Origin of the sequence: Pseudomonas sp. PA-7-1E (genome assembly GCF_021605325.1) — a bacterium.
Taxonomy (GTDB): Bacteria; Pseudomonadota; Gammaproteobacteria; order Pseudomonadales; family Pseudomonadaceae; genus Aquipseudomonas; species Aquipseudomonas fluorescens_BV.
Genome location: NZ_WKFA01000007.1, coordinates 1 through 115,343, shown reverse-complemented (window position 1 = coordinate 115,343; position 115,343 = coordinate 1). Strand labels below are relative to the sequence as shown.

Sequence of the window (115,343 nt, the reverse complement as noted above, 5' to 3'; positions counted from 1 at the left end):
CGACTCGTGGATCTGCAGGATCATTTGGTCGGGCATCAGCAGCAGGTCACGCGGGCCGTGGGGCGTATTCGGTGCGAGCAGCAATTGCAGGGCTTCGTCGGCCACCTTGCGGGCGGCGCCCACCAGGCCAAAACGCTGGATCACCCCGGCACCGCCTTGCTGGCCGAAGTTGGTACCGCCCAGGGTACGGGTCTGGCTGTCGTTGCCGTTGAAGGCGGTCACACTCAGGCCCGGAAAGACAAAGCGCTGGGCCTGACGCAATTGCGCGCCGGCGCTGTTGAGATAGATCTGTTCAACCCGCGTGGTCCCCAGGCTGACTTCCCAGCTCACCAGGCGCTCATCCTTGGGCACGGCGGCGGACTCATCGCCGAGCAATTGGTAGCAGTCGCTCAGGGATGGGAAGGGCTGGTCGAGGTCGGGAGACAGGTAGTCGGCGACGTCGCTGGACACTGGCTGCTGGTGCAGGTCGAGCAGGGCGTGAGGCTTGATCAACCGGGCTTGCTGTTCAGCGCGCTCAAGGGCGGCTTGCAGGCCGGCAAGGGAAATATCGTTGGTCGCGGCGTAGGCTTCCACGCCGTTGAGACGCACGGTAAGCATGGCGCCTTCGTCGTGGCCCAGGTGAGGCGGCTCGGCGACGTTCTTGCGTACTGACAGGTACTGACCGGATTCGCGCACGTAGCGCAGGGAGAAAAATTCGGCGGTGGTGCGCAGGGCACCGAAGTGTTTCTTGAGCGTGGCGTGGTGTTCGAACATGGGGCCTTCCTTGTGGGCGGCTCGGCGCGGGCAGGCGAACAGAGTAGGCCTGGGCGGGGAGCTGATCAAGGGAGGTTTTGTTGTGTGATCGTTCCCACGCTCTGCGTGGGAATGCCACCCTGGACGCTCTGCGTCCGCTCTTGAAGGGCGTGACGCAGAGCATCACAGGATGCGTTCCCACGCGGAGCGTGGGAACGATCAATCACTGGGGTGTTTCGGTTACTGCGCCAATGGCCCTACTTCACGCATAGGCTTGCCACGCACCGGCGCATCGCCTGCTACGTAGTAGTCAGCGGTGCTGCGCGGCAGTGGCTTGCGGCCACGGATCTTGTCGGCGATTTTCTCGGCGATCATGATCGTTGGCGCGTTCAGGTTGCCGGTGGTGATGATCGGCATGATCGAGGCATCGACCACACGCAAGCCCTGCATGCCATGCACGCGGCCTTCGCCATCGACTACGGCCATCTCGTCGGTGCCCATCTTGCACGAGCAGGACGGGTGGAACGCGGTCTCGGCGTGCTCGCGGATGAACTTGTCCAACTGTTCATCGGTTTGCACTTCAATGCCGGGGCTGATTTCGCGGCCACGGTACGGGTCCAGTGCCGGCTGCTGCATGATTTCACGGGTCAGGCGGATGCCATCGCGGAACTCCTGCCAGTCCTGCTCGGTGGCCATGTAGTTGAAGAGGATGCTCGGGTAGTCCCGTGGGTTCTTCGACTTCAGCTGGATACGGCCACGGCTTGGCGAACGCATGGAGCCCATGTGCGCCTGGAAACCGTGCTCTTTCACACCGTTGCTGCCGTTGTAGTTAATCGCCACCGGCAGGAAGTGGTACTGGATGTTTGGCCACTCGAACTCTTCACGGGTACGGATAAAACCGCCCGCTTCGAACTGGTTGCTGGCGCCGATGCCGGTGCCGTTGAACAGCCATTCGGCACCAATTGCCGGCTGGTTGTACCAGAGCAGCGAGGGGTACAGCGACACTGGCTGGGTGCACGCGTATTGCAGGTACAGCTCAAGGTGGTCCTGCAGGTTTTCACCCACGCCAGGCAGGTCGTGGACCACCGGGATGTCGAGGCTTTCCAGCAGTTTGGCCGGGCCGACACCGGAGCGTTGCAGCAGTTGCGGCGAAGCGATTGCGCCACTGCACACCAGCACTTCTTTGCGCGCACGGGCTTCAACGCGCTCTTCGGCGGCGCCGATCAGGTAACGCACGCCCACTGCACGCTTGCCTTCGAACAGCACTTTGTCGGTGAGGGCATGGGTGACGATGGTCAGGGTCGAGCGCTTTTTAGCCGTGTCCAGGTAGCCGCGTGCGGTGCTGGCGCGACGGCCGTTCGGCGTGACGGTACGGTCCATCGGGCCGAAGCCTTCTTGCTGGTAGCCGTTCAAGTCTTCGGTACGTGGGTAACCGGCCTGTACGCCGGCTTCAACCATGGCGTGGAACAGCGGGTTGTTGCCCGCTTTCGGCGTGGTCACGCTGACCGGGCCGTCACCACCGTGCCAATCGTTGGGGCCGATGTCGCGGGTTTCGGCTTTGCGGAAATACGGCAGGCAGTCCAGGTAGGTCCAGTCTTCCAGGCCCGGCAGCTTCGACCAATTGTCATAGTCCATGGCGTTGCCGCGGATGTAGCACATGCCGTTGATCAGGGAAGAGCCACCCAGGCCCTTGCCGCGCCCGCATTCCATCCGGCGGCCGTCCATGTGTGGCTCTGGATCGGTTTCGTAGGCCCAGTTGTAGCGGCGGCCTTGCAGCGGAAAAGCCAGGGCGGCTGGCATCTGGGTGCGGAAGTCGAGGCGGTAGTCCGGGCCACCGGCTTCCAGCAGCAAAACGGTGACGCCTTCGTCTTCGGTCAGACGGGTCGCCAGGGTGTTACCGGCAGAGCCGGCACCCACAATGATGTAATCGTATTCTTGGGACATGAATGTACCCTCGTAAAATGGGTTCAGGCTGCTTTTGTGGCGAGGGAGCTTGCTCCCGTTCGACTGCGCAGCAGTCGCAAAATCAGCGCTCGAGTTCTGTCTGAAAGAACTACTGGGTCTGGAATGGGGCTGCTTCGCAGCCCAGCGGGAGCAAGCTCCCTCGCCACAGAGGAGCATTCCAGGCCCATAAGGTGTTAGAACACCGAGGCGTAATCGCCCAACTCAACCTGTACCGATTTGATGCGCGTGAAGTTGTTCAGCGAGCTGATCCCGTTCTCACGGCCCACACCCGACTGCTTGTAGCCGCCAACCGGCATCTTCGCGTCGGACTCGCCCCAGGCGTTGATCCAGCAGATACCGGCTTCCAATTGGTGAATCACGCGGTGGGCGCGGTTCAGGTCCTTGGTCACCAGGCCAGCGGCCAGGCCGAAGTCGGTGTCGTTGGCGCGGCGGATCACTTCTTCTTCGGTTTCGTAGGTGAGGATGCTCATCACCGGGCCGAAGATTTCTTCACGCACGATCACCATGTCATCGGTGCAGTCGGTGAACACGGTCGGGGCCACGAAGGCGCCTTTGGCGAAGTCACCCTCGGTCAGGCGGTCGCCGCCGCACAGCAGGCGGGCGCCTTGCTCTTTGCCTTTGGCGATGTAGCCCAGCACGCTTTCCATGTGGGCGAAGCTGACCAGCGGGCCGAAGTTGGTGTTTTCGTCTTCCGGGTTGCCGATGCGAATACGCGCCACACGCTCGACGATCTTGGCTTCGAACGCGGCTTGCAGGTGCTTGGGCACGAACACGCGGGTGCCGTTGGTGCAGACCTGACCGGAGCTGTAGAAGTTGGCCATCATGGCGGTGTCGGCGGCGCGGTCGAGGTCGGCGTCGTCGAAAATGATCAGCGGGGACTTGCCGCCCAGCTCCATGGTCACGTCCTTGAGCGAGGAGCTCGACGCGCTGGCCATGACTTTCTTGCCGGTGTCGGTGCCGCCGGTGAAGGAGACTTTCTCAATGCGCGGGTGCTCGGTCAGCCAGGTGCCGACTTCACGGCCGCTGCCGGTCAGTACGTTGAACACGCCCGCTGGAACGCCAGCCTCGGTGTAGATCTCGGCCAGTTTCAGGGTGGTCAGCGAGGTGACTTCGCTTGGCTTGAAGATCATCGCGTTACCGGCAGCCAGGGCCGGTGCGGATTTCCACAGGGCGATCTGGATCGGGTAGTTCCACGCGCCGATACCGGCAACCACGCCCAGCGGCTCGCGGCGGGTGTAGACAAACGAGGTGTCGCGCAGTGGGATCTGCTCGCCTTCGATGGCAGGTACCAGGCCGGCGTAGTATTCCAGCACGTCAGCGCCGGTGACGATGTCGACGTACTTGGTTTCGGAGAAGGCTTTACCGGTGTCCAGGGTTTCCAGGGCGGCCAGTTCATCGTTGCGCTCGCGCAGGATGTCCACGGCACGGCGCAGGATGCGCGAACGCTCCATGGCGGTCATGGCGGCCCAGATCTTCTGGCCTTTTTCAGCGCTGACCACGGCACGTTCAACGTCGTCTTTGGTGGCGCGTTGCACTTGGGCGAGAACTTCACCGTTAGCCGGGTTGATGGCTTCGAAGGTGGCATCGCTGCCAGCGTCGCTGTAGCCGCCGTCAATGTAGAGTTTTTGCAGGTCGAAACGGGCCATAAAGTCCTCGCAAGTGCATAAGTGGTTGGCGTTACCCGCCGAACAGTGGGCCATGGGGGTGTGGCAACACTGAGCGGCGGACGTTCAGGGGTTGAGCATTTATAAGGGCTCTAACTCACCTGCTTGGCCAATTGGAAATCCATGTATTCGTAAGCGATCCGTTGCGCCTGCTCCGTGTCGAAAGCGTCTCCCGACAGGGCGCCGCGCAACCACAAACCGTCGATCAAAGCCGCCAGCCCGCGGGCTGCGCTGCGTGCCTCGGGTAGCGGCATCGCACGGCGGAACTGGCAACACAGGTTGGAATACAGACGGTGATCGTTGATCCGCTGCAACCTGTGCAATGACGGGTGGTGCATGCTGGTGGCCCAGAAGGCCAGCCAGGTTTTCATTGCCGGGCCGTTGACCTGGCTGGCGTCGAAGTTGCCTTCGATGATCACCTGAAGGTGCGCCCGTGGGCTGTCATCCTTCAAGGCACGCCTGCGCTCTTGCACGTTCTCGATCAGCGCATTCATCAGGTAGCGCATCGTCGCTGCGATCAGGCCGTTCTTGTCCTGAAAGTAGTGGCTGATGATGCCGTTCGAGACGCCGGCCAGACGGGCGATCAGCGCAATGCTGGCATCTCCCATCCCGACCCGATCGATGGCCGTCAACGTGGCTTCGATCAACTGCTGGCGGCGTATGGGTTGCATACCGACCTTGGGCATGTAGCACCTCTCCTTAGGCCTGCCGATGGGCGATCCACGTCCGTCGGCTTGAGGGCCAGTCTATTTTGTTTTGATTGAACGTTCAATCAACAAAGAATAAGATCTGCGACAAATGGTCGCTGCCTACAGATGTTTCCTACCTGCGAGCTGCAACCTTCGACACCTGCAAAAACCCTTGAAACAGGCCACTTCAGAGCCTGATCACCGCTTAGGCGGGCTCAAGAATTTTGGGGTGTCTTTATAACACCCGTCCGTCGACTGCCGAAAAATCGATGTCCCGGGATAACCGTTGCCTTGTGTTTCTCTCTCGCACTGCCTGGAGCATCTGCGCCATGAGTTCTGCCTCTCTTATAAAGACCCCACCGGAAAAGGTCCGGGTCAACGGTTGGGTGTTCTACACCTCCACCGCGCTGATTTTATTGTTGACCGCCATTCTGATCGTCGCCCCGCAGGAGGCCGGGCGCATGCTCGGTGTCGCACAGGCCTGGCTGTCGAAAAGCTTTGGCTGGTACTACATGGTGGTCATCGCCGCCTACCTGGTGTTTGTGGTCGGCCTGGCGTTTTCGTCCTATGGGAAACTTAAGCTGGGTGCGAAGGACGATACCCCAGACTTCAGCTACGGCGCCTGGGCCGGCATGTTGTTCTCGTCGGGTATCGGCATCTCGCTGTTGTATTTCGGTGCGTCCGAGCCGTTGGACCATTACTTCAACCCGCCCGAAGGCGCTGCCGCCAGCAATGGCGCGGCACGCCAGGCGCTGCAGCTGACCTTCCTGCACTGGGGCCTGCACGGCTGGGCGATCTATGCGCTGGTCGGCCTGGCCGTGGCGTACTTTGCGTACCGCCACAACCAACCGCTGGCCCTGCGTTCGGCGCTGTACCCGCTGGTGGGCGAGCGTTGGGTGAAGGGCGCGGCTGGCCATGCGGTAGACGGTTTCGGCATGTTCGTGACCCTGCTGGGCCTGGTGACCAACCTGGGGATCGGCTCGATGCAAGTGTCGTCGGGGCTGGAAAACCTGTTCGGCATGGAGCACAGCAATACCAATTTGCTGATCGTGATCATCGTGATGAGCACCGTGGCGACCATTGCCGCCGTGTCGGGTGTGGAAAACGGTATTCGTCGTCTGTCCAACCTCAACATCGTGCTGTTCAGCGGTTTGCTGATCTTCGTGCTGTTGTTCGGCCCTACCTTGCACCTGCTCAATGGCCTGGTGCAGAACACCGGTGATTACCTCAACGGTATCGTGCTGAAAACCTTCGACCTGTATGTGTACGAAGGCGACGGTGCCAAGACCGAACGCTGGATGGGCCTGTGGACCTTGTTCTACTGGGCCTGGTGGATTTCCTGGGCGCCATTTGTGGGCATGTTCATCGCGCGTATTTCCCGTGGTCGCACCGTGCGCGAACTGGTGGCTGGCGTATTGCTGATCCCGCTGGGCTTTACCCTGGCGTGGCTGTCGATCTTCGGCAACTCGGCCCTGGACCTGGTGTTGAACCATGGGGCGGTGGAGTTGGGCAAGACGGCGCTGGAGCAACCGTCCATGGCCATCTACCAGCTGCTTGAGCATTACCCAGCGTCGAAAGTGGTGATCGGCGTGTCGATCTTCGTGGGCTTCGTGCTGTTCCTGACGCCTGCGGATTCCGGCGCGGTGATGATGGCCAACCTTTCCTGCAAAGGCGGCAATGTGGATGAAGATGCGCCGCACTGGTTGCGTATCTTCTGGTCGGCGGTGATCACCCTGGTGACCATCGGCCTGCTGTTTGCCGGCAACTTCGAAGCCATGCAAACCATGGTGGTGCTGGCGGGGCTGCCGTTCTCTGTGGTGCTGGTGTTCTTTATGTTCGGTTTGCACAAGGCCATGCGCCAGGACGTGGCCACCGAACAGGAGCAAGCGCAATTGGCTGAACGCGGGCGTCGTGGTTTCAGCGAGCGCTTGACGGCGCTGGACCTGCAACCGAGCCAGGCCACCGTGCAGCGCTTTATGGACAAGCACGTAACGCCGGCGTTGGAAGAAGCCGCGAGTGCGTTGCGTGATCAGGGCCTGGAAGTGCAGACCCTGCTGGGCAAATCCAAGCGCTGCATCGGCGTGCGGATCGAGATGGACGAGGGCAACCCGTTTGTCTACGAAGTGAGCCTGGATGGCTACTCGGCGGCACCGGCTGACCTGCCTGAAGAAGAGCGCACCCGTTACTACCGTGCCGAGGTGTACCTGCACAACGGGCCGCAGGAGTATGACCTGATGGGCTTCACCCAGGAACAGATCACCCGGGATGTGCTCGATCAGTTTGAAAGCCATCGGCAGCTCCTTGGCCGGGTCTATAGCTGATAGTTGAAGCCTGGTGGTGTCTTCCCTGACATGATCGTTCCCACGCTCTGCGTGGGAACACCGCCATGGACGCTCCGCGTCCCGCTCTTGAAGTCGTGACGCGGAGCGTCACAGGGTGCATTCCCACGCAGAGCGTGGGAACGATCCACAGGGTTCTAGCCCAGGTTCTTGCCCAGCAGGGCATGGTAGAGCTCACTGTCCCCCAGTATCCCCACCACCTTGTTGTTGTCATGCAGCACCAGCTTGTTGCCTGTCTGGTAGCGAATCTGCAACGCATCGCGCATGCCGATGTTCGAGTCCACCAACGTCGGTACGCGGCCCAAGCCTTCCACGGCTTGCCCTGGCGCCCAGTTCTGCAGGTTCATCGTCACGCCATTCTGGCGTGCGCCCTGGATGGTGTTGCCTTCAGCCAGGTCCAGCCAGGAGTCGCCACCCGGATCAAGGCACACCGAACCATTCACACGCGTGCAGTTATCCAGGGTGCGCATCAGGCTGCGCCCGCACAGCACGTTCAACGGGTTGGTATGGGCGACAAAGGTGCGCACATAGTCGTCCGCCGGGTTCAGCACGATCTCTTCCGGCACGCTGTACTGGATGATCTTGCCGTCTTTCATGATCGCGATACGGCTGCCGAGCTTGAGTGCTTCATCCAGGTCGTGGCTGACGAACACGATGGTCTTGCTCAATTTGCGTTGCAGTTCCAGTAGCTCATCTTGCAAGCCTTGGCGGATCAGCGGGTCGAGGGCAGAGAAGGGTTCGTCCATCAGCAGGATATCGGCGTCCATCGCCAGGGCGCGAGCCAGGCCGACGCGCTGCTGCATACCGCCGGACAACTCGTCGGGCTTCTTGTTGCGCCATTGGCTCAGGCCCACCAGTTCGAGTTTCTCGTCCACCAGTGTGCGTCGTTCTTTCTCTGGGCGGCCCTGCATCTCCAGGCCGAAGCTGATGTTCTCGCGCACCGTCAGCCATGGCATCAGGGCGAACTTCTGGAACACCATGGCGATGCGTTTGGTGCGCATCATTTTCAGCTCGGCGGGGGTGCAGGAGGCGATGTCGATCTGACGCCCTTCATGCTCCACAAACAGCTGGCCACGGCTGACGGTATTGAGGCCGTTGATGCAGCGCAGCAAGCTGGATTTGCCTGAGCCCGAGAGGCCCATCAGCACACAGATCTCGCCTTTCTCGATATCCAGGCTGGCGTTCTCGACGCCGACGATCTGCCCGGTCTTCTTCAGGATTTCGTTACGGCTCATGCCCTGGTCCAGCAGCTTGAGCGCTTCGCGTGGGTCTTTGGAAAAGATCACGTCGACTTTGTCGAATCGGATAATGCTCATGCATCACCCCCTACTTTAGCGTCGGGTTGTTTGCAGATACGGTCGAGCATGATGGCGAGCAACACAATGGCCAGGCCCGCTTCAAAGCCCAGCGCAATATCGGCAGTGTTGAGTGCGTTGACCACCGGCTTACCGAGGCCGTCGGCGCCTACCAGGGCGGCGATCACCACCATCGACAGCGACAGCATGATGCATTGGGTAATGCCGGCGGCGATGCTCGGCATGGCGTGGGGCAGTTCAATGCGTGAGAGCAACTGGCGGCGCGAGCAGCCAAAGGCCTTGCCGGCGTCCATCAGCTCTTGCGGCACATCGCGGATACCCAGGTAGGTCAGGCGGATCGGCGCGGCAATCGCGAACACCACCGTGGAAATCAGCCCAGGCACCACACCCAGCCCGAAGAGGGTCAGGGTAGGGATGAGGTAGACGAAGGTCGGCACGGTCTGCATCAGATCGAGTACCGGCCGCATCATGGTGTAGAACATCGGCTTATGCGCGGCAACAATGCCCAGCGGCACACCGATGACCACGCAGACCAGGGTGGCAAACAGCACCTGCGCGAGGGTTTCCATGGTTTCTTGCCAGTACCCCAGGTTGAGGATCAGCAGGAAGGAGGCGATGACAAAAACAGTCAGTCCCCATTTACGTTGAATAAAGTGAGCCAGCAGCGCAATCAGACCGATCAATGCCAGTGGATTGAACCAGGTCAGCGCAAACGTCACGCCGTGGATCATCGTTTCCAGTGTCGATGCGATTGCGTCGAAGTAGTTGGCACCGTGTTGGGTCAACCAGTCGACGAAGGCAGCGATGTACTGGCCTAGTGGGATTTTCTGTTCAGTCAGCATGGTAGTGAATGTCCACATGCGAAGGGGAAAACATCCCAGGCCAGCGCACCGGCCTGGGGTCAGCGGGTGCTATTTGGCGAGGTAAGCTTTAACGGCATCGAGCCCTGGTTTGCCATCAACGGTGGTGACACCGGCGAGCCAGGTGTCGAGCACTTGCGGGTTCTTCTGCAGCCAGGCCTTGGCGGCAGCATCGGCCTTCATCTTGTCGTCCAGGACGTTACCCATCAGGGTGCTTTCCATGTCGAGGGTGAACACCAGGTTTTTCAGCAACTGACCAACGTTGCTGCATTCCTGGGTGTAGCCTTTGCGGGTGTTGGTGTAGATGGTGGCCTGGCCGTAGTTGGGGCCGAACGAGTCGTCACCACCGGTCAGGTACTTCATCTTGAAGCGAGTGTTCATCGGGTGCGGTTCCCAGCCGAGGAACACGATGGCCTGGTTGCGCTTGGAGGCGCGTTCAACCTGGGAGAGCATGCCGGCTTCGCTGGATTCGACCACCTTGAAACCGGCGGTTTTCAGGCCGAAGGCATCTTTGTCGATCAGCGTCTGGATGGTGCGGTTGCCATCGTTGCCCGGCTCGATGCCGTAGATCTTGCCGCCCAGCTCATCCTTGAATTTGGCGATGTCGGCGAAGTCTTTCAGACCCTTCTCATACAGCGCCTCTGGGACCGCCAGGGTGTACTTGGCGTTCTCCAGGTTGGCGCGCACGGTTTCCACGGTGCCGGCATCACGGTACTGCTTGATGTCGTTTTCCATGGTCGGCATCCAGTTGCCGAGGAAGATATCCATGTTCTTGCCGTCGGCCAGGGACTTGTAAGTCACAGGTACCGAAATCATCGTGGTGCGCGGCTTGTAGCCCAGGCCCTTGAGGATCTCGCTGGTGGTCGCGGTGGTGACGGTGATGTCGGTCCAGCCGACATCGGAGAAGTTGACGGTCTTGCACTGTTCCGGTTCTGCGGCGTGTGCCACGACTGGCAGACTCAGCATGGCGGCCAACAACAACGAGGGTGAACCTTTCATGTGGGTAGACTCCTGTGTCTTTTCTGGCGGCATTCGCCGCGCTTTATAAGTGTTGCGGTTGGAGCGTGCGACAACAGCTCTGGCGCGGTGCCTTGCAAACGAGTCGAGACTGATCATGTACCAGTGAAAATCTGACGCCTACAGGGGGCGTCGTATCCAGTACAGGGAGGGTCGCATCCAGTACCGATGACGTCGCTTACAGGTTTTTCCGAAGGTAAAACTGCTGTTTTTACCCTTCTGCACCGCAAAAAACGGCCAAAACTGGCGTTCGCACGCGAGCGCCGCTGGTGAGCATGAGTGCGTCGGTGTGAGACGCCGTGATGACGAATAAAAGCTTGATGATGCCGCCATCTGGGCGATCTGAGCGTAGCACCTCGTTCAAGCCCGGCCCGTGCTTATCGAGGAGTTCCACGTTAATGGCTATCAGCGTTTTCGACCTGTTCAAGATCGGCATCGGGCCTTCGAGTTCCCACACCGTGGGGCCCATGCGCGCCGCGGCGTTGTTCGTTCAAGGGTTGCGTGAGCGTGGGTGGCTGGAACAGGTGCAGCGTGTCGAAGTGCAACTGTACGGCTCGTTGTCGGCCACCGGCATCGGCCACGGCAGCGACACCGCCACCATCATGGGCCTGATGGGCGAGTGGCCAGACGCAATCGACCCCACGCAAATCGGCGCCCGTATCCACACCCTGCGCGAAACCGACACGCTGCTGCTGGACGGGCGTTTGCCGGTGCCCTTTGTGTGGGCGCGGGATATGCGCCTGCTCGATGAGAACCTGCCGTTCCATCCCAATGCCATGACCCTGGTGGTGTTTGGCGAAAACGGCGAGTTGCACCGCGACACCTATTACTCGGTGGGCGGCGGTTTTGTGGTGGATGAAGCCCAGGCCCAAAGCGGTGTGGCGGACATGGACCGCACCGAGCTGCCTTATGACTTTTCCAGTGCCGTGGAGCTGTTGCAGTTGTGCAAGATCCACAACCTGCGCGTTGCCGAACTGATGCTGGCGAATGAAAAAACCTGGCGCAGCGAAGAAGAAATCCGCAGCGGCCTGATGAAGCTCTGGCGCGCCATGCAAGATTGCGTGGAGCAGGGCCTCAAGCACGAAGGCATCCTGCCCGGCGGCTTGAACGTGCGCCGTCGCGCTGCCAAGTTGCACCGCAGCTTGCAGGAGCTGAACAAGCCCAATGTGATCGGCTCGACCTTGAGCGCCATGGAATGGGTCAACCTGTTCGCCCTGGCGGTCAACGAAGAAAACGCCGCCGGTGGGCGCATGGTCACGGCGCCCACCAACGGTGCGGCGGGAATCATCCCGGCGGTGTTGCACTACTTCATGAAGTTCAGTGAAGAAGTCACCGAAGCCAACGTGGTTGACTACCTGCTGGGCGCGGCGGCGGTGGGCATCCTGTGTAAAAAGAACGCCTCGATCTCCGGTGCCGAAGTCGGTTGCCAGGGCGAGGTCGGTTCCGCGTGTGCCATGGCCGCAGCCGGGCTGGCGGAGATCCTTGGTGCCACGCCGGAGCAACTGTGCAACGCCGCCGAAATCGGCCTGGAACATAACCTCGGCCTGACCTGCGACCCGGTGGGCGGCCTGGTGCAAGTGCCGTGTATCGAGCGCAATGCAATTGCGGCGGTGAAGGCGATCAACGCGGCGCAAATGGCGTTGCGTGGCGATGGCCAGCACTTCATCTCGTTGGACCGGGTGATCCGCACCATGCGTGATACCGGGGCCGATATGCATGACAAGTACAAAGAGACATCACGCGGTGGGTTGGCGGTGAGTGCGGTTGAATGTTGAGTCAGTGACATGATCGTTCCCGCGCTCCGCGTGGGAATGCCGCCCCGGACGCTCCGCCCATGGGTGACGCAGAGCGTGACAGGATGCATGCCCACGCAGAGCGTGGGAACGAGCTGAACAGAGGGGCATCATTGCTCACAAAGTGAACACCCCAGCCAAAATCGCCACCTTTTAGCGCGTCGCAAATAGATAAGTAGCTTCCGAACGAATTCCTACACGATCACACGCCTGATGTGCTTTGGGTGACAGACTCCTCCTACGCCCGCAAAGCGCCTTCCCACAAGTGCTACCGATCTGCTCACCCCCCTTGAACCCCGCCCGTTATGCGTCATATCCCGCACTTCACGCGTGGGCTCATATAGACGCATAAACAGGTCGTTTTCAGGAGTTCTTGAATAGCCATTCAATTTTAGGCATGGCATTTGCTCTATCAATTACAAAGCCTCTCCTTTTCAGGACGAGCGCAATAACAAGAGCCTCGCCTGAGGCCGCCACCCGCTTTGTGTGATGTGAGGAGATACCGCGATGACGTCGACCAACTCCGGGGCCCAACCCCAGAACCGTGCGCCTCAATCCATCGGCTTTTTGCTGCTGGACAATTTCACGCTGATTTCCCTGGCGTCAGCCGTGGAGCCACTGCGCATGGCCAACCAGCTGTCCGGCCGCGAGCTGTATCGCTGGACAACCCTGAGTGTCGACGGCAACCAGGTGTGGGCCAGCGATGGCCTGCAAATCACACCCGATGCCTCCATGCACAAAGCACCCGTGCTGGACACGGTCATCGTGTGCGGCGGCGTGGGTATCCAGCGCACCGTCACCCGTGAACATGTGTCGTGGCTGCAAAGCCAGGCACGCCAGTCTCGTCGCCTCGGCGCAGTGTGCACCGGCAGTTGGGCCCTGGCCTGCGCCGGCTTGCTCGACGGCTTTGATTGCAGCGTGCACTGGGAATGCCTGGCGTCGATGCAGGAAGCCTTCCCGCGGGTGGCCATGAGCACGCGCCTGTTCACCCTCGACCGCAACCGCTTCACCAGCTCCGGTGGTACCGCGCCCCTGGACATGATGTTGCACCTGATCAGCCGCGACCACGGCCGTGAATTGTCGGCCGCCATCTCCGAGATGTTCGTGTACGAACGCATCCGCAACGAACAGGATCACCAGCGTGTGCCGCTCAAGCACATGCTTGGCACCAACCAGCCGAAGCTGCAGGAAATCGTCGCGCTGATGGAAGCCAACCTCGAAGAGCCAATCGACCTGGACGAACTGGCGGTGTATGTCGCCGTGTCGCGCCGGCAGTTGGAGCGGCTGTTCCAGAAATACCTGCACTGCTCGCCGTCGCGCTACTACCTCAAGCTGCGCCTGATTCGTGCGCGGCAGTTGCTCAAGCAAACGCCGATGTCGATCATCGAAGTCGCCTCGGTGTGCGGGTTTGTGTCTACGCCGCACTTCTCCAAGTGCTACCGCGAATATTTCGGCATTCCGCCACGGGATGAACGTGTCGGCTCCAACACCACCCAGCAAGTGGCGATGATGCCGATTCCGCCGGCACTGGTGTTGTCACCGTTGTCGGGGCCGATGTCGGCGTTGAGCCAGGCCAGGAACGAGTCGACGTTTGCCAGTGTAAGGCTCTAAACCGAGTCGTCTGCATCGCAGGCAAGCCAGCTGCCACCTTGGAATGCGTTCTCCTGTGGGAGCTGGCTTGCCTGCGATAGCGGTATTTTCAGGCGCCGGAGTTCTGTTTGAATTGCATCAGCGCCGGCAACAACTGCTTGTCGATCGCCTGGCGCACGGCCGGCAAAATGGTCGCCTTGCCGGTGTACATTTGCTCCACCATTCCCTTGAGCGCCTTGGCCCGCGCTTCGCTCAAACCGCGCACTGCACATTCACACGCCTGCTCGGCGCTGGCGCCGCTGGACACTTCAAAACCCAGTGAGCGCAGTTGGCTCAGCAGGTCATCCTGATCAATCAAATCCGCGTGCATCATGACGTTTATCCTGGTGTAGGGAACAGGGATTGACCTGGATTCTGGTAGGCCCTTGCTGGGTGGGCAAGAGCAGAATCGAGCGATGGCTTGGATGGCTATGAACAGGTCGTTTTCGGGTCACTTGGCAATACGGTTAATAGGCACACTGAACCCAGGCACGCAGCTTGACGGTTTGGTCACCCTCCAGATGCACAGCTCACACAAGGCCCCTCTGCCCCGATCCAGTCACGGCTGGCTCGGGGCTTTTTTTGCCGGTAAACCGATGACACGGCCAAGCAGGGCAGGCCTTGGCAGCTCGGCCTGGGCAGCGCCGATCGCGGCAAGCCGTTGCAGCGTGGCCTCGGTGAACAGCGTGGCCTGCGGCCCGGCCAGGTCGACGTGCAACAGCATCTGTTCATTGCCGGCCAGTTCCTCGTCGTCTCCCACCCGGTGCAGGCTGTGATAAAGGTGCAGGCGCTTGGCGTCATGGGCGATCAGTTGGGTATGCACCTCAACCTCGGCCCCGAGCTTCACCTCATGCAGGTAGTTCAGGTGCAGCTCCAGGGTGAACAGCGAGTGGCCACTGGCTTCGCGGTTTTCGCTGTCCAGCCCCAGCGCGTCCATCAGCGCATCGGTGGCGTAGCTGAAGATCAGCAGATAGAACGCGTCACGCAGATGGCCGTTGTAGTCGACCCAGTCGGGCAGGATTTTGGTGGTGTAGGTGGTCAGTGCGGGCATGGCATGAATCCAATTCAGTGTGCGGTCAAATGTGCTGGCCGGTCTGCGATAGCAATGGTGAGGCCAACACCGCCATCGCAGGCAAGCCAGCTCCCACAGGGTTATTCGGCGAAGTTCATGCCGTGCTTGGCCTTGGTTGTTTTTACGGCTTCCAGCACCGCCAGCAGGCAGTCATCACGATAGCGCTCCAGCGCCGAGATGCTGTGGTTACCCAACTGCTCAGCGGTGCCATCGACCACATCATCAATCAGCTTTTCAGTCAATTCAGGCGCCGGTAGATAAGTCCACGGCAGCTGCAACGCCGGGCCGAACTGTGCCATGAAGTGGCGCATGCCGGCGTCGCCGCCCGCCAGTGTGTAAGTGAGGAAAGTGCCCATGAACGACCAGCGCAACCCGGCACCAAAACGAATGGCGTCGTCGATTTCGCCGGTGGTCGCCACCCCGTCATTGACCAGGTGCAGCGCCTCACGCCACAGCGCTTCCAGTAGGCGGTCGGCAATAAACCCCGGCACTTCCTTGCGCACATGCAAAGGGCGCATGCCGAGGGATTCATACACCTTGATCGCTGCCTGGATCGCCTCTGGCGCGGTGTTTTTGCCGCCCACCACTTCTACCAGTGGCAACAGGTAGACGGGGTTGAAGGGGTGGCCGACCACGCACCGTTCCGGGTGGGTAGAGCTTTCATAGAATTCGCTGGGCAATAGCCCTGAGGTGCTGGAGCCGATCAATGCGTTCGGCTTGGCCGCGGCGCTGATCTGGCGGTGCAATTGCAGCTTCAGCTCCAGGCGTTCTGGGGCGCTTTCCTGGATGAAGTCGGCGTCTTTTACGCAGTCTTCGATGGTAGTGACAAAGCGCAGGCGGTCCTGGGAGGCACCTGCCGCCAGGCCCTGTTGTTCAAGGGCGGGCCAGGCGTTGGCGACGCGTTTGCGCAAGGCCGCCTCGGCACCGGGCGCGGGGTCCCAGGCCACCACATCCAGACCATGGGCAAGGGCACGGGACACCCAGCCGCTGCCGATGACACCGCTGCCCAACGCAGCAAAGGTTTTGATTTCGGTGATAAAGCGCATGGCATATTCCTAAAGTGTTCGATGATCCGTTGTGGGAGCCGGGCTTGCCCGCGATGGCGGCATTGCAGGCTACAAAGATGTGGCAGATTTACTGGCCTCATCGCGGGCAAGCCCGGCTCCCACAGGAGTGGTGGTGTCTGTGTTAGCCGCGTTGGGTCAGGCCCATCTTGATGCGGCCTTCGGCTGGGGTCAGGACCCTCGCGCCTAACCGGCTGAGAATTTCACTGGCGCGCTCCACCAACTGCCCATTGGTGGCGAGCACGCCTTTGTCCAGCCACAGGTTGTCTTCCAGGCCCACCCGTACGTTGCCGCCCAGCAGCACCGCCTGCGCGGCCATTGGCATTTGCATGCGGCCAATGCCGAAGCCGGCCCACACCGCGTCGGCGGGCAGGTTATCGACCATGGCTTTCATGGTGGTGGTGTCGGCCGGTGCCCCCCAGGGAATGCCCAGGCACAGTTGGAACAGCGGGTTATCCAGCAGCCCTTCCTTGATCATCTGCTTGGCGAACCACAGGTGGCCGGTGTCGAAAATTTCCAGCTCGGCCTTTACGCCCAGTTCCTGGATACGTTTGGCGCCGGCACGCAGCTGCGCCGGGGTGGACACGTAAATGGTGTCGCCATCGCCGAAGTTCAGCGTGCCGCAGTCCAGGGTGCAGATTTCCGGCAGCAGTTCTTCGACGTGGGCCAGGCGGGTCAGCGGGCCCACCAGGTCGGTATTGGGCCCGAACTCCATGGGATTCTCGCCGCCACCGATCTCCAGGTCGCCACCCATGCCGGCGGTGAGGTTGACGATGATGTCGATGTCGGCCTCGCGGATGCGCTCCATCACTTCGCGGTACAGCGCAACGTCGCGACTGAACTTGCCGGTCTCGGGGTCGCGTACGTGGCAATGCACGACCGTGGCGCCGGCCTTGGCGGCTTCCACGGCAGCGGCGGCGATTTGCTTGGGAGTGACCGGCACGTGGGGGCTTCTGGCGGTCGTGTCGCCAGCACCGGTGAGTGCGCAGGTGATGATGACGTCGTGGTTCATGGGGCGGTTCCTTACAGGCGGGTGATTTCAAGGCGCAGGGCGCCGTTCGCAACCTTCAGGGGTTGCGAAGCGGTGATCTGGATGGGTTATTTCGTGGTCAATTGCAGGTTGGCGGCAGCCGGTTTGCCGTCGAAGGTGGTCACACCCTCCAGCCAGCGCGCCTGGTCTTGCGGGTGATCCTTGAGCCACTGCTTGGCGGATTCGATGGCATCCTTGTGGTCCAGCAGCGGTTGCATCATGCGGCTCTCGTCGGCGGCGGTGAACGTCAGGTTGGTCAGCAGCTTATGCACGTTGGGGCACTGCTCGGCGTAGGCCGGCGCGGTCACGGTCCACACGGTGGCCATGCCTTCGTTCGGGCCCAGGGCGCCTTCGCTGCCGGTGAGGTAAGTCATCGCCACATTGACGTTCATCGGGTGCGGTGCCCAACCAAAGAACACCACGGCTTCCTTGCGGCGCACGGCACGGTCTACGGCCGCCAACATGCCGGCTTCGCTGGACTCCACCAACTGGAACTTGCCCAGGCCGAACTGGTTTTTGGCGATCATCGCCTTGATCTGCGTATTGGCCCCCGAGCCCGGCTCGATGCCATAAATCTTGCCGCCCAGCTCTTTTTCGAACCTGGCGATGTCAGCAAAGGTTTTCAGGCCCTTGTCGGCCAGATAAGTCGGCACCGCCAGGGTGGCGCGGGCGTCTTCCAGGCTGGGTTTTTCGAGGACCTTGACTTGCTTGGCGTCGACGAACGGCGTGATGGTCTGGGTCATCAGCGGGTTCCAGTAACCCAGAAACAGGTCCAGGCGCTGGTCGCGGATGCCGGCAAAGATGATTTGCTGCGAGGCGCTGGTTTGTTTGGTCTTGTAGCCGAGGCCATCGAGCAGCACCTGGGCCATGGCGCTGGTGGCGATGACGTCGGTCCAGTTGACCACGCCCATGCGTACGTTCTGGCATGAAGCGGCATCCGCTGCCAGGGCGTTAGTGCTCAAAATGGCGCTGGCGCTGAGTGCAAGTACGCAGCGGCTGATCAGTCGGTTCATGGGTGGAGCCCTCGGCAGTCGTTATTGTGGGAGCCGGCGTCTTTGTGCGCCGTGGGATCACGTTACGCAGCTTGGCGCCCCGCAAAGCGCACGGCGGCGACCCACTCTTGCACTGCAGCGACCTGGGCTCTTGAATGGCCGGTTGAACTGGCGTATCACAGTGATCACGCTGCCCGTATGACGAGAGCGCCACCATGTCCCAGGATGTCTATTTCTTGCTGATGCCGGGGTTCTCGGCCCTCGGTTTTATCTCCGCGCTGGAACCGTTGCGCGTGGCCAATCGCTTTCGCGGCGAGCTGTACCGCTGGCACATCTTGAGTGCCGATGGCGGCGCGGTACTGGCGAGCAACGGCATGTCGGTCAACGCCGATGCCGCGCTGGAACCGTTGAAAAAAGGCGCGACCTTACTGGTGGTGGCCGGCTTCGAACCCCTGCAGTTCGCCACGCCCGCCCTGGAGCATTGGCTGCGCCGCCTCGACCATGAGGGTGTGACCCTCGGTGCCATCGACACCGGCGCCTGCGTGCTGGCCGAGGCGGGCCTGCTTGACGGCCACCGCCTGACCTTGCACTGGGAAGCCATCGACGCCTTCAAGGAGGCCTATCCGCACCTGAGCGTGACCCAGGAACTGTTCGAAATCGACCGGCGCCGCATCACCTGCGCCGGCGGCACCGCGTCCATCGACTTGATGCTCGATCTCATCGCCCAGGCCCACGGCCCGGAACTGGCGATCCAGGTTTCCGAGCAATTCGTACTCGGCCGCATCCGCCCGCGCAAGGACCACCAGCGCATGCAGATCGCCACGCGCTACGGCATCAATAACAAGAAACTGGTGCACGTGATCGGCGAAATGGAACAGCACACCGAACCGCCCCTGAGCACCTTGGCCCTGGCCGAAACGATCAAGGTCACCCGGCGCCAACTGGAGCGGCTGTTTCGCCTGCACCTGAACGATACGCCGAGCAATTTCTACCTGGGCCTGCGCCTGGAAAAAGCCCGCAAACTGCTGCGCCAGAGCGACATGAGCGTACTGGAAGTGAGTATTGCGTGCGGGTTTGAGTCACCGTCGTATTTCACCAGGAGCTATCGCGCAAGGTTTGCCAAATGCCCGCGGGAGGATCGGCGGCGGGAGGTGGTTTGACGGACAATTATAGTCAATTATACTCTTTACTATAATTTATAGTCATTCCCATAATTGAGTATAAAACCATGTCCAAGCACAGCGGCTTTGTGTTTCGCCGCCCCACCCTGGCAAGCAGTATTGCCGATGGCCTGGTGGGGGCCGGTATTCAGGATTTCACCTCCGGCCTGTTTCTCGCGGCGCCCCGACGCACGGGCAAAAGCACTTTTTTGCGCGAAGACCTGATTCCGGAATGTCAGCTGCGGGGCTGGCTGGCGGTGTATGTCGACCTGTGGGCCGACAAGGAAAAAGACCCCGCCGAGCTGATCGCAGGTGCCATTGCGGGGGCGTTGGTGCCGTTTGAAAAGGGCATTCGCAAACTGGCAAAGAGCATTGGCATCGAGAAACTAAGCTTTCTGCGTACGCTTTCCTGGGACTTTACCAAGCCACAATTGCCGGTCGGTGCGACGCTGACCCAAGCGTTGGAATTGCTCCATAGGGCTGCAGAAAAACCCGTTGTACTGGTGATTGACGAAGCACAGCACGCATTAACCACCGAGTCAGGTATCAATGCGATGTTCGCGTTGAAGGCTGCCCGGGATCAGCTCAACCAAGGCCGTGACGAGGAGGGCAGCGGTTTGCGCCTGGTGTTTACCGGCTCCAATCGCGACAAACTCGCCCATTTGGTATTGGGTAAAAGCCAGCCATTCTTCGGTTCCAGCATCACGCCGTTTCCGCTGCTGGGCAAAGCGTTCACCCAGGCCTACACCGTGCACCTCAACGCGCACCTGGCCAAGAACAACCAATTCAACGCGGCTGACATTGATGAGGCGTTTGAGCTGGTAGGTCGGCGTCCCGAGATGTTGCGCACGATCATCGGTGAAGTCGCATTGGAGCTGGGCGAGGCGAGCAATCTTGGCCAACTGCTGCACAGTCGCGCAGAACTGCTGCGCGCGGGTGTATGGACCGAGTTCGAAAGCGCCTGGAACGCCCTGACCATCCCGCAGCGTGCGGTGTTGCAGGTGATGGTGGTGCGTTCGCAAAGCAATGAGCCATTTGCGCCGTTTACCGACAGCACGATTACCGCAGTCAGCAAGGCATTGGAGGTTATGCGCAGCGATGTGGTGCCCGGGACCCAGACCATTCAGGCCTGTATCGATGCCCTGCGCGACAAGGAATTGGTATGGAAGTCGAGCCGGGGAGGGTATGCCCTGGAAGACAAGTCGTTCGGGGATTGGCTGCTGTACAAAACCCGCATACCGACTAACGAGTGAAACCCGATGTAGCGCAGTTTATAAGGGAATCATGGAAGGTGTAGGAAGTTTCTTTTTTTTCATCGCTAACGGAGACTTATAGCCAAGGACTGCTAACGTCCTATGGGTCTTAGAAGTGGCTCTTGACCAAATGCTTTTGAAATGAAGCACGCAGGCCAGGAAGTCACTACTTAACCAGAAGAGGTTGGCATGCTTAGAAAACTAGTTACTGTCATCGCGTTAGCGACCACCCCGGCGTGGGCAGCCCAGGCGTCTGCACCTTTCACCGGAGCCGACTACAGCGGACGCTATGAATGTACCGGCCAGGATAAACATATAGGCAGCTATAAGGGTGTTGTTGATATGGCACTCGACGCCAAGCAAAGTACTGGCAAGTACGCCGCCTACACCTTCACCTTGACCTTGGAAGACAAGTCCCGTTATGACGGAATGGCCGCCGGGACTTCGGACGCGCTGGGCGTTTATTTTGCTCACACCGACCCTGTCTTGAAAGACTTCGGCGTGGGGGTCGCACAAATGACGTCAACCCCGGAGGGCAAAGTGTCTTTCGTTAAGTACTACTACACGCCTGAATACGAAGGCGGTGGTCACGGCTTGGAACACTGCGTCAAAAGCTGATGGGTAATTACTTTTTCATCAGGGTTGAGCAGGCTGTTTTATAAGCTTCATGCTGATACTTGTTCAACGTCGTCGGCAGATCAAAGCTGTGCTTCTTGTTTTGCGCATTGATGGTCTGCGGCGACAGCAGCGTCACCTCCATCCCATCCAGCAACTGAAACACCCCTTCGATCTTGAACGTCGTCGGGCCACCGGCGAACTCGCCTTTTTTACTGCGTTTCTTGATGGCAATGCGCGTGATGCCGTTGGCTTGAACGAACGCCTTCACCTGGGCGGCGAAAGCTTTTACGTTGGCCGCTTCGTCGTCATCGTCGAGGGCGATTTTCTTGGTGGCCAGGGCGACGTGGGTCAGCGTCTGGTTGTCCAGGGAGGCGACGGCGATGATGGCTTCGCTGCCTTTGATTTCGATGCCGCAGATGGTCATGAGCGGGTCCTTTGCGAGGGAGAGGCTTCAGGAAAGGGCTTATTGAAATGCAATTCAAAGAGCTGCTCTATTGTCTTGCTCATTGGTTGAAGTTGGGAAATTTCTATCTTAAGTTTCAATAAGCTTGCTTCTTTGATTTTAATATCTAGCTCATTCAGTACTTCGCCGGGCTTTTGTATTTTCTGAAACCAGCGGCTAAAACCTATCACCGTGCACAGTGACGTGAGCGTCGCGTACAGACCGATGAAAATATAAAACTCTTTTTCGTGGACGAGCAGATAGTCCATGAACGTGTCGAGGTTATCTTTCTCTCGTTCTTTGTATGTAGAAAGTTTTCTTTCTTGTATAGCGAGGCTGTTCTTCAGGAAGGTGACGTCGTTGTTGAATGACTCCGGCAGATCTGCGATTTTATGCAGCTCCGGTGTGCCTTTCTCAAGTGCTTCAATGCGTTTAGTCAAGTCGTTTACCATTTGCTCCGTTTGCGAATGGTGGCTTTCCTCGCGTGTTTCTTTTTGGAATCTGTAGTCCAGATAAGAAAAAATAGACACCAGTGTCAGCGCACCTGCAATTAGCCATAAACCAAATACAGCAAGCAACTTATAAATATTGTCGGTGGGTGGGGATGGAAGCCATTGCATGCCGAAAATTCCTTAAATCAGCGTCAGGTAGCGAAAAGCGACAGTGGGACGCTTCTATTGTAGGAATATAGTTACTATTCTTGGCCAATCGACTCCAGAAACTCCGACCGCTCATCACTCATGCGCGCCAGGCAGTCGTTGTGCGCAATCGCATAGGCCTTGGTGCCGGTCACTGCCGGGAAGGTGTCCACTGCACAATCGGCGTCGCGCAGTTTTTCCCACTTCTGCTGCGCATCCTTCAGACGGGCGGTAATGTCCGCCAGTTTGGTCTTGTCGCTGCCGTAGGTCGAACCCATGCGCTCCAGCAACCCCTGATAGTTATCTTTGAGCAATTGCTCGGCGGTGGTCTTGTTGTAGGTGGCGCATTCCAAGGTTTGCTGGTCGTTCTCGATACCGTCGCACGGCGTGCTGTCGGTGTCTTCGGCCGCGTGGGCGGTGGTTGCGATGAGTGCCAAAGCCAGGAAAATCGATTTCATTGCGCCGTCTCATATCACGTGATGCGCAATTCTGGCTCAAGCGTAAGACAAAGAACAGCCGACCGTGGGGCCTGTCTTCGCAGGCTTTGTCGCGGATTGACGCTTTCGGCAATTCCCCTGTCGTTTTTGCACCCGGCTCCGTCGGTCCCTGGGCATATGCTGGCCCCAAAGCGCCGGCAGACGATTCGGCGCATGAATCGCCAATAAGGGGACGCCTGATGAGCCCAGCCGAGTTGCACGCCGACAGCATCGTTATCGACGGTCTGATTATTGCCAAGTGGAACCGCGACCTGTTCGAAGACATGCGCAAAGGTGGCCTCACCGCCGCCAACTGCACGGTGTCGGTGTGGGAAGGCTTCCAGGCCACGATCAATAACATTGTCGCCAGCCAGACCCTGATCCGTGAGAACAGCGACCTGGTGATCCCGGTGAAAACCACCGCCGACATCCGCCGCGCCAAGGAGCAGGGCAAGACCGGCATCATCTTCGGCTTCCAGAATGCCCATGCCTTTGAGGACCAGCTCGGCTATGTCGAGATCTTCAAGCAGCTCGGCGTGGGGGTGGTGCAGATGTGCTACAACACCCAGAACCTGGTGGGCACCGGCTGCTACGAGCGTGATGGCGGCCTGTCGGGTTTCGGGCGTGAGATCGTCGCCGAGATGAACCGCGTCGGCATTATGTGCGACCTGTCCCACGTGGGCTCCAAGACCAGCGAAGAGGTCATCCTCGAATCGAAAAAGCCGGTGTGCTACTCCCACTGCCTACCGTCCGGGCTTAAAGAGCACCCGCGCAACAAGTCCGATGAAGAGCTGAAGTTCATCGCCGACCATGGCGGTTTTGTCGGCGTGACCATGTTCGCGCCGTTCCTGGCCAAGGGCATCGACTCGACTATCGACGACTACGCCGAAGCCATCGAATACACCATGAACATCGTCGGCGAAGACGCCATCGGCATCGGCACCGACTTCACCCAGGGCCATGGTCAGGATTTCTTCGAAATGCTCACCCATGACAAGGGCTACGCCCGCCGCCTGACCAGCTTCGGCAAGATCATCAACCCGCTGGGCATCCGCACCGTGGGTGAGTTCCCCAACCTCACCGAGACCCTGCTCAAGCGCGGCCACAGCGAGCGCGTGGTGCGCAAGATCATGGGCGAGAACTGGGTCAACGTGCTCAAGGACGTCTGGGGCGAATAAGCCACTGCTCGCTTAATCCTTCACCCGCCGCCATCCGCGTGGCGGGCATCAAAACGAATTTTCTGGAGTTAAGTTTCCATGGCCAAGATCGCCCCGCAATTGCCAATTGAAGTCGACAGCGAAACCGGTGTCTGGACCTCCGACGCCCTGCCGATGCTGTACGTGCCACGCCATTTCTTCGTCAACAACCACATGGGTATCGAAGAAGTACTGGGGGCCGACGCCTACGCCGAGATCCTCTACAAGGCCGGCTACAAGTCCGCCTGGCACTGGTGTGAAAAAGAAGCTGAATGCCACGGCCTGGAAGGCGTCGCGGTGTTCGAGCACTACATGAAGCGTCTGTCGCAACGCGGCTGGGGCCTGTTCAAGATCCAGGACATCGACCTCGATAAAGGCACCGCCAGCGTCAAGCTTGAGCATTCAGCTTTTGTGTATGTCTACGGCAAGGTCGGACGCAAAGTGGACTACATGTTCACCGGCTGGTTTGCCGGCGCCATGGACCAGATTCTTCAAGCGCGTGGCAGCAAGATCCGCACTGTCGCCGAACAAGTCTACGGAGGCTCCGAAGAGGGCCACGATGATGGTTTGTTCACCGTCAAACCACTGTAAGCCGAGGACCGTGCCATGGCTTTCGAAGCAATGTTCCAGCCGATCCAGATCGGCAAACTGACCATCCGCAACCGGGTGCTCAGCACTGCGCATGCCGAGGTGTATGCCACCGACGGCGGCATGACCACCGACCGCTATGTGAAGTACTACGAAGAGAAAGCCAAGGGCGGTATTGGCCTGGCGATCTGCGGTGGCTCCTCCGTGGTGGCCATCGACAGCCCGCAGGAATGGTGGGCGTCGGTGAACCTGTCCACCGACCGCATCATCCCGCACTTCCAGAATCTGGCCGATGCCATGCACAAGCATGGCGCCAAGATCATGATCCAGATTACCCACATGGGCCGGCGCTCGCGTTGGGACGGCTTCAACTGGCCGACCCTGATGTCGCCGTCCGGCGTGCGTGAGCCGGTGCACCGTGCCACCTGCAAGACCATCGAGCCAGAAGAAATCTGGCGTGTGATCGGCAACTACGCCCAGGCTGCGCGTCGGGCCAAGGCCGGTGGCCTGGACGGGGTGGAATTGTCGGCCGTGCACCAGCACATGATCGACCAGTTCTGGAGCCCGCGGGTCAACAAGCGTACCGACGAGTGGGGCGGCAGCTTCGAGGGCCGCATGAAGTTCGGCCTGGAAGTGTTGAAGGCCGTGCGTGCCGAAGTGGGGGATGACTTCTGCGTGGGCATGCGCCTGTGCGGTGACGAGTTCCACCCGGACGGCTTGTCCCACGAGGACATGAAGCAAATCGCCAAGTACTACGATGACACCGGCATGCTCGATTTCATCGGCGTGGTGGGCTCGGGTTGCGACACCCACAACACCCTGGCCAACGTCATCCCGAACATGAGCTACCCGCCGGAGCCGTTCCTGCACCTGGCGGCCGGCATCAAGGAAGTGGTCAAGGTTCCGGTGCTGCACGCGCAGAACATCAAGGACCCGAACCAGGCCACGCGTATTCTGGAAGGCGGCTATGTGGACATGGTCGGCATGACCCGTGCGCACATCGCCGACCCGCACCTGATCGCCAAGATCAAGATGGGCCAGATCGACCAGATCAAGCAGTGCGTGGGCGCCAACTACTGCATCGACCGCCAGTACCAGGGCCTGGATGTGCTGTGCATCCAGAACGCCGCGACCTCCCGTGAATACATGGGCGTGCCGCACATCATCGAGAAGTCCACCGGGCCCAAGCGCAAGGTGGTTGTAGTGGGGGCCGGCCCGGCCGGGATGGAAGCCGCGCGCGTGGCGGCTGAACGTGGCCACGACGTGACGCTGTTCGAGAAAAAGGAGTTTATCGGCGGGCAAATCACCACGGCATCGAAAGCGCCGCAACGTGACCAGATCGCCGGTATCACCCGTTGGTATCAACTGGAGCTGGCGCGTTTGAAAGTCGACCTGCGCCTGGGTGTTGCAGCCGATGTCGAGACCATCCTGGACGTGCGTCCGGACGTGGTGGTGCTGGCGGTGGGCGGGCACCCGTTCATCGAGCAGAACGAACACTGGGGCGCCGCCGAAGGCTTGGTAGTGAGCAGTTGGGACGTGCTCGACGGCAAGGTGCTGCCTGGCAAGAACGTGCTGGTGTACGACACCATCTGTGAATTCACCGGGATGTCGGTGGCCGACTTCCTGGCCGACAAAGGCAGCCAGGTGGAGATCGTCACCGACGACATCAAGCCAGGCGTGGCAATCGGCGGCACGTCGTTCCCCACGTACTACCGCAGCATGTACCCCAAGGAAGTGATCATGACCGGCGACATGATGCTGGAAAAGGTCTACCGCGAGGGCGACAAGCTGGTGGCCGTGCTGGAGAACGAATACACCGGCGCCAAAGAGGAGCGGGTGGTCGACCAGGTCGTGGTGGAGAACGGCGTGCGTCCGGACGAGGCCATTTACTACGGGCTCAAGGAAGGTTCGCGCAACAAGGGCCAGATCGACGTTGAAGCGCTGTTTGCGATCAAGCCGCAGCCATGCCTGAGCGAGGCGGGCGAGGGGTACTTGCTGTTCCGCATTGGTGACTGTGTGGCCCAGCGCAATACCCACGCCGCCATCTATGACGCCCTGCGCTTGTGCAAGGATTTCTGACGCACCTGATCGTTCCCACGCTCTGCGTGGGAATGCCGCCCTGGACGCTCCGCGTCTGCTTTTAAGGTCGTGACGCAGAGCGTCACAGGATGCATGCCCACGCAGAGCGTGGGAACGATCTTAGTGGGAGCTTCACCATGCTGAATACCCTTCTTCCCATCCTGCTTTTTGCCGCCCTGGGCCTCGCCGTCCTCGGCGCCTTGCGCCGGGTGAACATGTGGCGTCGTGGCCGCTCATCCAAAGTCGACCTGCTGGGTGGCCTCTTGGCCATGCCCAAGCGTTACATGGTCGACCTGCACCACGTGGTCGCCCGTGACAAATACATCGCCAATACCCACGTAGCGACGGCGCTGGGCTTTGTGCTGTCGGCGCTGCTAGCGATTGTGGTGCACGGTTTCGGCCTGCAGAGCCGCATTCTTGGTTATGCCCTGCTGCTGGCGTCGACATTGATGTTTGTCGGCGCGATCTTCATGTACCTGCGCCGCCGCAATCCGCCTGCCCGCCTGTCCAAAGGCCCGTGGATGCGCCTGCCGAAAAGCCTGATGGCCTTCTCGGTGAGCTTCTTCCTGGTGACCTTGCCGGTGGCCGGGATTCTGCCCGCCGATTTCGGCGGCTGGCTGCTCGCGGCATTGCTGAGCGTGGGCGTGTTGTGGGGCGTGTCCGAAATGTTCTTCGGCATGACTTGGGGCGGGCCAATGAAACACGCGTTTGCCGGAGCCCTGCACCTGGCCTGGCACCGTCGCGCCGAACGCTTTGGCGGCGGCCGCTCCACCGGTTTGAAACCCTTGGACCTGAGCGATAAAACCGCACCGCTGGGCGTGGAAAAACCCAAGGACTTCACCTGGAACCAACTGCTCGGCTTCGACGCCTGCGTGCAGTGCGGCAAGTGCGAAGCGGCGTGCCCGGCGTTTGCCGCGGGCCAGCCACTGAACCCGAAAAAACTCATTCAGGACATGGTGGTCGGTTTGGCCGGTGGCACCGATGCCAAGTTCGCCGGCAGCCCGTACCCCGGCAAACCGGTGGGCGAACACGGCGGCAACCCGCACCAGCCGATCGTCAACGGCCTGGTGGACGCCGAGACCCTGTGGTCGTGCACCACCTGCCGCGCTTGCGTGGAAGAGTGCCCGATGATGATCGAGCATGTGGACGCTATCGTCGACATGCGCCGCCACCTCACCCTGGAAAAAGGCGCCACGCCGAACAAGGGCGCTGAAGTCCTGGAAAACCTGATCGCTACCGACAACCCCGGCGGGTTTGCCCCTGGTGGGCGCCTGAACTGGGCGGCAGACCTGAACCTGCCGTTGCTCAGCGACAAAGGCAGTTGCGATGTGCTGTTCTGGGTCGGCGATGGCGCCTTCGACATGCGTAACCAGCGTACCCTGCGCGCTTTCGTCAAAGTGCTCAAGGCCGCCAAGGTCGATTTCGCCGTGCTCGGCCTGGAAGAACGCGACAGCGGTGACGTGGCGCGGCGCCTCGGTGACGAAGCGACATTCCAGTTGCTGGCCACGCGCAATATCCAGACCCTGGCCAAGTACAGCTTCAAGCGCATCGTCACCTGCGATCCGCACAGCTTCCATGTGCTGAAAAACGAATACGGCGCCTTCAACGGCAACTACCGCGTGCAGCACCACAGCACCTTCATGGCCGAGCTGATCGGCGAGGGCGCGCTGAATCTGGGCCAGCACAAAGGCAACAGCGTGACCTACCATGACCCTTGCTACCTGGGCCGCTACAACGGTGAATACGAGGCGCCGCGCCAAGTGCTAAAGGCGTTGGGTATCGAGGTCAAGGAAATGCAACGCTCGGGCTTCCGTTCACGCTGCTGCGGTGGCGGTGGCGGTGCGCCGATCACCGACATCCCCGGCAAGCAACGTATCCCCGATATGCGCATGGACGACATCCGCGAGACCGGCGCCGAACTGGTGGCCGTGGGTTGCCCGCAATGCACGGCGATGCTTGAAGGCGTGGTCGAACCGCGCCCGTTGATCAAGGACATCGCCGAACTGGTAGCCGACGCGTTGCTTGAAGACGCCGCGCCGGCCAAAGCCCCCGTCAAGCGTGAACCTGCGGAGGTGCACTAATGAGCGATATTATCCGCCGCGACCCCCGGGCCGAATGGATCGCCCGTAACCGCCTGCACCCGTTGCACGCGGCGATGCAGCCGGTGCAACACAGCTGGATGGGGCCCAACGGCATCATTCGCAAAAACGTGCATGGTGTCGGTTTTATCGGGCCCAACGGCATCAAGCGCATCGACCGCAGCGGTGCCCAGCAGGGCGGCGCGGCCAAGCGCACCGCGGCAGTGGAAGTGCAATTGCCGCTGCATCAAGTGCCGACCCCGGCGTTCTACATCAACGTGGTGCCGGACATGGTCGGTGGCCGCCTGAGCAGCCACGACCGCGACCTGCTTGGCTTGGCGCGCCAACTGGCCGGCAATGACGGCGCGGTGTTGGCGGTGGTGTTCGGTGAACACAAGGAAAGCGCCTTTGCCACGGCCGGCGTCGACCGACTGCTGGTGCTGGAGGGGCATGAGTTCGAGGGTTATGCACCGGAGCAACGCGTGCAGGGCCTGCGCGCTGTGGATAACCAATTCAGCCCGCGCCACTGGTTGCTGCCAGACAGCCGCAGCGGTGGTGGTGAGCTGGGGCGGCGCTTTGCCGCCAGCCTCAAGGAGCGCCCGGCGACGCGGGTGTGGCAGATCAAGGGCGAGGAATGCATCGGCCGTGCCGGTGCCGGCCAGGAAGACCTGGCGCGGCCGTTGCCCCGTCTGATCCTCGCTGCCGCCGAATGTGCCGACCCGGTCAGCGAGACCCGCCACGAAGTCTTGCCCGTGGAGTTATCCACAAGCCTGGCGCGCAGTTTGCCTCGTATCGAAGACCTCGGCGCGGTGGCGGTCGATCCGGCAGCGATTCCGATGGCCGAGGCAGAGTTCATTTTCTCCGGTGGCTACGGCGTGAAGGATTGGGCGCTGTTCCACCAGACCGCCGCGGCCCTGGGCGCTACTGAAGGCGCCTCGCGGGTGGCAGTGGACGATGGCTTCATGGCGCGTGATCGCCAGGTCGGCGCCAGCGGCACCTGGGTGACTGCGCGGGTGTACGTGGCGGTGGGCATTTCCGGGGCGATCCAGCACCTGCAAGGCATCGGTGCCTGCGACAAGGTGGTGGCGATCAACCTCGACCCAGGGTGCGACATGATCAAGCGTGCCGACCTGTCGGTGATCGGCGAAAGCGCCGCGATACTGCACGCCTTGATCGCGGCGGTCGAGACCTACCGCAACGGCGCCAAGCGCGATGCAGCCTGAGGATATGACCATGACGAACACTGTATTCAGCCTGGTGTCCATCGGTGCTCACCCCACCTCCGGGCGTCCACGCCGCGCCGAGCAGGATGCGCGCGCGGTTGAGCTGGGGCTGCAACTGGCTGGGGATAAGTTGCAGGTGCTGCACGCTGGTGATGTCAGCGAGCCGACCCTGCGCAGCTACCTGGGCATGGGCCTGCCGCAACTGCAGGTACTGGAACAACCGGCCGGCTCGGATGCCTTGCCGGTGCTCAGTGAGTATCTGCGCGACGCCGGTGCTCAGGTGGTACTGACCGGGAGCCAGGCAGAAACCGGCGAAGGTTCGGGAATGCTGCCGTTCCTCTTGGCCGAGCAACTGGGCTGGCCGCTGATTGTGGGGCTGGCCCAGGTGGAGTCCATCGACGCCGGCGTAGCCCTGGTGCTGCAGGCGCTGCCTCGCGGCCAGCGACGGCGCTTGAAGGTGCGCCTGCCGTTTCTCGCCACTGTGGATAACGCCGCGCCCAAGCCACGTCAGAGCGCCTACGGCCCGGCGCAACGGGGTGAACTGGCCGCCCATGACGTTGAGATTGAACACGACGAGTTATTCACAGGCGCACTGTTGCAACCGGCCAAGCCACGGCCAAAGCGCCTCAAGGTGATCAAGGCCAAGAGTGGTGCCGACCGTATGAAGGCCGCAACGGCAAAGGCCAGTGGCGGCGGTGGGCAGGTGCTCAAGGGCGTGAGCGCTGAAGAGGGCGCGCAAGCGATTCTCAAGCTTCTGGTAGAAGAGGGCGTCGTACGCTGAACCCTGACCACCACCAAACCTTGTGGGAGCTGGCTTGCCTGCGATAGCGGTAGGTCAGCAACCCATGCATCCGTTGACGTATTGCAATCGCGGGCAAGCCCGCTTCCAAATTTTCCTGCTTTATCTTGGGCTTACCCACAATGCCTGTTGATCCGCCTGTGGATAACCTGTTCGCGGGTGTCCACAAGCCCGGCATATCAAGCTCTGCAGCCCTCTGTACGAAAAACAACCAGCCTAACTTGCGGTTTTTGCTCGGGTTTTCACCGGCTTGAGGCCTCGACTTGCCCCCAAAGTCTGTTGGCGCTTTTGTGGATAAGATGTTCGCTATCCGCTACAAGCCTTATAAAACGTGGCTTTCGAGGGGTTGGTCAATAATTGATCAAATCTCACATATTCGCCGTTTAAACGGCTGGATATCCCCGATTCATGAGGGTTTCAAAGGCTTTTCCACAACCCGAACAAAGTTGCCCCCAAAGTCTGTTGGTGCATCTGTGGATAAGGTGTTCGCTTACCGCTGCAAGCCACGCCAAACAAGGCTCTTGGAGGTTTGGTCAATAAATGAACAGCTCAAGATAAAACCCGCAAGTTTAAATAAGTCACGGATTTTCTTGATTTAATTTGTGAGCACGGCGCACTTGCCCACAATTGCTGTGGGTGGCTTTGTGGATAAGTTGTTGGGGAAAGGCTGGAGGGCAGGGTGGTAAAGGGCTGCATCGGAACTGATCGAATTTTGAACAGTTAACCTGTCCAAATGTGGGAGCTGGCTTGCCTGCGATAGCGGTCTGTCAGCCAATACAGGCTTTGACAGACACAATGCCATCGCGGGCAAGCCCGCTCCCACACAAGCGTTATTCGTGAGCAGCTACGCCTTTGAGATAAGGCGCTGGCGCCGCGCCCAGGTTGTTGAGCATCCGCTCGCTGTACCAATCCACAAAATTCACCACGCCAAACTCATAGGTCTTGGAGTAAGGGCCTGGCTGGTAGGCGGTGGAGTTGATGCCGCGCTGGTTCTCTTCGGCCAGGCGGCGATCCTGGTCGTTGGTGGCATCCCACACCTGGCGCATGCGCTCCACGTCGTAGTCCACGCCTTCCACCGCGTCCTTGTGCACGATCCACTTGGTGGTGACCATGGTTTCCTGGGCGCTGATCGGCCACACGGTGAACACAATGATGTGGTCGCCCATGCAGTGGTTCCAGGAGTGCGGCAGGTGCAGGATGCGCATCGAACCCAGGTCCGGGTTCTTGATGCGGCCCATCAGTTTGGCGCAGCCCTGCTTGCCGTCCAGGGTCATCGACACAGTGCCCTTGAGCAGTGGCATGCGCACGATGCGGTTACGCAGGCCGAAGCTGGCGTGGGCGTAAGGGATTTTTTCGGCATCCCAAGCGGCGGCGGACGCGGCTACGTGATCCTTGAACGCCTGGTCGGCGCGCGGGTCGGTAACGTCGTCCCACTCCAGCAGGGTTTTCAGCAGTTCCGGGTGCGAGGCGTTGCAGTGGTAGCACTCGCGGTTGTTTTCCAGCACCAGCTTCCAGTTGGCTTTTTCGAACAAGGTGGTCTGGATCGCCACCTTGGTGTTCTCCATGTCGTAGGGCTCCATGTAATGGCTGAGCGTCGACAGGAAGTCATCGATGGCCGGTGGATTTTCGGCCAGGCTGATAAAGATGTAGCCGCCAGCAGTCTTCACGTTCACCGGCTTGAGGCCGTACTGCTTCATGTCGAAATCGGCGCCCATCTCGGTGCCGGCGAACAGCAGGCGGCCGTCCAGCTCGTAGGTCCACTGGTGGTAGTGGCACACCAATTTGGCGACCTTGCCCTTGTCGCTGGTGCACAAGCGCGAGCCACGGTGGCGGCAGACGTTGTGGAACGCATGCACCACGCCGTCGGCACCCTGGATCACGATGATTGGGTTCTTGCCCACTTGCAGGGTCAGGTAGTTGCCCTTGGTGGGGATTTCGCAGGTCATGCCGGCGATCAACCACTCTTTCTGGAAGATCTCTTGCATGTCGATATCAAACAACCGCTCATCAGAGTAGAACGGCTGCGGCAGCGAAAAAGTGCGCTCGCGCTCTTGCAGCATTTGCGCGGTGGCCTTGCGTGCGGGTTCCAGCGGATCGCCCAAGCTTAAGGTTGCGGTGACGTCCATCGTGTGTGTCCTCATGGCCATTCTGTGTGGCCGGCGAATAGTGGCTACGGTTGGTGCTGTGCAAGGCGTAAAGAACGCGTCTTTGTTGGGAGCGAGTGTGGGCCCGGCGTAACGTCGAACCTTATCCATGGGCGACATGGCCCAATCTGATCCCGACGCGCAAGCCCCTGTCTTTGGGGGCTGGTCGCCGTAAGTATGTGAATGTCGCAGATAGGTAAATGGGTGGTTCTCGCGTTACGCAGAATCGCCACCATAAGGCCGACGTCGGCGGTGGAGAACAACATGTCCAATAATTTCCTGAATCCGGTAACCACCCAGACCTGGGCCAATGGTCGGCACATCGTCCGCTGCGTCAAAGTCATCCAGGAAACCTGGGATGTGCGCACCTTCTGCTTCATGGCCGATCAGCCGATCCTGTTCTTTTTCAAGCCAGGGCAATTCGTCACCCTGGAGCTGGAAATCGAAGGCCAGCCGATCATGCGTTCGTACACGATTTCCAGCTCACCGTCGGTGCCTTACAGCTTTTCGGTGACCATCAAGCGTGTGCCGGGCGGTCGGGTTTCCAATTGGCTGCACGACACTTTGCACGAAGGCCAGGAGCTGGCGGTGCACGGGCCGGTCGGGCTGTTCAATGCCATCGACTTCCCGAGCCCGAAAGTGCTTTACCTCAGCGGCGGCGTTGGGATCACGCCGGTGATGTCCATGGCGCGCTGGTTCTACGACACCAATGCGAACGTCGACATGACCTTTATCCACAGCGCCCGCTCGCCCAAGGACATCATCTATCACCGCGAGCTGGAGCACATGGCGTCGCGGATCGACAACTTCAGCCTGCACCTGATTTGCGAAAAACACGGCCTGGGCGAGCCTTGGGCCGGGTATCGCGGCTATCTGAACCACAAGATGCTGGAGCTGATGGTGCCGGACTTCCTGGAGCGCGAAGTGTTCTGCTGCGGCCCTACGCCGTACATGAACGCGGTGAAGCGTTTGCTGGAAGTTGCCGGTTTCGACATGACCCGTTATCACGAAGAATCCTTTGGCGCGACACCGCCCGAAGCCCGTGCCGATGCGGTGGAGCAGGCCGAGCAAGCGGCGGATGCGCCGGAGATCGACCTGGCAGACCTGCATCAAGTGGAATTTATCGCGTCCGGCAAGAGCATTCGCGTGGCGCCGGGGGAAACGGTGCATGCTGCGGCGGCCAAGCTCGGCCTGCTGATCCCCAAGGCCTGTGGCATGGGCATCTGCGGTACGTGCAAGGTGATGAAGCTGGGCGGCGAAGTGGAGATGGAGCACAACGGCGGGATTACCGAAGAGGACGAAGCCGAAGGCTATATCCTGTCGTGCTGCAGTGTGCCGAAGGGTGATGTACGCATCGAGTTCTGATCTGCTCGTTCCCACGCTCTGCGTGGTAACGCCTCCCAGGACGCTCCGCGTCCCGTCGCAACTGAAGGGTGACGCGGAGCGTCACGGCTGCATTCCCACGCGGAGCGCGGGAACGATCTTTCCGGCAGCAGGCACATGCTCGTTCCCACGCTCTGCGTGGTAACGCCTCCCAGGACGCTCCGCGTCCCGTCGCACATGAAGGGTGACGCGGAGCGTCCTGGGCTGCATTCCCACGCGGAGCGCGGGAATGATCTTTCCGGCAGCAGGCACATGCTCGTTCCCACGCTCTGCGTGGTAACGCCTCCCAGGACGCTCCGCGTCCCGTCGCAACTGAAGGGTGACGCGGAGCGTCACGGGCTGCATTCCCACGCGGAGCGCGGGAACGATCTTTCCGGCAGCAGGCACATGCTCGTTCCCACGCTCTGAGTGGTAGCGCCTCCCAGGACGCTCCGCGTCCCGTCGCAGTTGAGGGGTGACGCGGAGCGTCACGGGCTGCATTCCCACGCGGAGCGCGGGAACGATCTTTCCGGCAGCAGGCACATGCTCGTTCCCACGCTCTGCGTGGTAACGCCTCCCAGGACGCTCCGCGTCCCGTCGTAAGGGAAGGGGCACGCGGATCTTCAGAGCCAAGGTTGGATGTCGATCAGGCCTGGCATACCTGCATAGTTGCGCGCGCTGGAGTAACGCCAGTGTTCAGCCAGGTCCACATAGCCCCGCTTTATGGGGTTGTGATGGATGTAATCAAGCTTCTGGCGCATGACTGCCTCGCTGTAAACCAACTCCGCATGTGAACCTTCCTGCCACAGTTGATAAACACGATCTGTCTTGTGTGCACGCTTGCAGAAACGCAGGCGCTGCAATATCCGCTCCGCGCCTTTGCTTTGCAGGTCGTCAATGATGGTGCGGGCGGTGAAGGATTTGAATTGGCTGACGCACTTTCCCAGATCGGGCGCTTGAGCAATAAAGTGCAAGTGATTTTCCAGGATGACGTAACCAAACAAGTTTAAAGCGTGGTTGCTTTGTTGATATCGCCAGCAATCCAGAAGATGGTCCACCAGGTAGTTGCGGGTGAAGAGAGGGAGCCATTCCATGACAGTGCAGGTGAGGAAGTGGGGTTTTTCGGGTTCGGTGATGACATAGCGGCTTCTGCCCACGTGTTCATCCTTGATTTCGGGTGGACGCGGAGCGTCCGAGGAGGCATTCCCACGCAGAGCGTGGGAACGATCATGATTCAGCGTCGCGTCGCAGGTCGGGAATCTGCGACGCGAGCCTTAGGTGTTAACAGTTATTGGGCATAGATATGGACAACGAAGTGCTGGCCTGAGTTTGTCAATTCGTAGGCTTTGTCGTAGATGGTCAGCGTCCTTGATGGCTCCTGAATGGTGTCCCCGACCTTGGCGTGTTTCCTGAACTCATCCCAGTCAATGACCGTGGTGCTAGTGCTGCCGCCGCTTTGCAGTGTGTTGCCATTGCTTTGATATTCCATGATAAAGCTCTCCATTGATGTGCCTTTGCCGCCGATTATTCGGCTGGCGGTGAAACCCGCAAGGTGGCAGTTACCGCTGCGTTTCCCTTGCGGGTAACGAGAGGCTAGACAATGAAAACGAGCTGCGTGGCTCTCAGAAATATCAAAAAACAGTCTCAGCAATCGGCCAGTACCAACTGGCCGAATTCGTACGTTAAGCGTTCATCACTTCCCGAATATCGGCAGCCAATTCCCTTACACGCTCTTCCTCGGTATCCCACGCACACATGAAGCGCGCACCACCTTTGCCGATGAAGGTGTAGAAACGCCAGCCCTTGGCGGTCAGCGCTGCAATCGCGGGTTCGGAGAGTTGCAGGAACACGCCGTTGGCCTGTACCGGGAACATCAATTCCACACCGGGAATATCCGCCACCAGGCTGCTCAACAATTGCGCGCAATGGTTAGCGTGGCGCGCATGCTTGAGCCAGGCGTCATTTTCCAGCAGGCCCACCCATGGCGCAGAAAGGAAGCGCATTTTCGACGCCAACTGACCGGCCTGTTTGCAGCGGTAGTCGAAGTCTTCAGCCAGTTTGTGATTGAAGAACAGGATGGCTTCACCCACCGCCATGCCGTTTTTGGTACCACCAAAGCACAGCACGTCGACGCCGGCTTTCCAGGTCAGGTCGGCCGGTGAGCAACCCAGGAATGCACAGGCATTGGCGAAGCGGGCACCGTCCATGTGCAGGTTCAGGCCCAGCTCCTTGCAGGTGGCGCTGATGGCACGGATTTCTTCCGGGGTGTACACGCTGCCGACTTCGGTGGCCTGGGTCAGGGTCACGACGCGGGGTTTGGGGTAGTGGATGTCCTGGCGCTTGAGGGCGATCTCACGGATCGACTCCGGGGTCAGCTTGCCGTTTTCGGTGCGGGCAACCAACAATTTGGAGCCGTTGGAGAAAAACTCCGGCGCGCCGCATTCGTCGGTCTCGACGTGGGCAGTTTCCGAGCAAATCACGCTATGGTAGCTCTGGCACAACGAGGACAGCGCCAGGGAGTTGGCAGCCGTACCGTTGAAGGCGAAGAACACCTCGCAGTCGGTCTCGAACAGATTGCGGAAACCGTCGGCGGCGCGGTGGGTCCATTCATCATCGCCGTAGGCACGTTGATGGCCCTGGTTGGCTTGTTCCATGGCGGCCCAGGCTTCCGGGCAGATGCCGGAATAGTTGTCGCTGGCAAATTGTTGGCTCTTGTCGGTCATGGCCCGTTCCTGTGGTCGATGTTGGTGCGCACTTTACCCAAGATTGCCGGGGGCACGCACGCACTGTAAATGCAAAGTCGTTGGGGAATTATGCACGGTACTGAAACCTTGCCTGTCGGACCTGTCCGAGATGGCGCTTTGGATCTGCTCAAGTGGCTGGCGCTGTTGAGTATGGTGCTCGATCATTTGCGCTATGTGGGGCTGAGTCTGGATGGGCTATACGTGCCGGGGCGCCTGGCGTTTCCATGGTTTTGCCTGGCGATTGCGGCTAATTTGCACCGTGTCCGTTACGCCCCAGTGACGGGCCATTGGCGCTACCTGGGTTGGTTGCTGCTGTTCAGCGTGATCAGCGAAGTGCCTTATCGGATGTTCATCGAAGATGCCGATACCTTGAACGTGTTGCCGACCCTGGCGCTGGGCATGCTGGTTGCCCGAGGTTGGCAGCAAAAGACGTTGGTTGATCGAGGATTGGCGCTGATCGCCGTCACCATGGCGGCCGTGTTTTCACACCAGTTGATGTTCGGTTTCTTTGGTGTATTGCTGCCACTGGCGATATTGCTGGTGTTTCGCCGGCCCTGGTATTTCAGCGTGCTGCCGGGTTTAGTCTGCGTCGCCGCCAATCAGTGGCAGATTCTGCTCAATAGCGGCACGCTTGTGGCGCTGTCGGGGTTGGCTGCATGTCTGATTGCGCCGCTGGCAGGATTGGTCTTATTGCGACATGGCAAAAACGCCAACCCCCCCGCCATGCGACGCTGGGCCTATGCCCTGTATCCCATGCATTTTCTTCTGTTGCTACTCGTTCGCAAGCTCATTGCCTAGCCCTTGTAGGAGCGAGCTTGCTCGCGAAAAACGTCAACAATAACGCGGGCTGCCTGATTGAACGCGGCGCCCTCAGGTTTTTCGCGAGCAAGCTCGCTCCTACAGTTTGTAGGCACCCAGTTAGCATTTGCTCAGGCCATGTCGTAAACGCACCTTTGCGTGGCGTGCGCAGGCATTTGGCCCGCACGCGCCAGCCCTACCATCGCATCAAAGGGCCCTGCGAGGGCCTCAACAATACGAAAGGCTGGGAGAGACGCGATGTTCAGCAAACAAGACCAGATCCAGGGATATGACGACGCACTGCTGGCGGCGATGAATGCCGAGGAGCAGCGCCAGGAAGATCATATCGAGCTGATCGCGTCGGAGAACTACACCAGCAAGCGCGTGATGGAAGCTCAAGGCAGTGGCCTTACCAACAAATACGCCGAAGGCTACCCGGGCAAGCGCTACTACGGCGGCTGCGAGCATGTGGACAAGGTCGAAGCCCTGGCCATCGAGCGCGCCAAGCAGCTGTTCGGTGCCGATTACGCCAACGTGCAACCGCACTCCGGTTCCTCCGCCAACAGCGCCGTGTACCTGGCGCTGATCAATGCCGGCGACACCATTCTGGGCATGAGCCTGGCCCACGGCGGTCACCTGACCCACGGCGCCAAAGTGTCGTCCTCGGGCAAGCTGTATAACGCGGTGCAGTACGGCATCAACACCGACACCGGCCTGATCGACTACGACGAAGTCGAGCGCCTGGCGGTCGAGCACAAGCCGAAGATGGTGGTGGCAGGTTTCTCGGCCTACTCCAAGACCCTTGATTTCCCACGCTTCCGTCAGATTGCCGACAAGGTTGGCGCGCTGCTGTTCGTCGACATGGCCCACGTCGCCGGGCTGGTCGCCGCCGGCCTGTACCCGAACCCGCTGCCTTATGCCGACGTGGTCACCACCACCACCCACAAGACCCTGCGCGGTCCACGGGGCGGCCTGATCCTGGCCAAGGCCAACGAAGAAATCGAAAAGAAACTCAACGCTGCGGTATTCCCCGGCGCCCAGGGCGGCCCGCTGATGCACGTGATCGCCGGCAAGGCCGTGTGCTTCAAGGAAGCGCTGGAGCCCGGCTTCAAGGCTTACCAGCAGCAAGTGATCGATAACGCCCAGGCCATGGCCGAAGTGTTCATCAAACGTGGCTACGACGTGGTCTCCGGCGGCACCGATAACCACCTGTTCCTGGTCAGCCTGATCCGCCAGGGCCTCACCGGCAAAGAGGCGGATGCCGCCCTGGGTCGCGCCCACATTACGGTCAACAAGAACGCGGTGCCGAATGACCCGCAGTCGCCGTTCGTGACCTCGGGCCTGCGCATCGGTACCCCGGCGGTGACCACCCGTGGCTTCAAGGTGCCGCAGTGCGTCGAACTGGCCGGCTGGATCTGCGACATCCTCGACAACCTCGGCGACGCCGATGTCGAGGCAAACGTGGCCAAGCACGTGTCTGCCCTGTGCGCTGATTTCCCGGTTTATCGCTGAGCGCGGTTTTGGAGTAATGACTATGCAACGCTACTCAGGCTTCGGCCTCTTCAAGCACTCCCTCAGCCATCACGAAAACTGGCAGAAGATGTGGCGCACGCCGACCCCTAAAAAGGTCTACGACGTGGTCATCGTCGGCGGCGGCGGGCATGGTCTGGCGACCGCTTACTACCTGGCCAAGGAACACGGCATCACCAACGTGGCGGTGGTCGAGAAAGGCTGGCTGGGCGGCGGTAACACCGCGCGCAACACCACCATCGTGCGTTCCAACTACCTGTGGGACGAGTCGGCGCACCTGTACGAACACGCTATGAAACTCTGGGAAGGTTTGTCCCAGGACCTGAACTACAACGTGATGTTCTCCCAGCGTGGCGTGTACAACCTGTGCCACACCCTGCAGGACATCCGTGATTCCGAGCGCCGAGTGAGCGCCAACCGCCTCAACGGCGTGGACGGCGAGCTGCTGAATGCCCAGCAAGTGGCCGACGAAATCCCGTATCTGGATTGCTCCAAGAACACCCGTTACCCCGTGCTCGGCGCCACCGTGCAACGTCGCGGCGGCGTAGCCCGTCACGATGCCGTGGCCTGGGGCTTTGCCCGTGCTGCCGATGCCTTGGGCGTGGACCTGATCCAGCAGACCGAAGTGATCGGGTTCCGCAAGGAAAACGGCGTGTGCATCGGTGTGGAAACCAACAAAGGCTTTATCGGTGCCAAGCGCGTCGGTGTGGTCACGGCCGGTAACTCCGGGCACATGGCCTCGCTGGCGGGCTTTCGCCTGCCGATCGAATCCCACCCGCTGCAAGCGTTGGTGTCGGAGCCGATCAAGCCGATTATCGACAGCGTGATCATGTCCAACGCGGTGCACGGTTACATCAGCCAATCCGACAAGGGCGACCTGGTGATCGGCGCCGGTATCGACGGCTACAACGGTTACGGCCAGCGCGGTTCGTACCCGGTGATCGAGCACACCATCCAGGCCATCGTCGAGATGTTCCCGGTGCTGTCGCGGGTGCGCATGAACCGCCAGTGGGGCGGCATCGTCGACACCACGCCGGATGCCTGCCCGATCATCTCCAAGACCCCGGTACCGAACATGTTCTTCAACTGCGGTTGGGGTACGGGCGGCTTCAAGGCCACCCCAGGCTCAGGCAACGTGTTTGCCGCCAGCCTGGCCAAGGGTGAAATGCACCCGCTGGCCGCACCTTTTTCCATCGACCGTTTCCACAACGGTGCGTTGATCGACGAACACGGCGCTGCGGCCGTCGCCCACTAACAGGAGAAATTCCCTATGTTGCATATCTTCTGTCCTCACTGTGGCGAACTGCGCTCCGAAGAGGAATTCCACGCGTCCGGCCAAGCGCACATCCCGCGCCCGCTGGACCCGAATGCCTGCACCGACGAGCAGTGGGGCGACTACATGTTCTTTCGCGATAACCCGCGCGGCCTGCACCACGAACTGTGGATCCATGCCGCCGGTTGCCGCCAGTATTTCAACGCCACCCGCGACACTGTGACCTACGAAATTCTTGAAACCTACAAGATCGGTGAGAAGCCTCAGTTCACCGCCAAGGCCTCTGGAGAGAAGGTATGAGCCAGATCAATCGCCTGTCCAACGGTGGCCGCATCGACCGTAATAAAGTCCTGACGTTTACGTTCAACGGTCAGAGCTACAAGGGTTTTGAAGGCGACACCCTGGCCGCAGCCCTGCTGGCCAACGGTGTCGACATCATTGGCCGCAGCTTCAAGTACTCGCGCCCAAGGGGCATCTTTGCCGCGGGCGCCGAAGAGCCGAACGCGGTGCTGCAGATCGGCGCCACCGAAGCCACGCAGATCCCCAACGTGCGCGCCACCCAACAGGCGCTGTACCAAGGCTTGGTTGCTACCAGTACCAACGGCTGGCCGAGCGTGAACAACGACATGATGGGGATTCTCGGCAAGGTCGGCGGCAAGCTGATGCCGCCGGGTTTCTACTACAAAACCTTCATGTACCCGCAATCGTTCTGGATGACCTACGAGAAGTACATCCGCAAGGCGGCGGGCCTTGGCCGTTCGCCCACCGAGAACGACCCGGACACCTACGACAACTTCAACCGTCATTGCGACGTGCTGGTCGTGGGCGCAGGCCCTGCGGGCCTTGCGGCTGCGCTGGCCGCTGCGCGCAGCGGTGCCCGTGTGATCATCGCCGACGAGCAGGAAGAGTTCGGTGGTTCGCTGCTCGATTCCCGCGAAAGCCTCGACGGCAAGCCGGCCACTGAATGGGTTGCCAGCGTCATTGCCGAATTGAAAGCGCTGCCGGACGTGGTGCTGCTGCCCCGCGCCACCGTCAACGGTTACCACGACCATAACTTCCTGACCATTCACGAGCGTCTCACCGACCATCTCGGTGACCGTGCGCCGATTGGCGTGGTGCGTCAGCGTATCCACCGCGTACGTGCCAAGCGTGTGGTGCTGGCCACCGGTGCGTGCGAGCGTCCGCTGGTGTATGGCAACAACGATGTGCCGGGCAATATGCTCGCGGGTGCGGTGTCTACCTACGTGCGTCGCTACGGCGTGGCACCGGGTAAAAAGCTGCTGCTGTCGACCAACAACGATCATGCCTACCGCGTTGCGCTGGATTGGTTCGATGCGGGCCTCACCGTTGTTGCGGTGGCCGATGCGCGCCACAACCCACGCGGGGCTCTGGTTGAAGAAGCTCGCGCCAAAGGCATTCGCATCCTCACCGGCAGCGCCGTGATCGAGGCCCGCGGCAGTAAGCACGTGACCGGTGCCCGCGTGGCAGCCATCGACGTCAAGGCGCACAAAGTCACCAGCCCCGGCGAGTGGCTGGACTGCGACCTGGTCGCCAGCTCCGGCGGTTACAGCCCGGTGGTGCACCTGGCCTCGCACCTGGGCGGCAAGCCGACCTGGCGTGAAGATATCCTCGGGTTTGTACCGGGCGAAGCACCGCAAAAACGCGTGTGCGTGGGTGGCATCAACGGTGTCTACGGCCTTGGCGATTCCCTCGCCGATGGCTTTGAAGGCGGCGTGCGTGCGGCCAGCGAAGCCGGTTTTGCCCCGGTTGAAGGCACGCTGCCAAAAGCCTTGAGCCGTCTTGAAGAACCCACCCTGGCGCTGTTCCAGGTGCCCCACGAAAAAGCTACCGCACGGGCGCCAAAGCAATTTGTCGACCTGCAAAACGACGTGACCGCCGCCGCCATCGAACTGGCCACCCGCGAAGGTTTCGAGTCGGTGGAGCACGTCAAACGCTACACCGCGCTGGGCTTCGGCACTGACCAGGGCAAGCTGGGTAACGTCAACGGCCTGGCCATCGCCGCCCGTTCGTTGAACGTGACCATCCCGCAGATGGGCACCACCATGTTCCGTCCCAACTACACGCCGGTGACGTTCGGCGCCGTAGCGGGCCGTCACTGTGGGCATATCTTCGAGCCGGTACGCTACACCGCGCTGCAGGCCTGGCACGTGAAGAACGGCGCCGAGTTTGAAGACGTCGGCCAGTGGAAACGCCCGTGGTATTTCCCGCGTAATGGTGAAGACCTGCACGCCGCAGTGAAGCGCGAATGCCTGGCCGTGCGTGACAGTGTCGGCCTGCTGGACGCGTCCACCCTCGGCAAGATCGACATTCAGGGCCCGGATGCCCGCGAGTTCCTCAACCGCATCTACACCAACGCCTGGACCAAGCTCGACGTGGGCAAGGCGCGCTACGGCCTGATGTGCAAGGAAGACGGCATGGTCTTCGACGACGGCGTGACGGCCTGTCTGGCCGATAACCACTTCCTGATGACCACCACCACCGGCGGCGCCGCCCGCGTGCTGCAGTGGCTGGAAATCTACCAGCAGACCGAATGGCCGGACCTCAAGGTGTACTTCACCTCGGTCACCGACCATTGGGCAACCATGACCCTGTCGGGCCCCAACAGCCGCAAGCTGCTCAGTGAAGTCACCGACATCGACCTGGACAAGGACGGCTTCCCGTTCATGACCTGGAAGGAAGGCCTGGTGGGCGGCGTGCCGGCGCGGGTGTTCCGTATCTCGTTTACCGGTGAGCTGTCGTACGAAGTCAACGTGCAGGCCGACTACGCCATGGGTGTGCTGGAAAAGATCGTCGAGGCCGGCAAAAAGTACAACCTGACCCCGTACGGCACCGAGACCATGCACGTACTGCGCGCTGAGAAGGGCTTCATCATCGTCGGGCAAGACACCGACGGCTCGATGACCCCGGACGACCTGAACATGGGCTGGTGCGTTGGCCGTACCAAGCCGTTCTCGTGGATCGGCTGGCGCGGGATGAACCGTGAAGACTGCGTGCGTGAAGAGCGCAAGCAGTTGGTGGGGCTCAAGCCGATCGACCCGAACGTGTGGCTGCCGGAAGGCGCGCAGTTGGTGTTCGATCCGAAGCAGACGATTCCGATGAAGATGGTGGGTCACGTTACCTCAAGTTATGCGCATAACTCCCTGGGCTATTCGTTTGCCATGGGTGTGGTGAAGGGCGGCTTGAAGCGCATCGGTGAGCGGGTGTTCTCGCCGCAAGCGGATGGCAGCGTGATCGAAGCCGAGATTGTGTCTTCGGTGTTCTTTGACCCCAAAGGTGATCGGCAGAACGTCTGACACCTGATCGTTCCCGCGCTCTGCGTGGGAATGCATTCCGGGGCGCTCTGCGCCCCAAGGGCGGACGCAGAGCGTCCATGGCGGCATTCCCACGCGGAGCGTGGGAACGATCAACAGAATTCAGAACAGGTGCTTTATGACAGCAGCCAATGTTTACCAACAACGCCCCACCACCGGCGCCAAGGCCGAGTCGTCGCTGCACCATGCCGACCTCGCAAGCCTGGTCGGCAAGGGCCGCAAGAACGCCGGCGTGACCGTGCGTGAAAAGAAACTCCTCGGCCACCTGACTATCCGCGGCGATGGCCATGATGCCGCCTTCGCCGCCGGCGTGCACAAGGCCGTCGGTATCGAACTGCCCGGCCCGCTGAGCGTGGTCTTCAAAGGTGAAACCAGCCTTCAGTGGCTCGGCCCGGATGAGTGGCTGTTGATTGTGCCGAGCGGTGAAGAGTTTGCCGCCGAGCAAAACCTGCGCGCCGCCCTGGGCGACCTGCATATCCAGATCGTCAACGTCAGCGGCGGCCAGCAGATTCTTGAACTGAGCGGCCCGAATGTGCGCGATGTGCTGATGAAGTCCACCAGCTACGACGTACACCCCAACAACTTTCCGGTCGGCAAAGCCGTGGGTACGGTGTTCGCCAAGTCGCAACTGGTGATCCGTCATACGGCTGAAGACACCTGGGAACTGCTGATCCGTCGCAGCTTCTCGGATTACTGGTGGTTGTGGTTGCAGGATGCCTCGGCTGAGTTCGGCCTGAGCGTTGTCGCATGATGATCATTCCCACGCTCCGCGTGGGAATGCATACCGGGACGCTCTGCGTCCCAAAAGCGGACGCAGAGCGTCCATGGCGGCATTCCCACGCAAAGCGTGGGAACGATCAGCCTGAGGAGTGACCCATGAGCCGCGCACCCGATACATGGATTTTGACCGCCGACTGCCCCAGCGTGCTCGGCACGGTGGACGCGGTCACCCGCTACCTGTTTGAGCAAGGCTGCTACGTCACCGAGCACCATTCGTTTGATGACCGCCTCTCGGGTCGGTTTTTCATTCGTGTTGAGTTCCGTCAGCCTGACGGCTTTGACGAGCAGGCGTTCCGGGATGGCTTGGCCACCCGTGGTGAAGCCTTTGGCATGATCTTCGAACTGACGGCGCCGAACTACCGGCCCAAAGTGGTGATCATGGTCTCCAAGGCCGATCACTGCCTCAACGACCTGCTGTATCGCCAGCGCATCGGCCAGTTGTCGATGGATGTAGTCGCGGTGGTGTCCAACCATCCCGATCTGAAACCCTTGGCTGATTGGCACCAGATTCCCTACTACTATTTCCCCCTCGACCCCAACGACAAACCGTCCCAGGAGCGCCAGGTGTGGCAAGTGGTGGAAGACACCGGCGCCGAACTGGTGATCCTTGCGCGCTACATGCAGGTGCTGTCACCGGAGCTGTGCCGCAAGCTGGACGGCAAGGCCATCAACATTCACCACTCGTTGCTGCCGGGCTTCAAGGGCGCCAAGCCTTATCACCAGGCGTACAACAAGGGTGTGAAACTGGTGGGCGCCACGGCGCATTACATCAACAACGATCTGGATGAAGGGCCGATCATCGCCCAGGGCGTGGAAGTGGTGGATCACAGCCACTATCCCGAAGATTTGATTGCCAAGGGGCGGGATATCGAAGGGCTCACATTGGCGCGGGCGGTGGGGTATCACATCGAGCGGCGGGTGTTCTTGAACGCCAATCGCACCGTCGTTCTTTAGATCCCTATCGCAGGCAAGCCAGCTCCCATTCCTGGATGTGTGAACCCGATCCACTGTGGGAGCTGGCTTGCCTGCGATGAGGCCCTTACAAGCAACACAAGAAACAGCATCTGTACCCGAGCACTTAACGCGCTGCCCCAAGGGCAACGCAGTTCCATAAAAACAACAGCGAGGTGAAAGCATGTCTGGTAATCGTGGTGTCGTGTATCTCGGCAACGGCAAGGTCGAAGTACAGAAAATCGACTATCCCAAAATGCAGGACCCCCGTGGCAGGAAGATTGAACACGGCGTCATCCTGCGCGTGGTCTCCACCAACATCTGCGGCTCCGACCAACACATGGTGCGCGGCCGTACCACCGCCCAGACCGGCCTGGTGCTCGGTCATGAAATCACCGGTGAAGTCATCGAGAAGGGCAGCGACGTCGAGAACCTGAAAATCGGCGACCTGGTGTCCGTGCCGTTCAACGTCGCGTGCGGCCGCTGCCGCTCGTGCAAAGAGCAACACACCGGCGTATGCCTGACCGTCAACCCGGCCCGTGCCGGTGGCGCCTACGGCTACGTGGACATGGGCGACTGGACCGGCGGCCAGGCCGAGTACGTGCTGGTGCCGTATGCCGACTTCAACCTGCTGAAACTGCCGGACCGTGACAAGGCCATGGAGAAAATCCGTGACCTGACCTGCCTCTCCGACATCCTGCCCACTGGCTACCACGGCGCTGTTACTGCCGGCGTCGGCCCAGGCAGCACTGTCTACATCGCGGGTGCCGGCCCGGTGGGTCTGGCGGCTGCCGCCTCCGCTCGCTTGCTGGGTGCAGCGGTGGTGATCATCGGCGACGTCAACTCGATCCGCCTGGCCCACGCCAAGGCTCAGGGTTTTGAAGTGGTCGACCTGTCCACCGACACCCCGCTGCACGAACAAATCGCCGCGCTATTGGGCGAGCCCGAAGTGGACTGTGCCGTTGACTGCGTGGGCTTCGAAGCACGCGGCCACGGCCACGACGGCGTCAAGGCCGAAGCCCCAGCCACCGTGCTCAACTCGCTGATGGGCGTGGTACGTGTGGCAGGCAAGATCGGTATCCCAGGCCTGTATGTGACCGAAGATCCAGGTGCTGTCGATGCCGCCGCAAAAATGGGCAGCCTGAGCATTCGCTTTGGTCTGGGCTGGGCCAAATCCCACAGCTTCCACACCGGGCAGACGCCAGTGATGAAGTACAACCGCCAACTGATGCAGGCGATCATGTGGGACCGTATCAACATCGCTGAGATCGTCGGCGTGCAGGTGATCAGCCTTGATGATGCGCCACGTGGCTATGGCGAGTTCGATGCGGGTGTACCGAAGAAGTTTGTGATTGATCCGCACAAGCTGTTCAGTGCGGCGTAAAGGCAAAGCAAACAAAGGGCGACCCGCGGGTCGCCCTTTGTTTAACAAAGACGCGCATCATTCTCGCGATGAGCTGCCAAGGCTCACCTGCCCGGGTGCAAGACCAAAAACTTCTACGCCCTCGGCGTTGGCATGGCCCACCTCTACGATCCGGCGTTCAATCGGCTGGCCCTCGCCTTTACGGTAAATCACGACCATTTCACTGCCTTCCTGGCTTATCGCTTCGGGCGCCACGATGATGGCCTGTTCATTGTGGTAGGCCGTGATGTTCAGGCGTGCGCTCATACCGGGACGGATACGCTTGGCCTGTCCTGGCGTCAATGCCGCCACGCTCAGTGTGACGGGAAACAGTGCACTGTCACCGGGGTCATCGCTGGGCAAGGCCAGGTTGCCGACCGCTTGCACATGGCCAAGCAGCGGCTCGCCGAGAAATCCATCACCCAGGATTTCAACGCGCTGTCCCGGTTGCAGCTGGTTGATATCCAGCTCGGATGCCGTAGTGACGATCTTCAGTGTTTCGGTATTGGCCAAACCCAGCAGAGCCTGATTCTGACTGACCCTTGAGCCGGTCTGTACGAGAGGCGTTACTTCGGCCCCTTGTGCGGCATTTACAGGAACAATAACGCCGGTGAACGGTGCTACCACGACTTGTTTGGCAATCAACCGTTGCAGCTGTTCGTACCTCACCGTGGCATTGGTCAGCTCCATTTCGGCAATCTGCCGAGCCTGCCCTTTCCCTTCGTCTAATAACGCGTTCAGCTCGTTTTGAGCGCTGCTGCGTTCAAGTCGTTGCAACTTCGTTTGCTGCTCCAGTTCGTCAAGTTCGTTGCGCGCAATAATGCCGCGTTCGAACAGATGGCGGTTTTCTCGTAGCCTGCCTTCCAGGTTGCTCAGTGAGATGTCGGCGGTGCGTAACGCACGACGCGCTCGTGTGACTTGAGTGCCATTTTCCCAATTGTTCAACTCGTGCACGGTTCGTTGGGCTTTGAGTTGCCCGGACAGGGCTTCGCGTAACTGCAGCTCGATCAGCGTAGGGTCCATGCTCAGAAGCGCTTGGCCTTTCTGTACCCACTGGCCCTGTTCGGCTTCGAGGGACTGGATAACGCCTTCGAATGGTGCGTTGAGCACTATGGTTTGGATAGGCTCGAATTTTCCGACCAGGCCGATATGTAGTGTCATTGGCTTGGTTTGCACGCTCACCCATTGCGGTGCGGGGGGCGGCGCAATCGCAACTTTTTTCACGATCAATGCAGCGCCAATCAACGCTATCAGCATCATCGAACCTATGCGCCAATAGTGCGAGTGACAGGCCTTTTCAGTGTGGGCCTTCAAGTGCAATCTCCCATTTTTCCAAGGTCATGCCGAGGGTTTCGTCCAATTGCGTCTGGGCGTTCAGATAAGCGATGAGTGCGTTGATACGTGCATTTTCCGCATCGCGCAGATCGTTTTCGAAACTGATGATTTGAAAATTGCTGGAGCGCCCGACGCTGAGTTTTTCGCGCTCGATGTCCAGCTTGCGCGTGGACAGTTCGTTGGCACGCAGGGCGATTTCATATTGACGCCAGCGGGTGCCCAGTTCGCGCACTACGTTGCTGACGTTGCGTTCCAATTCTTGACGGGCGTCGGCGATTAGCAACTGCTGTTGTTCTACATTGATACGCGCACGTGTCTGCGCTTGGCGGGTGCTGATGTCGCCGATGGGGATTTCCAACTGAAGGCCGGTATAGCTTTCCCAGCGCCGAGCAGAGCCGGTGCCTGGGTGCTCACGCACCTGACTGGCACCCGCCACCAGAGAGAGGTCCCAGCGAGCGGCATCCTTGGCGAGGATCATGTCCAACGCGGCCTGCTGGCCATTGAGCAATGTGGAGAGGTACTGAGGTTGCTGAGCTTGCGCCAGGTGAATGGCTTGTGGCAGATCGACCTCCAGGGGAGTTGCCTGTACGGCCTCGGTGGCCTGAATGTTCGTGGACAAATCCAGTGCCAGCAGGCGCAGCAGGGCGAGGCGTTGAATATCTAGCTGGTTTTGCGCTTCTTCGACACTCAGTTCCTGGACGGCGATGTCAGCTTCGGTCTGCACGATTTCAAATTGAGCCATGCGCCCGGCGTTGATCAGTGCTTTGTTCACCGTCAACAAGGCCTGCGCCCTTTGAAGCGACGCCTGGACGATGCCCAGTTGCTCCTGAGCCCTGATCAGCTCCCGATAGGTTGTGATGATGGTGGAGACCGTTTGAGAAATATTCGCCTTGAGGTTCAGGCGGTTGGCTTGCTCTGACAGTCTTGCGAGCCGCAGGGGGGCGGTGGTGACATCCGGGCCGGATCCGCGCAATAACGGTTGGATTATTTCCAGGTTTATCCCGTCGCTGCGCAGGTGGCCCACCTGCTCGGAATGGTTGAGCTGCTGGGTCCATCCCACGTTCAAGCGCGTGCCGTACTGTCCGAGCAACGTAGCCGTGGGGGTAAGTGCGAGTTGACGAGCTTGGTCTTCGCTGCTTCTGATGTTTGTGTATTCACTCTTGAGCAAGAGTTTTGGCTTGAACGCGTCTTCAGCCACGCGCAGGTCGAATTTTTGGCCCTCCCTTTGCAAGTAAGCGCTGCGTATTTCACGGTTGTTGCGCAGGCCAAGGTAAAGGGCATCCGCCAGACTCATGCCGATAGTCTGCTCGCTTAACAGCGAGGAGGCTTTGGTATTCTGGACACACAAGAAAAACGCTGCGGTCAGCACCAGGTATCTACTCGTCTTCACGCAGCGCTTCCACAGGTTGTAGCCGCGAGGCGGAAAGGGCGGGGTAAAGCCCAAAAAACATACCGACTACTATCGCGCTGCCAATGCCCAATGGCACCGACATTGGCGACAGCGCGAAGCTCCATCCCGATACACGGGCATAAATGAGGGCCAAGCCGACGCCCAGGATGGCTCCGGTAAGTGCTCCCAAGGTGGTCAAGGTCAGTGCTTCGATCATGAACAGGTTGCGGATATCGCGGGGACGAGCGCCCATGGCCATGCGCAAACCGATTTCTCGGCGCCGTTGCGCGATGCTCATCAGCATGACGTTCATCACCCCGACACCACTGGTGATAAGCGAAATGCCAGCGAGGGCGGCTAGCAGATAGGTGAAGGTTCGATTCTGTTGGGACAGGCCGTCGATGATCTGCTGGGGGACCAGAACGTCGATGTCCTGGCCGGGAAATAGCTGTCTTAATCCGTGTTTGAAGTCGGACGCCACGCTACCAATAGGACGCGCGCCCGGAGCACGTGCGAAAACGTGGGTGACTGGCGCCCAAGCTTGTAGTCGGCGGACACCTTGCAGTGGAATAAACATGGAGGTGTTGGGGTCGAACGGAGCAATCGCCGACGCAAACCGTGGATGCAGAACGCCTATGACTTGGAACAGTGCATGTTGCACTCGTAGTGTGTCGCCTATGCGCACCGGCGTGCCAGCGCTGGAGAGTTCATCGGCGAGCTGGCGGCCTATCACTGCATGAGTGGCTTGGTCATCGAATTCGCTCAGAAAACGCCCTTCATGCACTTCCAAGCCCAACGCCTGTTTCAGTGGGGGCGTTGAGCCGATCAGTTGGATAGAAATGTCGCGCCCCTTGAACGTCACTGAGTTGCCCATCAGGGCAACGGGTGCAATGTTCACTAAATCAGGGACTTTATTGCGCAGTTGAGTAATGCCTGCGGGCAGCGGCGAGGTTTGCCTCGTATCTGCGGCATTTGAAACCTGTGCAACTAGTGTATCGACACCCATTCCCTGGAAGATTGCAGCGGCTTCTTCGGCGGCGTTGTGACCGATATTGATGAGGGCGACCACCGAGCAGCTCCCCATGACGACGCCGAGAAGGGTGAGCACTGCGCGTTTGCCCAAGGTCCGCAGGTTGGTTCTGACGTCATGTATCAGGTCGCGAAAAGTTTGGCTCCCGCCGCTCATCAGTTCTGACACGGTTCGTGCTCACGCAGGGTTCGGTCCTGAACGAAGATTTGTCTGTCCAGGCGCGCGGCGATGTCTAAATCATGGGTAACGACAATCAGCGTGACGCGGTGCTCACGATTGATTGCCAGCAACAATTCCAGAATGTCGTTTGCCGTGCGGCTGTCCAGATTGCCAGTGGGCTCGTCCGCGAGAATCAGGGAAGGCTCCCCCACGAGAGCTCGCGCAATTGCGACTCGCTGTCGTTGGCCGCCAGACAGATCGGCGGGGAGGTGATGTGCCCGGTGGCTGAGGCCGACCTGGTCGAGTCTGTGCATGGCACGCTGCAGGGCTACTCGCCGGCCAAGGCCACGGTAGGAGAGAGGCAAGGCGACGTTGTCCAGTGCGCTGAGGCGTGGCATCAGGTTGAAGTTCTGGTAGATGAAACCTAGGTGTCGGTTGCGTAACACGGCCAATTGATCCGGTGTCGCCTTGGATGTGTCGTGTCCGTAAAACTCATACCGCCCTTCATCAGCCCGGTCCAAGAGGCCGAGTATGTTAAGTAATGTGCTCTTACCTGAGCCCGAAGTGCCAAGTACGGCACAGTGGTCACCTGCGTTTATCTGCAAGTTTATGTTCTCAAGAATTGAGATGGGCTGTTTGGCAAGTTGATAATGCTTGCATACGCCCTGCAGCGAGAGGGCGAGCGGGGGGGCAGGAATCACGAGCATTTGAAGTTCAGGATGTTCGATAAAGGAGGCGGGATGGCGACAATGTATTTGACTGTTCGCATGCAAACAAAAAACCGTGTGCGAGTTGTCTTTTCATTGGGCTAGGTGCCTGACGCCGGTGCTTTTGTAAATGCAAGAGCACCAGCGGCGAACAATCAGCGACTTAGATCGAGATAAAGCATCTAGGGTCGGACCCGGACTTATCAAATATCATCTCAATTTCTGCACTTCGCAAACCGGGGTTATAGTTGGCCATTTTCAAATCATGCCATTGCCTGTCCTGCTTCATGGCATCTGCTGACTTTGTCACGCGGGTTCCATTTCGGCTGACGGTCTTTATATTGACATTGGCTTTGCTTCTGTCGGTGTGCCCGTCGGTTTTCACAATTCGGTACCTGTCTACGCGCACGTAATGTATGGTACTTCCGCTACCGGCAATAACGCCTTGAACGTAGCCGACAAACTTCCCAGTGCTGCATGAATGAGAAAATGCTGATTCAGTGACAGCTTGATTTGAGAAAGAGTTTCCAATCGGAACAGTGATGGTGCCGATAGCGCTCGCTAACCCGCTCGCACTTGCAACGGCCGGAAGGCCGAACAGCGCAATTGCAAGTAGTCCGGGTTTTAAGAAGGATTTAAACATGTCGTTCTCCGAAAAATTCATTGCTGTTTTCGGCACTTCGTGAGGGGCCTGGCCCGTGGCTTGGTTGTTGTTAGAACGGGTTGGCTGCAGTCTGATAGTTTTCTATTGTTAGTTAAGTAGGACTTGTCTGAGGTTTGCTATTTCCAGCAAACCCGCTTCTACAGGTTCTTTGGAAACTGCCAGTTGATGCGCAAGCAAACAAAGGGCGACCTGCGAGTCGCCCTTTGCATCACTTAAGCGCCGTCAACCGCAAATAGGGATCGGCCACCTCACCGTTTTTTATCAAACGTTTTCCACCGTAATCACAGTGCACCTTACCGTCGCGCACGTTGATGGCTTCTGCCTGCAGTGCGTATTCCGGGTCCAGAAAATCATCGTTGGTCCCGGCGGTTTGCCCCGTCCATGTTTTGCCTTGGGTTTGGGCTGAATACTGATAGCCCTCGCCATAGGGCGGCGGCAGGTCGGGGTCTGTGTAGGGTTTTGAATGGATGTCGCTGACGGCAGGGCATTGGCCCGTGTCGACGGCTGCGTTGCTGGCTGGCAGGTTGTAGGCGGTGACTAGGGAAAAGAGATTAGGTACCCATCCGATCATCGTTATAACTCCTTGTCCACGAGGTAGTCCTCCCTGCTCTGCGTTGGGAGGCCGATCTGGGTGGGGCGTTACACGGGTTAGGTTCCTTGGAAGCTGCTACAGCAGTTTACGGGACATGCAACGGGTCGGCGGTGAGTCTGCAAATGAGACCATCTCTGGGAGCAGGCTCGCCCGCGAAGGCGATGTGTCAGTCACTGCATTATCGCTTTCGCAGGCAAGCCAGTTCCCACATTTGATCTTTGTTGCTTTGAACATTGCGTTCGCTTAACAGATCGGCATCAGGGCAAGCCCACTCCTACATTTAAACCGAGTGTCAGCCGGTGATTAGCGCGTGGCCAGGGCGCCTTGGTAGACCGTCGGCCCTGTCGGTTGCTTGCTCACCGAGCCACCCTTGGTTTCCGAACTCACCATCAGCTCCACCGGCTTGCTGATGCTTTCTTGCTGGCGCGGATTCAGGCCGATGATGCCTTTGCCATCCTCCGGCAGCAGGCCAAGGGATACCGGTGTGCCGTCTTTGGGAATCGCCCAGAGTTCAAGGCTTTGGTCCGGTGCTGGCGCCGTGGAGGCAATCGGCTGCACTTCCAGGTAATCCTTGTGGGCCATGATTTGTGCGGCTGGCTGCTGGGTCGTGGTCACCAATGTCGCCGCGGATTTGACGCTGTCCTGGGTGTAGAGCGCGCCGCCGATACCGGCAACCACTACCGCACAGGCGCCGATGAACAGGCGAGGGCGGCTCCAGAACGCAGGCTTGTGCTCAATCACTGGGGGTTGGATCGCAGTCATAAGTCTCTTCTCGACAAATTTTGTAGTCAGTTCATGGACCCGCTTATCCCCGATGGGTTCCTCAGGGGCTCCGGAACAACCGACGGGATACCCAGTCCAACGCCTGCGTTTACCCCTATACCCAGAGGTTGTTTCGATGAAGATTTCACGCGGTTTTGCCCTGTCCTGCCTGTTGACCGTGGCCGCCGGCCCGGTGTTCGCCGCAGGTTTCAGCCTTGGCGATGCAGCCAATGCCATTTCCGGCATGCAGGGTGGCAACAACAAGGCTGCCGCCGCCGCGCCCACCTCGGAGACGGCCGACCTGCTGACGGCCTTGACCTCGCAACTGAACATCACCCCCGAGCAAGCAGTGGGCGGCACGGGCGCCATGCTGGGCCTGGCCAAGAACAAACTGAGCGGCAATGACTTCTCGCAGTTGAGCAGCACTGTACCGGGCCTCGACAAGTTGTCAGGTAATAACGCATTGGGCAGCCTCGGTGCCCTGAGCGGGATGCTCGGCCAAACCGGTGGCAGCAAGACCAGCGGCCTGGACGGCCTGTTGGGCAACGTGAAAAGCACCAATGACTTGAACACCGCCTTCAGCGCATTGGGCATGGACAGCGGCATGGTCGGCCAGTTTGCCCCGGTGATCCTGAAATACCTGGGAGGCGAGGGCGCCAGCAGTTCCGTGCTGGGCAAATTGGCTCAGGCCTGGGGTACCGGCAGCTAAGGCTCTTGGCGCAGTTGTTCGATGCGCGCATCCTTTTCCATCCAGAGCTGGTTGACCCAGTTCTGGACGGTCTGGCGAAACGCCGGATCGTTCTCGTAATCCCCTTGCCACAACGCCGGGTCCAGTTCGCGGGTACGGATATCCACGATCACCTTCGGCACTGCGCCGCTGATCAAGTCCCAGAACCCCGGAATCTTTTGCTGCGGATATACCACGGTCACGTCGAGGATCGCGTCCAGTTGTTCGCCCATCGCCGCCAGCACAAATGCCACGCCGCCCGCCTTGGGCTTGAGCAATCGGGTAAACGGTGAGGCCTGCTGCTTGCGCTTGGCCTCGTTGAACCGCGTGCCCTCCAGGTAATTGACCACCGTGACCGGCTGGCGCTTGAACAGCTCGCAGGCCTCTTTGGTGATTTTCAGATCCTGCCCCGCCAGCTCCGGGTGCTTGGCCAGGAATGCCTTGGTGTAGCGCTTCATGAAGGGGTAATCCAGCGCCCACCAGGCCAGGCCGAGGAAGGGCACCCAGATCAGTTCTTTTTTCAGGAAGAACTTGAAGAACGGCGTGCGCCGGTTCAGCGCCTGGATCAGCGCCGGGATATCCACCCAGGATTGATGGTTGCTGATGACGAGGTAGGAGGTGTCCCTGCGCAGGTCCTCACCGCCGCGAATATCCCATTGGGTTGGAATGCACAGCGAGAAGATCAGCTTGTCGATCTCGGCCCAGGTCTCGGCGATCCACATAACCGCCCATGAGGCATAGTCACGCGAGCGCCCTGGCGCCACCAGCTTGAGCAGGGCGAAGACCATCAAGGGGCCGATCAGGATCAGCGTGTTGAATAACAGCAGCAGTGTAACCAGACAGCCGGTGAGCAGGCGGCGCATAAGCAACTCTTGGAATTCTGTGGGCGGGCCATGATAAGCAAGGTGAGTCTAGAGGCCAAATCGCAAATTGCCCGACGAATGTTTCACACTGTGCGCGATATGCTCGGTCATCCAACTAAGTGCTGTGTTTGCGGTCTAGACTCCGCCCACTTCTTTCGAGGAAATCCTGCCGTGAAATTGCTCCTTGCCGCGTTCGCCCTGGTTGCTGTGCCTGTCATGGCCGCCGAACCGACCCTCTACGGTCGCTACGAATACATCCAGTTGCCGGAGATCGGCCAGACGTTCAAGGCCAAGATGGACACCGGCGCGCTGACCGCCTCGCTGTCGGCGCGCGACATCGAAACCTTTCAGCGCGACGGCGATGACTGGGTGCGCTTCCGCCTCGGCGGTGAAGACGCGGGTAACAAGGTCTATGAGCACAAGGTGTCGCGCATCAGCAAGATCAAGAGCCGCGCCGACGAAGATGATGACAAGGACGAAGCCAGTGTGGCCAAGCGCCCGGTGATCGATCTGGAGATGTGCCTGGGCGACGTCAAGCGCACCGTCGAGGTCAACCTCACCGACCGCAGCAGCTTCAACTACCCGCTGCTGATCGGCGCCAAGGCCCTGCGTGAATTTGGCGCTGCGGTAAACCCGGCACGTCGCTACACTGCCGACAAACCGGACTGCTGATTGAACCCATGCCGCACATCCTGATTGTCGAAGACGAAGCGGCGATAGCCGACACGCTGATCTTTGCCCTGCAAGGCGAAGGCTTCACCACCACCTGGCTGACGCTCGGCCAGGCGGCGCTGGAGCATCAGCGCCAGACCCCGGCCGACCTGGTCATCCTCGACATCGGCCTGCCGGACATCACCGGCTTTGAAACCTGCAAGCAATTGCGCCGCTTCAGCGAAGTGCCGGTGATGTTCCTCAGTGCCCGGGATGCGGAGATCGACCGGGTGGTGGGGCTGGAGATCGGTGCCGACGATTATGTGGTCAAGCCTTTCAGCCCGCGGGAAGTGGCGGCGCGGGTCAGGGCGATTCTCAAGCGGGTCGGCCCGGGTGTGGCGCCAACCCTGTTCCAAGTGGATCTGGAACGCATGCAGATTCTCTATCGCGGCCAACCCTTGAGCCTCACGCGGCATGAGTTCCGCCTGCTGCAAAGTCTGCTGGACCAACCCGAGCGCGTGTTCAGCCGCGAGCAACTGCTGGACGCGGTGGGCGTAACCGTTGATGCCGGTTACGAGCGCAATATCGACAGCCATATCAAGAGTGTGCGCAGCAAACTCAGGAGTGTGGCGGCGGATGCCGAGCCGATCCAGACCCATCGTGGCCTCGGCTATAGCTACAGCCCGAGCCACAGCTGATGCGTCTTGGGCTGCGGATTTTCCTGGTGTATGCGCTGTTTATCGGCCTGACCGGCTACTTCGTGCTCAACACCGTGATGAAGGAAATCCGCCCCGGCGTGCGCCAGTCCACCGAAGAAACATTGGTGGACACCGCCAACCTGCTGGCTGAAATCCTGCGTGCAGACGTTAAAAACGGCACCCTCGGCCAGAGCCATTGGCCAAAGCTGCTCAAGGCCTATGGCAACCGTCAGCCGGGTGCGGTGATCTGGGGGCTTCCGAAAAACCAGGTCAACCATCGCATCTATGTGACCGACGCTACAGGCAGGGTATTGCTCGATTCCAGCGGTGAAGCAGTCGGCCAGGACTATTCGAAATGGAACGACGTGTACCTGACCCTGCGCGGCGAATACGGTGCGCGCTCCACCCGCAGCGATGCAGACGACCCCACCTCATCGGTGATGCACGTGGGGGCGCCGATTCGCGATAACGGCCAGATCATCGGCGTGGTCACGGTGGCCAAGCCCAACAGCTCGTTGCAACCCTACGTGGATCGCACCGAGCGGCGCCTGCTGTGGTACGGCGCCGGGCTGGTCACCCTGGGGCTGCTGCTGGGCGCGCTATTGTCGTGGTGGCTGACGGCGGCCCTCAGGCGCCTTACCGCCTATGCCGAAGCCGTGAGCGAGGGCCGCCGCGCGGAGTTGCCGCATTATCGCGGCGGCGAGCTCAAGCAGTTATCCACCGCCGTGGAACACATGCGCACGCAGCTGGAAGGCAAGGCTTACGTAGAGCGCTACGTGCATACGCTGACCCATGAACTGAAGAGCCCGTTGGCGGCGATTCGCGGTGCAGCAGAGCTGTTGCAGGGTGACATGAGCCGCGAGCAGCAGCAGCGGTTTGTCGGCAATATCGACAGCGAAAGTGCGCGCCTGCAACAGTTGATCGAACGCCTGTTGAACCTGGCCCAGGTGGAGCAGCGACAAGGTCTGGAAGAGCAGTCGAGCATTCCTTTGGCCGCCCTGGTTGAGGATGTGCTCAAGGCTCAATGTGCGCGGACCGAAGGCGCTGGCTTGCACGTCGAGCAGGTCATCGCCGCCGATGTGCGGGTGTTTGGCGAACCCTTCCTGCTACGCCAGGCCCTGGGTAACCTGCTCGACAATGCTCTGGATTTCACCCCTCCCGGCGGCACGCTGAGGTTCAGCGCGCAGGTGCGGCATAACGAGGTGCAGGTCAGCCTGTTCAACCAGGCTGAGGCGATTCCCGATTACGCCTTGCCGCGCCTGAGCGAGCGCTTCTACTCGCTGCCGCGCCCGGCCAGCGGGCGCAAAAGTACGGGCCTGGGGCTCAACTTTGTCGAGGAGGTGATGAAGCTGCACGGCGGCTCGTTGCAGATCGACAACGTACCGGGCGGCGTGCAAGCGGTGCTGCATCTCCACACAGTCTCCACATTGCCCACATAAATCTCCCATACCCACTGGGCAGACTCTCCCCATCAAAACAGGGAGAGACCCATGAACCGCAACCTGCTTTTCAAATTGGGCGCGATTGCGCTGCTGATCCTGCTGTTGCTGATTCCGTTGCTGATGATCAACGGCATCATCAGCGACCGCCAGCAGCTGCGCGACGGCGTACTGATGGACATTGCCCGCAGTTCGAGCTTTGCCCAGCGCCTCACCGGGCCGGTGATGGTGGTGCCGTATCGCAAGACCGTGCGTGAGTGGAAGCTCAATGAAAAGCTCAACAAGCGCTACGAAGAAACCCGTGAAGAACGCGGCCGTCTGTATTTCCTGCCGGACCGGTTTGAGCTCGACGGCAAGGTGCAAACCGAACTGCGTGCGCGGGGCATTTACCAGGCGCGGCTGTTCCATGCCGACAACCGTATCAGCGGGCGTTTCGACTTGCCGGCGCAGTTGGGGATCACCGAAGACTTTGCCGACTACCGCTTTGAGCCGGCGTTTCTGGCGGTGGGCATCAGTGATATTCGTGGTATTGAAAACGCGCTGAAACTGGAGCTGGGTGACCAGCGGCTGGAGTTCTCGCCAGGCTCCCAAGTCGACTGGCTGGGCGAGGGCGTGCATGTGACGCTGCCGGCGCAGGACGGCAAGAAACCCGCCGTGCTGGAGTTCGCCTTCGACCTGCGCCTGCAAGGCACCGAGCAACTGCAAGTGGTGCCGGTGGGCAAGACCAGCCAGGTAACACTGGCGTCCAACTGGCCGCACCCGAGCTTTGTCGGCAACTTCCTGCCGGCTCAACGTGAGGTGACCGACCAGGGCTTCAGCGCCAATTGGCAGACGACATTCTTCTCCACCAACCTCGAACAAGCCCTGCAGAACTGCCTGGACGGGCAAGGCTGTGAAGACTTCAGCAACCGCAGCTTTGGGGTGAACTTCATCGACCCGGTAGACCAGTACCTCAAGAGCGATCGGGCGATCAAATATGCGCTGTTGTTTATCGCCCTGACCTTTGCCGGCTTCTTTCTCTTCGAGGTGCTCAAGAGTCTGGCGGTGCACCCTATCCAGTACGCCCTGGTGGGCGTGGCGCTGGCGTTCTTCTACCTGCTGCTGTTGTCGTTGTCCGAGCATCTGGGCTTTGCCCTGGCCTACCTGATATCCGCCAGCGCCTGTGTGGTGTTGATCGGCTTCTACGTATGCCATGTGCTGCGTAGCGTCGCCCACGGCCTGGGGTTTTCGGCCGGGCTGGCGGCGTTGTATGGCTTGCTGTACGGCTTGCTCAGTGCCGAGGATTACGCGCTGTTGATGGGCTCGCTGCTGCTGTTTGGCCTGCTGGGCACGGTGATGGTGCTGACGCGCAAACTGGATTGGTACGGGGTGGGTAAACGCAAGGTGGAGCAAGGGCAATGATCGGATTGCGCGAAGATCAGCAGATGAAAGCGAGGATGGTCGACTTCCTCACCAACGCCACCTTTCACTGTAGGAGCGAGCTTGTTGTGGCGAGCAAGCTTGCTTGCGCTGGGGTGCGAAGCGCCCCTGATAAAGCCGGCTCCAGCTGCGCTGTCGAGCGGGAGCAAGCTCCCTCGCCACAACAAGCTCGCTCCTGCAGGGGGCTGGTCAAACCGGGGGTTGGGTCTGGTGCATCGAAGACCGCTGGCTGACTTCGGCGTACCAGGCGGCGAGCTTGGGGTTATCTATGCGCCATTGCAGATCCGGGTGACGAAAGTCTATGTAGCCCAGGGCACAGGCCACGCTGATGGCGGCGATGTCGAAGTGGCTGGCCAGTTCGGCAATGGCGTCTCGCTCCAGTTCGGCGAGGGCGCGGCGGATCTTGTTGCGCTGTTCGTCCAACCATTGGTGCCAGTGTTTCTCCACCGGGCGCATGGCGGTCTCGTAACGTACCAGCACGGCGGCATCCATGATGCCGTCAGCCATCGAGGCCAGGGTCAGGCGCCGCCAGCGGGCCGAGCCGTCGCGGGGGATCAGCGGGTTGCCGACATGCTGGTGGTCGAGATAGTCGAGAATCACCCGGCTGTCGTGCAATACCGAACCGTCGGCCAGGCGCAGGGCCGGGATCTTGCCCACGGGGTTGCCTTGCAGCACTTCGGCATCCGGGTTGACCGGCGTGGGCAGGCACGCGTGCAGGGCCACACGATCCTGCTGGCCGGTCTCGATCAGCAGCACGCGCACTTTACGCACGAAGGGCGAAGCGGGGTTGTGGAACAAGGTCATGCTGGGGGCGGACATGGGCATTCCTCTGTAGGAGCGAGCTTGCTCGCGAATAACGCCAACGATAACGCAGCTCGCCTGGTTTAACGCGGTGCTCTCAGGTTTTTCGCGAGCAAGCTCGCTCCTACAGTAGTTTGTAGACGGCAATGGCCGCGGGTATGCCCAGCCCGATCCAACTCAACGAATCCCACCACCCATCGCCCAGCAACGCCGCAAACAACCCGGCGGCACTGAGCAGGCCAATCCCCAGCGGTATGGCAAAGACCTTCCAGAAATTCGACTGCCGTGGCTTCATACCTTGGCCGCCTTGCGCCGTACGATCCATAAGTAAATGCCGCTCACCAGCACGATGATGGTCAGCACATCCAGCACCGCCCACAAAATCTTCATCGGCATGCCGCCGTAATCACCGAAATGCAGGGGTTGGGACATGCCCATGGCATCCATGTACCACGGCCGTTCGGCGATGGCGGTGACGGCCAGGGTGCTGGCGTCGATCAGCACCGGTGTCAGCAAATGGGAGGTCAGGTGGGTGCTGCCCTTCATGAACACGGCGTAGTGATGTTCGCTGGAAAAACGCGTGCCGGGGAAGGCGATAAAGTCCGGCTCCATACCGGGCGCGGCCTTGGCGGCAATGCTCAACAGCTCCGTGGCGGGCGCGCGTTGGGTCAGTGGCGGGGCGTTCTTGTAGGGTTCGATCATGGCGCTGAGGCTGTCCTCGCGCCACGCCGCGATGATCAAGTCGGCGCAGGCGCTGATCACGCCGGTTACCCCCACTACCAGCGCCCAGGTCAAAGTGACCACGCCGATCAGGTTATGCAGGTCGAGCCAGCGCAGGCGAGTGGACTTGTCCTGGCGCACGGTGGCGAACTTCAAGCGACGCATGAAGGGCAGGTACAACACCGTGCCCGAGATAATCGCCAGCACAAACAGAAGGCCCATGAACGCCAGCAACAACTTGCCGGGCAGGCCGGCAAACATATCCACATGCAGGCGCAGCAGGAACAGAGTGAAGCCCCCATTGGCAGACGGCATTTCGACGGTTTCGCCAGTGCGTGCATCGAGCATGAAGGTGTGCGACGAGTTCGGCTCAGTACCGGCTGTGGCCGCCATGATCGCGATCACGCCGTTATTGTCGTCTTCGTCCCAGGCAAGGTACTGCATGGCCTCGCCGGGGCGATGGGCCTGGGCTTTGGCTACAAGCTGCTCAAGGTTGAGCCGGGGCGTATCGGCAGGCATCTGCGCCAGTTCGGGCTCATTGCCCAGCAGGTGGTCGATCTCGTGGTGAAACACCAACGGCAGGCCGGTGAGGGCGAGCAGCAGCAGGAATACGGTGCAGATCAGGCTGGTCCAGGTGTGGATGAAGGACCAGCGGCGGATGGTTTTGCTTTTCATCACGGCTCCAAAGGCAAAAGGGCCGCGGTTCAGGCAGCCCTTTATCAGCGGTTTTTCACCGTCTTAGAATTTGTAGTTCACGCTGGCTACGACGTTACGTTGGTCGCCGTAGTAGCAGTAGAAACCATCGCAGGTGGACAGATAGTCCTTGTTGAAGATGTTCTTGGCGTCGACGGCCACCGTTACGCCCTTCATGACATTGCTTACACGGCCAAGGTCGTAATGCACCGAGGCGTCGTAAACGGTATAGGACCCTACGTGGCCGAGCTCGGTGTTGGCAGCGTTGCCGTAAGTATCACCGACATACCGTACGCCCGCACCTACACCGAAACCGTCCAGCGGGCCGCTGCGCCAAGTGTAGTCGGCCCATCCTGTGGCTTGGTTGCGAGGCAACTGGTTCAGACGATTTCCTTTTTCAGCGACTGCGCCTTGGGTGATTTCGCTATCGTTATAGGTATAGGAACCCACCAGCTTTAGGCTTTCAGTAACGTCTGCACTGGCTTCGAGTTCCAGGCCGCGAACCCGAACCTCGCCAACTTGGCGCGTGATGCTGCCTTCTGTAACCGAGGTGTTTTGTTGAGTCAGGTCGAATACCGCTGCGGTATACAAGGCTTTGGTGCCCGGTGGTTGGTATTTGACGCCTGCTTCGTATTGCTTGCCCTCAGTTGGCTTGAAAGCCCCTGTGCTGGCTACTTGAGTGCCTGAACCCGCCTGGAATGACTCGGCGTAAGACAGGTACGGAGTAATGCCATTGTCGAAGACGTAGCTCAACGCCGCGTTACCGCTGAAATGCTTGTCACGTTGAGTATTGGTGGCGTCGTTGATGTTGTGGAAGGTAGTGCCAGTGTGTACCCAGTCTTCACGTCCGCCGAGGGTCAAGCGCCAGTTATCGAGGGCCATTTGGTCTTGAACGTACAGACCGGTCTGTTGGGTTTTTTGGTTGTAGTCATACATGGTGAAGTACTGGACCTTGGAAAAGTCCTGTCCGTACACCGGTCGATTGAAGTTAATGGTGGGTACACCGGCTGAACCCCATAGCCAGCGGGCATTGCTGTCGGAGCGCTGGTGGTCGAGACCAAGCAATAGGGTATGACTTACAGGACCGGTCTGGAAGTTAGCTTGAAAATTGTTATCGACTGCGAACTGGCCGATGTCCTCATCGACCTTGCCGGCGGAGCGGCTCACGTTGCCGTCGGCATCGACCGCAGCTTCCGGGCCATTCGGGAAAAACGCTCCCCCTGCGGTAAGGCCCTGGAACGACAAGTCGTTCTTGGTATAGCGCAGGTTCTGGCGGAACTGCCAAGTGTCGTTCAGGCGCGTTTCAAACGCGTAGCCCAGTGCATAGTAAGTACGGTCGTAGAACTCCCAGTCGGGATCGCCCAGGTTCTTATGATGGGAAATCTTGCCGGCTGGCGAGCTCAATTTGGTGCCTTGCAGCGGCAGGAACTGACCGGTGATACCGGTATCGTCGCGAGTAAATTGTGTGAGCAAGGTCAGCCTGGTGTCGTCGTTGATATTCCACGTGAGACTGGGCGCAACGTTGTACCGCTTGTCCGGGATGTGGTCCACCGCCGTATTGCTGTCGCGCACGACGCCACTGATTCGGTAGAGGAACTGGCCTTCGTCGTCGATTTTGCCGGTGCTATCGAAGTTGATCTGCTTGTGGTTGTTGCTGCCTGCCTGCACTTCAATTTCGTTTGAGCTTTCGGCCTCGGGGCGACGGCTAACCATATCCAGCAAGCCGCCGGGTGGGGTTTGCCCGTAGACCGACGAAGCGGGGCCTCGCAGCACGGCGATGCGTTCCAGATTCCAAGTATCGATTTTCGGCGTCGCGTAGTTACCCTTGGGCAAAGGCAGACCATCGAGGAATTGGGTCGGGACAAAACCGCGAACCAGTAACCAATCACTGCGCGAATCGGAGCCATAGCCACTGCTCTGCACGCCGGCCGTGTAGCGCAGGGCGTCATTAAGGTTGAGAACGGAGCGGTCTTCCATTTGCTGGCGAGTAATGACCGTGACGGAACGGGGCAGCTCGGCGATAGGAGTATCAGTCTTTGTGCCCGCCGCTGTTCGAGTAGCGACATAGCCATCCACCGGCCCCCAGGCGCTTTCATAGCTGCCTTGGCCGGTGATGTTGGTGGTCGGCAAGGCAACGACGCCCTCCGGAACCGGCATCAGGGTGTAAGTGCCCACACTGCTTTGTTCCAACTGCAAGCCAGTACCGCGCAAGGCCTCACGCAACGCGCCCTGCGCATCGAACTGGCCTTTGACCGGCGCCGAGGTCTTGCCGGCGGCGAGTGCGGGGTTGAGGGTCAGCGCCAGGCCGGCCTGGCTGGCGATCTGGTTCAGGGTGGTGGCCAGGGGCGCAGCGGGCAGGTTATAGGCGCGCACGCTGGACGCTTGTTCGGCGGCGATCAGCGGGGTGCTGGCGAGCGGGGCGCTGAGGGCGATCGCCACGGCTAACAGGCTGGGGCGCAACAAGGTGTCTAGCGTGCGGGACATAAGGGCGGCTCCTGAATGGAAATATTTCTCAATTGCCTAGGTGCCGAGCGAGAATCGAAAAGTGATAGGGCCGGGTGAAAATATTTTTTGCGGTGTGCTGTGATCGTTCCCAAGCTCCGCGTGGGAACGCCTCGTGTGACGCTCTGCGTCACGGCCTGGGACGCAGAGCGTCCGGGCTGCATTACCACGCGGAGCGTGGGAACGATCAAGCCTAAGGCTTACCCTTGACGGTCACCCACCACGGCGTGTGCTGCTCGATCTGCACCGGCAAAGTCGGCAACAGCGCATTCAATGCCAACGTGGTGTCGTGCAGCGGGAAACTGCCGGTGATGCGCAGGTCGGCCACGTTCTTATCCACCCCCAGGTAGCCGGTGCGATAGCGCGCCAATTCCTCGATCACATCCCCCAGCCGAGCGTTGTCCACTACCAGCATGCCGCGGGTCCAGGCATCGGTGGCGGGGGTGACGGCCAACAGTGGCCCGAGCCCGTCGCTGCGCATCAGCACTTGCTGGCCCGCCTTGAACACTTGTTCCTGGTGCAGCGCCTCGGGCTGGGCGGCCACGGCAGACTGCAACACACTCAGGCGCGTAGCGTCGTCTTCGCGCTTGACGATAAACCGGGTACCCAGCGCCCGCAGGCTGCCGTCGCGGGTTTGCACGTAGAAAGGGCGCGAATCGTCGTGGCCGGTTTCGACGAGAATTTCGCCTGCCTGCAACACGATCAAGCGGCGTGTTTCGTCGAAGCGCACATCAATGGCGCTGTGGGTGTTGAGGTTTATTCGCGTGCCGTCCGCCAGCTTCAGCGTGCGCTGTTCACCGGTGGCGGTGCGCTGGTCGGCCAGCCAATAGTGAATAGGCACGTAACGCTCACCGGCAAACAGCGCCAGGCCGCACACCAGCACGATACTGGCCAGGCCCCGGCCCAGCTTGAGCACGCGCTGGCGAATGCCGTGGCGCGACTGCAGCAGCGCCGCCCGAGCCGGGCCCGAGGCCACACTGAAACGCTGGTCGAGCATGCCCAACTGGCGCCAGGCGCGAGCGTGTTCCTCATCGCTGGCCAGCCACTTGCTGAACTCTTCCTGTTCCACCGCGCTGCCGTCGCCCGAGTCGAGGGACAGTTGCCAGGCAATCGCGGCATCCAGCACGCGCGACGACACCGGTTTGGAGCCGATCGCGGTCACGACGGCTCGCCATACAGTGCGATGTAGCACTGGCGAATGCCCTGGGCCAGGTATTGGCGCACGCGCGGCACCGAAACCCCCAGGCGCTGGGCGATCTCGGCATGGCCCAGGCCGTCGAGGCGGTTATAGAGGAACGCGGCGCGGGCCTTGCTCGACAACTTGCCGAGCAGGCGGTCGATGGCCTTGAGGTCTTCGAGGATCAGTTGCTGGGCTTCCGGCGAAGGCTGTTCGTTTTCCGGGATCAGCATCAATTCGGTGAGGTAGGCCTGTTCCAGGGCCGCACGACGGAAATAGTCGAACAGCAAACCCTTGGCGATGGCCACCAGGAACGCCCGCGGTTCGCGGGGCTCGCGCAACTCATCACGGCCCAGCAGGCGCATGAAGGTGTCCTGGCTCAGGTCTTCGGCACGGCTTGGGCACGCCACATTACGTCGCAGCCACGCCAACAGCCAGCCACGGTGGTCGCGATACAACGCACCAACAAGCTCACTGCGTGGGGTATGGACCGACGACAAGGCATCACCGAATAAGGTTTAAACTAACGAGAATTATTCGCGATTGTGTCAGAGGCGTAGGGTGGGCGCAATTGGCGTCTGTCGGGTGATCGTTCCCGCGCTCTGCGTAGGAATGCATCCCGCGATGCTCCGCGTCGGGCGCGAAGCGTTAAAGGGAAGGGGACTGTTTGCGTCGTTTCCATTGGGCCAAACGCTCATTCAGCGCCTGGGGCGTATCGATCTGTTGCTGCCGCGCCCGGCTGAACAGGATCAACATCAGCTCCGCCGTCGCCAGTGCATCGGCGCTGGCATGGTGGCGTTCGCCGGCCTGTAGCCTGAAGTGGTTGAGCCAGTCGTCCAGTCCGGCTTCGCGGATATGGGCCTCTGGGCATAACAGCGGGGCCAGGTCTGCTACATCCATGAACGGATGGGCCAGGCGATAACCCAGGCTGTCCTTGAGCGCCCGGCACAGCATGTGTTGATCAAACGGCGCATGGAAGGCCAGCAGCGGACTGTCGCCCACGAACGCCATGAAATCCAGCAACGCCTCGGTCGGGTCGCTGCCAGCGGCGATTGCACTGGGCCCCAGCCCGTGGATCAGCACACTGGGGCTGAGCTTGGTGTCGCTGCGCTGCAGGGTGCGTTCGAACAGTTGGGAGAAATCCACCGCACCGTCTTCGATGACCACGGCGCCGATGGACAGCACCTGGTCGCGGTGAAGGTTCAGGCCGCTGGTTTCCAGGTCCACCACTACCCAGCGCTGGCTGCGCAATGGGCCGTTGCCCACTTCGGCGGGCTTGGGTAACTGTTCCAGGCGCTGCTGTTGCGCAGCGTTGAGCCCAGGTTTTTTGGCACGCAGCCAGCCAAACAAACTCATAGCTGATACCGCAAGCTCAGGCTGCTTTGCAGGCGTTGGGCCTGGCGCAGGGACTCACGCAGGATGCGCCGGTCCAGGTGGTTGAGGCTGTCGGGGTCGACGCGGTTGGAATAGGGCAGGTTCTCGCGGGTCTGCAATTGGTGCTGCTGCATGCGGGTCTGCTGGATAAAGTGGTAGGCCTCTTCATAGGCGGCGCCATCCAGGGGGTCGATCACGGCCTTGTCCACCAACTGGCGCAGGCGTTCCAGGGTGTTGTTGGCGTGGATGCCATTAGCCAGGGCCAACAGGCGCGCGCCATCTACAAAAGGTGTAAGGCCCTGCACCTTGAGGTCGAGGGTGGCCTTTTCGCCATGTTTGCGGGTCAGCACGAACTCGCGAAAACGCCCCACCGGCGGGCGTCGCAGTAGTGCATTTTCGGCCAGCATCCGTTGGAACAAGCGGTTATCCGCCACCTGATCGAGAATGCCCTGACGCAGTTGCTCGCACCCGCGCTCGTCGCCCCATACCACGCGCAAGTCAAAATAGATGCTTGAGCCCAGCAGGTTTTCCGGCGTCGCTTCACGAATGAACGCGCCGAAGCGCCGCGCCCACTCCACGCGGGACAAGCACAGCTCGGGGTTGCCGGCCATGATATTGCCCTTGCACAGGCTGAAGCCGCACAGCGCCAGGCTTTGGTTGATGTGCTGCGCCAGCGGTAGCAAGCGCTCACGCCTTTCGGCGGCTTCGACGGCGTCCTTGGCCTCGAACAGGATGCCGTTGTCCTGGTCGGTGTACAGCGTTTGTTCGCGGCGGCCTTCGCTGCCAAAACACAGCCAACTGAAGGGCACACCGGGGTCGCCTTTTTCCGCGAGGGTCAGCTCGATCACCCGGCACACGGTGTGGTCGTTGAGCAGCGTAATGATGTGGGTGATCTGGGTGGATGAGGCGCCATGGGCGAGCATGCGCTCCACCAACTGGCCGATTTCACCGCGAATCGCCACCAGGTTTTCCACCCGGGGCGCGTTGCGGATGGTGCGGGCCAGGTGCACCAGGTCCACACGCTGCAAGGAAAACAAGTCACGCTCGGAGACCACGCCACACAGGCGCTGGTCTTGCACCAGGCACACATGGGCGATATGTCGCTCGGTCATGGCGATGGCTGCGTCGAAAGCGCTGTGCTCCGGGCTCAAGTAAAACGGCGCCTGGGTCATGTGCCCGGCAATGCTCTGGCTGAAGTCGCTGGCGCCATCGGCGACCACCTGGCGCAGATCGCGCAGGGTGAAGATGCCCAGGGGTGCCTTGTGTTCGTTGACGATCACAATGCTGCCGACCTGCTGTTCGTGCATCAAGGTCACCGCTTCGCGCAACGGTGTGTGCGGGCTGCAGGTGACCGGGTGGCGCATGGCCAATTCACCCAGGCGGGTATTCAAGGAGTATTGGGTGCCGAGGGTTTCCACGGCTTTTTGCTGTACCTGCTGGTTGACCTGGTCGAGCAGGCTGCTGACCCCGCGCAAGGCGAAATCACGAAACGGGCTGGACAGCGCGAACAGTTTGATAAAGGCCGGTTTGTTCAATTGCAGGCAGAAGGTGTCTTCAGCGGCTTTGTGTTCTGTACGGGTCGCGCGCTCACCCAGCAGGGCGGCAAGGGGGAAGCATTCGCCGGTGGCGATTTCAAAGGTGGTGTCCGCCGAGTCTGGGCGCTCACCCACGACCCGGCCCTGCTTGACGATATAAAAGTGCTCGACCGGGCCGCCCGACGGTTTGAGGATGCTGTCGCCGGGGCCGTAGAAACGCAGTTGGCACTGTTCCACCAGGAAAGCCAGGTGCGCCTGTTCCATCTGGTTGAACGGCGGGAAGCGTTGCAGGAATTGCAGGGTGCCGTGGATGTTCTGCAACACAGCGGTTTTACCCGCCTGTGCGAATGCATCAGCTTTACTCATAACAGTGACCGCAGTGTTTTTGTCGTTATCGTGCTGCATGGTCGACTCCTGCGCAGTGGGTGCCCATTGGACGTAAGTCTAGGTCGAGGAGTACCGCGCAAAACTAGGGAAAAACCTTACATGACAATCGTCCAAAACCCGTAGAAAGCCCACTAGGCAAACTTTCCGACGAAGTGCACATTGTTCGCCCTTCCGCAGATGTCTGACGAGTGTGCTGGGAGATTGATGAGAACTGCTGAGAAACGTATGTCCGACCACGATATTTTGAGTGATGCCGAGCGCGAGGCGCTGAGCGCCGTGATGCTGGAGCCCGATTTACCCCCCCAACGCGTTTTGATCGTGGACGACGACAAGGACGCGCGTGAATTGCTGGCGGAAATCCTTGGGCTCGATGGTATTCGCTGCATGACTGCCGAAAGTGGCGAGGCTGCGTGGGATTTGTTGAAGACGAGCAGTTCCATCGGTTTGCTGATCACCGACCTGCGCATGGCGCCCAGCAATGGCCTGGAATTGATCCGCCAGGTGCGTGAGTCCACCCGTGCGGCGTTGCCGATCATCATCATGTCTGGAGACGCGGAAGCGCCGGATGTGATTGATGCGATGCATTTGAGCGTGGTGGATTTCTTGCTCAAGCCGATTGATAGCGTGAAGTTGGCGAAGTTGGTGAAGCGGGAGTTGGGGATGGTGCCCTGAGTGTGGGGTGACTGGCCTGGCCTCTTCGCGGGCAAGCCCGGCTCCCACATTTGAAATGCACTCCCTGTGGGAGCTGGCTTGCCTGCGATTCAGGCAACGCGGTCTAACTGACACTGATAAAAAAGCCCCGATCTTTCGATCAGGGCTTTTTCCATTACAGGCCGTTCTTGGCCTTGAACTCCCGACGCCTGCGGTGCAACACCGGCTCGGTATAGCCATTAGGCTGCTTGGTCCCTTCAATCACCAACTCCACCGCTGCCTGGAATGCGATGTTGCTGTCGAAGTCCGGAGCCAGTGGGCGGTACAACGCATCCCCGGCATTCTGGCGGTCTACCACGGGCGCCATGCGCTTGAGGCTTTCCATCACCTGGTCTTCGTTGACAATGCCGTGGCGCAGCCAGTTGGCGATGTGCTGGCTGGAAATACGCAGGGTGGCGCGGTCTTCCATCAGGCCGACATCGTTGATGTCCGGCACCTTGGAGCAGCCCACACCCTGGTCGATCCAACGCACCACATAGCCGAGGATGCCCTGGGCGTTGTTGTCCAGCTCGTTGCGGATCTCTTCCTCGGACCAATCGGTGTTGCTGGCCAGAGGAATGGTGAGGATATCGTCCACCGAAGCGCGCTCGCGTTTGGCCAGCTCGGCCTGACGGGCGAACACATCAACCTTGTGGTAGTGCAACGCATGCAGGGCTGCGGCGGTCGGCGACGGTACCCAGGCGGTGTTGGCACCGGCCAACGGGTGGGCGATTTTCTGCTCGAGCATCGCCGCCATCAGGTCGGGCATGGCCCACATGCCTTTACCGATCTGTGCACGACCTTGCAGGCCGGTGCTCAGGCCGATATCGACGTTCCAGTTCTCATAGGCGCCGATCCACTTTTCTGCCTTCATGGCCGCCTTGCGCACCATCGCGCCGGCTTCCATGGAGGTGTGGATTTCATCGCCAGTGCGGTCGAGGAAACCGGTGTTGATAAACACCACGCGCTCACTGGCCGCCTTGATGCAGGCCTTGAGGTTGACCGTGGTGCGGCGCTCCTCGTCCATGATCCCGACCTTGAGGGTGTTGCGCGCCAGGTTCAGCACCTCTTCGATGCGACCGAACAGTTCGTTGGTGAACGCGGCTTCTTCCGGGCCGTGCATCTTCGGTTTCACGATGTATACGGAACCGGTGCGGCTGTTCTTGCGGGTGTTGTTGCCGTTGAGGCTGTGGATCGCCGCCAGGCTGGTGATCAGGCCGTCGAGGATGCCTTCGGGTACTTCGTTGCCGTCTTTATCGAGGATCGCGTCGATGGTCATCAAGTGGCCAACGTTGCGCACGAACAACAGCGAACGGCCGTGCAGGGTCACGTCGCTGCCATCCACGCCGGTGTAGACGCGGTCAGGGTTCATGGTGCGGGTGAAGGTCTGGCCGCCCTTGGCCACTTCTTCGGCCAGGTCGCCCTTCATCAGGCCGAGCCAGTTGCGGTAGATCACCACTTTGTCATCGGCATCCACGGCGGCGACGGAGTCTTCGCAGTCCATGATGGTGGTCAGCGCAGCTTCCATCAGCACGTCTTTGACGCCGGCAGCGTCGGTCTGGCCGACTGGGGTGCTGGCGTCGATCTGGATTTCGAAGTGCAGGCCATTGTGCTTGAGCAGGATCGCAATCGGCTCGGCCGCAGGGCCCTGGAAACCGATCAACTGGGCATCGTCACGCAGGCCGCTGTTGCTACCGCCTTTGAGGCTGACGATCAGCTTGCCATCGACGATTTTGTAGCCGGTGGAATCAACATGGCTGCCGGCGCTGAGCGGTGCGGCTTCGTCGAGGAAGGCGCGGGCGAAAGCAATGACCTTGTCACCACGCACTTTGTTATAGCCCTTGCCCTTCTCGGCGCCGTTGGCTTCGCTGATGGCGTCGGTGCCATACAGCGCGTCGTACAGCGAGCCCCAGCGCGCATTCGAGGCGTTGAGGGCGAAGCGGGCGTTCATCACCGGCACGACCAGCTGTGGGCCGGCCATGCGTGCGATCTCATCATCGACGTTTTGGGTCGAGGCCTCAAAGTCTGCGGCTTCTGGCAACAGGTAGCCGATGTCTTGCAGGAAGGCTTTGTAGGCCACCGGGTCATGGGCCTGGCCGGCGTGGGTCTGGTGCCAGGTATCGATCCGCGCCTGGAAGTCGTCGCGTTTGGCGAGTAGGGCTTTGTTCTTCGGGGCCAGGTCATGGATGACCTTGTCGGCACCGGCCCAGAACTGGTCGGCAGTGATGCCGGTACCGGGAATGGCTTCGTTGTTCACGAAGTCGAACAGGACTTTGGCGACCTGCAGGCCACCGACTTGAACGTGTTCAGTCATTGCTTGCCTCACTCTGCGGAGCTTATGCGCTTTATCAGATTTTCATTATGTAGTGCACGGTTGGGCATACTACATGATGACTTGCGGTTGTGAAAATTAGACTAAATACGTCGTTTAGCGACCCACTTTGGTCGTACGGTCACAGCGGAGAACCGGATGTTCTCAAAAAACTATTGGATTGTTCCAGATAAATATAAAAATGGTACACGATTTGTCTGGGGAGATGGCTTGCCTGCGATGGACGTTAACGATCACGCGTCCCTTCTGGATAAACGCGGCATGTCTATAATCGAGGATCAACCAACCGAGGGACTGCGCCATGGACCATCTTGTACTCACTATTATCGCCGCCGACAAACCCGGCCTGGTTGAACGCATCGCGCAGAACATTGCCAGTCATGGTGGTAACTGGCTGGAAAGCCGCATGGCGCACATGGCCGGGCAGTTTGCCGGGATCCTGCGGGTGAGCGTGCCGAGCGAGCAGCGCCAGGCATTGGTGGGGGCATTGGAGGATTTATCCACCCATGGCATTCGCGTGTTGGTGGGTGAGGGCAGCAGCGGGCAGGCATCGGCGTCCAAGCCGATCCTGATGACCCTGGTGGGCAATGACCGCTCGGGCATCGTGCGTGAGATCACCGCGCTGCTGAGCCAGCAGGGCGTCAACCTGGAACGCCTGAGCACCGATGTGCGCCCGGCGCCCATGAGCGGTGATCCGCTGTTCAATGCCGAGGCGTTGTTGCAAGTGCCGGCTACGCTGTCGCTGGAAACCCTGCAAGAGGCTTTGGAAACCTTGGCCGATGACTTGATGGTGGAGTTGCGTCAGGAGGAATAACGATCCACAAGGTTATGCAGGGAAATCTTGCATGGGCCTGTGGATAACCTGTAGAGACCCGACGCCAGGCCACGTCCGCCGGCCTTCTGCGCAAGTTGAGCAAAAAACGAGCAGTTTCAAGGGCTTGTGCACAAATGGCGGGGATCAGGTTGTGGATAACCTTTGGGTGGAACGCTGCAAGCCACGAAAGCCGTGGCTTGCAGAGGTTTGTACGTTATTTGATCAGCGTTTGCGCACGGTCAGCCAGGCATCCAGGCTGTACACCACCAACCCGGCCCAGATGAAGGCGAAGGCGATCAGGGTGCTCGGCGCCAGGTGTTCACCGAACAACAGCACGGCTTCGAGCAACACTAGCGTCGGCGCCACATACTGCAAAAAGCCCAGGGCGGTGTAGGGCAAGTGCCGTGCAGCGGCGTTGAAGCACACCAGGGGAATCAGCGTCACAGGGCCTGCGGCCACCAGCCACCAGGCCTCGGAGGTGCTCCAGAACGCCAGTTGCGCGCTGTGGGCGGTCGGGTTGAACAGCAACCAGGCGACGGCAATGGGTACCAGCATCCAGGTTTCCACCACCAGGCCTGGCAGCGCCTTGACCGGCGCCTGCTTGCGGATCAAACCGTAGAAGCCGAACGTCAACGCCAGCGCCAGCGACACCCACGGCAGGCTACCGACTTGCCACACCTGCTGCGCCACACCTACCGCTGCCAACCCCACCGCCACCCATTGCAAACGGCGCAGTCGCTCGCCGAGGATCAGCATGCCCAGCAGCACATTCACCAGCGGATTGATGTAGTAACCCAGGCTCGCTTCGAGCATGCGCCCGGTGTTCACCGACCACACATAAGTCAGCCAGTTAGCGGCGATCAACGAACCGCTGAGAGCCAGGATCGCCAGGCGCTTGGGGTTGTCGCGCAGTTCGCGAAACCAGCCGGGATGTTTCCACACCATCAGCAACAGCCCACCGAACAGTGCCGACCACAATACGCGGTGCACAATGATCTCGGCGGCGGGCACGCTGGCGATGGCTTTGAAGTAGAGCGGGAATAGACCCCAGATGACATAGGCGCTCAGGCCCAGGATGTACCCCTTGCGGGGGTTGGCGGCTTGCATTGCAGAATCCTTGCTCAGGCAGCTAACAAAGCGCAATTGTAAGGATATTTGTCAAACAACGCTCGTTCCCACGCTCTGCGTGGTAACGCCGCCTTGGACGCTCTGCGTCTGCTCTTAAATCGTGACGCGGAGCGTCACAGGATGCGCGCCCACGCAGAGCGTGGGCGCGATGATGGAACGCGTTCAGAAGAGTTTTAGCGGCTCTTCATTGAGCGCCGACAGTTGCTCACGCAACGCCAGCACCTGGTCGCCCCAATACCGCTCGCTGCCAAACCACGGAAAGCTATGGGGAAACGCCGGGTCGTCCCAGCGTCGTGCGAGCCAGGCACTGTAGTGCATCAGGCGCAGGGCGCGCAGCGGCTCGATCAGCGCCAGTTCGCGCGGGTCGAAGTCGTGGAATTCCTGATAGCCGTCCATCAGTTCCGAGAGCTGGCCGAGGCATTCCTGGCGGTCGCCAGCCAGCATCATCCACAGGTCTTGCACCGCCGGGCCCATGCGGCAGTCATCCAGGTCGACGATATGGAACATCTCGTCGCGGCACATCATGTTGCCGGGGTGGCAGTCACCGTGCATGCGGATGTTCTTGTGCGGCGTGGCCTTGTAAACCTCTTCCACACGCTTGAGCAGGTCGCGGGCCACGGACTCGTAGGCCGGCAACAGGCTTTTGGGAATGAAGTTGCCTTCAAGCAAGGTGGTGAGGGAGTCGTGACCGAAATTCTTCACCCCCAGGGCTTCGCGGTGTTCGAACGGGCGGGTGGAGCCCACCGCGTGCAAACGCCCCAGCAGTTGCCCGAGCCGGTAAAGCTGATCGAGGTTGCCCGGCTCCGGCGCGCGGCCGCCACGGCGCGGAAACAGGGTGAAGCGGAAACCTGCGTGTTCGAACAGGCTCTCGCCGTTGTGGATCAACGGGGCGACCACCGGTACTTCGCACTCGGCCAGTTCGAAGGTGAAGCGGTGTTCTTCCAGGATCGCCTCGTTGGTCCAGCGCTGTGGGCGATAGAACTTGGCGATCAGCGGTTCGGCGTCTTCGATGCCCACTTGGTACACGCGGTTTTCGTAACTGTTGAGCGCCAGAACTCGCGCGTCGCTGAGGAAACCGATGCTTTCGACGGCGTCGAGCACCAGGTCTGGGGTGAGTGTTTCAAACGGGTGGGCCATGCGAACTCCTGCGCGCAGCAGGGCGCCGCGTCCGGCCGGGTATGGTAACAGCATAGATAGGCGGTGGCTGTGCGGACGCCTTCGCAGGCAAGCCAGCTCCCACACTGGCATGTATTTACACATCGAAATGTGGGTGCTGGCTTGCCTGCGATAGCGGTCTATCAGGCGCCTACGATCCCGCCATCATCCCGCCGAATCGCCATCACCGAAGACCGGGGTTTGCCATTGGGCAGGTGTTCCGGCCAGGTCGAGCCACCGGTTTCCCCTGGGTGCTGAATGCCCACGAACAAGGTTTTCTGGTCCGGCGAAAAGCTGATCCCCGTCACTTCACACGCCACCGGCCCCACCATGAAGCGACGGATTTCTCCAGTGCTCGGGTCGGCGCACAGCATCTGGTTATTGCCCATGCCCGCAAAGTCTCCGGCGTTGCTGTAGTCGCCATCGGTCAGGATCCACAGGCGCCCGGCTTTGTCGAAGCCCAGGCCGTCGGGGCTGTTGAACATGTTTTGCGGGTTGATGTTGGACGAGCCGCCCTTGGGGTTACCGGCATGCACGCCGGGGTTGCCGGCCACCACGAACAGGTCCCAGGTGAAGTCCGTGGCACCGTGGTTATCGGCGTCGGCTTTCCAGCGCAGGATCTGGCCGTAGACGTTCTTCTCCCGTGGGTTGGGGCCGCCTACCGGCTGGCCCTCTTCGCCGCGCTTGGCGTTGTTGGTCAGGGTGCAATAGACCTGGCCGTCGGTGGGGCTGACCACGATCCATTCCGGGCGGTCCATGCGTGTGGCTTTCACCACGCTGGCGGCCAGGCGCGCATGAATCAGCACCTCGGCCTGGTTGGCGAAACCGCTGCTGGCGTCGATGCCGTTTTTGCCATGGGTGAGTTCAACCCACTGGCCTTTGCCCTTGGGGTGGTCGGCGTTGCCGTCGCCCGCGTCGAAGATCGCCACGTACAAGGTGCCGTGGTCGAGCAGGTCTTTGTTGGCCTTCGGGTTGTTGTGGTTGATCTGATCGCGGCTGATGAACTTGTAGATGAATTCACCGCGTTCATCGTCGCCCATGTACACCACGGCGCGACCGTCACGGGTTTCGGCGAGGGCCGCGTTTTCGTGTTTGAAGCGCCCCAGGGCCGTGCGTTTGACTGGCGTGGATTGCGGATCGAACGGGTCGATTTCCACCACCCAACCATGGCGATTGAGTTCGTTGGGGTTCTTGGCCATGTCAAAGCGCGGGTCGTGCTGATGCCAGTTGATGTCCTTGCTGGCGGCCACCACGCCGTAGCGCTTCTGCCCTGCGTCGAAGGTTTGCTGGGGGTTGCTGCTGCCGAAGCAGTCGGTGAAGTTTTCTTCGCAGGTCAGGTAGGTGCCCCACGGCGTCTTGCCGTTGGCGCAGTTCTGGAACGTGCCGAGGACTTTTTTGCCGCTCTTGTCGGCGGTGGTTTTCAGCCAGTCATGGCCGGCGGCAGGGCCACTCAAACGGATCGGCGAATTGCCGTGGATGCGCCGGTTGTAGCGCGAATCCTGGACGAACTGCCAGGTGTCGCCCTTGCGGCGTACTTCGATCACCGACACGCCTTCGCTGGCCAGGGCCTTGCGCACGTCTTCGGCCGATTGTGGCGCGCCGCCGTGGGCGTAGAGGTAGCGATAGTTGGTGTATTCGTTGTTGATCGCCATCAGCGCGCGGTTGTCGTCACCGGGGAATGGAAACAGGCTCATGCCGTCGTTGTTGTCGCCGAACTGTTGTTCCTGAGCCTTGGCGGTGCCATGGCCGGACGGGTCGAAAGCCGGGGCGTTCTTGTGCAGGGGCTGGCCCCAACTGATCAACACCGAAGCACTGTAGCCCGGTGGCAGGGTGATGGTGTCGCTGGTGGCGGCGGCGATGCTGGTGAACCCCAGCAGCGGGCTGGCGGAAGCGGCATTCACGGCCAGGGCGCTGCGGCTCAGCAGGTTACCGCCGAGGAACATCGCAGCGCCGCACAGGGCGCCTGCGCCGATAAAGCGACGGCGGGTCAGGCCCACCATCTGTTCAAGGTCGGTGGCTTGGTTTTCTTCTAATAGGCTCATCACAGGCTCCTTAAGGTTTTTGCAGACACCTTAAGCAGCGCTTGTGACCGAATTGTTGCAGCTTGAAGACGCGCGCCCGTTACACCGGGGTGCCAAGCAATACATGGCTGGGTGCAAACTGCACGCGGATCGGCTGGCCCTGCGCTGCATCAATGGCCTTGAGTGCGACGGGCGGCGCCAGCGCGCACAACACTTGGCCGTTGGGCAGGGCGATACGCACCTCGCTGGGGCCGTCTTCGGCGGCGAGAATGGTCTCGATCACGCCACTCAGGCAATTGTGTCCAAGTGTTTCGGTTTGCCCGTCCGCCAGTAATTCAAGCCACCCGGCCTTGATCAGAGCCACTACTTCCACACCGCTCTGCAGTTCCAGGCGCAGGGTGCTGTCGTGGGTGATCTGTGCGTCGAGGTGCAGGCCGCCGGCCAATTGCAGGCGGATCATGTCGTTGTGGCCGTGGCTCTCTATGGCGCTGACCTGGCCGTGCAATTGGTTGCGCGCGCTGGTGCGCAGCATCAAGCGGCCCAGCAGGTTGAAGTCGCTGGCCGCTTCGTCCGAGCCAAGGATTTCGGCCTGAAGCAGTTGCAGGCGCTGATAGAGGCGCAGCACCCGTTCGCCTTCCTGAGTCAGTTTGGCGCCGCCACCGCCCTTGCCACCGACGCTGCGTTGCACCAGCGGTTTTTGCGCCAGATTGTTCAGCTCATCAATGGCGTCCCAGGCGGCCTTGTAACTCAACCCGGCACTCTTGGCCGCACGGGTGATGGAGCCCTGCTCGGCGATATGCCCCAGCAAGGCAATACGCTGGGGGCGGCGGATGATGTGTTGGCTGAGAGGGCTGGGCACAGACATGGCAGATACGCTTGGGTGAGATGCGCCGACGTTGCCGCGCTGGCGCAGGGGAGTCAAGTCAGCTGCCGGGTTTGGGCGTACGGGCCAGGCAATACACATCCACCTGGCGCGCGCCGGCGTTTATCAACAAGCGCGCCAGGCTGTGGGCCGTGGCGCCGGTAGTGAGGACGTCGTCTACCAGCGCCAGATGTTGCCCGGCGACCTGGATGCCGGGGGCCAGTGCGAAGGCGTTGAGCAGGTTGCGTTTGCGGGTCTTGGCATCGAGGTCTTGCTGCGCCACGGTTTCATGGGGGCGTAAGAGCGCGTGTTCATCAAAGGGAATGTCGAGGGTGTGATTGAGCCAGCGGGCCAGCATCAACGCTTGATTAAAGCCGCGTTCGCGCAGGCGTTTGCGCGCCATGGGCACCGGTAGCAGGCAGTCGGGGCGCTCCAGTTCGGCGTTATCGAAGCGATGTTGCAAGTGCTGCCCCAGCAGGCGCGCCAGCAAGTGCCCCAGCGGCCAACGCGCCTGATGCTTGAAGCGGCTGATCAGGGTGTCCACGGGAAAACTGTAGGTCCATGGCGCGACCACCTGGTGAAAGGCCGGTGGCTGTTTTTGGCACTGGCCGCAGAGCAGTCCGTCCATGGGTAAGGGCAGTGCGCAGCGTTCGCACTGTTCCATCAGCCATGGCAATTCTGTTTCGCAGGCGCTGCACAGGGGCTCGTCTGATTCGATGCACTCATCGCAGATCAAACAAGGCTGCATGCTTTTTAACCAGATGTAAACTTCGTGTTTGTGCTCAGGTTGACAGTGCATGAATCTTCCTTAAATATGCCGAGCATCCGTGTCGTGCCTGTGGGTATTGCCTTTCCCGCAGCGCTTGCCAAAGCATAATCAAGGAATCGCCCATGAGCGCCAGCACCTCTGCCACCCTGCGTCACGATTGGTCTTTAGCTGAAGTCAAAGCCCTGTTCGTGCAGCCCTTCAACGACCTGTTGTTCCAGGCGCAGACCGTGCACCGCGCGCATTTCGACGCCAACCGCGTGCAAGTGTCGACGCTGCTGTCGATCAAGACCGGCGCCTGCCCGGAAGATTGCAAATATTGTCCGCAGTCGGGCCACTACAACACTGGCCTGGAAAAAGAGAAGCTGATGGAGGTGCAGAAGGTCCTCGAAGAGGCCGCACGTGCCAAGGCCATCGGCTCGACGCGTTTCTGCATGGGCGCGGCATGGAAACATCCGTCGGCCAAAGACATGCCCTATGTGCTGGAAATGGTCAAAGGCGTGAAGGCCATGGGCCTGGAAACCTGCATGACTCTCGGTCGCCTTGACCAGGACCAGACCGAAGCCCTGGCCCAGGCCGGCCTGGACTACTACAACCACAACCTCGACACCTCGCCGGAGTTCTACGGCTCGATCATCACCACCCGCACCTACAGCGAGCGCCTGCAAACCCTGGCGTACGTGCGTGACTCGGGGATGAAGATCTGTTCGGGCGGCATCCTTGGCATGGGCGAGTCTCTCGACGACCGCGCCAACTTGCTGATCCAGTTGGCCAACCTGCCGGAGCATCCGGAGTCGGTGCCGATCAACATGCTGGTGAAAGTGGCGGGCACGCCGTTGGAAAACGCCGATGACATCGACCCCTTCGATTTCATCCGCATGCTGGCGGTGGCGCGCATCCTGATGCCGCAGTCCCACGTGCGCCTGTCGGCTGGCCGCGAAGCCATGAATGAGCAGATGCAGGCCCTGGCCTTTTTTGCCGGCGCCAACTCGATCTTCTACGGCGACAAACTGCTGACCACCGCCAACCCCCAGGCGGACAAGGATATGCAACTGTTCGCACGCTTGGGCATCCTGCCCGAAGCCCGTGAAGAGCATGCCGATGAAGTGCATCAGGCGGCGATCGAGCAGGCGTTGGTGGAGCAAAAGAGCAGCGAGCAGTTCTACAACGCTGTGGTGTAACCACCTTTGGAATGCATTCCGGTGTGGGAGCTGGCTTGCCTGCGATGGCGGCGGCACTTTCAGTATTGAAGTGTCAGAAGGACCGCTATCGCAGGCAAGCCAGCTCCCCCATTGGATTGAGTTGAACCTGTTAAATCGAGGCCAGCATGTCTTTCGATCTCGCCGCGCGCCTCGCTGCCCGCCGTGCCGACCATCTTTACCGCCAGCGCCCCTTGCTGCAGAGCCCCCAAGGCCCGCACGTGGTGGTGGACGGGCAACCGTTGTTGGCCTTCTGCAATAACGATTACCTCGGCCTGGCCAATCACCCGCAAGTGATCGAAGCCTGGCGCGCCGGTGCGTCCCGCTGGGGCGTGGGCGGTGGCGCTTCGCACTTGGTGGTGGGCCACGCCACACCGCACCATGAGCTGGAAGAAGCCCTGGCTGACTTGACCGGTCGCCCGCGTGCCTTGCTGTTCACCACTGGCTACATGGCCAACCTCGGCGCGGTCACGGCGCTGGTGGGGCAGGGCGATACGGTACTGGAAGACCGGCTTAACCACGCGTCCTTGCTGGATGCCGGTTTGCTGTCCGGTGCGCGTTTCAACCGCTATCTGCATAACGACGCGGGCAGCCTGGCCAAGCGCCTGGAGAAAGCCACCGGCAATACCTTGGTGGTCACCGACGGTGTGTTCAGCATGGATGGCGACCTCGCCGACCTGCCCGCGCTGGCCCGTGAAACCAAGGCCAAAGGTGCCTGGCTGATGGTGGATGACGCCCATGGCTTCGGCCCGCTGGGCGCCAACGGCGGCGGCATCGTCGAGCATTTCGGCTTGAGCCAGGAGGACGTGCCCGTGCTGGTTGGCACCTTGGGCAAAGCGTTCGGCACCGCCGGGGCCTTCGTGGCCGGCAGTGAGGACTTGATCGAGAGCCTGATCCAATTCGCACGTCCGTATATCTACACCACCAGCCAACCACCGGCACTGGCCTGCGCCACCCTCAAAAGCCTGGAACTGCTGCGCAGCGAACATTGGCGACGCGAGCACCTCAACGCGTTGATCCGCCAGTTCCGTCGCGGCGCCGAGCAGATAGGCCTGGCGTTGATGGACAGCTTTACGCCGATCCAACCGATCCTGATTGGCGACAGCGCCCGGGCACTGCGCCTCTCGCAGATGCTGCGCGAGCGCGGCCTGATGGTGACTGCCATTCGCCCACCGACCGTGCCCGCCGGCAGTGCCCGTCTACGGGTGACATTGACGGCGGCCCACAGCGAAGCGCAGGTGCAGCTATTGTTAGACGGGTTGCAAGCGTGTTTTCGCTTGTTAGACGCCTCGGAGCCCGGCTATGCGTAATCGACTGATCCTGCTACCGGGCTGGGGCCTGGGTGTGTCACCGCTGGAACCGTTGGCCGCTGCGCTGCACGGCCTGAACGAGCATTTACAGGTACAGATCGAACCCTTGCCGGCGCTGCAGGCCAGCGAACTCGGTGAATGGCTCGATGAGCTCGATGCGACGCTGCCGGACAATGCCTGGCTCGGGGGCTGGTCGCTGGGCGGCATGCTCGCGTCCGAGTTGGCGGCACGCCGTGGCGAGCGGTGCTGTGGCTTGCTGACCCTGGCGAGCAACCCGTGTTTCGTCGCCCATGACGGTTGGCCCCATGGGATGCCTACGGAAACCTTCGACGCATTTCTGGCCGGCTGCCATGCCGATTCCCAGGTCACGCTCAAGCGCTTTGGGCTGTTGTGTGCCAAGGGTGCCGAAGACCCGCGTGGCTTGTCGCGGTTGTTGGTCAGCGGTGCGCCGAATACCTCTCCCAGCGTCTTGATGCCCGGCCTGGAGCTGTTGGCCCAACTGGATACGCGGGCGGCCTTGCAGGCCTTTCGTGGGCCGCAGTTGCACCTGTTTGCCGGCCTGGATGGGCTGGTGCCTGCTGAAGCCGCCAGTGACCTGCTGGCCTTGCTCCCCGATGTAGAAATCGGCCTGATTGAACAGGCCGGTCACGCGTTTCTTCTGGAAGACCCTCACGGAGTTGCCGGGGCCATCCAGGCTTTTTTGCATGAGTGTGTTGATGACTGACCTATCCCACCCGCCCTTGCCAGGGGGCTTGCCGGACAAGCGCCAGGTTGCGGCCTCGTTCTCCCGTGCGGCGGCCAGTTACGACAGTGTGGCCGAGTTGCAGCGTGCGGTCGGGCATGAACTGCTCAGCCGTTTGCCGCACGGCCTGGCGCCACGGCGTTGGCTGGACATGGGCTGCGGCACGGGCTACTTCAGTCGCGTACTGGGCGAGCGTTTGCCCGGTAGCCAAGGTGTGGCGCTGGACATTGCCGAGGGCATGCTCAACCACGCGCGTCCGCTGGGCGGCGCCGCGCACTTTATAGCCGGTGATGCAGAACGCTTGCCGCTTATAGCTGACAGCGTTGAGCTGCTCTTCTCCAGCCTCGCGGTACAGTGGTGTGCCCATTTTGATGCGGTGCTCAGCGAAGCCCGGCGTGTGCTGCGACCAGGTGGCGTGCTGGCCTTTGCCAGCCTGTGCGTAGGCACCCTGGATGAGCTTCGAGAGAGTTGGCGGGCGGCGGATGGCCTGGTCCACGTCAATCGCTTCCGCACCTTCGAGGTTTATCAGCAACGGTGTGCGGCCAGTGGCTTGCGCGTGATCAGCCTGGAGCGACAGCCCCACGTATTGCATTACCCCGATGTGCGCAGCCTGACCCATGAACTCAAGGCATTGGGCGCCCACAACCTCAACCCAGGCCGCCCGGGCGGGTTGACGGGCCGTGCGCGGATTGTCGCGCTGGTAGAGGCCTACGAGCAGTTCCGCCAGGCCCAGGGCCTGCCCGCCACGTACCAAGTGGTGTATGCCGTACTGGAGAAACCGTTATGAGCGCCGCTTACTTCATCACCGGTACAGACACCGATGTTGGCAAGACCACCATCGCCGCCGGCCTGTTGCATGCGGCCAGGCTTTCCGGCAAAAGCACGGCCGCCGGAAAGCCGGTGGCGTCGGGCTGCCAACTGACGGCCCAGGGGCTGCGCAATGCCGATGCGTTGGCGTTGCTGGCCGAGTGTTCAGTACCGCTCAGTTATGCCGAGGTCAACCCGGTGGCCTTCGAGCCAGCTATCGCGCCGCATCTGGCAGCGCGCGAGGCGGGCGTCGGGCTCACGGTGCAATCGCTGCTCAAGCCGATGCAGCAGATCCTGGCACGGGGTGCGGACTTCACCTTGATCGAAGGGGCAGGCGGTTGGCGCGTGCCCTTGGCCGACCAGGCCAACCTGTCGGACCTGGCCATGGCGCTCAAACTGCCGGTGATCCTGGTGGTAGGCGTGCGCCTTGGGTGCATCAGCCACGCGTTGCTCACCGCCGAAGCCATCGCACGGGATGGCTTGCCGCTGGCGGGCTGGGTGGCAAATATCATCGACCCCAAGACCTCTCGTCTGGAAGAAAACCTCGCCACCCTGGCTGAGCGCCTGCCCGCGCCTTGCCTGGGGCGAGTGCCGAAACTCAAGCACGCCGGGGCTGGCGCGGTTGCCGAGTACTTGGAACTGGACCTGCTTGACTGATTTTGGCTATCGCTAAGGCAATATGCCATTAGTGTTTTTGACGAGCCTTTTGCCAAGATGTCTGGTTCAATCGGGCTTCACGATTCTCTAAAGGCAGGCTTACGCCATGGAAATCTCTGGAAGCAGCGCGTTTTATTCGGGCCTGAGCAGCATTCAGACCGGGCAGAACCGTGTCGACCAGGCGGCCGGCAAGATTGCCAGCGCCGCGACCACCCAGCCATCGGCCGCGCAAAGCGACCGTCTGCAAGCCAATGACCGCGCCCAAGCGTCCAATTCGGCGAGCAACATGGTGGAAATGGCCCAGGGCAAGTTTCAAATCGAGCTGGGGGCGAAAGTCGCCAAGGCTTCGGACGAAATGCTCGGTACGTTGATCGATACCTACGCTTAACTTCTCTATCGCACGCCCGCTTCTCTCTGTGGGAGCTGGCTTGCCTGCGATAGCATCCACGGCTATCACCTGATACACCCTGGCGGCTACATCGCAGGCAAGCCAGCTCCCACAGTCGTTCTGCGACATTCTGCTCTGTACTTTTACCTTCCTTGAATCATGAGGCATCCCCCGCCGCAGGCCTCGCCGTGCCTGGCTGACCCGCGTCAAGACAAACGGCATCTGGCCGACGCTTGACAACCCTGGGTCGTAAACGTATGTTTCAAACACCTGTTTGACCGCCATAAAAAATCCATGCGGTTGTTCATCCCAGTTACATCAGCAGAGGTTTATCGCTATGCCTGACTACAAGGCCCCCTTGCGTGATATTCGCTTCGTTCGTGACGAACTGCTCGGTTATGAAGCGCACTATCAGAGCCTGCCGGCTTGCCAGGACGCTACCCCGGACATGGTCGACGCCATCCTCGAAGAAGGCGCCAAGTTCTGTGAGCAAGTACTGGCACCGTTGAACCGCGTGGGCGACATCGAAGGGTGTACCTGGAGTGAGTCAGGCGTTAAAACCCCTGCGGGCTTCAAAGAAGCCTACAAACAATTCGTCGAAGGCGGCTGGCCAAGTCTGGCCCACGACGTGGAGCACGGTGGCCAAGGCCTGCCGGAATCCCTGGGCCTGGCCGTGAGCGAAATGGTCGGCGAAGCCAACTGGTCATGGGGCATGTACCCAGGCCTGTCCCATGGCGCGATGAACACTATTTCCGAACACGGCACCCCCGAGCAGCAAGAGGCTTACCTGACCAAACTGGTGTCGGGCGAATGGACCGGCACCATGTGCCTGACCGAGCCACACTGCGGCACCGACCTGGGCATGCTGCGCACCAAGGCCGAGCCTCAGGCTGACGGTTCCTACAAAGTCTCCGGTACCAAGATCTTCATCTCGGCCGGCGAACACGACATGGCCGACAACATCGTCCACATCGTACTGGCCCGCCTGCCGGATGCACCGGCTGGCACCAAAGGCATCTCGCTGTTTATCGTGCCCAAGTTCCTGCCCAACGCCGATGGCTCTGTGGGCGAGCGCAACGCGGTCACCTGTGGTTCCCTGGAACACAAGATGGGCATCCACGGCAACGCCACCTGCGTGATGAACTTCGACGCGGCCACCGGTTTCCTGATCGGCCCGGCGAACAAAGGCCTGAACTGCATGTTCACCTTTATGAACACCGCTCGCCTGGGCACCGCGCTGCAAGGCCTGGCTCACGCCGAGATCGGCTTCCAGGGCGGCTTGAAATATGCGCGTGATCGCCTGCAAATGCGCTCCCTGACCGGCCCGAAAGCGCCAGATAAAGCTGCTGACCCGATCATCGTGCACCCTGACGTACGCCGCATGCTGCTGACCATGAAAGCCTTCGCCGAAGGTAACCGTGCGATGGTGTACTTCACTGCCAAGCAAGTGGACATCGTCAAGTACGGTACCGACGACGAAGCCAAGAAACAGGCAGATGCCCTGCTGGCCTTCATGACCCCGATCGCCAAGGCATTCATGACCGAAGTCGGTTTTGAATCGGCCAACCACGGCGTGCAGATCTACGGTGGCCACGGCTTTATCGCTGAGTGGGGCATGGAGCAGAACGTGCGCGACAGCCGCATTTCTATGCTGTACGAAGGCACCACCGGCATCCAGGCGCTGGACCTGCTCGGCCGTAAAGTGCTGATGACCCAAGGCGAAGCGCTCAAGGGCTTCACCAAGATCGTGCACAAGTTCTGCCAGGCCAACGAAGGTAACGACGCGGTTAAAGAATTCGTTGCACCGCTGGCGGCACTGAACAAAGAGTGGGGCGAGTTGACCATGAAGGTCGGCATGGCCGCGATGAAAGACCGTGAAGAAGTCGGTGCTGCCTCGGTGGACTACCTGATGTACTCCGGCTACGCCTGCCTGGCTTACTTCTGGGCCGACATGGCACGCCTGGCCGCCGAGAAACTGGCCGCCGGCACCAGCGAAGAGGCGTTCTACACCGCCAAGTTGCAGACTGCGCGCTTCTACTTCCAGCGCATCCTGCCGCGTACCCGCACCCACGTGGCAACCATGCTGTCGGGCGCCAACAATCTGATGGACATGAAAGAAGAAGATTTCGGCCTGGCTTACTAAGCCTTACCGGATCCTTCTGAAAACCGCCGCCTCCTTCGGGATGCGGCGGTTTTTTTGCACTTGTGTAGGCGTGAGCTTGCTCGCGAAGGTCGTTAACGATAACGCGGGCGGTCTGGTTAAACGCGGTACCAGTGACATTTTCGCGAGCGAGCTCGCTCCTCCAGGGGGCGCGTCTAAAAAACCGCAGTAATGCGCTCAGGGATTGCGATGAGCTGCCGTTACAGTGATGGCAATGTGATACATGGCCGCTCGGTTGTGCTTAACTGATCGCTTAGAGGCACAGTGCCATTATTTGTTAGCGGGTCGGAGCTTTACCCTTGTCACGCGTGTCCGCTGTACGTTTCAGCCATTTTCTCCCTTCGCTGCTGCTGTTGCTGGCCGGGCTCTCGGCTGCGTACGTCAAGGACCTCAGCGTCTTCTTCACCTCGCTGTTCAACGTGCTGCCCACCCTGGTCCTGTTGCTCGGCGGCGCCTACTGCGCGGTGTATCGACGCCAGCGTGAACTGTTCCTGATGGTCACGGTTTACGTCACCTATTTCCTGCTGGATACCCAGACCGACTTCTACCGCGACAATGGTCGCGTGCGTGAAGACGCTGCGGTGGTGTTCCACCTGTGCTGCCTGCTGTTGCCCTTGCTGTTCAGCATTTATGCGCTGTGGCAGGAAAAGACCCATCTGTTCCGCGACTTCGTCGCCCGCTGTGCGGTGCTGCTGGCGGTGGGCAGTGTGGCGCTGGCCCTGGAGCAGAGTTTTCCCCAGGCCTTGCTGGGCTGGTTGGCGGAGATCCGTTGGCCGATGCTGCATGGCGCCTGGATGAGCCTGATCCAACTTTCCTATCCGATGTTCCTGATCGGCTTTCTCACCCTGGCCGCCCAATACTGGTACCAGCCGCGCCCGCTGCACGCCGCACAACTGGTGGGGTTGCTGGGCATGTTCTGGATGTTGCCGCAAACCTTCATCCTGCCGTTCACCCTCAACATCATGTGCAGCCAGGTGATGCTGATGATCGCTGCGGGGGTGGCGCACGAGGCGTATCAAATGGCGTTTCGTGATGAGCTCACTGGTTTGCCGGGGCGCCGTGCCCTCAACGAGCGCATGCAGCGGTTGGGGCGCAACTATGTATTGGCGATGAGCGACGTCGATCACTTCAAGCGTTTCAATGACACCCACGGCCACGATGTGGGCGACCAGGTGCTGCGCCTGGTGGCGAGCAAGCTGTCCAAGGTCAATGGCGGCGGGCGGGCCTATCGTTACGGCGGTGAAGAGTTTGCCGTGGTGTTTGCCGGCAAGACCCTGGATGAGTGCATGCCGCACCTGGAGGAGATCCGCGAGATCATCGCCAGCTACGACATCAAGTTGCGCAACCCGGACCGCCCCCAGGACGATCATCAAGGCCGCCAGCGCCGTGCCGGCAGCGGCGCGTCCAGTGTGTCGGTGACGGTAAGCATCGGCGTGGCCGAGCGCCAGGCCGAACAACGCAGCCCCGACGAGGTGCTCAAATCCGCCGACCAGGCGCTTTACACCGCCAAGGGGGCGGGGCGTAATTGTGTGGTCGCAGCCGGGCAAACCCGCCGTGGCGCGGTGCGCATGGAGAGCGCTGCCGGTTGAGTAATGGCGCTGTATTCAGCAGCGCTACAGTGATTGTCCGCGGCCAGAGCCGGCAGTAGGTTAACCCTATCTGCTGCCGGAGACATTGCCATGCCTGAGTACAAAGCTCCCTTGCGCGACATGCGCTTTCTGATCGACACCGTATTCGATTTCCACGGCCACTACGCGGCCCTGGGCGCCACGGATGCCAGCCCGGACATGGTCAGTGCGATCCTCGAAGAAGGCGCCAGGTTCTGCGAAAACGTACTCGCGCCGCTCAATCGCAGCGGCGATGAAGAGGGCTGCCATTTCGATAATGGCGTGGTGACCACTCCCAAAGGCTTCAAGCAAGCCTTTGCCCAGTATGTGGAAGGCGGCTGGCACGGCGTGGCGGCAGACCCGGCCTACGGTGGCCAGGGCCTGCCCCATTCCCTCGGCCTGGTGTTGAGCGAGATGATCGGCTCCAGCAACACCTCCTGGGGCATGTACCCGGGCCTGACCCACGGTGCGATGTCGGCCATCCACGCCCACGGCACCGACGAACAGAAAGCCACTTACCTGAGCAAGCTCACCGCTGGCGAATGGACCGGCACCATGTGCCTGACCGAAGCCCACTGCGGCACCGACCTGGGCTTGATCAAGACCCGCGCCGTGCCGCAGGCGGACGGCAGTTACGCGGTCACCGGCAGCAAGATCTTCATCTCGGCCGGCGAGCACGACATGAGCGCCAATATCATCCACCTGGTGCTGGCCAAGCTGCCGGACGCGCCGGCGGGTACCAAGGGCATCTCGTTGTTTATCGTGCCCAAGTTCCATGCCGACTCCGGCGAGCGCAATGCGGTGCACTGCGGCTCCATCGAACACAAGATGGGCATCAAGGCCTCGGCCACCTGCGTGTTGAACTTCGATGGTGCCAAGGGCTTCTTGATCGGCGAGGCGAACAAGGGCCTGAACTGCATGTTCACCATGATGAACCACGCCCGCCTGGGCACGGGAATGCAGGGCCTGTGCAACGGTGAAGCGAGCTTCCAGGGCGCGATCAAGTACGCCAACGACCGCTTGCAGATGCGCTCGCTCACCGGCGCCAAGGCCCCGGAGAAAGCCGCTGACCCGATCATCGTGCACGCCGATGTACGCCGCATGCTGCTGACCATGAAGGCTTTCAACGAGGGCAACCGCGCGTTGACCTATTTCACCGCGCAACTGCTCGATACCGCGCACCTTGGCAGCGACGCTGGCCAACGCCAGGAAGCCGAGGACCTGTTGGCCTTCCTCACGCCGATCTGTAAAGCCTTCATGACCGAAACCGGCCTGGAGGTGACCAACCACGGCATGCAGGTATTCGGTGGTCATGGCTATATTCGCGAGTGGGGCATGGAGCAACTGGCCCGTGACGCACGGATTGCGCCGATCTATGAAGGCACCAACGGCATCCAGGCCCTGGACCTGCTCGGGCGCAAGGTGCTGGGCAGCCAGGGCAAGTTGCTGCGTGGGTTTACCAAAATTGTGCATAAGTTCTGCGCGGCCAATGCCGAGCATGCGCAACTCAAGGCCCATGTGGCGCAACTCAATGAACTGAACCAGCAATGGGGCGAACTGACCTTGAAGGTCGGCACGGCGGCGATGAAAAACCCTGATGAAGTGGGCGCGGCGGCCATGGATTACCTGATGTACAGCGGTTACATCATCCTCGCCTACCTGTGGTTGCGTATGGCGATCGCGGCGCACGGCCAGGACGACCAAGGGTTTGCCCAGGCGAAGCTTGCGACCTGCGACTTTTATTTCAAGCGCTTGTTGCCGCGTACGGCCATGCACCGTGCTGCGGTAGAGGCAGGGAGCGAATGCCTGATGAGTCTCCCAGCTGACGCTTTCTCCCTGTAGGAGCGAGCTTGCTCGCGAAGAACGTCAACGATAACGCGTGCTTGCTGAATGAACGCGGCGCCTGTGAGTTTTTCGCGAGCAAGCTCGCTCCTACAAGAAAGCTTCCTTGTGTGACTGGTAAATACTTAACGGTCACGAACGGACCCTATGTGTCTGAAAAGTTGTTCGGGTACACTCGGCGTTTGTAAAACCGATCCTATCGAATCACTTTTCACGTTCTCACGAGGTTTGCCATGGCTGATTACAAAGCGCCGTTGCGTGATATGCGCTTCGTCCTCAACGAAGTGTTTGAGGTCGCTAATACTTGGGCCCAGTTACCGGCATTGGCAGACAGCGTTGACGCCGAAACCGTCGAAGCGATCCTGGAAGAGGCCGGCAAGGTCACCGCCAAATCCATTGCCCCGCTCAGCCGCGGCGGCGATGAGCAAGGCTGCCACTGGGCGGACGGCGCCGTGACGACTCCCGACGGTTTCCCCCAGGCCTACAGCACCTACGCCGAAGGCGGCTGGGTAGGCGTGGGCGGCGACCCGACCTACGGCGGCATGGGCATGCCCAAGGCGGTGTCGGCGCAGGTTGAAGAGATGATCAACTCGTCGAGCCTGGCTTTCGGCCTGTACCCGATGTTGACCTCCGGTGCCTGTGTATCGATCAACACCCATGCCAGTGAAGAGCTCAAGGCCACCTACCTGCCGAAGATGTATTCGGGTGAGTGGGCCGGTTCCATGTGCCTGACGGAAGCCCATGCCGGTACCGACCTGGGGATGATCCGCACCAAGGCCGAGCCTCAGGCGGACGGCTCCTACAAGGTCAGCGGCACCAAGATCTTCATTACCGGTGGCGAGCACGACCTCACCGAAAACATCATCCACCTGGTGCTGGCCAAACTGCCGGACGCACCGGCCGGGCCCAAGGGCATCTCGCTGTTTCTGGTGCCGAAGTTCCTGGTAAATGCCGATGGCAGCCTGGGCGCGCGTAACCCGGTGAACTGCGGCTCCATTGAACACAAGATGGGCATCCAGGCCTCCGCCACCTGTGTGATGAACTTCGACGAAGCCGTGGGTTACCTGGTCGGTGAGCCCAACCGTGGCTTGGCTGCGATGTTCACCATGATGAACTATGAGCGCCTGGGCGTCGGTATCCAGGGCTTGGCTTCTGGCGAGCGGTCCTATCAGAACGCGATTGAATATGCCCGCGACCGTCTGCAGAGCCGTTCCCCGCTAGGCGCACAGGCCAAGGACAAGCCGGCAGACCCGATCATCGTGCATCCGGATGTCCGTCGCATGTTGCTGACCATGAAGGCGGCGAACGAAGGCGGCCGGGCGTTTTCCACCTACGTGGCGACGCAGTTGGACATCGCCAAGTTCAGCGACGATGCGCAGGCGCGCGAGCGTGCCGATAACCTGGTGGCGTTGTTGACGCCAGTTGCCAAGGCGTTCCTCACTGACCTGGGCCTGGAAACCACCGTACTCGGCCAGCAGGTGTTTGGTGGCCACGGTTACATCCGCGAGTGGGGCCAGGAGCAATTGGTGCGTGACGTGCGCATCACCCAGATCTACGAAGGTACCAACGGCATTCAGGCCCTGGATCTGATGGGGCGCAAGATCGTCGGCAGCGGCGGTGCGTTCTATACCTTGTTCGCCGATGAGATCCGCCAGTTCATCGCCGCATCGGGCCCTGAGTTGGCCGAGTTCACCAAGCCCCTGGGTGTGGCAGTAGGTAACCTGGATGAGCTGACGGCCTGGGTGCTGGACCGCGCCAAGAGCAATCCTAATGAAATCGGCGCAGCCTCGGTGGAATACCTGCATGCCTTCGGCTACATGGCCTATGCCTATATGTGGGCGCGCATGGCCAAGGCGGCGTTGGGCAAGGAAGGCGAAGAGGATTTCTACGCCAGCAAACTGGGAACTGCGCGTTTCTACTTTGCCCGTCTGTTGCCGCGTATCCACTCGTTGAGTGCGTCGGTAAAAGCCGGTAGCGAATCACTGTTCCTGATGGATGAAGCCCTGTTTTAAGGGGGAGGAGGGCGTGTAAGCATTCTCTTACATGACGTGCTGCTAATCGTCCTCTATCGCCATATTGGATCCACGGCTAATCTACTTCACATGGACGTCGCGCAGGAAGCGCAAAGCAACAACACGGACACGTAGGATTCTGCCAGGACGGCGGAGTGAAATGGATGTCAGGGAAACAGTCTGCAAAGCCCCGCTTCGGCGGGGTTTTCTTTTGCCCGCGAAAAAGTCAGGCGGTTGCCGGCGGGGCATTCATCACGTCTTCCAGCAGGGTGCGCAGCAACGCCACCGTCGCCTGCTGGCGTTGCACATCGCGGCATACCAACCCTACTTTCAGCGGGACCCTGGGCTCGCTCAAGGGTTTCCACAGCAGTGCCTTGCTGTTGTGTTCGTCCTGGGAGCGCCCAGGCAGCACCGTCGCCAAGCGAGTGTGAGGCAGGCTGTCGAGAATGCCCACCATGGTATTGAGCTCCGCCTGCACTTGCGGGCGCCGCCCGAGGTTGGACAGTTGGCCTTGCCAGATCTGCCGAACCTGAAACTCTTCCCCCAGCAGCAACATCGGTAATTCGGCGGCTTGTTTGAGCGAGACTTTCTTGAACTCGCGCAACGGATGATTTTCGGGTATCACCACCTTCAGCTCGTCTTCATACAGCAACACGCCGTGCAGGCCCGGCTGACGGGGGGGCAGGTAGCTGATGCCAATATCGAGTGAGCCATTGAGCAACCGCCGCTCAATCTCAAGTCCGGTCAATTCGTAGATCTGCACCACCAGATGGGGTTGGGCCTTGCGCACGCGCTCAAGCATCTGCGGCACCAGGCTGGTGTGCACGGTTTGCAGCACGCCGATGGCCAGGGTGCGCATGGCCTGGCCCTTGAAGTTGCGCAGTGCCTCGACGGCTTGCTGCATACCATCAATGAGCGGTAATGCGTGGTTGTATAAGGTGTGGGCCGCCAGGGTCGGCAACAGGCGCTTGCTGCTGCGTTCGAACAGGCTGACGTCGAGGTTCTGTTCCAGTTGGCGAACCTGTTGCGACAGCGCTGGCTGGGAGATCGACAGACGCTCCGCGGCGCGGCCTACGTGGCCTTCCTCATACACCGCGACGAAATAACGCAGTTGCTTGAAATCCATAAGGTTTGCTTATCGAAAAAGCTGGAAAATCGAAATGGCCGCTGGCCCCCGAGGCGCCTAGTCTAGCGCCTATTCGCAGGGCTTACAGGGCCGGATCGGACAATGAACAGCGTTTTTGTTGATAGCGTTTACATAGGCAAGGCAAAAAATCTGAAGGCCTCATTGGCAGGTGGCATCGACCAAGGTCAGGTTGCCAGCGGGGGTGAAGTGTGAACTTGTTCCGTCGCTGCGCGCCGAGTCTGGATGACCTGGTTGTGCATGCCCCGCGTGCAGATGTTTCCAGCCAGTGCCTGATGCCCACTGTGGCGCGCCCGCCCCAGGTGTTTGTGCAGGGGCAGGGTTCCTGGCTGTCGGACGCTGACGACCGCGCTTATCTGGATTTCAGTCAAGGCGGCGGCGCCAACAGCCTGGGTCACAGTCCTCAGGCCGTACGCGACGCCATTGCCGAACAGATGCACACCGTGATCAACCCTGGCCTGGGTTTGCACAACCGCGCGCAACTGGATCTTGTCGATCGTCTGTGCCACCACACCTGCAGCGACCAGGCCTATTTGCTCAACAGCGGTGCCGAAGCCTGTGAAGCGGCCATCAAGTTGGCACGCAAGTGGGGCCAACTGCATCGCGGTGGCGCTTACCACATCATCACCGTAAACAATGGCTGTCATGGGCGGAGCCTGGGGGCGATGTCGGCGTCGGCTGTGGCCTGCGAAAACCGATTCGAACCGCAGTTGCCAGGTTTCAGCCAAGTGCCGTTTAACGATCTGCCGGCCCTGCATGCAGCGGTCGATGCGCAGACCGTCGCCATCATGCTGGAGCCGATACAAAGCGGCGGCGGTGTCCTCCCTGCGACAGAACATTACCTCAAGGGCGTCGAACGCCTGTGTCGTGAGCTGGGGATCCTGCTGATCTTCGACGAAGTGCAAACCGGTATCGGCCGCTGCGGCAGCTTGCTCGCCGAACAGCAATACGGCGTGCGCGCCGACATCATTGCCCTGGGCAAAGGCCTGGGCGGCGGTGTGCCCCTGGCGGCGCTGCTGGCGCGTGGCACTGCCTGTTGCTTCGAAACGGGCGAGCTGGACGGTACACATCATGGCAATGCACTGATGGCATCTGCGGGTATCGCAGTACTCGACGCTCTATTGGAGAACGGCTTTCTGGAGCACCTACGTGAATCTGGCTTGTACCTGGCAGAAGGCCTTGCCCGCCTGGCCTACCGTTACGGCCATGGCCCCTTGCGTGGCAACGGGCTGCTTTGGGGCCTGACACTGTCGGACGATTGCGCCGCAGCAGTGGTCAAGGCCGCGCTGCTCGAAGGCCTGATTCTCACCTCCTCACAACCTGACTGCCTGCGCTTTACCCCTGCGCTGAATATCAGCAAAACCCACATCGACGAAATGCTGCTGCGGCTTGCCCGCGCCTTTTCTCGGGTGCGCACCGCTCAAGTGCAATGCCGCAAGGGCATCGCCGTTTGACCCCAGTTTCCTGAACCGTCTCGCGGCATACGCGGCGCCTCCAGCCTGATTCTTTTGGCTGGGGGCGTTTTTTTGTCTGGGTAATTTCTGGTGTGAAAACGTTGATTGAGCCTCCCTGGGAACAGTGGTTTCTTAGCGGACGTCGGCAAGGACCGCCGATGGGGCACAGCGTGCTCGACTTTTAATCTATACCACTGGGTGGTATGTTTTTGTGAAAGGACCTCCATGAAGCTCAGGTTGTTTAAAACACGGCGATTTGCCGAGGCGGCCAACAAAGCCTGGATCTGCGATTCGGAGTTGAGGGAGGCGTTTGGCGAAATGCTGAGGGGGCAGGCAGATAATCTGGGCGGTGGTGTCTGGAAAAAACGCCTCAACCAAAATCGACATCGTTCAATCATATTGGCCAAGGGTAGGCACTATTGGGTTTATCAGTTGCTGTTCGCCAAGAAGGATCAAGGCAACATTACGCAGAGCGAACTTGTTTGGTTTCGATCACTGGCCAAAACTTATGAAAGGTTAAACGAAGCACAGATCCAGCAAATGCTGGATCTCAAGGAGTTTGTGGAGATACATCATGACCAAGAAGTATAAAAGCGAGGCGTTTGAGTCCATTCACCAGTCAGCCAAGGCACTTCATGCTGTCGGCGCCATCAGCAAAACCACTCTGCGAGAATATGATGAGGCGTGCTTATCCATGCCAGATCAAATCCCTGCCGAACAGATCAAGCAACTACGTGAAAGCAGCCATGTCAGCCAACCTGTGTTCGCCCGCTACCTGAACACCAGCGCGTCCACGGTCAAAAAATGGGAGTCGGGAGAGAAGCGGCCCAGTGGCATGGCGCTCAAGTTATTGAGTATCGTGCAAAAACATGGCCTGCAGATTCTGGCCTGAGATGGCCCAATGCCAGAATCCACTGAACCCTCACGAACCGCCAAGGTCGATTAGCTACACGGCTCACACGAGCCGATTTTCTGGAGCTGACCCATGGACATCATTCGTATCATCATCGCCATTCTGCTGCCGCCATTGGGTGTGTTCCTGCAAGTAGGTTTCGGCGGTGCATTCTGGCTGAATATCCTGCTGACCCTGTGCGGTTACTTCCCTGGCATCATCCACGCGGTGTACATCATCGCCAAGCGTTGAGGCCTTCAGCCTTTTGCAATGAGCCTTGAGTTGCGCTCATTGCGAAAAGCCAGTTGCTCGATGGTCTGGGTGGCATGTTCGGCCTCTTCCCGCGCTTGCAGGATGATGCCGTGCTGCTCGGATTTGCTGCATACAGGGTCGGCATTACTGGCGTCACCAGTGAGCATGAAGGCCTGGCAACGGCAGCCGCCGAAGTCCTTTTCTTTTTCGTCGCATGAACGGCATGGCTCAGGCATCCAGTCGTAGCCACGAAAGCGATTGAAGCCAAACGAGTCGTACCAGATGTGCTGCATGCTGTGGTCGCGCACATTGGGAAACTGCACGGGCATTTGCCTCGCGCCGTGACAGGGCAGTGCGGTGCCGTCGGGTGTGACTGTCAGGAAGATGCTGCCCCAGCCATTCATGCAGGCTTTGGGGCGCTCCTCGTAATAATCCGGTGTCACGAAGATCAGCTTGCAGGGGTGGCCTTCGGCTTCCAGTTTGGCGCGGTATTCATTGGTGATCCGTTCGGCGCGCACCAACTGCTCGCGTGTGGGCAGCAAACCCACGCGATTGAGTTGTGCCCAGCCGTAGAACTGGCAAGTGGCGAGCTCGACGAAATCTGCTTCCAGCGCAATGCACAGCTCGATGATGCGGTCGATCTTGTCGATATTGTGGCGATGGGTGACGAAGTTCAGCACCATCGGGTAGCCGTGGGCTTTCACCGCTCGGGCCATTTCCAGTTTTTGCGCGAAGGCTTTTTTGGAGCCGGCCAGCAGGTTGTTCACCTGTTCGTCACTGGCCTGGAAGCTGATCTGGATATGGTCCAGGCCGGCTTTCTTGAAGTCGCTGATTTTTTGTTCGGTGAGGCCGATGCCAGAGGTGATCAGGTTGGTGTAGAAACCCAGCTTGCGCGCCTCGCCGATCAGCTCGGCCAAGTCCTGGCGCACCAGCGGCTCACCGCCGGAAAAACCCAACTGCGCAGCACCCATTTCACGGGCTTCGCGAAATACCTTGATCCATTGTTCGGTGCTCAGCTCTTTGCCCTGCTCGGCGAAATCCAGCGGGTTGGAGCAATACGGGCACTGCAGCGGGCAGCGATAGGTCAGCTCGGCCAGCAGCCACAGAGGCAGGCCTATGGCTGGCTTTTCAGGCAAGGGTGATCCAGTGCTCAGCACGGGCGACCTCCATGAATTGCTCGATGTCGTCACTCAGCTCTGGCACACCGGGGAACTGCTTATCCAGCTCGGCAATGATTGCCGCAACGTCGCGCTCGCCGTCGATCAGGCCACCGATCAATGCGGCGCTATCGTTGAGCTTGATCATGCCTTCGGGGTAGAGCAATACGTGGCCTTTCTGAGCAGGCTCGTACTGGTAGCGATAGCCCTGGCGCCAGGTCGGTTTTTTGCTGCGATCAAAGCTCATAGGGTGATCCCTTTATGCCATACCCGCTGTTCGGTCACGCTGTGATACGGCGGGCGTTTGAGTTCGTAGGCCATGCTCATGGCGTCCAGCATGCTCCAGAGGATGTCCAGTTTGAACTGGAGAATTTCCAGCATGCGCTCCTGCCCCTCGCGGGTGGTGTAGTGCTGCAGGGTGATCGCCAAGCCGTGTTCCACATCGCGACGGGCTTGGCCCAGGCGTGTGCGGAAGTATTCGTAACCGGCCGGGTCGATCCACGGGTAATGCTGGGGCCAACTGTCGAGGCGCGACTGGTGGATTTGCGGCGCGAACAGCTCGGTCAGCGAGCTGCTGGCGGCTTCCTGCCAGCTGGCGCGGCGGGCGAAGTTGACATAGGCGTCCACGGCGAAGCGTACGCCGGGCAGCACCAACTCCTGGGAGCGCAGTTGATCGGGGTCCAGGCCCACGGCCTGGCCCAGGCGCAGCCAGGCTTCGATACCGCCGTCTTCACCGGGCGCGCCGTCATGGTCGAGCAGGCGCTGGATCCATTCGCGACGGATTTCACGGTCTGGGCAGTTGGCCAGGATCGCCGCGTCTTTCAGCGGGATATTCACTTGATAGTAGAAGCGATTGGCGACCCAGCCCTGGATCTGCTCACGGCTGGCGCGGCCTTCGTACATCGCCACATGGTAGGGGTGATGGATATGGTAGAAGGCGCCCTTGGCGCGCAGGGCGGCTTCGAACTCAGCCTTGCTCAACGGTGTGTCGGTCATTTCGATCGCTCCTACAATTCAATGCTCATGCCGTCGTAAGCCACTTCGACATTGCGCCGCACCAGCTCCGCTCGCTCGGGGGAGTCTTCATCGAGGATCGGGTTGGTGTTGTTGATGTGGATAAGCACTTTGCGCTGTTTGGGCAGTTGCTCGAGCACTTCAAGCATGCCGCCGGGGCCGTTCTGTGCCAGGTGGCCCATCTCACGCCCGGTGCGGGTGCCGACGCCACGGCGCTGCATTTCATCGTCGTCCCACATCGTGCCGTCCACCAGCAGGCAGTCACTGCCGGCCATGATGTCCAGCAGCGGTGCGTCGACCTTGCCCAGGCCCGGGGCGTAGAACAATTTGCCGCCGGTGCGCAGGTCTTCGACGATCAGGCCAATGTTGTCACCGGGGTGCGGGTCGAAACGGTGCGGCGAATAGGGCGGTGCGGCGCTGCGCAACGGCAGCGGGGTGAAGCGCAGGTTGGGGCAGGCCGGGATGGTGAAGCTGGCGTCCAACTCGATGCGGTTCCAGGCCAGGCCACCGTTCCAGTGGGTCAGCATGGTGAACAACGGGAAACCGGTGCTCAGGTCTTCGTGGACCATGTCGGTGCACCACACCTGGTGCGGGCAGCCTTCGCGCAGGCTCAGCAGGCCAGTGGTATGGTCGATCTGGCTGTCCATCAGGATGATTGCGCTGATGCCGGTATCGCGCAGGGCGCGGCCCGGTTGCATGGGCGCAAAGCCCTGGAGTTGTGCGCGGATATCCGGCGAGGCATTGCAGAGCACCCAATTCACGCCATTGTCGGAGATCGCGATGGATGACTGGGTACGCGCCTGGGCCCGCAGGCTGCCATCGCGAAAACCTGCGCAGTTCACGCAGTTGCAGTTCCACTGCGGGAAGCCACCGCCGGCGGCGGAACCTAGAATCTGGACAAACATGATCGCTCCATCAAGCACAGCTCAAAACAAAAACGCCCCGGGCGAACCGAGGCGTTGTGTCACTCAGCCAATCAACGGCTGGCGAAGTACATGGTGACTTCGAAACCAATACGCAGATCAGTGTAAGCAGGTTTGGACCAGGTCATATTCTTACTCCTATCAAGGGATGGGACGTTCACTACCAAGTAATACATATAGTCCACCTCCCATTGGAGATGTTCAGATATTGCTGCGCAATGTTACGCAATTTTATTCAAGTTAGCGCTGTCTCGGTGGAGAAAGCCTGTTGCAGGGTTGGCAACGATCACGGCGCTGCTTGCCAGTCGTCGCTGATGCGCGGCCCGTTGGCCACGCATTGCCAGCCGCCTGCGGCGTCATTGAGTCGTTGCGCGGCGCGCTGCACATCCTCGCGCGTGCACGCTTGGATCAACTGTTGAATCTGATCCAGATAACCCGACGAATGGCCTGCCAGGTGCGCATGCCAGAGCAAGTCGGCAGCTTCGTTGATAGGCAGCGTCTGGGCCGCGAACTGCTGTGCGAGGGCCTGGTTACCCAAGTCGGGACTGCGCTCGATCAACGACGGCAGTTGCCCCAGGAAGGCCTGCAACTGTTGGACGATGCCGTCTAGGGAGATGGTGGGCGACTGCACCCCAAACAACAGGCCTGTTTGGCCGTTGATCTGTCGGATGCCGCTGAACACGGCGTAGCCGATTTGCAGTTCGACTCTCAAGCGCTGGTAGAACGGCCCCTGGAGCACGTGCCCGAGCAACCGCCAGTTGGCTTCATCGGCTAGGGATTGAGTCGGCGTCGGGCAGAATAACAGTAGCGCTGCTTCGCTGGATTCGGTGCTGACTGCGTGCCAGCGCTTTTGTCCGTCAAGGACGTGAGGTGTATAAGGCACGCTTGCCGGTTGCCCAGGCAGCCGGGCCGCTGCGGCTTTGATCGCGGCTTCACTGGCGGGGGGTAGGCCAGCGCCCAGCGCCTGCCAGCGCGCGGTAGCCCATGATGCTGTTGTCTCCTGAGGCTGGGGCTGAACACCCGCGCAGCAAGCGGGCAACGCCTTGAGCAGTTCGCGGATGGCGATCATCGGCACGGGAGCGGTCGGTGGCAAAGGTTCATCCGAGTTACTCAGACACCGCGCCAACGCTTCGAGCACCGCCGGCATGGGCTCGTGGAGGCCGTGCATCTTCACCAGCCAGTCAGTGGCGATCGTTTCGCAAGACAACTCGACGCCCGCCTGCCGTGCCTGTTCGCGCAACGGCCGCAACAGGCTTTCCAGCCCGGTGGGTACCGCCGAGTCAAACCGCCAGCGCAGGTACAGCGCGCCTTCGCCAGTGTCATCCGCCAAAGCCTGGCTGAAGGTCAACGCTGACAGTTCCCGTCGGCCCCGTGAGCGATCCTGAGCAAAGGTACGCAAGCCACGGTGGGCGCTGGTTTGGCCGCGAATCAGGCCGGCGCGTTCTTCCTTGGCGGGCGCACGAAGCAAAGGGTTATTGGGCGGCAGTTGCCAAGGGTGCCGTGAGGCGGGCAGGTGCAGTGAGTCGAGCATGGCCTTGAGGACTGCGGCGCCTTGTTCCGACAGGTCTTGGGCATCGTTGCGCGCCAACGCCAGGGCGCCTTGGACCTGTTGCTGGCGAGCATTGAGTAAGGCGAACTCTTCGCGTAATGCTGTCCAGTCGCTGTGTGCGAAGAAACTCAGCCAGTCGTGCAGCAACTCTTCGATCGACGTGGCCGGTTCGCGCGCGCTGCCGAGAGTGAAGTGGATATCCAGCACGGCTTGATCCGCGAATTGGTACAGCACGGACGCCTGCAGCGCGGTGGCCAGTCGTCGTGCTTGCAGCTCGGCGAGCAACCCACCGGCGGCCGAGGCGTTGAGCCAGGTGCAGAGAAACGCCAGCGCTTCCCGTGGCGCGTTACAGGTAATGACCTGATGCAGGTGTTGGCCGGCGACGTGCTGATAACGGTGTGCCGGGCCATGCATCAAGGCCGGTGGAGCGGCCTGCGGGTGCAATGGGCCGGGCGTCAGTTGGTCACTGAACTGCTGGGCCAAGGCCTGCAGGTCGGCCAGCGATTGTGGACCGGCGAGGCTCAAGGTCATCTGCCCGCTTTGATAAAAGCGTGTATGGAACCCTCGCAAGGCATGCTGAAAGTCGTCGCTTTCCACCGGCAGGCTGTCGCGGTTGCCGGCATGAAAACCGCGCAAGGGATGATCCGCCGCCAAGCCTTGCAGCAGCGTCACTTGCTGTTGGGCCTTGGCATCCTGGGACCAGGCGATGAACTCCGCCTCCAGCACTTCGCGTTCACGTTGTTGATCGTCGAGGGCCAGGCGCGGGTGAGCCAGCATATCCGCCAAACGCGCCAGCCCGTCTGCAAAAACCGGCACCGGCAGTTCAAAGAAGAACTCGGTGGTGCGCTCACGGGTGCTGGCGTTGACCTGCCCACCGTGGCGCTGCACGTAGGCCATCAGCCCTTCGCCGGCTGGAAAACGCTCGGTACCGAGAAACAACAAGTGCTCAAGAAAATGCGCCAGCCCAGGCCAGGCCAATGGCACGTCATGGCTGCCGGCAGCCACGTGTAAAACGGCGGCGCAGCGTTTCAAGCGTGGCGCATGGCGCAGGCAAACCCGCAGGCCATTGGCGAGGGTCAGGTGAAGGGGATGAGGGTGAACCGGCGCAGGCATGGGCACTTCCGAGGCGTGGGAAGTGCCTATGCTAGCAAACCCAATGGGTCAGGGCTTGTGCAGTGCGCCGTAGAGTTCGGCGCGACGGTCTTGCAGGTAGTGGTTGGCGGCGCGGGCGTCGACAATAGATTGGCGATCCAGGGTGCCGACGATCAAGGCTTCATCCAGGCCGGCCTGGGCAATTCGCTGGCCGTCCGGCGCGGCAATGCTGCTTTGCCCGCAGTAGCGAATCTCGCCTTCGTGCCCGCAGTAGTTGGCATAGGCTACAAAACACTGGTTTTCAAAGGCTCGCGCCCGCACGGTGACGTCGGCAACAAAGTCGAACGGCACCATATTGGCGGTGGGCACCAGAATCAGTTCGGCACCGGCGAGGGCCAGGCGCCGGGTGTTTTCCGGAAACTCCAGGTCGTAGCAAATCAGCATGCCCACCTTCCAACCGTTCAATTCCACCACCGGAAAATCATCGGAGCCGGCGCTGAACATCGAATGGTCAAGATCGCCAAACAAGTGGGTCTTGCGGTAGTTGCACAGGCGCGTGCCCTGGGCGTCGATCAACTGCACGGCGTTGTAGACCTGGCCGTCTTCGGCCCGTTCCGGGTAGCCATACAGGATCGCCAGCCCGGCACTTTGCGCCAGTTCGGCAATCGCCTGCGCCGATGGCCCATCCTGTGCCTCGGCCAGTGCGCCAACGGCTTCGGCGCCAATGTTATAGCCGGTGAGGAACATCTCTGGCAGCACCAGCACATCGGCGCCGTGTGCCTCATGGGCCAGTTGATGCAGGCGCTGCAGGTTGGCGGCCACATCCAGCGGCAGCGGCGGGCATTGGTACAGGGCGACACGCATGCTCAACTCCTTATTCTGCCAGGGCGATTGGCCCTATTTCATCGAACACGTCGCCTGGGCCTGGGTTCTCCGGGTGGGTGCTGCCACCGAAGTGGTTCATGATGCCCCATACCGCGTTGAGCGAGGTTTGTACCGCGCCTTCGACCCAGGCAGGCGTCCACGATACATCATCACCCGCGATGAAGATCCCGCGTTGTTCGGCGGGCATATCCTTCTGCATGAAGTGCGCATACATCCGTTGGTTGTAACGATAGTGACCGGGCAAGGCACCTTTGAAGGCCCCGAGGAAATGCGGGTCGGCCTCCCAGGACACGGTGATCGGGTCGCCGATGATGCGCGCCTTGATGTCGACCTTGGGGTAGATTTTCTTCAGTGCATCGAGGGCCAGTTTCACCCGCTTGTCGATAGGCTGGGGCAGCATCTTCAGCGCGTCGCTCATCCACGAGTAGGACAGGCAGATCACCCCCGGCTTGTCGTCACCGTTATCGAACAGGTAGGTGCCACGGGTAAGGCGGTCGGTGAGGGTCATGCTCATGAGGTCGCGCCCGGTTTGCGGGTCTTTGTCTTTCCAGAATGGGCGATCAACCATCACGAAGGTTTTCGAGGACTGCATGTAGCGAGTGCGATCCAGGGCCATCCACATTTTTTGTGAGAACAGGGTTTCGTCGCATTCGATCTGGGTGGTCAGCAGCCAGCTTTGGCAGGTGGTCAGCACCGCCGCGTATTCACGGGTGTCGCCATAGTTGTCAGTAACAGCAAAGCGGCCCTCGGCGGCGTGGGCAATGCGCTTCACGCCTGCCCGTGGTGCACCTCTATGCAGCGAGCTCAGGCTGGTACCGGCCGGCCAGTGGGCGCAGCGTTCCGGCACATGGCGCCAGATGCCCATGGGCACTTGGGCCACGCCACCGACGATCAAGTGTTGATGATCATCGCAGTTGGTCATCACCACGCGGAAGATTTCCAGCATGGAGTTGGGGAAGTCAGAGTCCCAGCCGCCGGTACCGAAACCGACCTGGCCAAACACCTCGCGGTGGTGGAACGACAATTTGGCGAAGGCTTTGGAGGTGGCGACGAAGTCGTAGAAGGTACGGTCATCCCACAGCGGCACGAGCTTGTTCCACAACTCTTTGAGGCGCGGCACGTCGCGGTCGCGGATCGCCTGCTGGATATCGCCGAACTGCGAACCGGCCTCCAAGGCGTCGGCCCAGGCATCGGCGACTTCCTGGAACAGTGCCGGTAAATCGGAAAGTTTTTGCGCGTAGTGAGTCTGGCCTTCCAGATCGATCACAGTGCTGCCGGACGCCGGCGTCAGCGGGTTGGGAAAGGGCTTGGTTTCCAGTCCCAGCTTGTCCACGTAATGGTAGAACGCCGTGGACGACACCGGGAACCGCATGCCGCCCAGCTCGGCGATGATGCCTTCGGCGCCTTCAAAGGCCTGCGAGCGCAAGCGGCCTCCCATCTTCGAGGCTTCATACACCACGGGCTTGAGCCCGAGTTTCATCAGCTCGTAGGCCGCGACCAGGCCCGCGATCCCGGCGCCGACGATCGCCACTTCGGCGCCGTGATTGGCCGCAGGAATACTGCCCAGCCCGGCGGGGTGTTCGATCCAGTCATCAAAGGCAAACGGGAAATCCGGGCCGAAGATGGTGATGGGTTTCTTGCCATCGCCCGGGTGGCGATTGGGCTTGCTGAGAGTGCTGGACGGAATGCTCATGGCTGACCTTACTGACGGCTCGGCGGGAGGAGGGCCCGTTGAGTATAGGAAAAGATGGCAGCCAGTTTAGGGAACGTTACGCGCGTTAATAAGACGCAATCTGTCGTCGGATTGCGCTAGTTTTAGTCAATGTGACGAGCTAAGTGGTCAGATTGGTTGTCCGCGATCCAATTTGTTACTGAGGATGATCGAGGTGGTGGTTTTCTCCACGCCGTCGACACTGCCGATCTGGTCCAGCAATTGGTCCAGTTGCTCCGGCGAATCGGTGCGCAGCCAAGCCACGTAATCGAACTCCCCACTCACCGCGCACAGCTGCTGCACTTGCGCCATGGCGCTCAGCCTGCGCAACACCTCTTTGCCGGAGCGGGGTTGCACGGTAATGCCCACGTAAGCCTGCAACCCACCATCCGCAACGCGCTGGCCCAGGCGCACGCCGTAACCGGTGATGACCTGGGTTTTCTCCAGGCGGGCCAGACGCGACGTGACGGTGGTGCGGGCGATGCCCAACTGCCTGGCGAGCATGGCCACGCTTTCACGGGCGTTGAGCTGCAGGGCGGCGATCAGTTGGCGGTCGATTTCGTCTAGGGCGGGCAAGGGGAGAGCTCCAGTGCGGGAGGGCAATGGGCAAGCATGGTACAGGCTTGGCCTGGCTGAAAGAACCGTGATGCCAGATACGCAAAAGCCGCGCAGTGCGCGGCTTTGAGTATGGTGGGCCCAGTAGGACTCGAACCTACGACCAAGGGATTATGAGTCCCCTGCTCTAACCAACTGAGCTATAGGCCCTCAGTAGGTCGCGGATTATAGCGATGGTTTGTTCACTGTGCCATCCGAAAAATCCTTGTGCCGTGTACGAAGGAAGCTGGCGGCAAAAAGCTCCGGCGGCAGGGGCAGGCTGACGATGTAGCCTTGCATCTGTTCACACCCCTCGCTTGCGAGGAATGCTTGTTGTGCCGGGGTTTCCACGCCTTCGGCGATGATGGTGAATTGCATGCTGTGGCCAAGGGCGATGATGGCGCGCACGATGGCTGCATCGTGAGGGTCGTCGGGCAAGCCGCGGACGAAGGATTGATCGATCTTGAGGAAGTCCAGGGGCAGGCGTTTGAGGTAGCTGAGGGACGAGTAGCCGGTGCCGAAATCATCGATTGCCAGCTGTACGCCCAGGCGCTTGAGTTGGTGCAACACCGCCAGTGCTTCTTCGGCTTGGCTCATGATGAAGTTTTCGGTGATCTCCAGCTGCAGGCAGCCGGGTTCGAGGTGGTAATCGCGCAGCAGTTGTTCGATGCGTGACAGCAGGTTGGGGTGACGCAGTTGCGCGCCTGCAAGGTTGACCGACAGGGGGCCGAAATCCTCGAAAGCCGCTTGCCAGGCGTGCAACTGCCGGCAGGCCTGTTCCAGTACCCAGTCGCCGATTTGCAGGATCATGCCGTTCTCTTCGGCCAGGGCAATAAAGTGCTCGGGCGGGACCTCGCCCAAGGTCGGGTGGTGCCAACGGATCAAGGCTTCGGCGCCGATCAGTTGTTGGGTGACCAGGCTGCGTTTGGGTTGGTAATACAGGCTCAATTCTTCACGTTCGATGGCGCGTCGCAGTTCGTGCTCCAGCGCTACGCGTTCATTGGCCTGGGCGGTCAGGTCGCGGGTGTAGCGCTCGACCCGGTTGCGCCCCTTGGCTTTGGAGCGATACATCGCGGCGTCGGCATTTTTGACCAGGGTGGCGACGTCGGTACCGTCTTGCGGATACAGACTGGTGCCGATACTCGCGCTGATGAAGAACTCATGCTCGCCGGCCTGGAATGGCGGGGTAAAACAGTCGAGCAGTTTGTTCGCCAAGTGCTGGGCGTCGCTGGCCTGTTGCAAGCCGGGCAGCAGGATGATGAATTCGTCGCCGCCCAAGCGAGCAACGGTGTCCACGTCCCGCAACTGCTCCTTGAGGCGTACGGCGATGTCTTTGAGCAGCAGGTCGCCAACCGGGTGGCCGAGGCTGTCGTTGATGTGCTTGAAGCGGTCGAGGTCGAGAAACAGCACCGCGCCCTGTTTACCACTTTCCTGCTGGCCGTTGAGGGCGGCCTGCAGCCGGTTTTCAAACAGGGTGCGGTTGGGCAGGCCAGTCAATGGGTCGTGGTGGGCCTGATAATCCAGGCGGGCCTGGGCCAGCTTGAGGCTGGAGATGTCGGCAAACACAGCAACGAAGTGCGTGACCAATTGCTCGCGGTTACGCACAGCGCTGATGGTCAGCCAGCTCGGATACACCTCGCCATTCTTGCGGCGGTTGGAGATCTCTCCTTGCCAGTGGCCATAGGTCGTCAACTGGTGCCACATCGCCGCATAGAACGCGCTGTCGTGCAGGCCGGAGGCGAGCAGGCGCGGGGTATGGCCAAGGGCTTCAACCTCGCTGTAGCCGGTTATCTCCGTGAAGGCGCGGTTGACGGCGCTGATGTTCTGCCGTGTGTCGGTGATCAAGACGCCTTCGGCGGTGCTTTCGAACACCGTGGCGGCCTGCTGCAGTTTTTCCTGCATCAACTGGCGTTCGGTGATGTCCCGGGCGATGGTCAGCATGCAATCTTCGTCGCCAATCGGCAGTGGGCGGCTGGACACTTCGCACAGGCGAATCTGGCCGTCGGCACGACGGATATGACAGATGAAATCGCGGACAAAGCCGTCGCGTTGCATCAATTCCAGCATGTGCTTGCGTTCGTTGAGGTCGACCCAGATGCCCAGGTCCAAGGCAGATTGGTCGAGTGAAGAGGCGCTGGTGAAGCCGGTCAGGTGGCTGAAACCTTCGTTCACTTCAATCAGCAGGCCATCCCTTTGGCGACTCAGTAGTAAACCGTCGGGGGAAGCATGGAATGCCTTGGCGAATTTCTCTTCGGAGGTTTGCAACTGCTGTTGGGTTTCCTTGAACTCGGTGATATCGCGCACCACCACCACTAGGGCTTCAGTGGTATCGAGTTGGAACGGCTCAGCTGAGATCAGCCCGGTAAATGCCTGACCATTGCTGCGCAGAAAGGACATTTCCAGGTTACGGATACTGGTGGTCTGTACCCGCTGCAGCAAATCCGGACCGACGCCCTGAATGCCCCATATATTCAGATCTGAGGCGGTTTTGCCTACCACCTCGTCGGCGCGCAGCCCAATCTGGTCCTCGAATGCCTTGTTGACCTCCAGCAGGCAGCCATCAGACATCCGGGCAATCACCAGGATGTCCGGGCACTGCTGAAACACCGAGGCAAATTTCTGCTCGGACAATTGCAGGGCTTCTTCGGTGCGCTTGGCTTCGCTGATATCGATCATCAGGCCGCGCAGCACTGGCTCGTGGCCGTGTTCGATCAGGCTGACAATGTCACGTACCCACAGGCAGCGGCCATCAGCGGTGATGACCCGGTAATCAATACTGTGATCACGGTTGGCACGAGTTTCCCGATAGCAATAGGCCTCGGCGCGGGTCAGGTCAGCGGGATGGATGATGTTGCGCCAGAAGCCTGGAATCAGCCAATGGGCGCGGGGATAGCCAAGCAGGTCTTCGGCATGGGGCGACACATAGCTGTAGGTGAAGTCGCTGATGCTTGCTTCCCAGGCGATGGCGGACAAGCTCTCCACCAAGCCGCGATAGTGGTACTCGCTGCTTCGCAGTTCTTGCTCAAGGGCGACCCGACGGGAAATTTCCGAGCTGAGCCGGCGATTGATCCGAATGACGATCGCCAGCACCGTACTCAACAGCAGCACCGCTGGCAGGCCGTACGTGAGCAGGTCAGCCCAGAAGGTACGGTGATCGGTGAAGCTGCCGACCCAGTGTTGCTGGATCGCATCAGTTTCCGCTGAACTGAGATCGGCGAGGACTTTGTCCAGGATGCCCACCAGGATTTTCTCATCCCGCGGCACGCCCATCGCCAGTTGGTAGCGGTAGGGCGTTTCGCCGCTGACGTACAGGCCGTCGAGCTTGAGTTGGCGCAGGCTCCAGACGCTGGAGGCGAGGTCGCCGACCACGGCATCCACTTCATCGGTGGCCAGGGCTTGCAGCGTCGAACTGACGTTGGGCAGGGCGACCAGATTCAGGTCCGGATGGTGGGTGCGGAGCAATTCATGGGGGGCGTAGTTCTCCACCACGGCAATTTTCAGCCCGTACAAATCCTTGAGGCTGCGTGGTTTCGCGCCGCCTTCATGGGCCAGGATGACGATGGGAAAGTCGAGATAGGGGCGTGTGAAGGCCAGGAAGTTTTGGCGTTCGGGGGTGGACATAATGCCCGGCAGCAGGTCGAGCTGATTATTGCGGGCTTGTTCAAGCACTGCGGTCCAGTTCACCGGTTCGATCAGTTTGATTCGCACACCCAGGCGGTCCTGAAGCAGGCGTACGTAATCGGCTGCCAAGCCCTGATATCGGCCATTTTCATCGCGATATTCAAAAGGTGGCCAAGACGCATCCACGCCTAGGCGCAGCTCCTGATGGTCCGCCAACCAGCTACGCTCATCATCCGTAAGAGTCAACGCGCCAGCCGTTGCGGTCCAGGTCAGCAGCGACAGCAGTATCACGGTCGGCAATCTGGGCATAACGGTCTCGTTATGGCACGGGGAATGTCTCGAGTGTAGACGGGCATTGCGAGGGTGGGGTGGTGCGGGGCAGTTAATCTGTCAAAGCAATCGGTAGAAAGCAAAACCCCCGGCCTGGGCCGGGGGTTCTGGTATCACTCGTCGAGGAAGGAGCGCAGATGCTCGCTTCGCGTCGGGTGGCGCAACTTGCGCAGCGCCTTGGCTTCGATCTGACGGATCCGCTCACGGGTCACGTCAAACTGCTTACCGACTTCCTCAAGGGTGTGGTCGGTATTCATGTCGATGCCGAAACGCATGCGCAGTACCTTGGCTTCACGGGCAGTGAGGCCGGACAGTACGTCGCGAGTCGCTTCTTTCAAGCTCTCAACAGTGGCGACATCGATTGGCGACTGCATGGTCGAGTCTTCGATGAAGTCACCCAGATGGGAGTCTTCGTCATCACCAATCGGCGTTTCCATGGAGATCGGCTCTTTGGCGATCTTCAGTACCTTGCGGATTTTATCCTCAGGCATTTCCATGCGTTCGCCCAGCTCTTCCGGGGTCGGTTCGCGACCCATTTCCTGCAACATCTGCCGGGAAATGCGGTTGAGCTTGTTGATGGTCTCGATCATGTGCACCGGAATACGGATGGTGCGGGCCTGGTCGGCGATCGAGCGAGTGATCGCCTGACGGATCCACCAGGTGGCATAAGTCGAGAACTTGTAGCCGCGACGGTATTCGAACTTGTCCACCGCCTTCATCAAGCCGATGTTGCCTTCCTGGATCAGATCAAGGAACTGCAGGCCACGGTTGGTGTACTTCTTGGCGATGGAGATCACCAGACGCAAGTTCGCTTCAACCATCTCTTTTTTCGCGCGGCGGGCCTTGGCCTCACCGATCGACATGCGACGGTTGATGTCTTTGATTTCTGCAATCGTCAGGCCGGTTTCGGTCTCAAGCGCGGTCAGCTTCTGCTGGCAACGGATGATATCGGGCTGCAGGCGACCTATGGCTTCGGCGTATTTCGCCTTGCCCTTGGCCAGTGCGTCGCTCCAGCTTTCGTCAACTTCGTTGCCCGGGAACTGGCGCAGGAAATCGGTACGCGGCATGCGCGCATCACGCACACAGAGCTGCATGATCGCACGCTCTTGGGCACGCAGACGCTCAAGAGCACTGCGAACACGCTCAACCAGGCCTTCGAATTGCTTGGGCACCAGCTTGATCGGCATGAACAGCTCAGCCAGGGCCACCAGCTCGGCAATTGCCTGCTTGTTGCCGCGACCGTGCTTCTTCAGGGCCTTGCGGGTGATTTCCATTTGATCGGAAACCGCACCGAAGCGCTGGGCCGCGATGACCGGGTCTGGACCGCTTTCGGCTTCTTCTTCGTCGTCGCTGCTTTCAGCTTCGTCGTCGTCGGAGTCGTCGTCCGCTTTTGCGGCTTTCGCATCAACAGGCGGCGGTACTTCGGCGGCAGGCGGCGCAATGCCGTCGTCCGGGTCGATATAACCGCTCAGGACGTCGGACAGGCGGCCACCTTCGGTGGTGACGCGGGTGTACTCGGCGAGAATGTGGTCAACCGTGCCAGGGAAGTGCGCAATGGCGCCCATCACTTCACGGATACCCTCTTCGATACGCTTGGCGATTTCGATCTCGCCTTCGCGTGTCAGCAGCTCGACGGTACCCATTTCGCGCATATACATGCGCACAGGGTCTGTCGTGCGGCCGATATCGGTCTCTACTGCAGCCAGCGCGGCAGCAGCTTCCTCAGCGGCGGCCTCGTCGGTATCAGCGTCGGCCAGCATAAGGGAATCCTTATCTGGCGCGACTTCGAATACGTTGATCCCCATGTCGTTAATCATGCGGATGATGTCTTCCACCTGCTCAGGATCTGAAATATCCTCAGGCAGGTGGTCGTTGACCTCCGCGTAAGTCAGGTAACCCTGCTCACGACCAAGAAGTATCAACTCTTTGATACGAGACTGCTGTTGCGCTTTTCCGGACATAACACCCTATCCACTGAAGGTCTTGGCGGGCAAAAAACAAGCCGAGGATTATACCCGAGCTATGACCTCACACGCCAGCTGAGGTCGGGTTTGATGCGTAAACATTCTGTTTTAAGAGGTCGCGCATCTGTTTTGCTATCTGAATCTGCTCTTCAGCCGATAATCCCGGCTGCCTTGCTCTCTTGATAAGTTCATCGAGGGTCTGAGTGTGTTGACCCGCGGATAACCTATTAATGGTGTCTAAAAACTGTTGTTCAAGGTTGTCGCCGTCAATTAGCCACTCCTTTTCCGCCAGTGCCCGCAATAAACGGCCCTGTTCCGTGCCATGCCAGCGAGCCATCAACTGGATTGAGTTTAGCTTAGGGTTTTTCTGCACGGCTTCGATCAGTGCGATAAGCACCTGAGCATAGGTATTGCTCTCGTTGGCAAAGTGGTCGGCACTTTCAACCTTACCGGCCAATTGCGGGTGATGAATCAGTGTGCGCAGTGCAATCAATGTGGGGGCTTCCACCGCTACGGGCGTGCGTGGTGCGTAGGCTTCATCGCGATCACCGCGTTTGCCGTTTTTGCTCCAGGGCTTTTTGTCCCACTTCTTGCCGCCGGCGCCGGGCTTCTTCGGCGTCCATTCCTGTTGGGGGGCGAAGGCCTCCTGAGGTTGGTGGAAGTCGGCATAGTCCGGCATGGCGTCGTAATCCATGCCGGGGTCGTAGGCTGGCGGTGCATCCTGCGGGGCGCTGTGCACCAGCTGGCTTACGGCTTCACCGCTTAAACCAGTGATCTCCAGCAGGCGCTGGCGCATCAGCGTGCGCAAATTAGCGCCCGGGACTTTGTCGATCAGCGGCGCCGCGAGGGTGGCCATATGGGCCTTGCCTTCGAGGGAGCGCGGGTCGGCTTCTTCGGTCAGCTGCTGGAAAAAATAATCCGCCAGCGGCTGCGCATGTTGATTGATACGTGCGCGGAACGCGTCGGTACCTTCCGAGCGCACCAGGGTGTCCGGGTCTTCGCCTTCAGGCAGGAACAGGAAGCGTGCGCGGCGCCCATCCTGCAGGCTCGACAGCGTGGCTTCGAGCGCGCGCCAGGCGGCGTTGCGGCCCGCCTGGTCGCCGTCGAAGCAAAACAGCACGCTGGGCACGACGCGGAACAGGCGCTTCAAATGTTCTTCGCTGGTGGCGGTGCCGAGGGTCGCGACCGCGTTACGCAAGCCTTGTTGGGCCAGGGCGATCACGTCCATATAGCCTTCAACCACGATGATCTCGTCGAGGTTGCGGTTGTTCTTGCGCGCCTCGAACAGGCCGTAGAGTTCCTGGCCCTTGTGGAACACCGGGGTCTCCGGAGAGTTCAGGTACTTGGGCTTGTCGTCCCCGAGTACACGGCCGCCGAAGGCGATGATGCGGCCACGGCTGTCGCGGATCGGGAACATCACCCGGTCGCGGAAGCGGTCATAGCGCTTGCCGGTCTCGGCGTTTTCCACCAGCAGGCCGGCATCGATCATGGCCTTTTGCTGGAGGGTGTCGCTGCTCAGGTGTTTATACAGATTGTCCCAGCCCGGCGGAGCGAAGCCGAGGCCGAAGTCCCGGGCGATTTCGCCGGTGAGGCCGCGCCCTTTAAGGTAATCGACAGCGGCCTTGCGCTGCGGGTGGCTCTTGAGTGCCTGGCGGTAAAAATCGGCAGCAGCGGTGAGCAGCGGATACAGCGGCGAATCGGTGGGTTGCCGCGGTTTGTGCGGCCGGCCACTTTCTTCGCGGGGCACTTCCATGCCGGCGGCTTTCGCCAGGTCCTCGACAGCCTGGGGGAAGTCCAGGTTGTCGTGGTCCATCAGGAAGCCCAGGGCATTCCCGCCCGCCCCGCAACCGAAGCAGTAATAGAACTGCTTGTCGGGGCTGACGCTGAAGGATGGGGTTTTTTCTTTATGAAAAGGGCAGCAGGCGGTGTAGTTTTTGCCGGCTTTTTTCAGCTGTACGCGTGAGCTGACAACATCGACGATGTCGGTGCGGTTCAGAAGGTCGTCAATAAAGCTCTGGGGAATCAGCCCGGCCATGGCGTTCTCGTCATCACTGCGTGTAAATGAGGGCCCGTGACGTGTTCAAGCGCACGTAAGGAGTGCTCGATCATCATCGTCTGCATGGGTCATCAGGGAGTGTATCTGCCGAATATTTACTGAGGATAGTTTCTGATCGGTCTTCGGCATGGAAATGTTGCCCGGGCGTCCGGTCTAGGCCAATGGCGGCCTCGGAAACGCATCGTTGGGCACAGCCGATACAGTTGATCGTCTGTTTGAAGAATAGGTGTGCTCGTCAGTAGCCTTGTTAGGCTCGTCAGAAGAGACGTGCACCGCTGGCAAAAGAGCCAGCCCTGACGTGTGAAGCAGTGTCTCGGTCGCATGTGCGGCGTCGACGGTGAAGCATCAAGCGATATCCGCAAATGCCAACAGCCCGGCTGAGGGCCGGGCTTGGCAGAAGCTTGCTACGAACGTCTGTGTATTAGTACAGACGAACGGCGCGGCGCTGTTCGCGCTGAACTTTCTTAGCGTGACGCTTAACAGCGGCTGCTGCTTTGCGCTTACGCTCAGAAGTTGGCTTCTCATAAAATTCGCGGCTACGAACTTCAGCCAGAACACCGGCTTTTTCGCAGGAGCGCTTGAAACGACGCAGAGCTACGTCGAAGGGTTCGTTCTCTTTTACTTTGACGGCTGGCATCCAGAGCTACCTTCTTTCATTACCGGGAATCAACGTTCTCGTCGCAAAAAATTCGCGGCTGAGGTCGTCGGTTTTTAAGGGTTGCGGATGTTAACCCCTCATTGCCCGGAATGCAAAGCCTCTGATCGAAAACCGCTAGTCGGGAGGGGGAGTGGCGACTATTATGCGCGCCTTCGAATTCAGCCTCTACAAGGCGCAAACCCATGCTAGTACTGGGACTTGAAACCTCCTGCGACGAAACCGGAGTCGCACTATACGACAGTGAACGCGGGCTTTTGGCCGATGCACTGTTCAGTCAGATCGACCTGCATCGCGCCTATGGCGGCGTGGTGCCGGAGCTTGCCAGCCGCGATCACGTCAAGCGCATGCTGCCGCTGATCCGCCAGGTGCTGGATGAAGCCGGCTGTGTGGCTACCGAGATCGATGCCATCGCTTACACCGCCGGCCCCGGATTGGTCGGAGCCCTGCTGGTTGGGGCCTCTTGCGCCCAGGCGTTGGCGTTTGCCTGGGGCATTCCTGCCCTTGGTGTGCACCATATGGAAGGCCATTTGTTGGCGCCCATGCTGGAAAAAACACCGCCGGAGTTCCCGTTCGTCGCTTTGTTGGTTTCGGGGGGGCATACGCAGCTGGTTCAGGTGGACGGGATCGGCCAATACACACTGTTGGGCGAGTCGCTGGACGATGCCGCCGGTGAAGCGTTCGACAAAACCGCGAAGATGATGGGACTTAATTATCCGGGTGGTCCGGAAATCGCCCGCCTTGCCGAGAACGGCGTTGCCGGTCGCTACACCTTCCCGCGGCCGATGTGTGATCGTCCTGGCTTGATGTTCAGTTTCAGCGGCTTGAAAACCTCTGCCTTGAACACCTGGCAGCAGAGCGTCAGCGCCGGGGACGACGGCCAGCAAGCCCGTTGCGACATCGCGCTGGCGTTCCAGCAGGCTGTGGTGGAGACTTTGACCATCAAGTGCAAGCGCGCCCTGAAACAGGCGGGCATGAAGCGGCTGGTGATCGCAGGCGGCGTCAGCGCCAACAAGGCGTTGCGCAGTTCCCTGGAAAAAATGCTCGGCGACATGAATGGCAATGTGTTCTACGCACGCCCTGAGTTCTGCACTGACAACGGCGCAATGATCGCCTATGCCGGTTGCCAGCGCTTGCAGGCCGGACAGCACGAAAGCCTGGCGATCAGCGTGCAGGCGCGCTGGCCGATGGAACAATTGCCGCCGTTGTAAGGTTCAAGGGCGCCGAGTCCAGGCGGGATATTTAAAAATGCCGTTCGCGCCCGGCAAACAGGTCGCGTAGATTGCCGCGGTGGCGCCAGACGATCAGCAGTGTCAGCACGCTCATCGGTAACAGCGCTTGCGGTTCCTGCCAGGCCAGCAACGGCAGGGTCAGCGGCGTAGCAATCAGCGCGGCCAGCGAGCTGGTACGGGTCAGGTAGAACGTCAGCAGCCAGGCGAGCATGGCCAGTAACGCCGCAGGAGGGTAAATACCCAGCAGCATGCCGGCCGCCGTGGCTACGCCCTTGCCGCCGCGAAAACGGAAGTACAACGGGAACAGGTGGCCCAGGACGGCACATAGGCCCACCCAGGCTTGCTGCTGCAAGCCAAGGCCGACGAGGCTGGCGATCAGCACGGGCAGCAGGCCTTTGCAAACGTCGCCCAGCAAGGTCAGGACGGCGAGTTTCTTGCCGGCCAGGCGCAACATATTGGTGGCGCCGGCATTGCCTGAGCCACTCATTCGCGGATCGGGGTTTCCCGTCAAGCGGCTGAGCAAAATGGCGAAGGACAGCGAGCCGAGCAGGTAGGCGAAAATCGCCAGTGACCAAAACATGCTAACTATTCCGGGCGAGGACGCCCTGATTCTAACGGGGCATCGCGCCCTTGTCGTGCTGCGGAGAAAAGTGCTTGGACAGAGTGTTTATCGAAGGCCTGGAAGTCGACACCGTGATCGGGGCTTACGACTGGGAGCGCGGAATCCGGCAATGCCTGCGCCTGGACCTGAGCTTCGCCTGGGATAATCGCCCAGCTGCGGCCGGTGATGACCTGACCCTGGCACTGGATTACGCCAGGGTGTCTGCGCGTATCCAGGCCTTTGCCGAGCAGTCCCAGTACCAACTGGTGGAAACCTTTGCCGAGCGTCTGGCCGAAGTGCTGATGAGTGAATTCCAGATTCCCTGGCTGCACCTCAAGTTGACCAAGCCCGGCGCGGTGCCGGCTGCCAAGGGCGTGGGCGTGGAGATCGAGCGCGGATGTCATTGACTCAGGTTTACCTCGGGCTTGGCAGCAATATCGACCGCGAGGCTCGTCTATGTGCCGGCTTGGATGCGTTGGCCGGTTTCTTGACGGATATGCGCTGTTCGGCGGTGTTCGAAAGCCAGCCGGTGGGGATCAAAAGTGGGCCGTTTTTCAATCTGGTGGTGTCGGCTTATACCGACCTGCCGTTGATGGAGTTGGATCGTCGTTTGAAATCCATCGAGGCTGACAATGGCCGATACGCGCCAGACCGCAAAGGCCTGCCGCTGGATATCGATGTGTTGTTGTATGGCGATCTGGTGGGCAATTTCGATGGCTTGATCTTGCCGCGAGCCGAAATCCTGAAAAACGCCTTTGTGTTGTGGCCGCTGTCGATGATGGCGCCGGACCGTATGCACCCTGAGGCTGGCAGGACAATGGCCGAATTATGGCGAGACGCGCAGATTGATCAGGTATTGGCACCGGTTGCGTTCGAATGGCAGGGTCAGCCACTCACGCCACGAGCTGTTTTGTAGGAGCCGAGCTTGTTGTGGCGAGGGAGCTTGCTCCCGCTGGGTCGCGAAGCGGCCCCACTATCTTTTGGGGGGGTCGCCCCGGGAGGCCCCGCCCGGCCCCCGGGGGCGCGCGCCCCCCCCCCCCCCCGGCCCCCCCCACGCGCGGGGGGTTGCTT

General features: G+C 60.5%; 101 protein-coding genes and 1 tRNA gene (1 of these 102 running past the window's edge). 45 read left to right on the top strand and 57 right to left on the bottom strand.

Going from position 1 to position 115,343, the window contains the following annotated elements:
• From GIW79_RS07100 to betI, 4 genes are all read right to left on the bottom strand, one after another.
• On the bottom strand, window positions 1-753 hold the 5' portion of the coding sequence (locus GIW79_RS07100; protein ID WP_236452414.1) for a TldD/PmbA family protein. Its footprint begins 690 nt before the window's first position; only the first 753 of its 1,443 coding nucleotides appear in the window; it begins with the start codon at window positions 751-753; the stop codon falls past the left edge of the window.
• A 219-nt stretch (window positions 754-972) separates the two neighbouring features.
• A complete protein-coding gene (gene betA / locus GIW79_RS07095) occupies window positions 973-2,676 on the bottom strand; it encodes a choline dehydrogenase (protein ID WP_054898187.1) in 1,704 nt (567 codons plus the stop codon).
• A 194-nt stretch (window positions 2,677-2,870) separates the two neighbouring features.
• Window positions 2,871-4,343, bottom strand: coding sequence for a betaine-aldehyde dehydrogenase (betB, locus tag GIW79_RS07090; RefSeq protein WP_014720261.1), 1,473 nt, complete (start codon window positions 4,341-4,343; stop codon window positions 2,871-2,873).
• Between the two features lie 110 nt (window positions 4,344-4,453).
• Window positions 4,454-5,047 carry a transcriptional regulator BetI gene (gene betI / locus GIW79_RS07085; RefSeq protein ID WP_054898188.1) on the bottom strand — a complete coding sequence of 198 codons (594 nt, stop codon included), beginning with the start codon at window positions 5,045-5,047 and terminating at the stop codon, window positions 4,454-4,456.
• 389 nt (window positions 5,048-5,436) lie between these two features.
• Between betI and GIW79_RS07080 the strand changes: the two genes are divergently transcribed.
• Window positions 5,437-7,371: a BCCT family transporter gene (locus tag GIW79_RS07080; RefSeq protein WP_230633881.1), complete on the top strand. Its 1,935-nt coding sequence runs from the start codon at window positions 5,437-5,439 to the stop codon at window positions 7,369-7,371.
• Between the two features lie 155 nt (window positions 7,372-7,526).
• Here the strand turns inward: GIW79_RS07080 and choV are convergent, their stop codons facing one another.
• From choV to GIW79_RS07065, 3 genes are all read right to left on the bottom strand, one after another.
• Window positions 7,527-8,705 carry a choline ABC transporter ATP-binding protein gene (gene choV / locus GIW79_RS07075; RefSeq protein WP_054922367.1) on the bottom strand — a complete coding sequence of 393 codons (1,179 nt, stop codon included), beginning with the start codon at window positions 8,703-8,705 and terminating at the stop codon, window positions 7,527-7,529.
• Window positions 8,702-9,547 carry a choline ABC transporter permease subunit gene (gene choW / locus GIW79_RS07070; RefSeq protein WP_003194913.1) on the bottom strand — a complete coding sequence of 282 codons (846 nt, stop codon included), beginning with the start codon at window positions 9,545-9,547 and terminating at the stop codon, window positions 8,702-8,704. The genes choV and choW overlap by 4 nt, the downstream gene beginning before the upstream one ends.
• Window positions 9,548-9,616: 69 nt before the next feature.
• Complete coding sequence (locus tag GIW79_RS07065; RefSeq protein WP_034128893.1) at window positions 9,617-10,564, bottom strand: choline ABC transporter substrate-binding protein; 948 nt, start codon at window positions 10,562-10,564, stop codon at window positions 9,617-9,619.
• A 416-nt stretch (window positions 10,565-10,980) separates the two neighbouring features.
• Here GIW79_RS07065 and GIW79_RS07060 point away from each other — a divergent pair, with 416 nt between their 5' ends.
• Both GIW79_RS07060 and GIW79_RS07055 read left to right on the top strand, forming a co-directional pair.
• Window positions 10,981-12,357, top strand: a complete 1,377-nt coding sequence (locus tag GIW79_RS07060; protein WP_236452412.1) for an L-serine ammonia-lyase — start codon at window positions 10,981-10,983, stop codon at window positions 12,355-12,357.
• 525 nt (window positions 12,358-12,882) lie between these two features.
• On the top strand, window positions 12,883-13,986 hold the full coding sequence (locus tag GIW79_RS07055) for a GlxA family transcriptional regulator (protein ID WP_003194907.1): 1,104 nt from the start codon (window positions 12,883-12,885) through the stop codon (window positions 13,984-13,986).
• 88 nt (window positions 13,987-14,074) lie between these two features.
• Here the strand turns inward: GIW79_RS07055 and GIW79_RS07050 are convergent, their stop codons facing one another.
• The 5 genes from GIW79_RS07050 to GIW79_RS07030 form a co-directional block, all read right to left on the bottom strand.
• Window positions 14,075-14,338, bottom strand: coding sequence for a hypothetical protein (locus GIW79_RS07050; RefSeq protein ID WP_034128891.1), 264 nt, complete (start codon window positions 14,336-14,338; stop codon window positions 14,075-14,077).
• A gap of 225 nt (window positions 14,339-14,563) precedes the next feature.
• Window positions 14,564-15,055, bottom strand: a complete 492-nt coding sequence (locus GIW79_RS07045; protein ID WP_054922373.1) for a thioesterase family protein — start codon at window positions 15,053-15,055, stop codon at window positions 14,564-14,566.
• Window positions 15,056-15,156: 101 nt separating this feature from the next.
• The gene (locus GIW79_RS07040) at window positions 15,157-16,122 is read right to left on the bottom strand and encodes an L-carnitine dehydrogenase (RefSeq protein ID WP_198790993.1); all 966 of its coding nucleotides are present in this window, start codon (window positions 16,120-16,122) and stop codon (window positions 15,157-15,159) included.
• Between the two features lie 142 nt (window positions 16,123-16,264).
• On the bottom strand, window positions 16,265-17,152 hold the full coding sequence (locus GIW79_RS07035) for a 3-keto-5-aminohexanoate cleavage protein (RefSeq protein WP_034128888.1): 888 nt from the start codon (window positions 17,150-17,152) through the stop codon (window positions 16,265-16,267).
• 86 nt (window positions 17,153-17,238) lie between these two features.
• A complete protein-coding gene (locus GIW79_RS07030) occupies window positions 17,239-18,183 on the bottom strand; it encodes a choline ABC transporter substrate-binding protein (RefSeq protein ID WP_057976525.1) in 945 nt (314 codons plus the stop codon).
• 194 nt (window positions 18,184-18,377) lie between these two features.
• Here GIW79_RS07030 and GIW79_RS07025 point away from each other — a divergent pair, with 194 nt between their 5' ends.
• The 3 genes from GIW79_RS07025 to GIW79_RS07015 all read left to right on the top strand — a co-directional run bounded on the left by GIW79_RS07025 (window position 18,378) and on the right by GIW79_RS07015 (window position 21,193).
• Window positions 18,378-19,322: a GlxA family transcriptional regulator gene (locus GIW79_RS07025; protein WP_054898194.1), complete on the top strand. Its 945-nt coding sequence runs from the start codon at window positions 18,378-18,380 to the stop codon at window positions 19,320-19,322.
• A gap of 68 nt (window positions 19,323-19,390) precedes the next feature.
• Window positions 19,391-20,575, top strand: a complete 1,185-nt coding sequence (locus GIW79_RS07020) for an ATP-binding protein (protein WP_054898195.1) — start codon at window positions 19,391-19,393, stop codon at window positions 20,573-20,575.
• 189 nt (window positions 20,576-20,764) lie between these two features.
• On the top strand, window positions 20,765-21,193 hold the full coding sequence (locus GIW79_RS07015) for a hypothetical protein (RefSeq protein ID WP_054898196.1): 429 nt from the start codon (window positions 20,765-20,767) through the stop codon (window positions 21,191-21,193).
• Window positions 21,194-21,200: 7 nt separating this feature from the next.
• On the opposite strand, the gene GIW79_RS07010 is transcribed toward GIW79_RS07015, so the two are convergent.
• The 3 genes from GIW79_RS07010 to GIW79_RS07000 all read right to left on the bottom strand — a co-directional run bounded on the left by GIW79_RS07010 (window position 21,201) and on the right by GIW79_RS07000 (window position 22,731).
• On the bottom strand, window positions 21,201-21,617 hold the full coding sequence (locus tag GIW79_RS07010; protein ID WP_236452409.1) for a DUF3010 family protein: 417 nt from the start codon (window positions 21,615-21,617) through the stop codon (window positions 21,201-21,203).
• The gene (locus GIW79_RS07005; protein WP_236452406.1) at window positions 21,614-22,255 is read right to left on the bottom strand and encodes a hypothetical protein; all 642 of its coding nucleotides are present in this window, start codon (window positions 22,253-22,255) and stop codon (window positions 21,614-21,616) included. The genes GIW79_RS07010 and GIW79_RS07005 overlap by 4 nt, the downstream gene beginning before the upstream one ends.
• Before the next feature lie 74 nt (window positions 22,256-22,329).
• Complete coding sequence (locus GIW79_RS07000; protein WP_014720247.1) at window positions 22,330-22,731, bottom strand: lysozyme inhibitor LprI family protein; 402 nt, start codon at window positions 22,729-22,731, stop codon at window positions 22,330-22,332.
• A 218-nt stretch (window positions 22,732-22,949) separates the two neighbouring features.
• Here GIW79_RS07000 and GIW79_RS06995 point away from each other — a divergent pair, with 218 nt between their 5' ends.
• The 6 genes from GIW79_RS06995 (at window position 22,950) to etfB (ending at window position 30,694) form a co-directional block, all read left to right on the top strand.
• Entirely contained in the window at window positions 22,950-23,927 is a 978-nt protein-coding gene (locus tag GIW79_RS06995; protein WP_032879065.1) for a dipeptidase, read from the top strand.
• A 78-nt stretch (window positions 23,928-24,005) separates the two neighbouring features.
• Window positions 24,006-24,536: a DUF5943 domain-containing protein gene (locus GIW79_RS06990; protein ID WP_008033249.1), complete on the top strand. Its 531-nt coding sequence runs from the start codon at window positions 24,006-24,008 to the stop codon at window positions 24,534-24,536.
• 15 nt (window positions 24,537-24,551) lie between these two features.
• Window positions 24,552-26,612, top strand: a complete 2,061-nt coding sequence (gene dgcA, locus GIW79_RS06985) for a dimethylglycine demethylation protein DgcA (RefSeq protein ID WP_127881617.1) — start codon at window positions 24,552-24,554, stop codon at window positions 26,610-26,612.
• Between the two features lie 137 nt (window positions 26,613-26,749).
• Window positions 26,750-28,693, top strand: a complete 1,944-nt coding sequence (dgcB, locus tag GIW79_RS06980; protein WP_198714425.1) for a dimethylglycine demethylation protein DgcB — start codon at window positions 26,750-26,752, stop codon at window positions 28,691-28,693.
• The gene (gene etfA / locus GIW79_RS06975) at window positions 28,693-29,913 is read left to right on the top strand and encodes an electron transfer flavoprotein subunit alpha (RefSeq protein ID WP_236452404.1); all 1,221 of its coding nucleotides are present in this window, start codon (window positions 28,693-28,695) and stop codon (window positions 29,911-29,913) included. The genes dgcB and etfA overlap by 1 nt, the downstream gene beginning before the upstream one ends.
• A 4-nt stretch (window positions 29,914-29,917) precedes the next feature.
• Window positions 29,918-30,694 carry an electron transfer flavoprotein subunit beta gene (gene etfB / locus GIW79_RS06970; RefSeq protein ID WP_372441717.1) on the top strand — a complete coding sequence of 259 codons (777 nt, stop codon included), beginning with the start codon at window positions 29,918-29,920 and terminating at the stop codon, window positions 30,692-30,694.
• An 848-nt stretch (window positions 30,695-31,542) separates the two neighbouring features.
• Here the strand turns inward: etfB and gbcA are convergent.
• On the bottom strand, window positions 31,543-32,838 hold the full coding sequence (gene gbcA / locus GIW79_RS06965) for a glycine-betaine demethylase subunit GbcA (RefSeq protein WP_236452402.1): 1,296 nt from the start codon (window positions 32,836-32,838) through the stop codon (window positions 31,543-31,545).
• A gap of 282 nt (window positions 32,839-33,120) precedes the next feature.
• On the opposite strand from gbcA, the gene gbcB reads away from it, so the two are divergent.
• Window positions 33,121-34,221, top strand: coding sequence for a glycine-betaine demethylase subunit GbcB (gene gbcB / locus GIW79_RS06960; protein WP_014720237.1), 1,101 nt, complete (start codon window positions 33,121-33,123; stop codon window positions 34,219-34,221).
• Between the two features lie 620 nt (window positions 34,222-34,841).
• On the opposite strand, the gene GIW79_RS06955 is transcribed toward gbcB, so the two are convergent.
• The 3 genes from GIW79_RS06955 to GIW79_RS06945 form a co-directional block, all read right to left on the bottom strand.
• Window positions 34,842-35,375, bottom strand: a complete 534-nt coding sequence (locus GIW79_RS06955; RefSeq protein WP_054896754.1) for an REP-associated tyrosine transposase — start codon at window positions 35,373-35,375, stop codon at window positions 34,842-34,844.
• 131 nt (window positions 35,376-35,506) lie between these two features.
• On the bottom strand, window positions 35,507-35,707 hold the full coding sequence (locus GIW79_RS06950) for a hypothetical protein (protein ID WP_236452399.1): 201 nt from the start codon (window positions 35,705-35,707) through the stop codon (window positions 35,507-35,509).
• Between the two features lie 193 nt (window positions 35,708-35,900).
• Window positions 35,901-36,941, bottom strand: a complete 1,041-nt coding sequence (locus GIW79_RS06945) for a threonine aldolase family protein (RefSeq protein WP_003194862.1) — start codon at window positions 36,939-36,941, stop codon at window positions 35,901-35,903.
• Window positions 36,942-37,031: 90 nt separating this feature from the next.
• On the opposite strand from GIW79_RS06945, the gene GIW79_RS06940 reads away from it, so the two are divergent.
• The 8 genes from GIW79_RS06940 to fdhA all read left to right on the top strand — a co-directional run bounded on the left by GIW79_RS06940 (window position 37,032) and on the right by fdhA (window position 47,010).
• On the top strand, window positions 37,032-37,760 hold the full coding sequence (locus GIW79_RS06940) for a TraX family protein (RefSeq protein ID WP_198790995.1): 729 nt from the start codon (window positions 37,032-37,034) through the stop codon (window positions 37,758-37,760).
• A 258-nt stretch (window positions 37,761-38,018) separates the two neighbouring features.
• Window positions 38,019-39,272, top strand: coding sequence for a serine hydroxymethyltransferase (glyA, locus tag GIW79_RS06930; protein ID WP_003194857.1), 1,254 nt, complete (start codon window positions 38,019-38,021; stop codon window positions 39,270-39,272).
• Between the two features lie 22 nt (window positions 39,273-39,294).
• Complete coding sequence (locus GIW79_RS06925) at window positions 39,295-40,545, top strand: sarcosine oxidase subunit beta (RefSeq protein WP_003176546.1); 1,251 nt, start codon at window positions 39,295-39,297, stop codon at window positions 40,543-40,545.
• A 15-nt stretch (window positions 40,546-40,560) separates the two neighbouring features.
• Window positions 40,561-40,863, top strand: a complete 303-nt coding sequence (locus GIW79_RS06920) for a sarcosine oxidase subunit delta (RefSeq protein ID WP_003194855.1) — start codon at window positions 40,561-40,563, stop codon at window positions 40,861-40,863.
• Window positions 40,860-43,877, top strand: a complete 3,018-nt coding sequence (locus GIW79_RS06915) for a sarcosine oxidase subunit alpha (RefSeq protein ID WP_034128877.1) — start codon at window positions 40,860-40,862, stop codon at window positions 43,875-43,877. The genes GIW79_RS06920 and GIW79_RS06915 overlap by 4 nt, the downstream gene beginning before the upstream one ends.
• 136 nt (window positions 43,878-44,013) lie before the next feature.
• Window positions 44,014-44,646, top strand: a complete 633-nt coding sequence (locus GIW79_RS06910) for a sarcosine oxidase subunit gamma (RefSeq protein ID WP_014720232.1) — start codon at window positions 44,014-44,016, stop codon at window positions 44,644-44,646.
• A gap of 125 nt (window positions 44,647-44,771) precedes the next feature.
• Window positions 44,772-45,629 carry a formyltetrahydrofolate deformylase gene (gene purU, locus GIW79_RS06905; RefSeq protein WP_236452398.1) on the top strand — a complete coding sequence of 286 codons (858 nt, stop codon included), beginning with the start codon at window positions 44,772-44,774 and terminating at the stop codon, window positions 45,627-45,629.
• A gap of 181 nt (window positions 45,630-45,810) precedes the next feature.
• Window positions 45,811-47,010: a formaldehyde dehydrogenase, glutathione-independent gene (gene fdhA / locus GIW79_RS06900; protein WP_014720230.1), complete on the top strand. Its 1,200-nt coding sequence runs from the start codon at window positions 45,811-45,813 to the stop codon at window positions 47,008-47,010.
• A gap of 57 nt (window positions 47,011-47,067) precedes the next feature.
• On the opposite strand, the gene GIW79_RS06895 is transcribed toward fdhA, so the two are convergent.
• The 7 genes from GIW79_RS06895 to GIW79_RS06865 all read right to left on the bottom strand — a co-directional run bounded on the left by GIW79_RS06895 (window position 47,068) and on the right by GIW79_RS06865 (window position 53,667).
• Window positions 47,068-48,252: an efflux RND transporter periplasmic adaptor subunit gene (locus GIW79_RS06895; protein ID WP_372241999.1), complete on the bottom strand. Its 1,185-nt coding sequence runs from the start codon at window positions 48,250-48,252 to the stop codon at window positions 47,068-47,070.
• A 73-nt stretch (window positions 48,253-48,325) separates the two neighbouring features.
• Window positions 48,326-49,735: a TolC family protein gene (locus GIW79_RS06890; protein ID WP_229999336.1), complete on the bottom strand. Its 1,410-nt coding sequence runs from the start codon at window positions 49,733-49,735 to the stop codon at window positions 48,326-48,328.
• A gap of 4 nt (window positions 49,736-49,739) precedes the next feature.
• The gene (locus GIW79_RS06885) at window positions 49,740-50,939 is read right to left on the bottom strand and encodes an ABC transporter permease (RefSeq protein WP_181124775.1); all 1,200 of its coding nucleotides are present in this window, start codon (window positions 50,937-50,939) and stop codon (window positions 49,740-49,742) included.
• A complete protein-coding gene (locus tag GIW79_RS06880; RefSeq protein ID WP_034128873.1) occupies window positions 50,939-51,649 on the bottom strand; it encodes an ABC transporter ATP-binding protein in 711 nt (236 codons plus the stop codon). Before GIW79_RS06880 ends, GIW79_RS06885 begins: the two co-directional genes overlap by 1 nt.
• A gap of 163 nt (window positions 51,650-51,812) precedes the next feature.
• A complete protein-coding gene (locus tag GIW79_RS06875; RefSeq protein WP_054896760.1) occupies window positions 51,813-52,292 on the bottom strand; it encodes a hypothetical protein in 480 nt (159 codons plus the stop codon).
• Between the two features lie 229 nt (window positions 52,293-52,521).
• Window positions 52,522-52,884: a hypothetical protein gene (locus GIW79_RS06870; protein ID WP_054920761.1), complete on the bottom strand. Its 363-nt coding sequence runs from the start codon at window positions 52,882-52,884 to the stop codon at window positions 52,522-52,524.
• 324 nt (window positions 52,885-53,208) lie between these two features.
• Entirely contained in the window at window positions 53,209-53,667 is a 459-nt protein-coding gene (locus GIW79_RS06865) for an anti-sigma factor domain-containing protein (protein ID WP_054896761.1), read from the bottom strand.
• 136 nt (window positions 53,668-53,803) lie between these two features.
• Between GIW79_RS06865 and GIW79_RS06860 the strand changes: the two genes are divergently transcribed.
• Window positions 53,804-54,376: a DUF2780 domain-containing protein gene (locus GIW79_RS06860; RefSeq protein ID WP_034128869.1), complete on the top strand. Its 573-nt coding sequence runs from the start codon at window positions 53,804-53,806 to the stop codon at window positions 54,374-54,376.
• Here GIW79_RS06860 and GIW79_RS06855 read toward each other — a convergent pair.
• Window positions 54,373-55,257, bottom strand: a complete 885-nt coding sequence (locus GIW79_RS06855) for an acyltransferase (protein WP_236452397.1) — start codon at window positions 55,255-55,257, stop codon at window positions 54,373-54,375. The genes GIW79_RS06860 and GIW79_RS06855 overlap by 4 nt on opposite strands.
• A 171-nt stretch (window positions 55,258-55,428) precedes the next feature.
• Here GIW79_RS06855 and rloA2 point away from each other — a divergent pair, with 171 nt between their 5' ends.
• The 4 genes from rloA2 to creD are packed head-to-tail and all read left to right on the top strand — an operon-like array spanning window position 55,429 to window position 59,446.
• The gene (rloA2, locus tag GIW79_RS06850; RefSeq protein ID WP_014720226.1) at window positions 55,429-55,929 is read left to right on the top strand and encodes a retropepsin-like aspartic peptidase RloA2; all 501 of its coding nucleotides are present in this window, start codon (window positions 55,429-55,431) and stop codon (window positions 55,927-55,929) included.
• Window positions 55,930-55,937: 8 nt separating this feature from the next.
• A complete protein-coding gene (gene creB, locus GIW79_RS06845) occupies window positions 55,938-56,606 on the top strand; it encodes a two-component system response regulator CreB (protein ID WP_236452396.1) in 669 nt (222 codons plus the stop codon).
• Window positions 56,606-58,045, top strand: a complete 1,440-nt coding sequence (gene creC, locus GIW79_RS06840) for a two-component system sensor histidine kinase CreC (RefSeq protein WP_236452394.1) — start codon at window positions 56,606-56,608, stop codon at window positions 58,043-58,045. Before creB ends, creC begins: the two co-directional genes overlap by 1 nt.
• Before the next feature lie 51 nt (window positions 58,046-58,096).
• A complete protein-coding gene (creD, locus tag GIW79_RS06835; protein WP_072445565.1) occupies window positions 58,097-59,446 on the top strand; it encodes a cell envelope integrity protein CreD in 1,350 nt (449 codons plus the stop codon).
• Between the two features lie 207 nt (window positions 59,447-59,653).
• On the opposite strand, the gene GIW79_RS06830 is transcribed toward creD, so the two are convergent.
• The 8 genes from GIW79_RS06830 to GIW79_RS06795 form a co-directional block, all read right to left on the bottom strand.
• Window positions 59,654-60,283: a glutathione S-transferase N-terminal domain-containing protein gene (locus tag GIW79_RS06830; RefSeq protein WP_236452393.1), complete on the bottom strand. Its 630-nt coding sequence runs from the start codon at window positions 60,281-60,283 to the stop codon at window positions 59,654-59,656.
• 106 nt (window positions 60,284-60,389) lie between these two features.
• Window positions 60,390-60,560, bottom strand: coding sequence for a hypothetical protein (locus tag GIW79_RS06825; RefSeq protein ID WP_087149549.1), 171 nt, complete (start codon window positions 60,558-60,560; stop codon window positions 60,390-60,392).
• Window positions 60,557-61,660, bottom strand: coding sequence for a PepSY-associated TM helix domain-containing protein (locus GIW79_RS06820; RefSeq protein ID WP_034128863.1), 1,104 nt, complete (start codon window positions 61,658-61,660; stop codon window positions 60,557-60,559). Before GIW79_RS06820 ends, GIW79_RS06825 begins: the two co-directional genes overlap by 4 nt.
• Window positions 61,661-61,723: 63 nt before the next feature.
• On the bottom strand, window positions 61,724-64,162 hold the full coding sequence (locus GIW79_RS06815) for a TonB-dependent siderophore receptor (protein ID WP_236452392.1): 2,439 nt from the start codon (window positions 64,160-64,162) through the stop codon (window positions 61,724-61,726).
• Between the two features lie 211 nt (window positions 64,163-64,373).
• Window positions 64,374-65,342: a FecR domain-containing protein gene (locus GIW79_RS06810; protein ID WP_236452391.1), complete on the bottom strand. Its 969-nt coding sequence runs from the start codon at window positions 65,340-65,342 to the stop codon at window positions 64,374-64,376.
• Complete coding sequence (locus tag GIW79_RS06805) at window positions 65,339-65,857, bottom strand: RNA polymerase sigma factor (RefSeq protein ID WP_034128860.1); 519 nt, start codon at window positions 65,855-65,857, stop codon at window positions 65,339-65,341. The genes GIW79_RS06810 and GIW79_RS06805 overlap by 4 nt, the downstream gene beginning before the upstream one ends.
• A gap of 148 nt (window positions 65,858-66,005) precedes the next feature.
• On the bottom strand, window positions 66,006-66,713 hold the full coding sequence (locus GIW79_RS06800; protein ID WP_236452390.1) for a 3'-5' exonuclease: 708 nt from the start codon (window positions 66,711-66,713) through the stop codon (window positions 66,006-66,008).
• Entirely contained in the window at window positions 66,710-68,632 is a 1,923-nt protein-coding gene (locus GIW79_RS06795; protein WP_181124778.1) for a putative nucleotidyltransferase substrate binding domain-containing protein, read from the bottom strand. Before GIW79_RS06795 ends, GIW79_RS06800 begins: the two co-directional genes overlap by 4 nt.
• Window positions 68,633-68,878: 246 nt before the next feature.
• Here GIW79_RS06795 and GIW79_RS06790 point away from each other — a divergent pair, with 246 nt between their 5' ends.
• Window positions 68,879-69,325 carry a response regulator gene (locus GIW79_RS06790; RefSeq protein ID WP_019817416.1) on the top strand — a complete coding sequence of 149 codons (447 nt, stop codon included), beginning with the start codon at window positions 68,879-68,881 and terminating at the stop codon, window positions 69,323-69,325.
• A 154-nt stretch (window positions 69,326-69,479) separates the two neighbouring features.
• Here the strand turns inward: GIW79_RS06790 and GIW79_RS06785 are convergent, their stop codons facing one another.
• Complete coding sequence (locus GIW79_RS06785; protein WP_054896773.1) at window positions 69,480-71,657, bottom strand: malate synthase G; 2,178 nt, start codon at window positions 71,655-71,657, stop codon at window positions 69,480-69,482.
• Window positions 71,658-71,976: 319 nt separating this feature from the next.
• Between GIW79_RS06785 and GIW79_RS06780 the strand changes: the two genes are divergently transcribed.
• Entirely contained in the window at window positions 71,977-72,489 is a 513-nt protein-coding gene (locus GIW79_RS06780; protein WP_003194815.1) for a glycine cleavage system protein R, read from the top strand.
• A 222-nt stretch (window positions 72,490-72,711) separates the two neighbouring features.
• On the opposite strand, the gene rarD is transcribed toward GIW79_RS06780, so the two are convergent.
• The 5 genes from rarD to GIW79_RS06755 all read right to left on the bottom strand — a co-directional run bounded on the left by rarD (window position 72,712) and on the right by GIW79_RS06755 (window position 78,454).
• Window positions 72,712-73,596 (bottom strand): EamA family transporter RarD, encoded by an 885-nt coding sequence (gene rarD, locus GIW79_RS06775; protein ID WP_034128856.1) that lies wholly within the window; start codon window positions 73,594-73,596, stop codon window positions 72,712-72,714.
• A gap of 183 nt (window positions 73,597-73,779) precedes the next feature.
• Window positions 73,780-74,754, bottom strand: coding sequence for a serine/threonine protein kinase (locus tag GIW79_RS06770; protein ID WP_122735979.1), 975 nt, complete (start codon window positions 74,752-74,754; stop codon window positions 73,780-73,782).
• Between the two features lie 161 nt (window positions 74,755-74,915).
• The gene (locus GIW79_RS06765) at window positions 74,916-76,814 is read right to left on the bottom strand and encodes a PhoX family protein (RefSeq protein WP_236452389.1); all 1,899 of its coding nucleotides are present in this window, start codon (window positions 76,812-76,814) and stop codon (window positions 74,916-74,918) included.
• A 79-nt stretch (window positions 76,815-76,893) separates the two neighbouring features.
• Complete coding sequence (locus GIW79_RS06760; RefSeq protein ID WP_236452388.1) at window positions 76,894-77,658, bottom strand: TOBE domain-containing protein; 765 nt, start codon at window positions 77,656-77,658, stop codon at window positions 76,894-76,896.
• 58 nt (window positions 77,659-77,716) lie between these two features.
• Entirely contained in the window at window positions 77,717-78,454 is a 738-nt protein-coding gene (locus GIW79_RS06755; RefSeq protein WP_236452387.1) for a ComF family protein, read from the bottom strand.
• A 92-nt stretch (window positions 78,455-78,546) separates the two neighbouring features.
• Here GIW79_RS06755 and bioB point away from each other — a divergent pair, with 92 nt between their 5' ends.
• From bioB to GIW79_RS06705, 10 genes are all read left to right on the top strand, one after another.
• Window positions 78,547-79,602: a biotin synthase BioB gene (gene bioB, locus GIW79_RS06750; protein ID WP_014720209.1), complete on the top strand. Its 1,056-nt coding sequence runs from the start codon at window positions 78,547-78,549 to the stop codon at window positions 79,600-79,602.
• Window positions 79,603-79,748: 146 nt separating this feature from the next.
• Complete coding sequence (gene bioF, locus GIW79_RS06745; RefSeq protein WP_105228764.1) at window positions 79,749-80,930, top strand: 8-amino-7-oxononanoate synthase; 1,182 nt, start codon at window positions 79,749-79,751, stop codon at window positions 80,928-80,930.
• Window positions 80,923-81,654 carry an alpha/beta fold hydrolase gene (locus GIW79_RS06740; protein ID WP_054896778.1) on the top strand — a complete coding sequence of 244 codons (732 nt, stop codon included), beginning with the start codon at window positions 80,923-80,925 and terminating at the stop codon, window positions 81,652-81,654. Before bioF ends, GIW79_RS06740 begins: the two co-directional genes overlap by 8 nt.
• Window positions 81,647-82,459, top strand: a complete 813-nt coding sequence (gene bioC / locus GIW79_RS06735; RefSeq protein ID WP_198862354.1) for a malonyl-ACP O-methyltransferase BioC — start codon at window positions 81,647-81,649, stop codon at window positions 82,457-82,459. Before GIW79_RS06740 ends, bioC begins: the two co-directional genes overlap by 8 nt.
• Window positions 82,456-83,136, top strand: a complete 681-nt coding sequence (bioD, locus tag GIW79_RS06730) for a dethiobiotin synthase (protein WP_034128848.1) — start codon at window positions 82,456-82,458, stop codon at window positions 83,134-83,136. Before bioC ends, bioD begins: the two co-directional genes overlap by 4 nt.
• 106 nt (window positions 83,137-83,242) lie before the next feature.
• Complete coding sequence (locus GIW79_RS06725) at window positions 83,243-83,524, top strand: hypothetical protein (protein ID WP_054896780.1); 282 nt, start codon at window positions 83,243-83,245, stop codon at window positions 83,522-83,524.
• Between the two features lie 337 nt (window positions 83,525-83,861).
• Entirely contained in the window at window positions 83,862-85,667 is a 1,806-nt protein-coding gene (locus tag GIW79_RS06720; protein WP_034128845.1) for a phenylacyl-CoA dehydrogenase, read from the top strand.
• A 317-nt stretch (window positions 85,668-85,984) separates the two neighbouring features.
• Window positions 85,985-87,274, top strand: coding sequence for a GGDEF domain-containing protein (locus GIW79_RS06715; RefSeq protein ID WP_054896781.1), 1,290 nt, complete (start codon window positions 85,985-85,987; stop codon window positions 87,272-87,274).
• A gap of 90 nt (window positions 87,275-87,364) precedes the next feature.
• Window positions 87,365-89,134 (top strand): acyl-CoA dehydrogenase C-terminal domain-containing protein, encoded by a 1,770-nt coding sequence (locus GIW79_RS06710; RefSeq protein ID WP_236452386.1) that lies wholly within the window; start codon window positions 87,365-87,367, stop codon window positions 89,132-89,134.
• A 233-nt stretch (window positions 89,135-89,367) separates the two neighbouring features.
• Entirely contained in the window at window positions 89,368-91,146 is a 1,779-nt protein-coding gene (locus tag GIW79_RS06705; RefSeq protein ID WP_057976569.1) for an acyl-CoA dehydrogenase C-terminal domain-containing protein, read from the top strand.
• A 226-nt stretch (window positions 91,147-91,372) separates the two neighbouring features.
• Here the strand turns inward: GIW79_RS06705 and GIW79_RS06700 are convergent, their stop codons facing one another.
• The gene (locus GIW79_RS06700; protein WP_054920708.1) at window positions 91,373-92,272 is read right to left on the bottom strand and encodes a LysR family transcriptional regulator; all 900 of its coding nucleotides are present in this window, start codon (window positions 92,270-92,272) and stop codon (window positions 91,373-91,375) included.
• A 209-nt stretch (window positions 92,273-92,481) separates the two neighbouring features.
• On the opposite strand from GIW79_RS06700, the gene GIW79_RS06695 reads away from it, so the two are divergent.
• The 4 genes from GIW79_RS06695 (at window position 92,482) to GIW79_RS06680 (ending at window position 94,888) form a co-directional block, all read left to right on the top strand.
• Entirely contained in the window at window positions 92,482-93,744 is a 1,263-nt protein-coding gene (locus GIW79_RS06695) for an aspartate aminotransferase family protein (RefSeq protein ID WP_236452382.1), read from the top strand.
• 225 nt (window positions 93,745-93,969) lie between these two features.
• Window positions 93,970-94,335: a type II toxin-antitoxin system RelE/ParE family toxin gene (locus tag GIW79_RS06690; protein ID WP_014720198.1), complete on the top strand. Its 366-nt coding sequence runs from the start codon at window positions 93,970-93,972 to the stop codon at window positions 94,333-94,335.
• Window positions 94,319-94,636 carry a helix-turn-helix domain-containing protein gene (locus tag GIW79_RS06685; RefSeq protein ID WP_014720197.1) on the top strand — a complete coding sequence of 106 codons (318 nt, stop codon included), beginning with the start codon at window positions 94,319-94,321 and terminating at the stop codon, window positions 94,634-94,636. Before GIW79_RS06690 ends, GIW79_RS06685 begins: the two co-directional genes overlap by 17 nt.
• 93 nt (window positions 94,637-94,729) lie before the next feature.
• On the top strand, window positions 94,730-94,888 hold the full coding sequence (locus GIW79_RS06680) for a YqaE/Pmp3 family membrane protein (RefSeq protein ID WP_003194776.1): 159 nt from the start codon (window positions 94,730-94,732) through the stop codon (window positions 94,886-94,888).
• A 5-nt stretch (window positions 94,889-94,893) separates the two neighbouring features.
• On the opposite strand, the gene pqqE is transcribed toward GIW79_RS06680, so the two are convergent.
• From pqqE to rpsU, 14 genes are all read right to left on the bottom strand, one after another.
• Complete coding sequence (gene pqqE / locus GIW79_RS06675) at window positions 94,894-96,024, bottom strand: pyrroloquinoline quinone biosynthesis protein PqqE (protein WP_052200001.1); 1,131 nt, start codon at window positions 96,022-96,024, stop codon at window positions 94,894-94,896.
• Complete coding sequence (gene pqqD / locus GIW79_RS06670; protein WP_034128838.1) at window positions 96,017-96,292, bottom strand: pyrroloquinoline quinone biosynthesis peptide chaperone PqqD; 276 nt, start codon at window positions 96,290-96,292, stop codon at window positions 96,017-96,019. Before pqqD ends, pqqE begins: the two co-directional genes overlap by 8 nt.
• The gene (gene pqqC / locus GIW79_RS06665) at window positions 96,289-97,041 is read right to left on the bottom strand and encodes a pyrroloquinoline-quinone synthase PqqC (protein ID WP_003194770.1); all 753 of its coding nucleotides are present in this window, start codon (window positions 97,039-97,041) and stop codon (window positions 96,289-96,291) included. The genes pqqD and pqqC overlap by 4 nt, the downstream gene beginning before the upstream one ends.
• Before the next feature lie 11 nt (window positions 97,042-97,052).
• Window positions 97,053-97,964, bottom strand: a complete 912-nt coding sequence (gene pqqB, locus GIW79_RS06660) for a pyrroloquinoline quinone biosynthesis protein PqqB (protein WP_034128837.1) — start codon at window positions 97,962-97,964, stop codon at window positions 97,053-97,055.
• 71 nt (window positions 97,965-98,035) lie between these two features.
• Complete coding sequence (gene pqqA / locus GIW79_RS06655) at window positions 98,036-98,110, bottom strand: pyrroloquinoline quinone precursor peptide PqqA (protein ID WP_003194766.1); 75 nt, start codon at window positions 98,108-98,110, stop codon at window positions 98,036-98,038.
• 158 nt (window positions 98,111-98,268) lie between these two features.
• Window positions 98,269-100,644 carry a pyrroloquinoline quinone biosynthesis protein PqqF gene (gene pqqF, locus GIW79_RS06650; RefSeq protein WP_236452380.1) on the bottom strand — a complete coding sequence of 792 codons (2,376 nt, stop codon included), beginning with the start codon at window positions 100,642-100,644 and terminating at the stop codon, window positions 98,269-98,271.
• A gap of 48 nt (window positions 100,645-100,692) precedes the next feature.
• Window positions 100,693-101,487: a carbon-nitrogen hydrolase family protein gene (locus GIW79_RS06645; protein WP_054896786.1), complete on the bottom strand. Its 795-nt coding sequence runs from the start codon at window positions 101,485-101,487 to the stop codon at window positions 100,693-100,695.
• 10 nt (window positions 101,488-101,497) lie between these two features.
• Window positions 101,498-103,201 (bottom strand): flavin monoamine oxidase family protein, encoded by a 1,704-nt coding sequence (locus GIW79_RS06640; RefSeq protein WP_057976576.1) that lies wholly within the window; start codon window positions 103,199-103,201, stop codon window positions 101,498-101,500.
• A 147-nt stretch (window positions 103,202-103,348) separates the two neighbouring features.
• A complete protein-coding gene (locus tag GIW79_RS06635) occupies window positions 103,349-103,795 on the bottom strand; it encodes an Lrp/AsnC family transcriptional regulator (RefSeq protein ID WP_003194755.1) in 447 nt (148 codons plus the stop codon).
• A gap of 112 nt (window positions 103,796-103,907) precedes the next feature.
• Window positions 103,908-103,984 (bottom strand) — tRNA-Ile (locus tag GIW79_RS06630).
• Window positions 103,985-103,999: 15 nt separating this feature from the next.
• The gene (locus GIW79_RS06625) at window positions 104,000-107,743 is read right to left on the bottom strand and encodes a bifunctional diguanylate cyclase/phosphodiesterase (RefSeq protein ID WP_236452378.1); all 3,744 of its coding nucleotides are present in this window, start codon (window positions 107,741-107,743) and stop codon (window positions 104,000-104,002) included.
• Between the two features lie 134 nt (window positions 107,744-107,877).
• Entirely contained in the window at window positions 107,878-109,725 is a 1,848-nt protein-coding gene (gene rpoD / locus GIW79_RS06620) for an RNA polymerase sigma factor RpoD (RefSeq protein ID WP_054896790.1), read from the bottom strand.
• A 67-nt stretch (window positions 109,726-109,792) separates the two neighbouring features.
• Window positions 109,793-111,763 (bottom strand): DNA primase, encoded by a 1,971-nt coding sequence (gene dnaG, locus GIW79_RS06615; protein WP_032895025.1) that lies wholly within the window; start codon window positions 111,761-111,763, stop codon window positions 109,793-109,795.
• A 442-nt stretch (window positions 111,764-112,205) separates the two neighbouring features.
• Window positions 112,206-112,421 (bottom strand): 30S ribosomal protein S21, encoded by a 216-nt coding sequence (gene rpsU, locus GIW79_RS06610; protein ID WP_002551877.1) that lies wholly within the window; start codon window positions 112,419-112,421, stop codon window positions 112,206-112,208.
• Window positions 112,422-112,624: 203 nt separating this feature from the next.
• Between rpsU and tsaD the strand changes: the two genes are divergently transcribed.
• Window positions 112,625-113,650 carry a tRNA (adenosine(37)-N6)-threonylcarbamoyltransferase complex transferase subunit TsaD gene (gene tsaD, locus GIW79_RS06605; RefSeq protein ID WP_003194748.1) on the top strand — a complete coding sequence of 342 codons (1,026 nt, stop codon included), beginning with the start codon at window positions 112,625-112,627 and terminating at the stop codon, window positions 113,648-113,650.
• A gap of 31 nt (window positions 113,651-113,681) precedes the next feature.
• On the opposite strand, the gene plsY is transcribed toward tsaD, so the two are convergent.
• Window positions 113,682-114,251, bottom strand: coding sequence for a glycerol-3-phosphate 1-O-acyltransferase PlsY (gene plsY / locus GIW79_RS06600; protein ID WP_034128830.1), 570 nt, complete (start codon window positions 114,249-114,251; stop codon window positions 113,682-113,684).
• 74 nt (window positions 114,252-114,325) lie between these two features.
• Between plsY and folB the strand changes: the two genes are divergently transcribed.
• Together folB and folK are read left to right on the top strand one after the other, a co-directional pair.
• On the top strand, window positions 114,326-114,679 hold the full coding sequence (folB, locus tag GIW79_RS06595; protein ID WP_054896792.1) for a dihydroneopterin aldolase: 354 nt from the start codon (window positions 114,326-114,328) through the stop codon (window positions 114,677-114,679).
• Window positions 114,670-115,188, top strand: a complete 519-nt coding sequence (gene folK, locus GIW79_RS06590) for a 2-amino-4-hydroxy-6-hydroxymethyldihydropteridine diphosphokinase (protein WP_054896793.1) — start codon at window positions 114,670-114,672, stop codon at window positions 115,186-115,188. The genes folB and folK overlap by 10 nt, the downstream gene beginning before the upstream one ends.
• The last annotated feature ends 155 nt before the right edge of the window (window positions 115,189-115,343 follow it).

Coding starts and splice junctions, on each gene's coding strand:
- betA (WP_054898187.1), bottom strand. CDS start 2,676: ATGTCCCAAGAATACGATTACATCATTGTGGGTGCCGGCTCTGCCGGT.
- betB (WP_014720261.1), bottom strand. CDS start 4,343: ATGGCCCGTTTCGACCTGCAAAAACTCTACATTGACGGCGGCTACAGC.
- betI (WP_054898188.1), bottom strand. CDS start 5,047: ATGCCCAAGGTCGGTATGCAACCCATACGCCGCCAGCAGTTGATCGAA.
- choV (WP_054922367.1), bottom strand. CDS start 8,705: ATGAGCATTATCCGATTCGACAAAGTCGACGTGATCTTTTCCAAAGAC.
- choW (WP_003194913.1), bottom strand. CDS start 9,547: ATGCTGACTGAACAGAAAATCCCACTAGGCCAGTACATCGCTGCCTTC.
- GIW79_RS07065 (WP_034128893.1), bottom strand. CDS start 10,564: ATGAAAGGTTCACCCTCGTTGTTGTTGGCCGCCATGCTGAGTCTGCCA.
- GIW79_RS07060 (WP_236452412.1), top strand. CDS start 10,981: ATGGCTATCAGCGTTTTCGACCTGTTCAAGATCGGCATCGGGCCTTCG.
- GIW79_RS07055 (WP_003194907.1), top strand. CDS start 12,883: ATGACGTCGACCAACTCCGGGGCCCAACCCCAGAACCGTGCGCCTCAA.
- GIW79_RS07050 (WP_034128891.1), bottom strand. CDS start 14,338: ATGATGCACGCGGATTTGATTGATCAGGATGACCTGCTGAGCCAACTG.
- GIW79_RS07045 (WP_054922373.1), bottom strand. CDS start 15,055: ATGCCCGCACTGACCACCTACACCACCAAAATCCTGCCCGACTGGGTC.
- GIW79_RS07040 (WP_198790993.1), bottom strand. CDS start 16,122: ATGCGCTTTATCACCGAAATCAAAACCTTTGCTGCGTTGGGCAGCGGT.
- GIW79_RS07035 (WP_034128888.1), bottom strand. CDS start 17,152: ATGAACCACGACGTCATCATCACCTGCGCACTCACCGGTGCTGGCGAC.
- GIW79_RS07030 (WP_057976525.1), bottom strand. CDS start 18,183: ATGAACCGACTGATCAGCCGCTGCGTACTTGCACTCAGCGCCAGCGCC.
- GIW79_RS07025 (WP_054898194.1), top strand. CDS start 18,378: ATGTCCCAGGATGTCTATTTCTTGCTGATGCCGGGGTTCTCGGCCCTC.
- GIW79_RS07020 (WP_054898195.1), top strand. CDS start 19,391: ATGTCCAAGCACAGCGGCTTTGTGTTTCGCCGCCCCACCCTGGCAAGC.
- GIW79_RS07015 (WP_054898196.1), top strand. CDS start 20,765: ATGCTTAGAAAACTAGTTACTGTCATCGCGTTAGCGACCACCCCGGCG.
- GIW79_RS07010 (WP_236452409.1), bottom strand. CDS start 21,617: ATGACCATCTGCGGCATCGAAATCAAAGGCAGCGAAGCCATCATCGCC.
- GIW79_RS07005 (WP_236452406.1), bottom strand. CDS start 22,255: ATGCAATGGCTTCCATCCCCACCCACCGACAATATTTATAAGTTGCTT.
- GIW79_RS07000 (WP_014720247.1), bottom strand. CDS start 22,731: ATGAAATCGATTTTCCTGGCTTTGGCACTCATCGCAACCACCGCCCAC.
- GIW79_RS06995 (WP_032879065.1), top strand. CDS start 22,950: ATGAGCCCAGCCGAGTTGCACGCCGACAGCATCGTTATCGACGGTCTG.
- GIW79_RS06990 (WP_008033249.1), top strand. CDS start 24,006: ATGGCCAAGATCGCCCCGCAATTGCCAATTGAAGTCGACAGCGAAACC.
- dgcA (WP_127881617.1), top strand. CDS start 24,552: ATGGCTTTCGAAGCAATGTTCCAGCCGATCCAGATCGGCAAACTGACC.
- dgcB (WP_198714425.1), top strand. CDS start 26,750: ATGCTGAATACCCTTCTTCCCATCCTGCTTTTTGCCGCCCTGGGCCTC.
- etfA (WP_236452404.1), top strand. CDS start 28,693: ATGAGCGATATTATCCGCCGCGACCCCCGGGCCGAATGGATCGCCCGT.
- etfB (WP_372441717.1), top strand. CDS start 29,918: ATGACCATGACGAACACTGTATTCAGCCTGGTGTCCATCGGTGCTCAC.
- gbcA (WP_236452402.1), bottom strand. CDS start 32,838: ATGGACGTCACCGCAACCTTAAGCTTGGGCGATCCGCTGGAACCCGCA.
- gbcB (WP_014720237.1), top strand. CDS start 33,121: ATGTCCAATAATTTCCTGAATCCGGTAACCACCCAGACCTGGGCCAAT.
- GIW79_RS06950 (WP_236452399.1), bottom strand. CDS start 35,707: ATGGAATATCAAAGCAATGGCAACACACTGCAAAGCGGCGGCAGCACT.
- GIW79_RS06945 (WP_003194862.1), bottom strand. CDS start 36,941: ATGACCGACAAGAGCCAACAATTTGCCAGCGACAACTATTCCGGCATC.
- GIW79_RS06940 (WP_198790995.1), top strand. CDS start 37,032: ATGCACGGTACTGAAACCTTGCCTGTCGGACCTGTCCGAGATGGCGCT.
- glyA (WP_003194857.1), top strand. CDS start 38,019: ATGTTCAGCAAACAAGACCAGATCCAGGGATATGACGACGCACTGCTG.
- GIW79_RS06925 (WP_003176546.1), top strand. CDS start 39,295: ATGCAACGCTACTCAGGCTTCGGCCTCTTCAAGCACTCCCTCAGCCAT.
- GIW79_RS06920 (WP_003194855.1), top strand. CDS start 40,561: ATGTTGCATATCTTCTGTCCTCACTGTGGCGAACTGCGCTCCGAAGAG.
- GIW79_RS06915 (WP_034128877.1), top strand. CDS start 40,860: ATGAGCCAGATCAATCGCCTGTCCAACGGTGGCCGCATCGACCGTAAT.
- GIW79_RS06910 (WP_014720232.1), top strand. CDS start 44,014: ATGACAGCAGCCAATGTTTACCAACAACGCCCCACCACCGGCGCCAAG.
- purU (WP_236452398.1), top strand. CDS start 44,772: ATGAGCCGCGCACCCGATACATGGATTTTGACCGCCGACTGCCCCAGC.
- fdhA (WP_014720230.1), top strand. CDS start 45,811: ATGTCTGGTAATCGTGGTGTCGTGTATCTCGGCAACGGCAAGGTCGAA.
- GIW79_RS06885 (WP_181124775.1), bottom strand. CDS start 50,939: ATGAGCGGCGGGAGCCAAACTTTTCGCGACCTGATACATGACGTCAGA.
- GIW79_RS06880 (WP_034128873.1), bottom strand. CDS start 51,649: ATGCTCGTGATTCCTGCCCCCCCGCTCGCCCTCTCGCTGCAGGGCGTA.
- GIW79_RS06875 (WP_054896760.1), bottom strand. CDS start 52,292: ATGTTTAAATCCTTCTTAAAACCCGGACTACTTGCAATTGCGCTGTTC.
- GIW79_RS06870 (WP_054920761.1), bottom strand. CDS start 52,884: ATGATCGGATGGGTACCTAATCTCTTTTCCCTAGTCACCGCCTACAAC.
- GIW79_RS06865 (WP_054896761.1), bottom strand. CDS start 53,667: ATGACTGCGATCCAACCCCCAGTGATTGAGCACAAGCCTGCGTTCTGG.
- GIW79_RS06860 (WP_034128869.1), top strand. CDS start 53,804: ATGAAGATTTCACGCGGTTTTGCCCTGTCCTGCCTGTTGACCGTGGCC.
- GIW79_RS06855 (WP_236452397.1), bottom strand. CDS start 55,257: ATGCGCCGCCTGCTCACCGGCTGTCTGGTTACACTGCTGCTGTTATTC.
- creB (WP_236452396.1), top strand. CDS start 55,938: ATGCCGCACATCCTGATTGTCGAAGACGAAGCGGCGATAGCCGACACG.
- creC (WP_236452394.1), top strand. CDS start 56,606: ATGCGTCTTGGGCTGCGGATTTTCCTGGTGTATGCGCTGTTTATCGGC.
- creD (WP_072445565.1), top strand. CDS start 58,097: ATGAACCGCAACCTGCTTTTCAAATTGGGCGCGATTGCGCTGCTGATC.
- GIW79_RS06830 (WP_236452393.1), bottom strand. CDS start 60,283: ATGTCCGCCCCCAGCATGACCTTGTTCCACAACCCCGCTTCGCCCTTC.
- GIW79_RS06825 (WP_087149549.1), bottom strand. CDS start 60,560: ATGAAGCCACGGCAGTCGAATTTCTGGAAGGTCTTTGCCATACCGCTG.
- GIW79_RS06820 (WP_034128863.1), bottom strand. CDS start 61,660: ATGAAAAGCAAAACCATCCGCCGCTGGTCCTTCATCCACACCTGGACC.
- GIW79_RS06815 (WP_236452392.1), bottom strand. CDS start 64,162: ATGTCCCGCACGCTAGACACCTTGTTGCGCCCCAGCCTGTTAGCCGTG.
- GIW79_RS06800 (WP_236452390.1), bottom strand. CDS start 66,713: ATGAGTTTGTTTGGCTGGCTGCGTGCCAAAAAACCTGGGCTCAACGCT.
- GIW79_RS06795 (WP_181124778.1), bottom strand. CDS start 68,632: ATGAGTAAAGCTGATGCATTCGCACAGGCGGGTAAAACCGCTGTGTTG.
- GIW79_RS06790 (WP_019817416.1), top strand. CDS start 68,879: ATGTCCGACCACGATATTTTGAGTGATGCCGAGCGCGAGGCGCTGAGC.
- GIW79_RS06785 (WP_054896773.1), bottom strand. CDS start 71,657: ATGACTGAACACGTTCAAGTCGGTGGCCTGCAGGTCGCCAAAGTCCTG.
- GIW79_RS06780 (WP_003194815.1), top strand. CDS start 71,977: ATGGACCATCTTGTACTCACTATTATCGCCGCCGACAAACCCGGCCTG.
- rarD (WP_034128856.1), bottom strand. CDS start 73,596: ATGCAAGCCGCCAACCCCCGCAAGGGGTACATCCTGGGCCTGAGCGCC.
- GIW79_RS06770 (WP_122735979.1), bottom strand. CDS start 74,754: ATGGCCCACCCGTTTGAAACACTCACCCCAGACCTGGTGCTCGACGCC.
- GIW79_RS06765 (WP_236452389.1), bottom strand. CDS start 76,814: ATGAGCCTATTAGAAGAAAACCAAGCCACCGACCTTGAACAGATGGTG.
- GIW79_RS06760 (WP_236452388.1), bottom strand. CDS start 77,658: ATGTCTGTGCCCAGCCCTCTCAGCCAACACATCATCCGCCGCCCCCAG.
- GIW79_RS06755 (WP_236452387.1), bottom strand. CDS start 78,454: ATGCACTGTCAACCTGAGCACAAACACGAAGTTTACATCTGGTTAAAA.
- bioB (WP_014720209.1), top strand. CDS start 78,547: ATGAGCGCCAGCACCTCTGCCACCCTGCGTCACGATTGGTCTTTAGCT.
- bioF (WP_105228764.1), top strand. CDS start 79,749: ATGTCTTTCGATCTCGCCGCGCGCCTCGCTGCCCGCCGTGCCGACCAT.
- GIW79_RS06740 (WP_054896778.1), top strand. CDS start 80,923: ATGCGTAATCGACTGATCCTGCTACCGGGCTGGGGCCTGGGTGTGTCA.
- bioC (WP_198862354.1), top strand. CDS start 81,647: ATGACTGACCTATCCCACCCGCCCTTGCCAGGGGGCTTGCCGGACAAG.
- bioD (WP_034128848.1), top strand. CDS start 82,456: ATGAGCGCCGCTTACTTCATCACCGGTACAGACACCGATGTTGGCAAG.
- GIW79_RS06725 (WP_054896780.1), top strand. CDS start 83,243: ATGGAAATCTCTGGAAGCAGCGCGTTTTATTCGGGCCTGAGCAGCATT.
- GIW79_RS06720 (WP_034128845.1), top strand. CDS start 83,862: ATGCCTGACTACAAGGCCCCCTTGCGTGATATTCGCTTCGTTCGTGAC.
- GIW79_RS06710 (WP_236452386.1), top strand. CDS start 87,365: ATGCCTGAGTACAAAGCTCCCTTGCGCGACATGCGCTTTCTGATCGAC.
- GIW79_RS06705 (WP_057976569.1), top strand. CDS start 89,368: ATGGCTGATTACAAAGCGCCGTTGCGTGATATGCGCTTCGTCCTCAAC.
- GIW79_RS06700 (WP_054920708.1), bottom strand. CDS start 92,272: ATGGATTTCAAGCAACTGCGTTATTTCGTCGCGGTGTATGAGGAAGGC.
- GIW79_RS06690 (WP_014720198.1), top strand. CDS start 93,970: ATGAAGCTCAGGTTGTTTAAAACACGGCGATTTGCCGAGGCGGCCAAC.
- GIW79_RS06685 (WP_014720197.1), top strand. CDS start 94,319: ATGACCAAGAAGTATAAAAGCGAGGCGTTTGAGTCCATTCACCAGTCA.
- GIW79_RS06680 (WP_003194776.1), top strand. CDS start 94,730: ATGGACATCATTCGTATCATCATCGCCATTCTGCTGCCGCCATTGGGT.
- pqqD (WP_034128838.1), bottom strand. CDS start 96,292: ATGAGCTTTGATCGCAGCAAAAAACCGACCTGGCGCCAGGGCTATCGC.
- pqqC (WP_003194770.1), bottom strand. CDS start 97,041: ATGACCGACACACCGTTGAGCAAGGCTGAGTTCGAAGCCGCCCTGCGC.
- pqqB (WP_034128837.1), bottom strand. CDS start 97,964: ATGTTTGTCCAGATTCTAGGTTCCGCCGCCGGCGGTGGCTTCCCGCAG.
- pqqF (WP_236452380.1), bottom strand. CDS start 100,644: ATGCCTGCGCCGGTTCACCCTCATCCCCTTCACCTGACCCTCGCCAAT.
- GIW79_RS06645 (WP_054896786.1), bottom strand. CDS start 101,487: ATGCGTGTCGCCCTGTACCAATGCCCGCCGCTGCCGCTGGATGTGGCC.
- GIW79_RS06640 (WP_057976576.1), bottom strand. CDS start 103,201: ATGAGCATTCCGTCCAGCACTCTCAGCAAGCCCAATCGCCACCCGGGC.
- GIW79_RS06625 (WP_236452378.1), bottom strand. CDS start 107,743: ATGCCCAGATTGCCGACCGTGATACTGCTGTCGCTGCTGACCTGGACC.
- rpoD (WP_054896790.1), bottom strand. CDS start 109,725: ATGTCCGGAAAAGCGCAACAGCAGTCTCGTATCAAAGAGTTGATACTT.
- dnaG (WP_032895025.1), bottom strand. CDS start 111,763: ATGGCCGGGCTGATTCCCCAGAGCTTTATTGACGACCTTCTGAACCGC.
- rpsU (WP_002551877.1), bottom strand. CDS start 112,421: ATGCCAGCCGTCAAAGTAAAAGAGAACGAACCCTTCGACGTAGCTCTG.
- tsaD (WP_003194748.1), top strand. CDS start 112,625: ATGCTAGTACTGGGACTTGAAACCTCCTGCGACGAAACCGGAGTCGCA.
- plsY (WP_034128830.1), bottom strand. CDS start 114,251: ATGTTTTGGTCACTGGCGATTTTCGCCTACCTGCTCGGCTCGCTGTCC.
- folK (WP_054896793.1), top strand. CDS start 114,670: ATGTCATTGACTCAGGTTTACCTCGGGCTTGGCAGCAATATCGACCGC.